Annotated in this window: 79 protein-coding genes (1 of these 79 only partly in view); 42 read left to right on the top strand and 37 right to left on the bottom strand. The window is 35.9% G+C overall.

The window, feature by feature from the left end:
• The first annotated feature begins 365 nt into the window (after nt 1-365).
• From EKM00_RS08055 to EKM00_RS08015, 9 genes are all read left to right on the top strand, one after another.
• A complete protein-coding gene (locus EKM00_RS08055) occupies nt 366-938 on the top strand; it encodes a nucleotide exchange factor GrpE (RefSeq protein ID WP_126453724.1) in 573 nt (190 codons plus the stop codon).
• Nucleotides 939-1,014: 76 nt separating this feature from the next.
• Nucleotides 1,015-2,130 (top strand): molecular chaperone DnaJ, encoded by a 1,116-nt coding sequence (gene dnaJ / locus EKM00_RS08050; RefSeq protein WP_126453722.1) that lies wholly within the window; start codon nt 1,015-1,017, stop codon nt 2,128-2,130.
• A 228-nt stretch (nt 2,131-2,358) separates the two neighbouring features.
• On the top strand, nt 2,359-3,279 hold the full coding sequence (locus tag EKM00_RS08045; protein WP_126515840.1) for an ABC transporter ATP-binding protein: 921 nt from the start codon (nt 2,359-2,361) through the stop codon (nt 3,277-3,279).
• Nucleotides 3,280-3,376: 97 nt separating this feature from the next.
• Nucleotides 3,377-4,693 (top strand): ABC transporter permease, encoded by a 1,317-nt coding sequence (locus tag EKM00_RS08040; protein ID WP_126515839.1) that lies wholly within the window; start codon nt 3,377-3,379, stop codon nt 4,691-4,693.
• A gap of 51 nt (nt 4,694-4,744) precedes the next feature.
• Nucleotides 4,745-5,908 carry a sigma-54-dependent transcriptional regulator gene (locus EKM00_RS08035; RefSeq protein WP_126515838.1) on the top strand — a complete coding sequence of 388 codons (1,164 nt, stop codon included), beginning with the start codon at nt 4,745-4,747 and terminating at the stop codon, nt 5,906-5,908.
• Between the two features lie 95 nt (nt 5,909-6,003).
• Nucleotides 6,004-6,672, top strand: a complete 669-nt coding sequence (locus EKM00_RS08030; RefSeq protein ID WP_126515837.1) for a DEAD/DEAH box helicase — start codon at nt 6,004-6,006, stop codon at nt 6,670-6,672.
• Between the two features lie 502 nt (nt 6,673-7,174).
• Nucleotides 7,175-7,774, top strand: a complete 600-nt coding sequence (locus EKM00_RS08025; RefSeq protein WP_126515836.1) for an REP-associated tyrosine transposase — start codon at nt 7,175-7,177, stop codon at nt 7,772-7,774.
• Nucleotides 7,775-8,128: 354 nt separating this feature from the next.
• A complete protein-coding gene (locus EKM00_RS08020) occupies nt 8,129-8,347 on the top strand; it encodes a DUF2007 domain-containing protein (protein WP_113633582.1) in 219 nt (72 codons plus the stop codon).
• Between the two features lie 626 nt (nt 8,348-8,973).
• A complete protein-coding gene (locus tag EKM00_RS08015) occupies nt 8,974-9,771 on the top strand; it encodes a Cof-type HAD-IIB family hydrolase (protein ID WP_126515835.1) in 798 nt (265 codons plus the stop codon).
• On the opposite strand, the gene EKM00_RS08010 is transcribed toward EKM00_RS08015, so the two are convergent.
• Nucleotides 9,768-10,349 (bottom strand): hypothetical protein, encoded by a 582-nt coding sequence (locus tag EKM00_RS08010; RefSeq protein WP_126515834.1) that lies wholly within the window; start codon nt 10,347-10,349, stop codon nt 9,768-9,770. The two genes, EKM00_RS08015 and EKM00_RS08010, sit on opposite strands and share 4 nt — an antisense overlap.
• Nucleotides 10,350-10,478: 129 nt before the next feature.
• Here EKM00_RS08010 and mtaB point away from each other — a divergent pair, with 129 nt between their 5' ends.
• Nucleotides 10,479-11,807, top strand: a complete 1,329-nt coding sequence (mtaB, locus tag EKM00_RS08005) for a tRNA (N(6)-L-threonylcarbamoyladenosine(37)-C(2))-methylthiotransferase MtaB (protein ID WP_126515833.1) — start codon at nt 10,479-10,481, stop codon at nt 11,805-11,807.
• Nucleotides 11,808-12,088: 281 nt separating this feature from the next.
• On the opposite strand, the gene EKM00_RS08000 is transcribed toward mtaB, so the two are convergent.
• From EKM00_RS08000 to EKM00_RS07990, 3 genes are all read right to left on the bottom strand, one after another.
• Nucleotides 12,089-12,805, bottom strand: a complete 717-nt coding sequence (locus EKM00_RS08000) for a 3-ketoacyl-ACP reductase (protein WP_126515832.1) — start codon at nt 12,803-12,805, stop codon at nt 12,089-12,091.
• 148 nt (nt 12,806-12,953) lie between these two features.
• Nucleotides 12,954-13,790, bottom strand: coding sequence for a DUF6929 family protein (locus tag EKM00_RS07995; protein ID WP_126515831.1), 837 nt, complete (start codon nt 13,788-13,790; stop codon nt 12,954-12,956).
• 348 nt (nt 13,791-14,138) lie between these two features.
• Nucleotides 14,139-14,690 carry a hypothetical protein gene (locus EKM00_RS07990; protein ID WP_126515830.1) on the bottom strand — a complete coding sequence of 184 codons (552 nt, stop codon included), beginning with the start codon at nt 14,688-14,690 and terminating at the stop codon, nt 14,139-14,141.
• A 218-nt stretch (nt 14,691-14,908) separates the two neighbouring features.
• Between EKM00_RS07990 and EKM00_RS07985 the strand changes: the two genes are divergently transcribed.
• From EKM00_RS07985 to EKM00_RS07975, 3 genes are all read left to right on the top strand, one after another.
• The gene (locus EKM00_RS07985; RefSeq protein WP_126453700.1) at nt 14,909-16,291 is read left to right on the top strand and encodes an MATE family efflux transporter; all 1,383 of its coding nucleotides are present in this window, start codon (nt 14,909-14,911) and stop codon (nt 16,289-16,291) included.
• 80 nt (nt 16,292-16,371) lie between these two features.
• The gene (locus EKM00_RS07980) at nt 16,372-17,283 is read left to right on the top strand and encodes a prohibitin family protein (protein WP_126453698.1); all 912 of its coding nucleotides are present in this window, start codon (nt 16,372-16,374) and stop codon (nt 17,281-17,283) included.
• A 77-nt stretch (nt 17,284-17,360) separates the two neighbouring features.
• Nucleotides 17,361-17,588 carry a hypothetical protein gene (locus EKM00_RS07975; protein ID WP_126461163.1) on the top strand — a complete coding sequence of 76 codons (228 nt, stop codon included), beginning with the start codon at nt 17,361-17,363 and terminating at the stop codon, nt 17,586-17,588.
• A 2-nt stretch (nt 17,589-17,590) separates the two neighbouring features.
• Here the strand turns inward: EKM00_RS07975 and meaB are convergent, their stop codons facing one another.
• On the bottom strand, nt 17,591-18,679 hold the full coding sequence (meaB, locus tag EKM00_RS07970; RefSeq protein WP_126515829.1) for a methylmalonyl Co-A mutase-associated GTPase MeaB: 1,089 nt from the start codon (nt 18,677-18,679) through the stop codon (nt 17,591-17,593).
• 166 nt (nt 18,680-18,845) lie between these two features.
• Here meaB and EKM00_RS07965 point away from each other — a divergent pair, with 166 nt between their 5' ends.
• A complete protein-coding gene (locus EKM00_RS07965) occupies nt 18,846-19,760 on the top strand; it encodes an AEC family transporter (protein WP_126515828.1) in 915 nt (304 codons plus the stop codon).
• A gap of 261 nt (nt 19,761-20,021) precedes the next feature.
• On the opposite strand, the gene EKM00_RS07960 is transcribed toward EKM00_RS07965, so the two are convergent.
• From EKM00_RS07960 to EKM00_RS07925, 8 genes are all read right to left on the bottom strand, one after another.
• The gene (locus EKM00_RS07960) at nt 20,022-21,596 is read right to left on the bottom strand and encodes a calcineurin-like phosphoesterase C-terminal domain-containing protein (protein ID WP_126515827.1); all 1,575 of its coding nucleotides are present in this window, start codon (nt 21,594-21,596) and stop codon (nt 20,022-20,024) included.
• Nucleotides 21,597-21,621: 25 nt separating this feature from the next.
• Nucleotides 21,622-23,052 carry a SusD/RagB family nutrient-binding outer membrane lipoprotein gene (locus tag EKM00_RS07955; RefSeq protein WP_126515826.1) on the bottom strand — a complete coding sequence of 477 codons (1,431 nt, stop codon included), beginning with the start codon at nt 23,050-23,052 and terminating at the stop codon, nt 21,622-21,624.
• Between the two features lie 14 nt (nt 23,053-23,066).
• Nucleotides 23,067-26,516, bottom strand: a complete 3,450-nt coding sequence (locus EKM00_RS07950; protein ID WP_126515825.1) for a SusC/RagA family TonB-linked outer membrane protein — start codon at nt 26,514-26,516, stop codon at nt 23,067-23,069.
• A gap of 89 nt (nt 26,517-26,605) precedes the next feature.
• Nucleotides 26,606-27,550: a FecR family protein gene (locus EKM00_RS07945; RefSeq protein WP_126515824.1), complete on the bottom strand. Its 945-nt coding sequence runs from the start codon at nt 27,548-27,550 to the stop codon at nt 26,606-26,608.
• Nucleotides 27,551-27,642: 92 nt separating this feature from the next.
• A complete protein-coding gene (locus tag EKM00_RS07940) occupies nt 27,643-28,227 on the bottom strand; it encodes an RNA polymerase sigma factor (RefSeq protein WP_126461145.1) in 585 nt (194 codons plus the stop codon).
• 188 nt (nt 28,228-28,415) lie between these two features.
• Nucleotides 28,416-28,637, bottom strand: a complete 222-nt coding sequence (locus tag EKM00_RS07935; RefSeq protein ID WP_126515823.1) for a hypothetical protein — start codon at nt 28,635-28,637, stop codon at nt 28,416-28,418.
• A gap of 132 nt (nt 28,638-28,769) precedes the next feature.
• The gene (locus EKM00_RS07930; RefSeq protein WP_126515822.1) at nt 28,770-33,485 is read right to left on the bottom strand and encodes a choice-of-anchor D domain-containing protein; all 4,716 of its coding nucleotides are present in this window, start codon (nt 33,483-33,485) and stop codon (nt 28,770-28,772) included.
• A gap of 869 nt (nt 33,486-34,354) precedes the next feature.
• The gene (locus tag EKM00_RS07925) at nt 34,355-39,094 is read right to left on the bottom strand and encodes a LamG-like jellyroll fold domain-containing protein (RefSeq protein ID WP_126515821.1); all 4,740 of its coding nucleotides are present in this window, start codon (nt 39,092-39,094) and stop codon (nt 34,355-34,357) included.
• 544 nt (nt 39,095-39,638) lie between these two features.
• Between EKM00_RS07925 and EKM00_RS07920 the strand changes: the two genes are divergently transcribed.
• A complete protein-coding gene (locus tag EKM00_RS07920; protein ID WP_126515820.1) occupies nt 39,639-40,850 on the top strand; it encodes an MFS transporter in 1,212 nt (403 codons plus the stop codon).
• A 289-nt stretch (nt 40,851-41,139) separates the two neighbouring features.
• Entirely contained in the window at nt 41,140-41,778 is a 639-nt protein-coding gene (locus EKM00_RS07915) for a peroxiredoxin (RefSeq protein WP_126461136.1), read from the top strand.
• An 82-nt stretch (nt 41,779-41,860) separates the two neighbouring features.
• Here EKM00_RS07915 and EKM00_RS07910 read toward each other — a convergent pair whose 3' ends face one another.
• From EKM00_RS07910 to EKM00_RS07885, 6 genes are all read right to left on the bottom strand, one after another.
• A complete protein-coding gene (locus tag EKM00_RS07910; protein WP_126515819.1) occupies nt 41,861-42,742 on the bottom strand; it encodes a DMT family transporter in 882 nt (293 codons plus the stop codon).
• Entirely contained in the window at nt 42,742-43,323 is a 582-nt protein-coding gene (gene nudK / locus EKM00_RS07905) for a GDP-mannose pyrophosphatase NudK (RefSeq protein WP_126515818.1), read from the bottom strand. Before nudK ends, EKM00_RS07910 begins: the two co-directional genes overlap by 1 nt.
• 61 nt (nt 43,324-43,384) lie before the next feature.
• Entirely contained in the window at nt 43,385-44,656 is a 1,272-nt protein-coding gene (locus EKM00_RS07900) for an adenylosuccinate synthase (RefSeq protein ID WP_126515817.1), read from the bottom strand.
• A 31-nt stretch (nt 44,657-44,687) separates the two neighbouring features.
• Nucleotides 44,688-45,170, bottom strand: coding sequence for a Fur family transcriptional regulator (locus tag EKM00_RS07895; protein ID WP_126515816.1), 483 nt, complete (start codon nt 45,168-45,170; stop codon nt 44,688-44,690).
• Between the two features lie 116 nt (nt 45,171-45,286).
• Nucleotides 45,287-47,506 (bottom strand): RelA/SpoT family protein, encoded by a 2,220-nt coding sequence (locus EKM00_RS07890; protein WP_126515815.1) that lies wholly within the window; start codon nt 47,504-47,506, stop codon nt 45,287-45,289.
• A 396-nt stretch (nt 47,507-47,902) separates the two neighbouring features.
• On the bottom strand, nt 47,903-48,688 hold the full coding sequence (locus EKM00_RS07885; protein ID WP_126515814.1) for a TrmH family RNA methyltransferase: 786 nt from the start codon (nt 48,686-48,688) through the stop codon (nt 47,903-47,905).
• Nucleotides 48,689-48,865: 177 nt separating this feature from the next.
• Between EKM00_RS07885 and EKM00_RS07880 the strand changes: the two genes are divergently transcribed.
• The 5 genes from EKM00_RS07880 to EKM00_RS07860 are packed head-to-tail and all read left to right on the top strand — an operon-like array spanning nt 48,866 to nt 53,808.
• Complete coding sequence (locus EKM00_RS07880; RefSeq protein WP_126455951.1) at nt 48,866-49,468, top strand: trimeric intracellular cation channel family protein; 603 nt, start codon at nt 48,866-48,868, stop codon at nt 49,466-49,468.
• Nucleotides 49,469-49,503: 35 nt separating this feature from the next.
• On the top strand, nt 49,504-50,454 hold the full coding sequence (locus tag EKM00_RS07875; RefSeq protein WP_126455949.1) for a FemAB family protein: 951 nt from the start codon (nt 49,504-49,506) through the stop codon (nt 50,452-50,454).
• Entirely contained in the window at nt 50,451-51,569 is a 1,119-nt protein-coding gene (locus tag EKM00_RS07870) for a DegT/DnrJ/EryC1/StrS family aminotransferase (RefSeq protein ID WP_126515813.1), read from the top strand. The genes EKM00_RS07875 and EKM00_RS07870 overlap by 4 nt, the downstream gene beginning before the upstream one ends.
• A 3-nt stretch (nt 51,570-51,572) precedes the next feature.
• Entirely contained in the window at nt 51,573-53,060 is a 1,488-nt protein-coding gene (locus tag EKM00_RS07865) for an oligosaccharide flippase family protein (protein WP_126515812.1), read from the top strand.
• Nucleotides 53,053-53,808 carry an acyltransferase gene (locus EKM00_RS07860; protein ID WP_233592259.1) on the top strand — a complete coding sequence of 252 codons (756 nt, stop codon included), beginning with the start codon at nt 53,053-53,055 and terminating at the stop codon, nt 53,806-53,808. The genes EKM00_RS07865 and EKM00_RS07860 overlap by 8 nt, the downstream gene beginning before the upstream one ends.
• A 1-nt stretch (nt 53,809) precedes the next feature.
• Here the strand turns inward: EKM00_RS07860 and EKM00_RS07855 are convergent, their stop codons facing one another.
• A complete protein-coding gene (locus tag EKM00_RS07855) occupies nt 53,810-54,709 on the bottom strand; it encodes a glycosyltransferase family 2 protein (RefSeq protein WP_126515811.1) in 900 nt (299 codons plus the stop codon).
• Between the two features lie 46 nt (nt 54,710-54,755).
• Here EKM00_RS07855 and EKM00_RS07850 point away from each other — a divergent pair, with 46 nt between their 5' ends.
• Genes EKM00_RS07850 through EKM00_RS07840 form a run of 3 tightly spaced genes read left to right on the top strand, consistent with a single transcriptional unit; the run spans nt 54,756 to nt 57,363 of the window.
• Complete coding sequence (locus EKM00_RS07850; protein ID WP_126515810.1) at nt 54,756-55,862, top strand: glycosyltransferase; 1,107 nt, start codon at nt 54,756-54,758, stop codon at nt 55,860-55,862.
• Nucleotides 55,859-56,263, top strand: a complete 405-nt coding sequence (locus tag EKM00_RS07845; protein WP_126515809.1) for a sugar 3,4-ketoisomerase — start codon at nt 55,859-55,861, stop codon at nt 56,261-56,263. The genes EKM00_RS07850 and EKM00_RS07845 overlap by 4 nt, the downstream gene beginning before the upstream one ends.
• Nucleotides 56,260-57,363 carry a glycosyltransferase family 4 protein gene (locus EKM00_RS07840; protein ID WP_126515808.1) on the top strand — a complete coding sequence of 368 codons (1,104 nt, stop codon included), beginning with the start codon at nt 56,260-56,262 and terminating at the stop codon, nt 57,361-57,363. Before EKM00_RS07845 ends, EKM00_RS07840 begins: the two co-directional genes overlap by 4 nt.
• Here EKM00_RS07840 and EKM00_RS07835 read toward each other — a convergent pair.
• The 5 genes from EKM00_RS07835 to EKM00_RS07815 form a co-directional block, all read right to left on the bottom strand.
• Complete coding sequence (locus tag EKM00_RS07835; RefSeq protein WP_126515807.1) at nt 57,360-58,256, bottom strand: glycosyltransferase family 2 protein; 897 nt, start codon at nt 58,254-58,256, stop codon at nt 57,360-57,362. The two genes, EKM00_RS07840 and EKM00_RS07835, sit on opposite strands and share 4 nt — an antisense overlap.
• On the bottom strand, nt 58,256-58,942 hold the full coding sequence (locus EKM00_RS07830; RefSeq protein WP_126461087.1) for a cell division ATP-binding protein FtsE: 687 nt from the start codon (nt 58,940-58,942) through the stop codon (nt 58,256-58,258). Before EKM00_RS07830 ends, EKM00_RS07835 begins: the two co-directional genes overlap by 1 nt.
• A 304-nt stretch (nt 58,943-59,246) precedes the next feature.
• Nucleotides 59,247-60,161: a glycerophosphodiester phosphodiesterase gene (locus tag EKM00_RS07825; RefSeq protein ID WP_126515806.1), complete on the bottom strand. Its 915-nt coding sequence runs from the start codon at nt 60,159-60,161 to the stop codon at nt 59,247-59,249.
• Nucleotides 60,162-60,165: 4 nt separating this feature from the next.
• Nucleotides 60,166-61,119, bottom strand: a complete 954-nt coding sequence (locus EKM00_RS07820) for an alpha/beta hydrolase (protein WP_126515805.1) — start codon at nt 61,117-61,119, stop codon at nt 60,166-60,168.
• Between the two features lie 5 nt (nt 61,120-61,124).
• On the bottom strand, nt 61,125-63,626 hold the full coding sequence (locus EKM00_RS07815; RefSeq protein WP_126515804.1) for a TonB-dependent receptor: 2,502 nt from the start codon (nt 63,624-63,626) through the stop codon (nt 61,125-61,127).
• A gap of 253 nt (nt 63,627-63,879) precedes the next feature.
• Here EKM00_RS07815 and EKM00_RS07810 point away from each other — a divergent pair, with 253 nt between their 5' ends.
• From EKM00_RS07810 to EKM00_RS07760, 11 genes are all read left to right on the top strand, one after another.
• Complete coding sequence (locus EKM00_RS07810; RefSeq protein ID WP_126515803.1) at nt 63,880-66,894, top strand: tetratricopeptide repeat protein; 3,015 nt, start codon at nt 63,880-63,882, stop codon at nt 66,892-66,894.
• A 74-nt stretch (nt 66,895-66,968) separates the two neighbouring features.
• The gene (locus EKM00_RS07805) at nt 66,969-67,832 is read left to right on the top strand and encodes a PhzF family phenazine biosynthesis protein (protein ID WP_126461071.1); all 864 of its coding nucleotides are present in this window, start codon (nt 66,969-66,971) and stop codon (nt 67,830-67,832) included.
• Nucleotides 67,833-67,898: 66 nt separating this feature from the next.
• Nucleotides 67,899-69,704, top strand: coding sequence for a TonB-dependent receptor (locus EKM00_RS07800; protein WP_233592258.1), 1,806 nt, complete (start codon nt 67,899-67,901; stop codon nt 69,702-69,704).
• Nucleotides 69,705-69,827: 123 nt separating this feature from the next.
• Nucleotides 69,828-70,277 carry a hypothetical protein gene (locus EKM00_RS07795; RefSeq protein WP_126454108.1) on the top strand — a complete coding sequence of 150 codons (450 nt, stop codon included), beginning with the start codon at nt 69,828-69,830 and terminating at the stop codon, nt 70,275-70,277.
• Between the two features lie 269 nt (nt 70,278-70,546).
• Entirely contained in the window at nt 70,547-72,223 is a 1,677-nt protein-coding gene (gene asnB, locus EKM00_RS07790) for an asparagine synthase B (RefSeq protein WP_126515802.1), read from the top strand.
• A 172-nt stretch (nt 72,224-72,395) separates the two neighbouring features.
• Nucleotides 72,396-74,021: an amidohydrolase gene (locus EKM00_RS07785; protein WP_126515801.1), complete on the top strand. Its 1,626-nt coding sequence runs from the start codon at nt 72,396-72,398 to the stop codon at nt 74,019-74,021.
• Between the two features lie 443 nt (nt 74,022-74,464).
• Complete coding sequence (asnB, locus tag EKM00_RS07780; RefSeq protein ID WP_126515800.1) at nt 74,465-76,081, top strand: asparagine synthase B; 1,617 nt, start codon at nt 74,465-74,467, stop codon at nt 76,079-76,081.
• 184 nt (nt 76,082-76,265) lie between these two features.
• On the top strand, nt 76,266-78,209 hold the full coding sequence (gene gyrB, locus EKM00_RS07775; RefSeq protein ID WP_126515799.1) for a DNA topoisomerase (ATP-hydrolyzing) subunit B: 1,944 nt from the start codon (nt 76,266-76,268) through the stop codon (nt 78,207-78,209).
• Between the two features lie 57 nt (nt 78,210-78,266).
• Complete coding sequence (mdh, locus tag EKM00_RS07770) at nt 78,267-79,202, top strand: malate dehydrogenase (RefSeq protein WP_126454098.1); 936 nt, start codon at nt 78,267-78,269, stop codon at nt 79,200-79,202.
• Nucleotides 79,203-79,428: 226 nt separating this feature from the next.
• Entirely contained in the window at nt 79,429-82,401 is a 2,973-nt protein-coding gene (secDF, locus tag EKM00_RS07765) for a protein translocase subunit SecDF (protein WP_126515798.1), read from the top strand.
• A gap of 140 nt (nt 82,402-82,541) precedes the next feature.
• Nucleotides 82,542-83,150 (top strand): acyloxyacyl hydrolase, encoded by a 609-nt coding sequence (locus EKM00_RS07760; RefSeq protein ID WP_233592257.1) that lies wholly within the window; start codon nt 82,542-82,544, stop codon nt 83,148-83,150.
• Between the two features lie 70 nt (nt 83,151-83,220).
• Here EKM00_RS07760 and lgt read toward each other — a convergent pair whose 3' ends face one another.
• The 5 genes from lgt to EKM00_RS07735 form a co-directional block, all read right to left on the bottom strand.
• The gene (gene lgt, locus EKM00_RS07755) at nt 83,221-84,174 is read right to left on the bottom strand and encodes a prolipoprotein diacylglyceryl transferase (protein ID WP_126454092.1); all 954 of its coding nucleotides are present in this window, start codon (nt 84,172-84,174) and stop codon (nt 83,221-83,223) included.
• 54 nt (nt 84,175-84,228) lie between these two features.
• Nucleotides 84,229-84,486 carry a membrane protein insertion efficiency factor YidD gene (gene yidD, locus EKM00_RS07750; RefSeq protein ID WP_126454090.1) on the bottom strand — a complete coding sequence of 86 codons (258 nt, stop codon included), beginning with the start codon at nt 84,484-84,486 and terminating at the stop codon, nt 84,229-84,231.
• A gap of 75 nt (nt 84,487-84,561) precedes the next feature.
• Complete coding sequence (gene cysS, locus EKM00_RS07745) at nt 84,562-86,040, bottom strand: cysteine--tRNA ligase (RefSeq protein WP_126454088.1); 1,479 nt, start codon at nt 86,038-86,040, stop codon at nt 84,562-84,564.
• A 141-nt stretch (nt 86,041-86,181) separates the two neighbouring features.
• Entirely contained in the window at nt 86,182-86,853 is a 672-nt protein-coding gene (folE, locus tag EKM00_RS07740; protein ID WP_126454086.1) for a GTP cyclohydrolase I FolE, read from the bottom strand.
• 225 nt (nt 86,854-87,078) lie between these two features.
• A complete protein-coding gene (locus tag EKM00_RS07735) occupies nt 87,079-88,284 on the bottom strand; it encodes a pyridoxal phosphate-dependent aminotransferase (protein WP_126515797.1) in 1,206 nt (401 codons plus the stop codon).
• A gap of 127 nt (nt 88,285-88,411) precedes the next feature.
• Between EKM00_RS07735 and EKM00_RS07730 the strand changes: the two genes are divergently transcribed.
• On the top strand, nt 88,412-89,740 hold the full coding sequence (locus EKM00_RS07730; protein ID WP_126515796.1) for a PDZ domain-containing protein: 1,329 nt from the start codon (nt 88,412-88,414) through the stop codon (nt 89,738-89,740).
• A gap of 198 nt (nt 89,741-89,938) precedes the next feature.
• On the opposite strand, the gene EKM00_RS07725 is transcribed toward EKM00_RS07730, so the two are convergent.
• Nucleotides 89,939-90,325 (bottom strand): DUF1573 domain-containing protein, encoded by a 387-nt coding sequence (locus tag EKM00_RS07725; RefSeq protein ID WP_126515795.1) that lies wholly within the window; start codon nt 90,323-90,325, stop codon nt 89,939-89,941.
• Between the two features lie 217 nt (nt 90,326-90,542).
• Here EKM00_RS07725 and EKM00_RS07720 point away from each other — a divergent pair, with 217 nt between their 5' ends.
• Complete coding sequence (locus EKM00_RS07720; RefSeq protein WP_126515847.1) at nt 90,543-93,236, top strand: valine--tRNA ligase; 2,694 nt, start codon at nt 90,543-90,545, stop codon at nt 93,234-93,236.
• Between the two features lie 91 nt (nt 93,237-93,327).
• On the opposite strand, the gene EKM00_RS07715 is transcribed toward EKM00_RS07720, so the two are convergent.
• The 5 genes from EKM00_RS07715 to EKM00_RS07695 all read right to left on the bottom strand — a co-directional run bounded on the left by EKM00_RS07715 (nt 93,328) and on the right by EKM00_RS07695 (nt 100,941).
• Nucleotides 93,328-93,876: a PepSY-associated TM helix domain-containing protein gene (locus EKM00_RS07715; RefSeq protein ID WP_126515794.1), complete on the bottom strand. Its 549-nt coding sequence runs from the start codon at nt 93,874-93,876 to the stop codon at nt 93,328-93,330.
• Nucleotides 93,877-94,393: 517 nt separating this feature from the next.
• Nucleotides 94,394-95,521 (bottom strand): PepSY-associated TM helix domain-containing protein, encoded by a 1,128-nt coding sequence (locus EKM00_RS07710; RefSeq protein ID WP_126515793.1) that lies wholly within the window; start codon nt 95,519-95,521, stop codon nt 94,394-94,396.
• A gap of 63 nt (nt 95,522-95,584) precedes the next feature.
• A complete protein-coding gene (locus EKM00_RS07705; RefSeq protein WP_126515792.1) occupies nt 95,585-97,732 on the bottom strand; it encodes a TonB-dependent siderophore receptor in 2,148 nt (715 codons plus the stop codon).
• A gap of 189 nt (nt 97,733-97,921) precedes the next feature.
• Entirely contained in the window at nt 97,922-98,401 is a 480-nt protein-coding gene (locus tag EKM00_RS07700; RefSeq protein ID WP_126515791.1) for a DUF6265 family protein, read from the bottom strand.
• Nucleotides 98,402-98,649: 248 nt separating this feature from the next.
• On the bottom strand, nt 98,650-100,941 hold the full coding sequence (locus EKM00_RS07695) for a DNA topoisomerase 3 (protein WP_126515790.1): 2,292 nt from the start codon (nt 100,939-100,941) through the stop codon (nt 98,650-98,652).
• Nucleotides 100,942-101,540: 599 nt separating this feature from the next.
• On the opposite strand from EKM00_RS07695, the gene EKM00_RS07690 reads away from it, so the two are divergent.
• Nucleotides 101,541-102,977, top strand: a complete 1,437-nt coding sequence (locus tag EKM00_RS07690; RefSeq protein ID WP_126515789.1) for a glycosyltransferase — start codon at nt 101,541-101,543, stop codon at nt 102,975-102,977.
• A 463-nt stretch (nt 102,978-103,440) separates the two neighbouring features.
• Here the strand turns inward: EKM00_RS07690 and EKM00_RS07685 are convergent, their stop codons facing one another.
• Complete coding sequence (locus EKM00_RS07685; RefSeq protein WP_126515788.1) at nt 103,441-103,740, bottom strand: hypothetical protein; 300 nt, start codon at nt 103,738-103,740, stop codon at nt 103,441-103,443.
• Between the two features lie 351 nt (nt 103,741-104,091).
• On the opposite strand from EKM00_RS07685, the gene EKM00_RS07680 reads away from it, so the two are divergent.
• The 4 genes from EKM00_RS07680 to EKM00_RS07665 form a co-directional block, all read left to right on the top strand.
• Nucleotides 104,092-105,255, top strand: a complete 1,164-nt coding sequence (locus tag EKM00_RS07680; protein WP_126515787.1) for a helix-turn-helix domain-containing protein — start codon at nt 104,092-104,094, stop codon at nt 105,253-105,255.
• Nucleotides 105,256-105,956: 701 nt separating this feature from the next.
• Nucleotides 105,957-107,033 carry a peptide chain release factor 1 gene (gene prfA / locus EKM00_RS07675; protein ID WP_126454063.1) on the top strand — a complete coding sequence of 359 codons (1,077 nt, stop codon included), beginning with the start codon at nt 105,957-105,959 and terminating at the stop codon, nt 107,031-107,033.
• A 173-nt stretch (nt 107,034-107,206) separates the two neighbouring features.
• Nucleotides 107,207-108,034, top strand: a complete 828-nt coding sequence (gene pyrF / locus EKM00_RS07670; protein WP_126454062.1) for an orotidine-5'-phosphate decarboxylase — start codon at nt 107,207-107,209, stop codon at nt 108,032-108,034.
• Between the two features lie 201 nt (nt 108,035-108,235).
• On the top strand, nt 108,236-108,901 hold the 5' portion of the coding sequence (locus EKM00_RS07665) for an ABC transporter substrate-binding protein (protein WP_199734623.1). Its footprint extends 147 nt past the window's final position; only the first 666 of its 813 coding nucleotides appear in the window; it begins with the start codon at nt 108,236-108,238; its stop codon lies off the right edge, out of view.

Genomic DNA, 108,901 nt, shown 5'->3' with positions numbered 1-108,901 from the left:
CGCTTCACATAGCGTGTTTCTTCATGTTTTTCCATTAGGATACTTTTTGTGTATCGCTATTTCAGGACGGGACATTAAACACATAAAAAAAGCTCCGTTTTAGTACACGAAGCTTTTTTTTCTATAAGGTAATGGTGAATTAATAATTGTTTAGAATAAAATCGTGAGTTTTTACTTTTGAAAAGTGTTCTAAATAAAAAATTTTAACAAAGCTAATGAAACAACGGCAAGATAATCTTAAAATAATCTTAAAATTTTGAGTACTCAGGTGTTATATTGAAAAGAAAAGCGAAATCAATAAAAAGATGACAATTTGACATTTTAAAAGAATTGGCAGTACTTTTGCAATCCCAAAAAGAATAAAAATGAAGTTTAAGAATATTTTTAAAAATACGAGTACTATGACTACCGAAAATACAGAAATCGATCAAGAATTAGAGGAGTTGACATTAGAAGATAATGCCAATGAAGAGCAAATCATTGTTGAGGAATTAAGTGTAGAAGAGCAATTAACGCAAGACTTAGCTAAAGAAAAAGATAAATATTTACGCTTATTTGCTGAATTTGAAAATTACAAACGCAGAACAACCAAAGAGCGTATTGAATTATTCAAAACGGCTAATCAAGAAGTGTTATTAGCGATGCTGCCTGTATTGGATGATTTTGACAGGGCTTTGGTTGAAATAAACAAATCGGATGACGAATTGTTGACAAAGGGAGTGGAGCTTATTCATGAGAAATTAAAAAGCACTTTGATTTCTAAAGGATTAGAGCAAGTTGAGGTTAAAGCTGGAGATGTTTTTGATGCGGATTTTGCAGAGGCAATTACTCAGATTCCAGCTCCAAAGATGAAGGGGAAAATTGTTGATGTTCTTGAAAAAGGATATAAATTAGGAGACAAGATCATTCGTTTTCCAAAAGTGGTTATCGGTCAGTAGAGATGCGATTTATTGCGTCTTAATTAAATAGACAAAGACGAGATACATTGCGTCTGTACTGTATAAAAAAATAAAAATGAAAAAAGATTTTTACGAAATATTAGGCATTTCTAAAAGTGCTGATGCTGCTGAAATTAAAAAAGCATACAGAAAAAACGCTTTACAGTACCATCCTGACAAAAATCCCGGAGACAAATCGGCAGAAGATAAATTCAAACTAGCTGCTGAAGCTTACGAAGTATTGAGCGACCCTCAGAAAAAAGCCAAATACGACCAATACGGCCATCAAGCTTTTGATGGATCGGGTGGTTTTAGTGGCGGAGGTGGTCACGGAGGTATGAATATGGATGATATTTTCAGTCAGTTTGGGGATATTTTTGGTGGCGGTTTTGGTGGTTTCAACAGCGGTGGAGGCGGTGTTCGTCGCGCTAAAGGAAGCAACCTGCGCATCAAAGTAAAATTGACGTTGGAGGAAATTGCCAACGGCGTGGAGAAAAAAGTAAAAGTAAAACGTAAAGTTCAGGCCCCTGGAGTTAGTTATAAAACGTGTTCAACCTGTAACGGTCAAGGACAAGTAATGCGGGTTACGAATACCATTTTGGGCAGAATGCAATCGGCTTCTACCTGTCCTACCTGTGGTGGTTCCGGACAAATTCTAGATAAAAAACCAGCCGAAGCAGACGCGCAAGGAATGATTCTTGAAGATGAAACGGTTTCTATAAAAATACCTGCGGGTGTGGTAGACGGTATGCAGTTGAAAGTGTCTAATAAAGGGAACGATGCTCCGGGAAACAGTATTCCGGGAGATTTAATTGTGGCAATTGAAGAGTTAGAGCATGAATTCTTGAAACGCGAAGGAGAGAATTTACACTACGATTTATACATTAGTTTTGCTGAAGCAGTACTTGGAATTTCCAAAGACATTGAAGCTATAAACGGAAAAGTGAGAATCAAACTAGAAGAAGGAATCCAATCCGGTAAAATTTTGAGATTAAAAGGAAAAGGAATTCCGAGTATCAATGGGTATGGAAACGGCGATTTACTGGTTCATGTCAATGTTTGGACGCCAAAAACGCTGGATAAAGATCAAAAACAGTTTTTCGAAAAAAATCTTACGGATGAGAATTTTATTCCAAATCCGGAAAAATCAGACAAATCCTTTTTTGAGAAAGTAAAAGACATGTTTTCATAAAAAAGTTAGACTCGAGTTATCGATTCGATTATAAAAATACATTACCCATCCTTGTTATAATAAGGATGGGTTTTTTATGAAATCGCCATTAACAATTTGTTTGCAAACAAACACCAATACACTTAAGGCAATAACAGAGGATCGCTAAAAATTAAATGCTACATATAGGAAACAATTCTTAGTATTTTGGCACTAATTATCTACTTTTACACCAATTAAAAAATAAGCATGAGTAATATTCTTGAAGTGAATAAAGTTGTCAAGCAATACGGTGATTATGTTGCGCTTAACCAGGTTTCATTAACGGTTCCCAAAGGAAGTATCTACGGACTTTTAGGTCCAAACGGAGCCGGAAAAACATCACTTATCCGAATAATAAACCAAATTACATTACCGGACAGTGGCGAAATTATTCTTGATGGCGAAAAACTGCAACCCAAACACGTTCAATATATAGGCTATTTGCCGGAAGAAAGAGGCTTGTACAACACGATGAAAGTAGGAGAACAATGCTTGTATTTAGCACAGATGAAAGGGCTTTCTAAAGCTGAAGCCAAAAAACAACTGGAGTATTGGTTTGAAAAGTTTGAAATACAAGGCTGGTGGAACAAGAAAATCCAGGAACTTTCTAAGGGAATGGCTCAGAAAATTCAGTTCGTCGTGTGTGTGTTGCACAAACCAAAACTATTGATATTTGATGAACCTTTTTCTGGTTTTGATCCCGTGAATGCCACTATTATCAAAGAAGAAATTCTGGCGTTGCGAGAAGAAGGAGCAACCATAATTTTTTCGACACACCGCATGGAAAGCGTGGAGGAATTATGTGATCACATCGCTTTGATTCACAAATCAGATAAACTGATCGAAGGAAAACTGGACGATGTTAAAAGACAATTTAAAACCAATAGTTTTGAAGTGGGTATTTTATCGGATAATGCAGCGGGATTGATGTCTGCTATTACACAAAAATTTAGCGTTGCTCCGGCACATTTTAAATCACTGAACAACGAGTTAAAACTGGAAATCCAACTCGGAAATGCTACCCCAAATGAATTATTGAATATCCTTACACAATGTGGACAAGTAACACATTTTGTAGAAAAAATTCCAAGTGTAAATGATATTTTCATTCAAACAGTAACACAATAGATGGTTAGACTTCATAGATTGTCAGACTTTTTACAGTTTCCTAATCTAATTGTTCTAAAAAAATCTAAGTAATCTAAAAATTTAAGCAGTCTAAAAAATGAGTATCATTTCATTAATCATAAAAAGAGAATTTATTACTAAAGTGCGTAATAAATCTTTTGTTGTAATGACTTTTTTAAGTCCGTTGTTATTTGTTGGGATAGCAGCATTTATAGGCTATTTAAGTTCCATGAAAGCGGATACCAAACGGATCGCCATTCATGATGAATCCGGTTTGTTCGTTAAAGAATTTATACTTAAAAACAACAAAAACAGCCAATACAAATACCTCGATTTATCTCTTGTAGATTTAAAATTTTTGAAAGACAGCATCGCTGACGAGCGCTATGAAGGACTATTATATATTCCAAAGTCAGAAAACACAAAGGATTTCGAAAGTAAAATACAGTTTATTTCAAACAACAGTCCCAGTATTTCTTTTATAGAAAAAGTTCAGGATGTGATTGCCAATAAATTGACGAAAAACAATTTAGAAAAAGCACATTTAGATACGCTTGCCATTAAAAAAGCCCAGGCCCAAGTCAATATTAGTTTGACGAAAGCATCGGGTGAAGAGAGTATCAAAGGACTTAACGAAATCAAAATTGGGATTGGTGGCGCATTTGGATACCTTATAATGATGTTCATAATCATCTACGGAAACATGGTGATGCGAAGTGTGATCGAAGAGAAAACCAGCCGAATCGTAGAGATTATTATATCCTCAGTCAAACCGTTTCAACTGATGATGGGCAAAATCATTGGAACTGCGCTAGCCGGATTGCTGCAGTTCCTTATTTGGGCTATCATTGGACTCTCATTAATGTTTGCAGCCTCAGTCTTTTTTGGGGTAAATGTGGGTCCAAGCGCCAGCGTTTCGCCTGAATTGATGCAAGCTGCACAGCAGGAAATGACTGGAACTGCCCAAATGTATATTAAGGAATTATGGAATCTGCCCATTGCAAATATCTTGATTGGATTTGTGATTTATTTCATCGGCGGTTATTTTTTGTACAGTTCGTTTTACGCAGCCATTGGTGCCGCAGTAGACAATCAGACGGACTCACAACAATTCCTTTTACCTATCATTATGCCATTGATGCTGAGTGTTTACGTTGGTTTTTTTACGGTTATCAATGATCCACACGGAACAATTGCCGTTATTTTTTCAATGATTCCGCTTACATCACCAATTGTTATGCTGATGCGAATTCCGTTTGGCGTACCTTTGTGGCAAATCGCCATTTCAGTAACGCTGCTATTTGGCACCTTCTTTTCTGTAGTTTGGTTTGCCGCAAAAATATACCGAATAGGAATACTAATGTATGGCAAGAAACCCACTTGGAGGGAATTATATAAATGGTTGAAATACTAATAGAAGTTTAATCGGTTATTTGGTTAACGATTAACCCAATAAAGAAAAGAGATGTCAAAAATACTAATCATAGAAGATGAGGCCGCCATTCGAAGAGTACTTACAAAAATACTTTCGGAAGAAAATGATACTTATCAGGTGGAAGAAGCCGAAGATGGTCTTGCAGGTCTTGAAAAAATAAAAAATAACGATTACGATTTGGTTTTGTGCGACATCAAAATGCCTAAAATGGATGGTGTTGAGGTACTGGAAGCTGTCAAAAAAATCAAGCCCGAAATTCCTATGGTGATGATTTCTGGTCATGGCGATATGGAAACGGCTATCAATACAATGCGTTTGGGAGCCTTTGATTACATCTCAAAACCGCCCGATTTAAACCGATTGTTGAATACAGTTCGAAATGCTTTGGACAAAAAGCAACTCGTAGTAGAGAACAAAATTCTGAAGAAAAAAGTTAGCAAAAACTACGAAATGATTGGCGAAAGCGACGCCATCAATCACATTAAAGTGATGATTGAGAAAGTAGCCCAAACCGAAGCCAGAGTTTTAATTACGGGACCCAACGGAACCGGAAAAGAACTGGTTGCACATCAATTACATGAAAAAAGTGAGAGAGCTAATTTTCCTTTAATCGAAGTGAATTGTGCGGCTATACCATCGGAATTGATTGAAAGCGAATTATTTGGTCACGTAAAAGGAGCGTTTACCTCCGCAGTGAAAGACCGCGCAGGAAAATTTGAAGCGGCAGATAAAGGCACTATTTTCTTGGATGAAATAGGAGATATGAGTCTTTCGGCGCAAGCTAAAGTATTGCGTGCTTTACAGGAAAGTATGATTACCAGAGTGGGAGCGGACAAAGATATCAAAGTCGATGTTCGTGTAGTTGCGGCAACCAATAAAGATTTGAAAGTCGAAATTGCTGAAGGACGTTTCCGGGAAGATTTATACCATCGTTTGGCCGTGATTTTGATAAAAGTTCCGGGATTGAACGAAAGACGGGATGATATCCCGATGTTGATTGCTCATTTTGCCGAAAAAATTGCTTTGGAGCAAGGAAATGCGGTAAAAAAATTCTCTGCAGCAGCGATTCATTTATTGCAGGATTATGATTGGACAGGAAATATTCGGGAATTACGAAATGTAGTGGAGCGTTTGATTATCCTTGGCGGAAGCGAAATTTCTGAGAATGATGTGAAGTTATTCGCATCTAAATAAAATAAAATTAATGATTTAAAAATTTAATGATTTAAAGATTCGGTACTAGTTTGAATCTTTTAATCTTTTAATTTTTAATCTTTCAATCATAAGAAATGAAACTAAAAAAAATAAACCAAGCTTTGCAACAAGCCCTGATTGAAAACGGTTTGACTGAGGCCAATGCAATTCAAAAAGAAACATTTTCGACACTAAAAAGTGGTTCGGATTGTATTATTATCGCACCAAAAGGAAGCGGGAAATCAACTACAATCGTGCTAAATGTAATTCAGAGATTGACAGGCGCAACTGAAGAATCGCCAAGGGCTTTGATAATTGTTGAAGACAAAGCGAAAGTATTGGAAATGGAATCCCTATTTGAAAAATATGGGAAGTATTCCAATTTAGAAGTCTATGGTGTTCATGACAAAGGCGATATGGAATACGATAAGAATTATATTTCCAGCGGAATTGACGTGTTGATAGGGACTCCAAATAAGCTAAGTGAAATGTTTACTACGGCTGGTTATAATGTAAACCGATTAAAAATGCTTGTTCTTGATGATGCAGATCCAATTTTGAAATTGCGCCATGAGACAAAAATCATGCGTATTTCGAATAGCATTGTCAAGACCCAACGTATTATTTTGTCGGAACAATTCACAGAGCGAATAGAGGTTCTTGCGGAAAAAATGCTGGTGGAGCCTTTTGAATTCGATTTTGATGGAGAAGAGGAAGAGAAGGAAGATTTAGAACCTGAAGTTGGAGATGACTTCCATAGCTAGAAGAAAATAAATAATTTATACTCCTTATGCTCCGCAAAGTTTTTAACTTTGAGGAGGTTTAGTTCAGTCTATGCTCCGCAAAGTTTTTAACTTTGAGAAGGTGTAGTTCAGTCTCAGACTGAAATAATAACAATAGAATAGGCTACATATTTGCTCCGCAAAGTTTTTAACTTTGAGGAGGTGTAGTTCAGTCTATGCTCCGCAAAGTTTTTAACTTTGAGAAGGTGTAGTTCAGTCTTAGACTGAAATAATAACAATAGAATAGGCTACATATTTGCTCCGCAAAATTTTTAACTTTGAGGAGGTTTAGTTCAGTCTATGCTCCGCAAAGTTTTTAACTTTGAGAAGGTGTAGTTCAGTCTATGCTCCGCAAAGTTTTTAACTTTGAGGAGGTGTAGTTCAGTCTCAGACTGAAATAATAACAATAGAATAGGCGATATATTTGCTCCGCAAAATTTTTAACTTTGAGGAGGTGTAAGTATCAGACTGAAATAGTAACAATATGAAAGAAGGCTACATTATCCGAGACCAATCAAAACCTCATTTTATTACGGCAACAGTTGTAGATTGGGTAGATGTGTTTTCTAGAAAAAATTATAAAGATTGCATTATTGAAAGTTTGGATTTTTGCATAAAAAACAAAGGGATGATTTTGTTTGGATTTGTAATTATGTCCAATCATATTCATTTGATTATTCAATCCGAAGAAAGTAAATTATCTGATTTGATCAGAGATTTCAAAAAGTTTACAGCAAAGACTATTTTGAATAAAATAGAAAACGGACCGGAAAGTCGCGCAGACTGGATGTTAAAGCGATTTGAATTTGCTTGTAAAAGTCATACGCGTAATGAAAAATATCAGTTTTGGCAATATGGCAGCCATCCCGAAGAAATCTTTTCTGAAAAATTCATGTGGTCTAAATTAGATTACATCCACATGAACCCAATACGAGCGGGAATAGTTATTAAAGCGTCACATTATTGCTATTCAAGAGCATCAAATTATGTAAATGATGAAGGAATCATAGCAATTACAAAAGTTGACAATCCAGTAATAGATGTTTTAAAACCGTCTTCAATAACGAATAATTTTATTTGGTAACAAATTATTAGATTATAAATAATAAGGTCAGGAGACCTTTTACGCATCCTCAAAGTTGGAAACTTTGCGGAGCTGGGAGCTAAGAACAGGATATTAGATTATAAATAATAAGGTCAGGAGACCTTTTACGCATCCTCAAAGTTGGAAACTTTGCGGAGCTGGGAGCTAAGAACAGGATATTAGATTATAAATAAAAAGGTCAGGAGACCTTTTACGCATCCTCAAAGTTGGAAACTTTGCGGAGCTGGGAGCTAAGAACAGGATATTACATTGAAAATAATAAGGTCAGGAGACCTTGTACACATCCTCAAAGTTGGAAACTTTGCGGAGCTAAACAATTAAATAAAGAGCAAAATGGGATTAATGAAAGTGTTTTCGGGAAGTGAAATTTTAGCAATGGCGTTACAAGAAAAAATCGAAGCGATTGGTGTAAATGTAGTAGTGAAAAATAATATACAATCGGCTCGATTGGGAGGATTTGGAAATTCAGATTTGGCGGTTGAATTGTTTGTTCAGGAAACCGAGTTTGCAAAAGTAAACCCCGTTATTGAAGAATTCAGAATGAGTATTTAAATTAGTATACTTGGTATTGAAATACGGCTACTAGATAGATATAGCTGCAAAAAAAATAGAATTGATGGATTGGTTACAGTGCATTGATCATGAACGTAAACTGAGAAAATAATAGTGTTTAAATCTGTTCTCGACCTAAAGGTTGTTGCTCACACTATAGCTGTTATCCAATTGATAAAGAAGAGTGTATAAGTGGGAGTTAAAGAAGCTGACGAACGAATTTTATCAGGAAAATATACAACTATTGAGGATTTATAGAAAGAAATGGAGAAATGGTAATATGCAAAAGCCAATTACCATACTTTAGTATAATAAAGCGAAAGCCGATTTAAGACTAATAGTTGAATTTATTAAATTTAACTATCTTCAAGGAGCGAGAAATGGTCTCAGAGATATTGTAATTCAAAGTAAAAATATTCATTTTGTGGAACATTATCAACTTGATGAATTCTTGGGAGGACCATACAGAAGAATGATTATTCTAACGTATAAAATTATTTACAAAATTCATTCTGAAATAAAAATTCGGATTCTTCAAATTTTTGACAATCGTGAGAAGGCAATCAAATTAAAAAAATAATTTGTGAATCTGCGGTAATAGATACTACTACGTTTAAAAAATAAAAATGAAATATAAAATGTTGGTTTTGGACATGGATGATACTTTGTTGAACGATGATCATACCATTTCAGACGAGAATAAAGGGATGTTGGCTAAGGCGCAGGAATTAGGGGTTTATGTTATTCTGGCTTCTGGACGACCTACACCTGCAATGATTGCCTACGCCAAAGAGCTACAATTGGATAATTCCTACATGATATCCTACAACGGGGCAGTAATTACCGATTTAAAGGAAGATAAAATTATTTTTGAGCAAATGTTGACACAAAAGCAAATCCATGAATTGTACGATTATAGTATAAAAAGTAAGACACATATTATTACCTATATTAATGGTAAAATTGTAAGTGAAACGGATTCTGAATACATAGAAATTGAAAAGGAAATTACCGGTTTAGCCCATAATAAAGTGGTGAGTTTTAAAGAGGAAGTGCAGTCTTCAGCTGTAAAATGCATTTTATTGCAAGAGCCAAGTTATTTAAAAGAAGTAGAAAAAGATTTGAAAGCGACTATGCCGCATCTAAGTGTCAGCATGTCTAAGCCGTTTTTTCTGGAAGTAGCACAAAATGGAATTGATAAAGGAGCCAGTATTGAATTTTTAGCCAAAAAATTAAATATTCTGCAAAGTGAAATTATTGCTGTTGGAAATGCAGGGAATGATTTAACCATGATTGAATATGCCGGATTGGGCGTTTGGGTAGACAATGTTGATCCTGAATTGAGAGATAAAGGCGATGTTGTTGTTGCATCAAATAATGATCATGGCGTTGCTGAGGTTGTGAGACGATTTATTTTGAATTAAGATTTCTTTTTAGGTGGTTTACAAGTTTTACAGAAATCAGAAAGTTCTTGAATTCTTATTAAAACATCATCGTTAAGTTTTATTAATATATCCTTTTTTTGTCCCAGATTAGTTTTTTTAGAGGCTTCTCCGTGTTCTTCTACATATTCTTTTTGGATAGCATCATAAAGCGGTTGAAGAAAACTAATATCTGAAAAAGTGCCTTTGTTAACGTATAAGTCTTTTCTAAGTTTTCGAGCATAAAGTTCTGATAAATCAAATTCATATTGAGCGAATTTCACCATACGTTCAGCAGTAATAGTATCAGTTGCTATTATGGAAGCCGATTCTTGTTTGAATGTAGAACTTACTTTGGAATTGAAGTTTTTTGTAAACACGAATTCAACGTTACTCATTTGTATGCTAAAATTTAGTCCAGAAGCAGTTTGTATGCTATTACTATTCACATTGCCAATTTGAGTTGCTTTTGATTTAAAATCGGAAAGTTGGATTTGATATTTTCCATCCCATTCAATGTTGTTCTGAGCATTTATTTGAACCGCAATAAAAAGGAATATAATTGAAATTGTTTTTTTCATTTTGACAGTATAAATTATTGGTCTAGAAGATGCTAAGATATAGAATTTATTGATTTCATTTTCCAGAATATTGTTCGTAAATTTGCACTCTTAATTTTTTGACAACGATTTCATTAATTGAGTTATCTTATGGGAAACAGAAAAAAAGTTGCTTTTTATACACTAGGTTGTAAACTGAATTTTTCAGAAACGTCAACAATTGCCCGTACCCTGCAAGACGGGGGTTTTGATCGGGTAGGTTTTGAGGAAGTGGCTGATATGTATGTGATTAATACCTGTTCCGTTACGGAAAACGCGGATAAGCAGTTCAAGCAAGTCGTGCGCAAAGCGATGAAATTGAACAATAAAGCCTTTGTAGCGGCGGTGGGTTGTTATGCGCAATTGAAACCGGAAGAATTAGCGGCTGTTGATGGAGTCGATTTAGTCCTTGGTGCTACCGAAAAATTTAAATTGACCGATTATATCAATGATTTGTCGAAAAATGATTTTGGTGAAGTACACTCCTGCGAGATTTCCGAAGCTGATTTTTATGTGGGGAGTTATTCGATAGGGGATAGAACCCGTGCTTTCTTAAAAGTACAGGATGGTTGTGATTACAAATGTACCTATTGCACAATTCCATTAGCAAGAGGGATTTCCAGGAGTGATGAACTGGAAAATGTATTGAAAAATGCAGCCGAAATCTCCAAACAAAACATCAAGGAAATTGTGCTTACCGGCGTAAATATTGGTGATTACGGAAAAGGAGAATTTGGTAATAAAAAACACGAACATACTTTCCTGGAATTGGTTCGGGAATTAGACAAAGTAGAAGGAATAGAAAGATTGCGAATATCCTCTATTGAACCGAATTTATTGAAAAATGAAACGATTGAATTTGTATCAAAAAGCAGAACTTTTGTGCCGCATTTTCATATTCCGTTGCAGTCTGGAAGCAATGATATTTTGAAATTAATGAAGCGTCGGTACCAACGTGAAATTTATACTGAAAGGGTAAATAAAATTCGGGAAGTGATGCCGCATGCTTGCATTGGCGTAGATGTGATTGTGGGTTTCCCGGGAGAAACAGACGAGCATTTCCTGGAAACCTATCATTTTGTGAATGATATGGATATTTCGTATTTGCACGTTTTTACCTATTCTGAACGTGATAATACTGAGGCAGCAACCATGGCAGGTATTGTTCCTGCTAATGTTCGGGCTAAACGCAGTAAAATGATGCGCAGTTTATCCGTCAAAAAACGCCGTGCTTTTTACGAAAGTCAATTGGGAAGCAATAGAACCGTTTTGTTCGAAAGTGAAAACAAAGAAGGCTATATTCACGGGTTTACGGAAAACTATGTGAAAGTAAAAACGCCTTGGAATCCGGAATTAGTAAATACATTGCACGACATTAAATTGACAAAAATTGATGAGGATGGAAGTGTACGAATGGAATTTGTTACAACTATGGTATAGTTTTAAAACATATAAGTAAGTCGAAAGTTTAAAAGTCGTAAAGTCAAAAGAATTAACTTTAAGTAAAATAGCTTTAAATCAGATTGTTACATAATTTTATCCTGATTTTAAAATACGACATTATACCATGGTTATTACTTAAGTCATTTAAGCAAAAAATTAAAAAAGCATTAAGGGGTTAAGTTCATTAAGTTTTATGCTTAATTTTCTTAATCCCTTAATGCTTTTTTTTTACTAGATATTGGTCATTCGACTTTAAGACTTTTGACTTCCGACTACTTTTAAGGATTTGTAGACCAGATACTGCTATTTTTGACAAATACGCGTCGGTTTAATTTAAGCTGTGCGATGATTAATTCGGCCATATCTTCGGCTTGCATGACTGTGTCCGGATTTCCGTCGGTCAGTTTTAAATCTTTGGCCATTTCCGTGGCAACCGTACTTGGGGTTAAGGCTGTTACACGAATATTGTGTTTACGCACTTCCTGCATCAACGATTCCGTTAATCCTAAAACGGCAAATTTTGAGGCACTGTAAGCACTTGTCAGTGCATTGCCACTTAATCCGGCTGTGGAAGAAATGTTGATGATGTCCCCGGTTTGTCTTTCGATCATATTGGGTAAAACGGCACGAGTTACATAATAGGTTCCCATTAAGTTTACCTGAATGATGCGTTCCCAATCCGTAGGTTCTAATTCTAAAAATTTTCCAAAAGCGGCTATACCGGCATTGTTGATTAGAATATCAATGGTTCCAAATTCAGCCAATGCTTGCTCAACGGCAGCGTTTACCGAGTTGATATCAGCAACATCAGCAGTTATTGCGAGTGCTTTTACGCGCAACGAACGCACTTTTGCCGCTACGCTGTCTATTTCGTCCTGTGTTCTGGCAATCAAAATTACATTGACACCTTCTTTGGCTAGGGCCAAAGCGATTGCTTTACCAATTCCTTTTCCTGCGCCGGTGATCAGGGCATTTTTATTTTTTAAATCTGTCATTTGGAGAATTATTTTAAGCCAATAAAAGGCTAAGTTTACTGTAAAAGTAGTCCGTTTTACATTTGAAATCTATTTTGATTTTCTATTTAATCTAAATTTAACGTTCTGCTATTTTGACAGCAACGAACATTTTTTAATCAAATAGACTTTATTTTTTGTCCAAAGTCAGTTTGTAAATTTCGGTTTCTAAAACCTCGGTATCTTTGTCTTCACAGAGCAGGAATTCTATTTTTTCTTTTGAATTGGTGTATAAAGTCAACCCTTCGAATTTATGGGTGCTGCTAATTTTTTGTGTGAAATCGATTTTCATGGTTTTCAGGTTGATGCTTCCAATAAGACTTCCTAAAATTTCGCCATCCTCATAAGTAGATTTGGTATCTTCGGCTGTGGCCAAAAAATAAATGCTGTTGTCGACTAAAACGGCATCGGTAAAACTACTTCGTACTCCTTGTATTTTTGGGAGTTTGTAGTTGTTTGAAAGAATAGCGAAATCAGTAGTGAGGTTTTTTCCTTCGATGGTAAAAAGGACATTCTTATTGGCGCTTCCGTTGCCACGATTCACTAAAAACCAACTTTTGCCATTGTAGATGGCACCTTCAATGTTGAAATCTTCGGCTTTTATTTCCCCGAAACTTTGCAGCGCTGCATATAAATTAGTGATATCATTTGTGGCAGTTACTCTTTTATGGCTGGAGTTGATTTGAATCATTTTGTTTCTTTTTTCGGTGGAACCGGAGCCAAAAACATACACGCTGTCTTCAAAATGGGTTATGGCTTCAAAATCAGCTTTGTCTTTTTTTGGTGTGTTCTCTGTAGGATTTTCCAGTAGCGGATAGCGTTTTAAATCTTTGGAATCGATGTGATATTCGTAAAGAAAGCCGCTGTTGTCGCCAATAATCAGTAGCGAATTGTCTTTGTAAATAAGTCCCGATGCGGAACCAATGCCGATGATTTGAAACAGTAATTCGAGTGTGAATTTTTCCATTGTATGTGTTTTGAAAACAAGTGCCTAGCCCAGATAATAGTGGAAATCCTTTTATTATTTTTCTTTAAAATAATAAAAGATTGCAACGAATAGCTGGAATATGCTCCTGAAATTCATCAGGATTAATCCTTATAGTTTGTTACATTTGAGTTGCAAAGATAAATTATTTGTTATGAAATCTATAAATCCCAATGATTTTAAAGTGATTGGCAAAATGGAGCGAGTTGCAGGATGTGACGCATGCGCGCAACAGGTTCTGGGTTTTGATTTGTTTGCAAGGCATGGATACATCGTTAAGTGTAGCCTGATTTGGGAAGTTTGCGGTTTTTAACCGAATGCAAAATAACGTTATAGTTTGAAACCATAAGCCACACGAACGCCAATTTGTCCTACACCTTCTCCTGGAGTTCCATTGTTATTCACTCTAGGGAAATCAGAATAGTGCTCATATCGCAAAGAGATATCAATGTATTTTGTAGCGTAACCAATACTTGGCGCTACGATTAATGAGATTTCATTATAACCGTTAGTCACTGCAAAAGCAGCACCGGCTTCTCCCATTACATAAAATTGATCGTCCCATATAAAAGCTTTAAAACCTGCTTTTGCTGGAATAAATCCTAGATCAGCTCCGTCAACTTTACTTACAAATAAGTTGTTGAAACCAGTTGTTACGGTTACAGAATATCGTTTTGATAAATCATATTGTAATCTGGCATCGGCTCCTAAGGTTAATTTGTATGGATCATTTACGGAATATCCACCATTTACACCAACTCCTAAACGGAATCCTTGATCATAGTGCTCTACTTTGGTTGTTTCTTGAGCTTGTACATTATTTGCAAACATCATTACGATGGTACATGCAAAGGCGATTTTCATTTTTTCTGTGATTTTCATAATTGTATTTTTTAAATTTCTGTTCTGTAGGTTAAAATGCCCCCAAAACAATATATCAAAAGTAACAGTAACAATGCTGAAAAAGTTATACAATTATTTCGTTATGTTATAGAATTTATAACTTGCAGCCTGTTTCACTAAAAAAGTAGTGATATATATCAAATAGTAGTGATGCAATTGAAAGCTTCTAATTATATTTGCCATCAAAAAAGCAAAAAGTGAATTTATCCCAATACTTCAAAGAGTTTTCTTATAATATAAGATTAGCGTATCCCATAATTTTAGGAATGTTGGGACATACCTTAATAGGGATTGTTGACAATTTCATGGTAGGAAAATTAGGGTCTACGGAGCTGGCGGCGGTATCACTGGGAAACAGTTTCATCTTTATTGCGTTATCGATAGGAATAGGATTTTCAACAGCAATTACTCCTTTAGTTGCAGAAGCTGATGCGGAAAAAGAGGAGGATAAAATCCGTTCTATTTTTCACCATGGATTGCTTTTATGTACAGTTCTTGGAGTCGCTTTATTTATTCTGACCGTTTTGTCCAAACAAATTATGTACTTGATGCACCAACCCAAAGAAGTGGCTGACATGGCTGCTCCGTACATTGACTGGGTTGCTTTTTCTTTGATTCCGGTAATAATATACCAGGGATACAAACAATTTGCGGATGGTTTAGCAAAAACTAAATATTCTATGTATGCCATACTTATGGCTAATGTGGTGCATATTTTTTTTAACTATGTTCTTATTTATGGCATTTGGATTTTTCCTAAATTAGGTATTCTTGGGGCGGCTTTAGGAACTGTCATTTCAAGAATTATGATGGTCGTTTTTATGCATTATTTAATAAAAAGGAATGCAGCATTAAAACGATATTTCAAAAATTTCAGTTTCAAGGAAATACGAAAATCAGTGTTGAAAAAAATCATCAATCTTGGGTTGCCTTCAGCCATGCAAATGCTGTTTGAAGTAGCATTGTTTACCGCTGCTATTTGGCTTTCAGGTTCGATTGGAAAAAATAGTCAGGCCGCCAATCAAATAGCCCTTATCCTATCATCATCAACATTTATGGTCGCCATGGGATTGAGTGTTGCCGCCATGATCCGCGTGAGTCATACCAAGGGAATGAATGATTACAAAGAATTGATTGTTGTAGCCCGTTCTATCTTTTTACTGGCTATAATTTTAGAAACATTTTTTGCCATTATTTTTGTGGCGTTTCATCAATACCTGCCACATTTATTTTTGAATATGTCTGATTCGGCTCAAATGATTGATAATTCTGAGATTATCACTATCACATCAAAATTACTGTTAGTAGCCGCTGTTTTTCAAATTTCAGATGGAATTCAAGTTGTTGTTCTTGGTGCTTTACGTGGCTTGCAAGATGTAAAAATCCCCATGTATATTACCTTTGTGTCCTATTGGGTTATTGGTTTTCCAATTTCCTACTATCTGGGAAACTATACCAATCTAAAAGCAGTTGGGATTTGGATCGGGCTTTTGGCAGGATTGACGGCAGCCGCTTTATTTTTGTATATTCGCTTTGCAAGATTGACAAGAAAGTTGGTTGTGAAGCATTCAAAAAAATAAAGTTCTTCCAATGTTTTTAAAAAAAGTCTTTATTTAAGTTTAATTGCTGTAAATTGTCATTTAATCTTAAATAATTTTAAATGATTTTAATTATATTATTAGGAATTCTTTTAGTGATTGTAAGTTTTACACTAAAAAACAATCCAAATCAATTTACACAATTTGCTCCTATTGTCAGAATAATAGGATTTATAGTAATTCTTCTTGGTCTTTTTTCTTCGGCTTTTAAACAAGTAGAAGCGGGTAAAGTGGGCGTTAAGACACTTTATGGGGATGTGCAACCTGATATTTTAAATAGTGGTTTAAATATCATTAACCCGCTTATGGATGTTACTTATTTTGATATACAAACCCAAAATAATACCATGGCTTCCGAAGTGAGCGAAGGAAGTACACTTGCAGGTGGTAATGCCGTTCGTGTTTTGTCGAATGATGGACTGGAAGTTGTTATTGATCTAACGGTTTTATTTCGAATCATTCCTACGGATGCGCCTAAAATTTTAAAACAAATTGGGGTCAATTATAATGACAAAATTGTGCTTCCGGTTACTCGAACCCGAATTCGGGATAATGCGGTCTATTATGATGCAGTCTCTTTGTATTCAACCAAAAGAAATGAATTCCAACAACGTATTTTCAAAAGTATAGAAGCTGATTTCAAAAAAAGAGGAATTGTTTTAGAACAATTGTTGATTCGAAATATTAATCTTCCAACATCGGTTAAAAAGACCATTGAGAGTAAAATTAATGCAGAACAGGATGCTCAAAAAATGATTTTTGTTCTTCAAAAAGAGAAACAGGAAGCGGAACGTAAAAGAGTAGAAGCCCAAGGAATTGCAGATTATCAAAAGATTATTTCTACAGGTTTGTCTGACAAGCAATTGCAATACGAATCCATAAAAGCACAAAAAGAATTAGCGGCTTCTGCTAATACTAAAATTATATTTATGAATGGTAAAGGAAATACACCAATAATCTTGTCGGATAAATAGTTTTTTCAAATCCTTAATCGTTAATTTGTTTCGCAAATACACATTTAATAAAAAAGTAAATTAACGATTATAGCAACATGGAATTACCAAAATTTTTACTGGGTGACAATACCGATTTTCCGGAAGATATTTTTATCATTCATTTGGATTATCCCCGATTTATTATCAATCTGAAAGACGATGAAGTCGAATTTATCGAAGAAGCCGAAGATCTGGATGAAGGCGAACTAAATGCAGAAATGGAAGGATTAATTATTCTTGCCAATGAGTTTTACGATAGAGAAATCAAACTTTACGAGGAGTAAATCTATTTTTTAAAATAGGTTTCTAATAAATTTTGAGCGGCTGCAAAGGGTGAAATTTCATCATTTTGCACCGCTTTTTTAGTTGCATTCATTGATGCTTGAATTTCCGGATTATTGTAAAAATTAGTTTTTAATTGTTCGTTGATGGTTTCTAACATCCAATATTGGTTTTGTTCTTTCCGTTTTTCAAAGAAATAATTATTGACTTTAGTAAGTTCCAGAAATTTATGAATGGTTTCCCAAACTTCCGCTATTCCTTCGTGACTTATGGAGCTACAGGTAGAAGTGGTAGGGATCCAGCCTGATTTTTTAGCCGGAAAAAGATGCAGAGCTCTCTTGAATTCCAGTTTGGCTAATTGAGCTTTTCGGAGATTGTCTCCATCGGCTTTATTAATTACGATGGCATCAGCCATTTCCATAATACCGCGTTTTATTCCTTGTAAATCATCACCAGCCCCGGTAATTTTTAACAACAAAAAGAAATCTACCATGCTGTGTACTGCGGTTTCACTTTGACCAACACCCACCGTTTCGATCAATATAGTGTCAAAACCGCAGGCTTCACAAAGCGTGATGGTTTCCCTGGTTTTTCGGGCTACTCCACCTAGGGTTTCCCCTGAAGCAGATGGTCTGATGTATGCATTTTTGTCTTTAACCAATTCCTCCATTCGGGTTTTATCACCTAAAATACTTCCGTGCGAAATGGTACTGCTCGGATCTACTGCCAAAACAGCTACTTTCTTTCCTAAACTGGTCAAGTGCAAACCAAAGGCTTCAATAAAAGTGCTTTTTCCTACTCCGGGAACCCCTGTTATTCCTATTCTGACGGATTTATTGGCGTGAGGCAAACAAGCATTTATGACTTCATTGGCTTTCGCTAAATGGTTGGTGTTTGTACTTTCTACTAACGTAATGGCACGACTCAAAGCTGTGATATTTCCCGCTAATATGCCGCTAAAGAGTTCGTTAGATGAAGGTTGTATTTTTCTAAATTGCTGGATATGTTCCACCGCTGCAGCACTGATAGCTTCAGGAGAAGAAATCCCAGGTTTTTCGTTAAGGGCAGAATGAGGTAGTTTTTTATTTGGCAAAGCAACTTTTTTTAAAAGTAAAATTAATAAAAAAGGATGGTGAATGAATAGTGATTTGCATAAAATATCAAATTGATCGTGATCAGGCTTTTGATGCACAGCTAAATCAATAATTTTATTTTTTGAATTGAGTTTATAAAGGATTTGTCAATATCTTTGCACCATTATGAATAATTTTATCTTGATTTTTGTTTTTTTATTCCTCGGTATTGTGCTACAAAATATAAAAGCATTCCCTGTTATTAGTGTTTACAAGCTGTTAAATAAGCTTGTTATTTATATTTGCCTTCCGGCTCTGGCCCTGTATTATATTCCAAAAATAGACTGGAGTCCTGAATTGTTATTCCCTATTGGGGTAGCCTGGATTGGATTTGTAGTTTCCTATTTGTTTTTTAGTTTTTTAGGAAACAAATTTGGCTGGTCTAAGAAACTCACTGGGTGTTTAATTATCACGACTGGTTTAGGGAACACATCTTTTTTAGGTTTTCCAATAATTGAAGCGTTATATGGTGAAGAAGGTTTGAAAACGGCTATTTTAGTAGATCAGCCCGGTTCTTTTGTTGTGCTTTCGACCTTAGGGATTCTGGTGGCAACAGTATACTCTACCGGAAGTCCAAATGGTGTTCAAATTGCTAAGAAGATTCTGTTTTTTCCACCTTTTATAACTTTTTTAGTAGCCTGTTTGATGAATGTTTGTAATGTGGATTTCCATGAGTACATCCAAGTTTTATTTCAAAAAATGGGAAGTGCAGTAACTCCTTTGGCTTTGCTATCGGTTGGTTTGCAATTGCGTTTTGAACGGAAAAGCCAGCACTGGAAGTTTTTAGGACTTGGCCTTTTGTATAAATTAATTTTGACCCCGGCTCTTATTTATGTGTTGTATGTATTGATTTTGCAACAGCATTCTAAAATTATTCAAGTTGCTATTTTAGAGTCGGCTATGGCCCCAATGATTACAGCTTGTATTTTAGCTTCTACGCACGGTTTAAAACCTCGATTGAGCAGTATGATGATCGGTTTTGGAATACCACTATCTTTTATCACGTTGTTGTTTTGGTATTTTTTGGTTCAATTGGTGTAATTTCTCGGTTGCTAAAGAAAAACGATAAACTAGCTTCACTTACTTCATTCCAATATCGGAAAGGATGTTGATACGTTGGTATAGGACTATGATTTCAGACTGTTTTGAAAGAAAAAAAGTTGATTTTAGTTTGAAATCCAGAAAAAGGAATGTGCCATACTGTTATATGGGTGCAGCGTACTCCTATTTATTTTGAATAAAAAAAGCTCGCTTGGATTAAAATCTTTAGCGAGCCTTTTAAAAAATAAAAAACAAACAAACTTATTTTTGATTCTCCAAGCGGTAGGAAGTTGTTTCAGTGTAGGTTTTTCCAAATTGATCTGTGGCTTTAATCTCGATCGTATGTACGCCTATTTCCAGATTCGTAGGAATTTTTCCTTTCCAAAGATGTTTGCTTTCTATAGGATTAGACGAGCGTCTACCAGGAATTAATTCTTCGGTTAGATCCCATTCATAAACCTCAGTGGCATACGAAGGATCTATTTCCTTTACATAGTCCATTGCTTTCCATTCGTCTTGGTCTACACGGTATTCGAGGTTGTCGTTTTTACTTCCCATAAAGAAATTCACATAAATTCCGGATCGTGTAGGACGGCCTTTTTCAACTACTTTGGGTGCAAAAACTTCCATTTGATAGGTTTTGGGTTTGCCCGCCACTTTATAATCCAGACTGTATTTATTTCCTTTAAAATTAATAAAGGCGTATCCTTTTGGTGTTCCATCACGCATGGTCGAAACCGGAACGCCTTCAGAATTCAGTTTTCCGGAATACCAATCTCCGGAAGTGGTTCCTACATTGTAATGATGGTGTGGTTTTTCCTGTAACCAGCCATCGGTTTTGCCAAAGTAATCCTGGCGTTGAATGTGGGTATGGGCAGAAAGAGAAAGTGTGTTTGGGAAATCTTTTAAAAGCTCGAATAACTGATCCCGATCTTCATCTCTGAAAGTATCTTCATCGGTAGGCTCACTTATTGGAATATGAAAAGCCAGCACTATTAAATGTTCTTTTGAAACCAATTTCAAATCATTGGCTATAAACTGCAACTGTTTTGGTGTAAAACCGCCCCAATATCCTTTTTGATTTCGGGGATCAGGATAGAGCACATTATCCATGACGATAAAATGGACTTTACCATAATTGAAGGCATAATTTGCTGGGCCAAAATGGGCTTCGTAGGTTTCATCGGCCATTTCATCTGTGGTGGCATCAAAATTAAGATCGTGATTTCCCAATAAATTGTACCACGGAATCCCCGCTTTTTGTACCGCTTTAATGTAAGGATTAAAAAGAGCAAGGTCATTTCCCACTAGATCTCCCAGGCTCAATCCGAAAGGAACATTTTTAATTCCTTCTACTTCGGCTACAATCCCTTTGGCAAAAAAGTCAACTTCAGCCTGGGTATAAGGTTGCGGATCACCAAAAATAAGGGCTGTAAACTCTTGATTTTCCTGTTGGGGAACCAAACCAAAATCGATTGATTTAGGCAATTTTCCCGTGGGGTCTACTCCTTTGAATTTTAATTGAGGAGAGCCTTTGGGTTTGTGATTGTAAAAAAACTGAGGCAGATTATTTTCATCCACGCCTACTTTATAATTGGCGGGTTTAATTACGGCTATAATTGCATCGTCGCTAATAGGCAGGATGTATTTGCCTTTTTCATCGGTAAGGACCACTTCCAGACCATTGGTTACGGAAACATTAGCAATTCCTTTTTCATTTCGTTCTTTTTTGCCGTTCTGATTGTGGTCTTCAAAAACACAACCTTGAACGTTGGTTTGTGCCATAATTCCTATTGAAAACAGCAAGGCATAAATGGAGAATGTTGATTTTTTCATTGTTTATTTATTTTAAATTAAGATTTTATTTGTCCCACCAAACTTTAGTGTTAATATCATCTGTACCCAACATTTCAACTGCTTGGAGGTAATTTTGCTGGTTGTTGATTTGAATGCTCGTTGGATAATAAAAACGGGAAGGCATAATTCCATTATTTTCCATGGCAGTCGTTTTTGGAAGAATTGGGAATCCAGTTCTGCGGTATTCAAACCATTGTTGGTAATCGATAAAATAAAGGGCATAATATTTTTGAAGCATGATTCTTTCTAAAGTGCCATCATAAGCTGCTAATGAATTATCAAAATAAGTACTGGGTATTGTGACTCCCAATTGCTCCATGGCGGCCTGAACTCCTTTTTTATAATGCGTTTCGGCATCCGTAGTGAATCCTCTTTGCGCCATTTCGGCTTTTATAAAGGCTACTTCGGCATACGTCATCAAGAAAATATTCATGGGATTTGTTATCTGAGTTGCATTAAACGTAGAAGCATTGTAAGCAAACTGAGATTCAGCTCCTGCATAGGCACTGGGAATTCCTTTGTAGCCTATGGAAACATTGTTCAAGTCTCTTGCAACACCAGCAATAACAGGTCTTCGGGGATCGGCCATGATGTTTAGATTGTCTATAAAAAAAGAGGCTATTTTTACGTTTAAACTAAAATCCTGCGGTCTTCCCCAAGGAGAAACATTAGGGGTTACTCCAGTTACTTTCAGGATGGCAGATTCGGATGTGTTTTCAAAAACAGGGTATTGTGTTGGATTTTGAATCATCGTTGCCAACTTTTGAAAAGAATTGGTTTCGGTACGGTTGGATATTCTCAACAACAAACGCATTTGAAGGGAATTAGTGAATTTTCTCCATTTCGTGACATTGTTTTGAAAGAGGATGTCACTGGCATAAATCATAGGTGTAGCGGAATTATAAAGGGCATTTGCTCGTTCTAAATCGGCTAAAATAGTGGTGTAAATTAATTCCTGAGAATCAAATGCGGGATAAAGGTTGCCTTCCTCACCGTTTACAGCTTCGGTCATGGGAACCGGTCCAAAAATATCCGTAAGATTGGCATACACCCAAGCATTTAGTGTCAGTGCAATGGCTTCATAATTGCGATCCTCTGCCCGTATCGCCGCAGTTTTCATTTCCTTGATATTATTGAGCCATTTGTAATAATTAGCCCAGGACGAATAGCCTATTTCCTGACTTAAATCATAACGGTGAAGCCCACCGGAAACGCTGGGAAAGGGGAGCGATACCTGCATCAAATCGAACGTGACACCCGCACTTCTAGTCGCGTTGTGTGTAGCCAGACCATAAATAATAGGATTAATTAATGTTCCCGGACTTATCTGGGCAATCCGGTTAGGGTCTTCATTGAGCTCGCTAAAATCGCCCGTGCAAGCAAAGTTTAGCAGTATTAGAACTAAAGTTGCAGTAAAAATTTGTATCTTTTTCATCTTTAAATAATAGTTTAGAAATTCACTTTTAAATTAAAACCATAGGTAGCAGGAGTGGGCATTTGACCCATTTCGATACCGGGTAAAATAGTATCTCCATTTAAGGCTGCCGTTTCCGGATCGAAAATAGGAAAGTCAGAAAGAACTGCTAAGTCTCGACCAAAAACCGATACATCTAAACTTGTAATGCCGGTATTCTTAAGCCATATTGGAGAGAAACTGTATTGCAGACTTACTTCTCTCAATTTTACATAAGAAGCTTCAAAAGAGTTGGACTCGACATTGGCTCTGCGGTAATACCTGGCGTACCAGTCCGGAGTCAGTGCCTCAGTAGTGTTTTGAGAATACGTACCATCGGAATTTAATACTACTCCTTCGCCTACAATCACTCCTTCTTCGCGTCCTTTTATGGTAGATCTGATTTTACCCATTTCAGATAGTTTATGATGGGTTTGGGAATAGATGATACCGCCAAGTTGACCATCCAACATGACATTTAAACCTATGTTTCCAAATTTAAAACTGTTGTATAATCCGGCTCTCCAATCCGGAGTGGCATCGCCTATGTATTGAATTTCATCCGGATAGGCCGGTAAACCCGCATTGTCATATACAATCTGACCGTCAGGAGATCGTACAAAACCGTAGCCGTATATTGCGGTTGTTGTGCCACCCTCTTTGGCAATCAATGTGGCTGAACCTCCTGAACCAATGGTTTGTTGTCCCTGAATACCATCGGCAAGTTCCATGACGCGATTCCAGTTTTTAGACCAAGTTAAAGTGGTTGACCACTTAAATTTATCCATATTGACAATTTTTCCGGTTAGGGTGAGTTCAACTCCTCGATTTCGAACTTCGCCAGAATTCATGATGCCGGAACTGAATCCCGTTGTGATGTCTAAGGGAACAGAAATAATTTGGTTTTTAGTTGTTGTCTGATAGACCGTCGCGTCAAAATTGATTCTGTTTTTGAATAATCGCCCTTCAAAACCGGTTTCAATACTGGTGGTGATTTCCGGTTTAAAATTGGCATTATACAAGGTTGATGGCGCTACTGCTGAACTTGCAAAGGCAGATTGATCGTAGTATTTACTGGTTCTATACGGATCAGTATCATTACCCACTTGGGCAAGAGACAATCGGTATTTAAAATATTCCAGTGATTTGGGTAAGTTGAATATTTCAGAAAGAATAAAACTGGTATTTACAGAAGGGTAAAAGAAAGAATTGTTTTGTACTGGTAAAGTACTGGACCAGTCGTTTCTGCCCGTAACATCTAAGAAAATCTGATCTTTAAAAGAAAGGGAGAACAGTCCGTACAAGCTATTGACTTTTTTATAACTGTCATTTACACTTATGATTGGATTGCTGATCCCATTTGCCAATTTATAAACATCAGGAACTACTAAGCCTTCCACAGCAGCATCCATTCTTTGGTATTTATAGCTCATCGCATTTCCACCTGCTGACGCAGAAAAGGAAAAATCGTTTGACAGCTTATTCTTGTAAGTCAATAAAAAATCAGAATTTACTTCCTGCATAAATACATCCTGTGTTCTAAAAAATCCTTTAGCATACCGGTTGATACTGTAGGGTCTTTTTTGCTCCCGATCCTGATGGTAGGTGTTTAAAGCAGTTCTCAATAAAAGATCTAAATTGGGAGCCAACTGGATTGTGGCGTTCAGATTTCCCACGATTTGGTTACTTGCTAAGGAATTTGTAGCTTCATTGGCAATTAAATAGGGATTATCAATATAACTACTGAAAGGTTGCAGCTGTTGGATTTGGTTTTGACCTTGTCTCCAAATAGGGCGGTACCAATCGAGATCTACATTTGGATTTTGGAAAATCGTAAAGTAGGCGATAGAGCCATTATTGTAACCGGTACTCGGTAAATTGTCACTGTCTCTGTTGTTGTAATTGATCACCGAAGCAATTTTAATTTTATCCGAGATTTTATAATCCGCATTCACAGAGGCTGTAATTCTTTCAAATCCGGTATTAGGCATGATCCATTCATTTTTAGAATGACCAATAGACATTCTCATGGAACCATTTTTGTCCCCGCCTTGAAGCGTGAGGTTGTTGTTTATAGTAATTCCGGTACGCCAGAAATCTTTAATATTATTCTTGTAGGGAATCCAAGGGGTTCTTTCGGTTCCTTGAGTCTGCGTTACAGGATCGTATTGAAAATAGGATTGTCCGTCAAATTTTGGTCCCCAGGCGCTACTGGTGGAACCCGTATTGTTTCCATCGGCAGAACTTAAATAGGAATAATACGGATTTCCATTTCGATCAAATGATTTTCCGGTACCCTGACCATATTCATATTGGTAATCTGGCCAACGTTGAATGACGTCAAAAGTGACTCCTGTGTTATAGCTAATCCCAAGGCCTTTGTTCTTTTTACCGGATTTGGTAGTGATAATTAACGCACCATTTGCGGCACGACTTCCATAAAGTGCAGTGGCTCCGGGTCCTTTTAAGACCGTTACATTTTCGATATCATCCAGGTTAAGGTCTGAAATACCGTTACCAAAATCAACTGGAGAATCGCGGCCCATATACGCACTGTCAGATCCTGAGCTGGTTATTTTACTGTTTAAGGGAACACCATCTACAATAATTAAGGCATTATTCCCATTGGGATTCAACGAATTATTTCCTCTTAAGGTAATTTGTTGGGAATTTAGAGGCCCGGATCCTGAGGAAACGATATTTAAACCGGCCACTTTTCCTTTTAGGCCTGAAGACCAGTTATTTGGAGCAGTTTGTGCCAGATTATCAGCATTGATGGTTTGTTGCGAAAAACCCAATTGTTTTTCCTGTCTTTTAATTCCTAAAGCGGTTACCACAACCTCGTTCAGCGCATTTGTGTTCGCTGTTAAGCGGATTATCAGTGGCGCAGAATTATTTGCGGATACTTCTTTGTCATCAAAACCCATATAGGAAACTACTAAAATCGCATTAGCCGTGGAGGTGGTCAGACTAAATTTTCCGTCAAAATCAGTTGTGGTGCTGTTTGTAGTTCCTTTTTCTAAAACGCTTGCTCCAGGTAAAGGCAAGCCTTGAGAATCATTTACTGTGCCGCGGGTGAGCTGCTGGATTGAAGGAGATTTGGTTACAGAAATGGTATTGTTGATGCGGCGAAATTGAAAGCCAGTTTGGGCGGTAATTTTATTTAAAATAGTATGTATGCTTTCCTTGTTTACCACTAAAGTCAAACGTTGTTTTGAAGAGGCGATTGCTTCGTCAAAAACAAAGGTGTAAGGAGTCTTTTTTTCTAAGATATCAAAGACTTCCCTGATTTGGATTTCTTTGATGTCGATGGAGAAATTTTTCTCCTCGGTAGTTATAGTTGTATAAGGCATTGCAGCCATTTCAGAAAATATGAAGAGGAAACTGAACAGGTACAGGTATTTTTTTAATTTTAGGGAAAAAAGAAATTGGATTTTCAAATTCATTTTAATAGGTTTTAAATATTTATTTTGTTTTAATGGGATCTCAATTCGAATGCCACTTAAGTATTGGTTTTAATAGCGAATTCCAGCATTTACTTCTTTGGTTTTTCTCGTATAAAAATGGTGTTTTGGTTTTGAACGTGAATTTCTAATTGTTTTACCTCGGCAATACTGTTGAGGATAGTAGTGATATTTTCGTTTTTAAATTTTCCGGTAATCCGGAGTTGCTCTAATTCCGGATGCTCAAAAAGGATGGTCACATTAAATTTATTTCTCAAAATTGCGACTGTTTCGCCAAGGCTTGTATTTTCGAGCACTATAATATTTTTAGTCCAAGCCAAGAAATCTTCCCGGGTATTGTTTGTGAGCAGTGGAAGCTGTGATGTATGAAAACGCAGTTGTTGGTTTTTAGTTAGCAATACGTTGTGATTGGGATTTTCTTTAGAATTCACGGTTACTTTTCCGGATAGCACACGGATGGTATTGGGGTAATTTTCATACGCGCTAATGGTAAAAGAAGTTCTTAAAACTTTGATTTTGAATTGGGAGGTTTCTACTGTAAAAGGACTTTTTGGATTGCGAACTACTTTGAAATAAGCTTCTCCTTTAAGGTCTAGTTTTCGGTTGTTTTTGAAATTGGTTGCGTAAGTAACGCTACTGTTGCCATTTAAAACCAGCTGACTGCCATCAGGCAAAAAGAGTGTTTTTATTTCCCCTTTGGTAGCGGATTGTGTGATGCGATTTGTACTGGTAGATTGGGTTATTACGAAAGAAATTCCGATAAAAAGAAGTGCAATGGCAGCTATTTTGCCCATATTCGAATAGCGTTTTTGCAGCTTTCCTTTGGGCTTGTTAATGGTAGTATTTATTTTATGCAGGATTGCATTTCTTTTCTCTTGGGTTAAAGAAAGGATTATGATGTTTTGTTCTTTCTCTGTTTGTTTAAAGAAGAAGGTTTCTACAGCCTCTTTTTCGGATAGCGTGCATTTATTTTGAGCATATTTCTGGGCTAATGCGAGGAAGTCTTCTTTTTGCAAAACGGGCCTTTTTACTATAAGTACCCGCTGGTATTGTTTTTACGTAGTAGGAAATTCAGTCTTAAAGATTTGGTAACAGAAGGGGGAGTGGATTAACATTGTAGCAACATTCCCGTAATAAAAATCGAGAATTGGCAGGGGTCAATCTTCATTTTAAGCAATTTTAATCCATCACTGATGTGCTTTTCTACGGTGCGGACTGAAATGTTTAATTTTTGGGCAATTTCAATATTGGTGTAATGTTCCAATCGGCTCAGGATTATGACTTCTTGGCTTCTGGGAGGGAGTTTCTTTATTTGCTTAAAAATTTCGGATTCAAATTCTTGGTATACTAAATGCTTATCCGTTCCGGAAGGATTCGGGATGTTTTGGAGTATTTCAAGATGTCCGGAATCAAATTTTAAATCCCGAATGTGATTGGCAACTTTGTATTTGACGGCTCGGAGTAAATAACCTTCTAAATTTTCAATAAATGTATTGGCTGATTTTTCCCAGAGACTAATAAATATTTCCTGAACAATATCTTCGCAAATGGCTTCCTCTTTGTAGATTTTAAAAGCATAGGTATACAATCTTTTCCAATAACGGTCAAATAAGATGCCAAAGGCAAGCTGATCCTGGTGCTGCAATCTTGTTTGTAATTCCGTATCGGATAATAGCAGTAGTGTTGTTTTCATGCTGTAGTAGTTGCTACAAATGAAATCAATTTTAACAAGCTGGGATTCGAAAGGAGTTTAAGCTATGGTTAACGAATGTCGATGATTTATTACCAACGGTGTTAAACATTTTTTTTCTGGTTATTAAAAAGAAAAACGGCGCTGAGATAAGCGTCGTTTTTTATAAAGTGAAAATGGAAGGTTTTAGTTTAGCATTTTTTTCCGCTGGCTTTTGCCATTGTTGCCGCACACTTTTTTCCTTCGGCTTTGCATTTTGTTTTGCATGTTTCAACTTCTGCGGCAGTCATTGCTTTGGAGTCTTTTTTGGCACAACAGGATTCTTTTTTAGCTTTTGCGACAGCTTTTACTTCTTGCGCACTAAGAGCGCTAGTAAAGAATGCAATTGCAACAAATGTTAGTATTTTTTTCATGTTATAAATTTTAAAGGTGGTTTATTTACTTTGGATATCAGTCCAAATATAGATAATAATTCAAATCAATTTTAAAATTCAGAGTACTATTTATTTAATTGTTTTTGATTTTTTTCTCCAAAAAGAAACAGATTATTTGATAATTATCTTTTCGCGAAGCATTCCTTTTGAAGTTTGTAACTGTGCAATATAAACACCGGAACTTTCTTTTTCAAGGGGAAGCTGTATGTTTTGCTGATCTTGATTTTCAACCTTCCAACTGGAGACTACTTGCCCAAGAATATTGAATAAAGTAACTTCTTGAACCGTTGTGTCTGTTTTTTTGTTGTGGATCATCAGCACGTTTTTATTTTGCGAATGCAGAATTACTAGAGTGTTACTCGTATGGATGGGATCCGTTATTCCAAGGCTCTTGTCTTTGAAACGCAACGAAAAGCGATTGTGGAATTCCCCTTTGGCAAGATTGATTTCAAAAGTTGCATTCCTGATATTATGATGGGTTTTAGTATTGTCATCATAAACAAAAACAGGTTGATTGGTTTCGAAATTTTCCAGACCGTCGATTAAAAATTGTACAATTCCTTCCCGATCTGTTTTTACGCCGATGGGGTAGGATGATTCCAGGTCAAAGTAGCCTTCCCCTTGAATTACCAGTTGCTTTGTACCATTTAAGAAATACATGTCGCTAGGCAGATCATCCATCAAGAAGCCGTCATAACCATAATCAATCGCGCTGGTTGCTTGCCCCTGCATAAAAGCTAACAAGACTTGGCGATGGAAATTATTGGTTGAGTTGAAACCCAAGCGGATCCTTTTCAGGGAGTCTTTTTTTACAGGATCACTGGCATTAGTATTCCATGTATTTTTTGCTTTTGTGGTAGCTGTAGTTTTGAAAAGAGTATTGGATGCTGCATCCGTTTCTTTCTGAAAAGTTCGTTGACCGTTATTGAAAATTACGGTTCCGCCACCACCCGTTTTGCCAAATACAAAGAATCCCTGGCCAACTGGAATATTTTGCTTTGGAATTTTGTTGCTCAACCCTACGCCACTGATCATATCCGGTACCACTGGCGGTAAACCACCGGATAAGTTAAGCACAGCGTAGCCTCCTAAATAATCTCTTAAAACATGTGTATTGTTGTTGGAGGAGTGTTCCCAGAAATAGAGCGTACCGTCTACGCCTGTGTCTTGTAATTGGTCTATGGAATTCAGATTGTCATTGATGAAAGCAAAGGCATCTAAAGCTGACGGATAGGGATTTCCGGTAAGTAATAATTGTGTTGCGCTCACTGTATTTGTAAGTATAATTCCATTATTTGGTTTTCCTGTAAAGGTATAATTTTGAGTTTCGGAGGCTGCTCCGTTTCCTTTTAACGTAAATCCCTGTCCCACTCGCAACGGACTGGTTTCATTTATTTGCACCCAATTTGCGTACGCACTGGCATAATTGTCAAATTTATAAAGCCAATACCGGGCTAAACTAATTGGGTCTGTTGCGCGTCCATCATAGCCTCCAATCCAATTGATTGCTGCTGGCATTGCAGGATTTGTTCCGTCTCTAAACACCGCATTGACGGTATAATCCGTATTGTTTGCCATTGTGTTTACGGGGCTTACAGGAGAGCTCCAGAAGTTGTAGTTGTAAAGGTTGGATTGTCCTTGCTGGTCTCTTTCTATAGTGCCTGCGCTGGCCACGTCTAATTCGCTTTGCGCAGTTTGCACTAATTGTGATTTTCCTACTAAATCAATTTTACCGTCTAATTTTAAGTACCAGTCATTTTGTATTTTAGTATCATTATTCATTGTTATTTTTTTTCCGGAATCAACCAGCATTCCTAAATCAATGTTGTTTGCCGTTTCAATAATGTCATGTTGTACTTTGATTATTGACCAATCGTTTTTCATGATGTCATTTCCGCTGATTTCTTTGGTTGGACTATGCACTGCTGTTGCAAAACTACCGGTTCTTTCTGTCAGGAAAGGCAAGGGTGCCTGTTGTATATCAATGTTTTTATGATTGTAGATTTTTGTTCCGGTGAGGTCAATTGTCGGGGTAGATAGGTCATCAATAATGTTATCTTTGTAGGTGTCCATTCTGTAATACCGAAGCAGGTTTGCAAAAGGCAATGAAGCCGGGGTGACAGCAATATTTTTAGGGACGATAGTTCCTCTAACTTCTGAGCCAGTATTTTGTATTTCCTGATACACCATTCGTTGTAATTGAGAGTCCGTTAGCGCCACATTGAAGACGCGTATTTCATCTATTTTCCCTTTGAAATATTTTGTGTTTGCAATGGGATTCTTTCCTAAAGTAAGCAGTGAGGGATCAATAGCAATACTTCCGGATGCTGCTTGGGTTGTTACCAAAGTACCATTTAAATATAATTTCAAATTATTGCCGTCAAAGACCGTGGCTACATTATACCATTGAGAAACATCTAAAGCAGTACCAAAAGTTACTGTAGTGCCATTTACAACCGCTTGCAGTTTTTTAGCCGCTGAAATACGGATTTGAAATTTATCCTGACCCACAATAACGCCGTCTGTTATAAAAGCAGGATTCAAATTGATCCATGCCATTAGGGAAGCATTGGCTAAACCACCCAGAATGGAGGTGCTTTGTCCGTAATCGTTTCGACCGTCAAAATCAAGAAATAATTTAGAGTGTAAATCCCTTGGAGAACCAAAAACAGCTGGATTGGTATCAAAAGCATCCGGAATACCATCTTTATCGGCATCAGTTGTTCCATCAATAATTCCATCGTTGTTAGTGTCCAGCGTTTTATAATCATAGATTAACAACGTTTTAGCGATATCAAATGTAAGTCCATTAGATTTTACATCAATGTAATTTGGAATTCCATCGCCGTCAGTATCCAAAAGATAATTGAGAAAAGGCGCAACATTTTCTCCTTGTCCTAAATTTCCATATTGGTTGATTCCGGTACCGTAATCGTAAATGTCTAATATTCCATCACCAAAAAGTTCTATGGTACCATTACCGTCCGTATCTTTATTTCTAAAGGTCTCAGAATCTAATCCATCTCCTGTGCCATCCCCATTAATATCGCCATCTCCATTGATAAAACCAGCCACAGCATTCGTATTTCCTGTACCGGATTCATCTACATCAAAAAGGCTGTCATTGTCACTGTCTAAATCTATGTAGTTGGGTATGCCGTCTCCGTCTGAATCTAACGCGGGTAATGCCGCACTCGATTCTGCATTGTCGTGTAATCCATTGCCGTTTGCATCAGCCCAAGCTGCATCAATTTTACCTTTTCCATTGCTTAGATTTCCTAAGCCTACTTCAATAACATCCTCGATGCCATCATTATCAGCATCCAAATCAAATAGATCCGCAACACCATCATTATCTAAATCACATAAAGTTTGAGCGATCAGGATGTCATCCAGCGCAAGGTCGTTACCATTACCTCCGGGCGCATTATTTTTGAAGCGAATGATGAATGCATTGGTGTTTCCTAGATTGACACTCATGGTAAATTGTTGCCAGACACCCTGTGCACAGCTATTGTCTGCCGTAGTTCCGGAGCACCTTCCAATGTCACCAGTATTGAAAGATGCTAGTTGATTGTTTGATAAATCAAAAAACTCAACGGTTATATTGGGCAAAATAGATTTGGGATAAGTGGAGGATGCCATGATGTTTAATGCCCAAAAACTATAGGTAATGGGTAGATTCGAAAGTATTCCGGTAATCGTTGTTTCATAAAATACACCGGAAGCAAAACTGGCATTAAAAACAGCCATTCGTCCATTAGTATCTCCGGCAGTATGGTCTTCTCCATTATACCAAGCTAAATCGCCATGAATATTTTCAGTATCACTTGCCGATGTTCCTGTTATTTTAGAAACTACTGTGTATTCACCATCGTCTAATATCTTGGTCGATTGAGATGGACATTCGGTTGTATTAGTACCGGTAATTCCATCTTCGTAGCAATAGGTAGTTGTGGCATTATAGGCAGTAGTAAAGGAAGAGGTTCTTCCTCCCGTTCCAAAGGTTTCATTTAAGAACTTATAATTTACTTTACGCCCGTTTGAATTATTGCAATTTATTTCTTCGGTGGCATCCAGAATTCCATCATTGTCATCGTCAATGTCGATATTATCAAAAATACCATCGCCATCACTATCAAAAAAGGTTTGTATTCCAAGGCCTTTAATGGCAAAATTATACGGATTTTCATCAGAGTCATTGTTTACTATCGAAATTGTTGCTGTTTTTGTGCCAAGGGCATTAGGGTCAAAAGCAATCGAAAATGTAGAACTTCCTCCTGCAGTAATTAAAGGACTAGGAATGGTGGTAAGTGTGAAATTAGCAGCGTTAGTGCCAGAAATAGTGATGGAGCCTATGGAGAGTGCAAGGTTTCCCGTATTTTGAATAGTATATGTTTTTGTGATGATTCCCATACTGGTTTCCATTGATCCAAAGTCAGTCCAATCATTTATACTTGGTGTTGTATCGCCATTTGCAATTGAAATAGTGTTTCCTTTTATATTTATTTCGTTGGCAGCCAATGAATTATTTGTTCTATTTGAACCACTACTGCTATTAAGGCTACCGAAATTTTTATCACTTAACGCTACAACGGGTATAGTTGTTGCAAATGTAGAAAGACTTCTTGCATCACTTTTTGAATTAGAGGATTCTGCACCTGCTGCGTCCCATGAATTTATCAGTACATTGGTTGCTGCAGCGGGAACTGTAAAAACTTCAGATGCGCTAAAAATTTGTTTAGTTTGAGAAGAACCGCAAAAGATAATAAAAAACAGAAGAATTGTAAAAAAAAGCTTTTTATCAGATAAAGTAGTTTTTTTCATAATTTAATTGGGGTGTTTAATTAATTATGCTTTAGGATTCTTTTTTTTAAGTTGAAAGAGGTAAATTTTACAAAAACTTTTAGAAAAAGTAAATTTAAATATATTACTTCGATAATCTGTTTAAAAGCACGTAAAATCGATAAAATACATATATAAATAATAAACATAAGTTAAATATTACTTTTTAATAACATATTTTTAAGTTTTTCCGTAAATATGTTTTGCGGTACTTGCATTAATAGTATTATTTATAGTCCGGTTCGTAACTAATACCACTTAATTATTTCAGCCACGAATTATCAGAATTACCCCGGTTTTCTATTTTAATTTTAAAAAAATTGGTAAAAAGTATTGTAATTCGAGGCTCTTTTTTAGAAATAGTTGTTTTCTATAAATGTTGTCTGCTTCGCTGAAAGTCCTCTTGTTTTATAGCGTCTGTCCTTTTACAGCATTATCAAAAAGGCACATGCTAAAAATGGAATTGGGTTATTTATGACTCAGCCTGCAATACAAAAGAATGGAATCGAAAAAGTATAAAAAGCAGCATCCGTAGATTGAATGGATTTTGCGGTCAATCATGGGTTATTTTTGTTAGAATAAAAAAAATCAATTTATTGGTGCCAAATACAAATGGGTATCGAGAAAATCTTTAAAATACGGATGTAGTGACTATTGTCGGATTTCTTTATTTCGTTGTTTATAAAAAACGAGATGCCTTGTTGTTGTTGTTGTTGTTGTTGCAGAACAAAGTCAATATCGCGATGCCGTACTGTTTGAAAATTATAATTTCTTTGTGGTTTGGCTTTTTGTTTTCAAGAATTTCCATAAAGGTTGGTGCCGTATTTTTTAAAATTAAAATGGATTGGAACTTATTTCACGATAATTTTTTTGCTTATGATTCCTTTGGACGTTTTCAGTTTTACAACATACACTTCAGCTTCTTTGTCCTGAATCTGGATTTTCATATTGGTTTGTTCTTTGTCCGCAACCTCCCATTCCTCCATTAATTTCCCTTGAATATTATAAAGAGAAACAGACAGAACGGTGTTGTCATTTGTACTATTTGTAATATTCAAAACATTATTAGAACGGGTAAAGAATACAGTAATTGCGTTCTCATACACTTGATCTTGTACCACAAGACTTTTGTCAGTAAATCGCAAAGCGAAACGATCCGTAACATATCCTTCGGGAAGGTCCACTTCATAAAGCGTATTTTTTAGACTATTATAGGTGTCTGTTTCTTTATCGTAAATAAAAATATTTTGGTTTTCATCAAAGTTTTCTAAGGCATCAATACCAAATGATACTTTTCCAGCAGCTTCAGTTCGAACCCCAATAGGGAAGGAGGCCTCTTGATCAAAATAGCCTTCTCCTTGTATGGCTAATCTATTTTCGCCATTCAATAAATACAGATCATTTGGAGAACCATCAATATTATAGGCATCATAGCCATCATTCATCTCCGCGTTCGCTCTTTCCTCCATAAAGGCTAGAAGTACCTGTCTATGAAAAGTTTTATCGATAACATTAAATCCGAGACGTATTTTTTTGTGCGTGTCGTTCTCAATTCTAGCATTGCTGTTGTCTGTCCAATGATTTGAATCTTTAGGTGTTTCAGGGATTCTATACAGTGTCTGCGAAAGACCGACAGAATCTTCTTTAACAAAATCTCTTTGACTATTATTGAAAGTGACCGTGCCGCCAGATCCAATTTTTCCAATAACAAAAAATCCTTGCCCTACAGGAATATATCTTTTTGGATCTAATTTTGAGGATGATCCGGTGCCACTTATGAAATCGACTCCTGTAGCACTTGGAGCGACTCCGCCGGATAAGTTTCTTATGCCGTAACCCCCTTGATACGCCGCTAAATTATGCGAATTGTTGGTCGAATAATGTTCCCAGAAATACAAGGCGCCATCAATTGCCGGATTGGTTGTTGAAGTTTCTATAGAATTAATATTATCCATTATAAATTGATCAGCATCCAGTGCTGAAGGATACGGATTGCCTACCAATAATAACTGATCAGAACCAATGGTATTTGTTATAGTACCATTATTTGGTTTTCCTGAAAAGCTAAGGTTTTGTGTTCCTGAAGTTCCCGGTCCTTTCAAGGTGAATCCTTTTCCTGCTTGAAGTGTGCCTGTTTCGCCTATTTGAGTCCAATTAGCATAATCAGAGGCATTCAGGTTGCTGTCAAATTTATAAATCCAGTAGCGCGCTAAACTAAATGGAGTCGTAGCGCCGTCATAACCATTAATCCAAGTTATCGTTCCTGGAGCTGCAGGATTTGTTCCGTCCTTTAAGACTTCAGCTACAGTAAAATTATTATTATTGGTAGTATCGTTAATTCGGCCCACCGGAGCACTCCAATAGTTGTAATTGAATTTATTGGCTTGGCCTTGTTGGTCCCTTTTTATGGATCCTGCACTTGTTGCATCTAAATCACTGCCTAGTTTTTGTACCAATTGGGATCTACCTACTAAGTCTATTTTTCCATCGAGTTTTAGATAATGGGAGACTTCTATTTTGGAATCGTTAGTTGCACTTAAAGTATTGCTGTTAACAAATAATCCTAGAACGGTTTTATTTCCTGAAGAAGTAATAATGTGGGTTGTTTTTACAATATTCCAATCTATGGGAGTAGTATTATTGATAATAGATAAACTATATGGTACATCTTGATTTCCTCCATTTTTCCATGTTGTTGGAGTTTGCCATAACCCATTACTATCACTTATGTATGGCATCGGAGCAGTTTGTACATTGATTGATATTTTATCAGGAATTACTAAACTTCCTCTGTTTACATTTACTGAATCATCGTCAAGATGTGTTCCTATGTAAGAGTTCATCGAGTAATAAGCAATTAAATTATTCCAAAGTAAGGTATTAGTATCGTTTTTAGTAATTGTAGAAGGAATAATAGTTCCAATTGTTCCTGTATTACTTTGTACTATTTCTTGGTTCATAATAAATTGAATCTCTTTTGCGGTGAGTACTCGATTCCAGATTCTGAGTTCGTCTATATCACCTTTAAATAAGTTATTAATGGCGTTTTTAGTTATGAACTGACCACCAATACTGAAAGTTCCTGTTGATGTACCAGGATCTCTCGTCTTTGTCACTGTTTTTTCAAAAACACCATCAATATAAATAGATAATGTTAAGGAAGTATAAGTATATGCTATATTATGCCATTTTGTATTTGGTAAAATGGTATTTGTTATCGCGGTACTTAAAACACCTATGTCATTGTACCATTCAAACCTAATTCTATTGTCGTTTTGTAAAACTATTTGATATCCATTTCCAGCAGCGGATTTTTTTGATAAAATAGTTCGTTCATTTGCTAAAGTATTGGTACCGTTTGGTCGTATCCAGGTCATAAAAGAAAATGCAGCAGGTAGTTCGTTGCTATTGCCAATTCTTACAAAATCGTCAAGCCCATCGAGTGTTATATGTAACGGTTTTGTGGCTCTATGTGCCACACCAAAAGTGATGTATTTAGTTCCATCAAAATCATATAAACAGGTTTGATTGCCACTCGCTGTCGACATGAAAACAGTTTCAAGTCCTGTTGTAAAAGCTGAATTGGTAGCCACTACCATTACGTATGCATCTGTTGGACCTAAAGCAGGTAATCCGCTTAAGAATGTCGCAGCTGGAATGTTGACACGAACGGTGCCTACGTCTATTCCTGTTTTTTCTACTACTTTCCATTTCCTGTTGACTACCTCAGTACTAGTAGAAATGGTTGTTGGTCCAAGATCAATGTTTAAGTTGATTCCAGAGTTTGACATTGTGCCATTGTTGGATCCCCACATCAGATAGTTTCTATCTCCTCCAAAATTATTTGGATTATTACTATTGGTGCTTGTTATATCACTAAGCCCAATAGTTAAAACTGTATTAGGATTTTCACTTTTAGATTGCTTTTGTATTAGTACAGTATTATCATCTCTTCCTATTCCAGCTATGTCATAATTAAAGCCTGTATTAGCTGCAACATCCCAAATAGGATCTCCATTGGAATCGATGTAGTTTACATCTCCAAAATTATCTGCTGTCGTACTTCCGCTTGCGTGTAAGGTTACTCCATTCTTAATTCCCAGATAAGATTGTATTTTTTGTTGCTCAAGCTCAGTTCTGGCGGTCGAATAACTTGCTACCTCTGTTATTCTACCATCTAGATAGGTGTTAAGTAAAACTCCTCCTACTAAAAAACCATTAAGAGTAAATCGACCGACTCCTAATTGATAAACAGAATTGTTAAAATCCGAAAAAGTTAACGGAGTTCCTGTACCACTTGTCCCAGTTGTAGCTGTATGAGTATCAATTTTTTTACCATTCAAATAAATTTCAGTAACGTTTGGAGTTACTGAGGTATTTGATTTGATATTTAAAATCATTACAGTTCCTCCAACAGTATTTGTAGGAGAAGGTGGTGCATAACTTCGACCATAAGAGTCTGGATTACTGGACACTGAATAGGTTCCAATCATGTGGGATATTAAATTGTCACTATTAAATCGAGAGGAAATTCTTCCTAATCCCAGTCCAGTTCCATCTTGTCCAAAATTTTCAGTTGTTATCCTTCCAGATATTATTTCTTGTGAATTATTTGTTGATTTATCGGAATTACCGTTTGTTTTTACTACAACATAATAATCCGTAGACCAATAGCCTCCCTTTCCTTTTAAAACATTACTTCCACTTCGACTAAAATCTACAACAGGATTAAAATTAATGTTTCGACTCGCATCGTTTCTATATTTAGGAGCAAAAGTACCATAACCGTTTGCACTATTGTCATAGGCTTGGTCTGACCATGAGGTTACTGTACTGTTATCAGTTGTTGAGTTTGTCCCTACATTTGCTTTCAACCAAAGTTTAAGATTTCCGTTTATATTACCAGGCCCTATCGCTGGATTTGCTGGTGCAGTAATATGTTCTCCTTTAATTATGACATTGTCAATAGCTACTCCGTCATCGTTACGATTATTATCTGATCCAAAATTAATTCTAAATCGTAAAGAGGTAGCATTATTTAATCCAGCGACATCACTACCAGATATCGAGGCTTCTATAAATTTAGATGGACTTTGCTCTACTTCAGTATTTATTCCAGACCATCCATGAACATCATTACCTATACCATTAACATCCATGTCGCTGTACCAATTATTCCCATTACCAGCGTTTCCTAATCTGACCCATCCTGTTAATCCAAGTGCGTCCGTTGTGTATTCTATATTCATACCATCGACGCCTGATTGTGTGACGTAGCGAATGTCAATATAGAATTTAACATTATTAAAACCGCTAGTTGAAATTACAGGACTCGTTAATCTCGTTAAATAATTAATTCCATAATCGTTGTAATTGTTTATGCTCCAGTAACTTCCTTCTCCCACTATAGGGTTAGCGTTATAGGACCATGATCCATTTCTATCTGATTCAGTGCTTGATGTCCAGCCTCCATTATTAGCGTCAAAATTTTCGTAATGTATGGTTTTGGTCTGTGAATATCCTAAAAAAACAAGACATAAAAACGCGACAGTAAAACAGGTTGTTTTTGTAAAGAGTAAAGTTCTTTTCATGTTTAGGTAATGTATGAATTATCGTGGTTATAATTGCAAACTGTTATGGTACAAGAGACTAATTATCGTTATTAATGAATTTTAATCCTCATTCAATTAAGACTTTTATACTAAAATTGAACTTTTCAAATATAAAATATTTTTTAGTAAAACACTCCTTTTTTACCGTTTAAAAGCGAGTATTATCGTTTAAACGCATAAAAATATATTTTTTCTACTTTTTTTGTGAAAAAAAATAGGCAAGGCAGTACTGAATTTCTACAAATCGAGGCGTAATAATTTCTAAAAACACTTAAACAGGATTTTAATTTACTGTAATAACAAATCATGCTTGTTTTAATTTTTTTCTATCTTTTTTACGGATTAAAACGCAATTTTTAACTAATTTTAGCACCTTATTCAGAGTATATAGCTGGGTCAAAATGGAGTCAAAAGCATCTTAAATAGTATGGCTTTCAGTCTTTTGTTTTTAATTAATTTAAAGGTTTGGGCTGCTTTTTGCTACTCCTTAATTCGCATTAATAATACAGTTTTATTAAAAAATATGAATTCATCCTCTGATAATGCAACACAAATTGACACTACCGTTATTGCACAGCAAACCGTGTATCCTGTCCTGTTTTCTATTGCATTTGCTCATTTGCTAAATGATTTATTACAGGCCGTTATTCCGGCTGCGTACCCTATTTTAAAAGAAAATTTTAATTTAACCTTCACCCAAATCGGGTTAATTACCTTAGCCTATCAATTAGCGGCTTCCATTTTGCAGCCGATCGTAGGACTCTACACGGACAAAAGACCAAAACCATTTTCCCAAATTTTCGGAATGCTTTTTACCTTATCCGGAATTGTGGGCTTGTCCTATGCGTCCAGTTTTTCAATGATCATTGTTTCGGTTGTATTAGTCGGGATTGGTTCGTCCATTTTTCATCCTGAAGCATCCCGAATCTCCTTTTTGGCCTCTGGAGGAAAACGGGGTTTGGCACAATCCATTTTTCAGTTGGGGGGCAATGCCGGAACAGCGATCGGGCCTTTACTGGTTGCCTTAATTGTGGTTCCTAATTCTCAATATTACATCATTTGGTTCGTCGCCGTCGCCCTTATTGGATTGGTTGTTTTGAGTAGGATTGCCCTTTGGTATAAAAAGCATTTGAGTTTAAAGAGCACTAAAAAAACGGTAATCAATTTGCCTAATTTGTCTCAAAAAACGATCGCAATCTCCGTGGGAATTTTGATGGTTTTGATATTTTCAAAATTCTTTTACATGGCCAGTATGTCCAGTTATTTCACCTTTTATTTAATCGAAAAATTTGGATTATCAGTGCAGGATGCCCAGTTTCACTTGGTTCTGTTTTTAGCCTCTTGTGCAATAGGAACTTTAATTGGTGGACCTTTGGGCGATAAATACGGCAGGAAATACGTCATTTGGTTCTCTGTCTTGGGAGCCGCGCCTTTTACCTTACTGTTGCCGTTTGTCGATTTATTTTGGACCGGAGTCCTTTCCGTCCTCATTGGAACTATAATGTCCTCAGCCTTTCCGGCTATTCTGGTTTTTGCACAGGAATTACTACCTAAAAAACTCGGAATGGTTTCTGGACTTTTCTATGGTTTCGCCTTCGGAATGGGCGGTTTAGGCTCTGCTTTACTCGGAAATCTAGCAGATCACACCAGCATCACTTATGTCTATTACCTGTGTGCCTATTTGCCGTTGATCGGAATTATTGCTTTCTTTTTGCCTAATTTAAAGAAAAAATAATACTTTTTCGTAGTTATATTTACTTCGTCAGTTCGCTTCGCGCGTGTCCTGCTCTGCACTTGTATTCCAAGGTAATATAAACTACAGCTGAAAAAGCCTCGTTTTTCTAAATCGGGAGATGTCGCTGCTATCAGAGCTCTAGGGTATTTGGTTTCCTAATGGCATTATTTTTTTATAGGGCTTCGTTCTGGTTTTTATAAAAATTAGTAGAATTTTAAGAGTTGTTTTCCCTCTAAAGTGTGTTTATTTCGATACCTTACAGTGTTACTAATTATTAAAATAAACAAGTATGGCAACAGTACGATTAGGCGATATTGCTCCTGATTTTGAAGCAGAAACGTCACAAGGAAAAATAGAATTTCATCAATGGCTAGGAGATTCTTGGGGTATTTTGTTCTCACATCCTGCTGATTTCACACCGGTTTGCACCACTGAGTTAGGAACAGCAGCACTGTATTATCCTGAATTTAAAAAACGAAATGTCAAGGTAATCGCATTGAGCGTAGATGGCGTCGATTCACACATGGAATGGATTAAAGACATCAATGAAACTCAAAATACTACTGTAGATTTCCCTATAATAGCCGATGAAGGCAAGCATATCGCGGAACTATATGACATGATTCATCCCAACGCAAGTGAGAGTTTCACCGTTCGTTCCGTTTTTATAATAGGACCAGACAAAAAAATAAAATTGACATTGACCTATCCGGCATCAACCGGTAGAAATTTTGATGAATTATTGCGTGTCATCGATAGTCTGCAATTGACAGCTAATTACAGCGTGGCCACACCGGCCAACTGGAAAGATGGAGATAGCGTTGTAATTTCGCCTGCGGTTAAAGATGAAGATATCCCGACTAAATTTCCAAAAGGCTACGAAAGGGTCAAACCGTATTTGCGAATGACTCCGCAGCCCAATAAATAATATTTTTTAGAAAACCGTATAAACATGAAAGCAGAATGAATTTATTTTCATTCTGCTTTTCTATTTTGTCAAAAATTAAAAATTACTTCTTATTGGTGATTAATAAACCAGAAACAATGATGCCCATACTAATAATTTGTATCAATCTAATTGCTTGATTTAGGAAAAAGTAAGCAAGAATACCGCTGAATATTGGGATTAAATAATAGATTAGAGCTGTTTTAGATGTGCCTATCAATCGTATGGCTTCGTTCCACAAATAGAAAGAAACCAGCGAAGCAAAAATGCCAACATAGGAGGTAATCAGTATCGTTTTAGTGTCAAAAATAACTTTTTTGTAAAGCAAATGTTCACAAAGATAAAAAGGAAAAAGGAGCAGTGTGCCTATTACAAAAACACTAAACAAAAATACTTTTGGTGTTAATTCAGGTGGTTTTTTACGCACTAAAATAGTGTAATACGCAAAAAAGAAGCAAGCCACAAGCATCAATAAATCCCCAATGGTAAAGTTGATTTTTAGCAAGGCCTGAAGCGAACCTTTGGTAATTAGCACTAGAACCCCTGTGATTATAGTTACAATTCCTATGATTTTTAGATTAGAAACGGTCTCTTTAAAAATAATTCTGGAGATTACAACAATAAATAACGGAATCGAAATGGCGATTAGCGATAAATTCACAGCACTCGTTGTTTTTCCTGCAATGTAAATTAACGTGTTGAAAATAGTGATTCCCAATACCGCCGTAAACACAAGATACCGGAGGTGTTTTTTAACAATTGTGAAATTTCTAGTAGTACTTTTTAAAGCAAATGGAGCCAAAACGAGACATGCAATTGTCCAGCGCCAAAAGGCCAGTCCTATAGGAGGAATGTGGTCTTTTATGCCACTGGCGATGACCATATTTACGGACCATAACAAGGTAGCAAATAAGGCAAATAGAACTCCTTTAGTGGGATTACTCATTAAACCAAATTATGAATTTTAGCATACTGTAATAACATAATAGTCTTGGCATCCTGCATTTGACCAGATTCAATCATGGCATACGCTTCTTCAAAAGACATTTCGATCACATCTATATTTTCTTCCTCATGTGCTACTCCGCCACCGTCACTTACTTTCATAGATTCATCGTACTCGCCAACAAATAAATACAATATTTCAGTTACAGCTCCTGGAGACATATATGTTTCCATGACTTTTTTGACTGTAGAAATACGATATCCTGTTTCTTCTTCGGTTTCTCTAATGATGCATTGCTCTGGGTTGTCTTGATCCAAAAGGCCGGCACAAACCTCAATCATCATGCCGGTTTCATTCCCGTTAAGATAGGTTGGCAAGCGAAACTGGCGTGTAAGAATAACGGTTTTTTGTAAAGTGTTATAAAGCAAAATGGCGGCTCCGTTTCCTCTATCATAGACTTCTCTTTTTTGGGTAATCCAGGAGTCGTCTTTTTTTTGATAGTCAAAAGTGACTTTGTTTAAAAGGTACCAATTGTCTGAGAGCAATTCGGTTTTTTGTATTTTAATGGTTGGGTTTTTCATTCGTAGGAATTGATTTTTAAACTAAAAAAAACGTCCCGATTTATCGGGACGTTTCATAATCTTATTTCAGAATCGTTTGCTTTCTGTCTGGACCTACAGAAACAATTTTGATAGGCACTTCTACTTCTTTTTCGATGAATTCAATGTATTCTTTTAATTCGATTGGTAACTCATCATATGTGGTCATGCCAGTCAAATCTTGTTTCCATCCTTTGAAATCCTGATACACTGGAGTTACATTTTCTGGTTCAATGTTGTATGGGAAATGTGAAATATTTTCTCCTTTATAATTGTATTCCGTACATACTTTCAACGTTTCAAATCCTGAAAGGACATCCCCTTTCATCATCATCAGTTGGGTTACACCATTCACTTGAACCGCATATTTCAGTGCTACTAAGTCTAACCAGCCACAACGTCTTTGTCTGCCGGTTACTGATCCAAATTCATTTCCAACACGGGCCATAGTTGCACCATCTTCGTCAAAAAGTTCAGTAGGGAACGGGCCACTTCCAACGCGTGTTACATAGGCTTTGAAGATTCCGTATACTTCCTTGATTTTATTTGGAGCAATCCCTAAACCGGTACAAGCGCCTGCGGCAGTTGTATTAGACGAAGTCACAAATGGATAGGTTCCAAAATCAACATCTAATAACGAACCTTGGGCTCCTTCACATAATATTGATTTACCTGCTTTTTGCGCTTGGTGTAAATATTCTTCGCTATCAATAAAGTCTAATTTTTTTAGCTCTTCGATAGCTTCAAAAAATTCTTTTTCTAATTCTTCTAAATTGTATTGTATCGCAACATCATAGAATTTTATCATGGCTTCGTGCTTGTCAGCCAAAGCTCTGTAACGATCTGTAAAATCTTCTAATTCAATATCACCCACACGGATTCCGTTTCTTCCGGTTTTGTCCATATAAGTAGGGCCAATTCCTTTTAAAGTAGAACCAATTTTTGCTTTTCCTTTAGATGCTTCTGATGCGGCATCTAACAAGCGGTGCGTTGGTAAAATTAAATGCGCTTTTCTTGAAATGATTAATTTGTTTTTGATGTCTAATTTAAATTTTTCAAGGCCTTCAATTTCTTTTTGAAAAACTACAGGATCAATTACAACTCCGTTTCCAATGATGTTTACAGCAGTTTTATGAAAAATACCGGAAGGAATAGTTCTAAGAACATGTTTTATTCCATCAAATTCTAAAGTGTGTCCTGCATTTGGACCTCCTTGAAAACGTGCAATAATGTCATATTTCGAAGTAAGAACATCCACAATTTTTCCTTTTCCTTCATCTCCCCATTGCAACCCTAGTAATAAATCTACCGTCATTCTATATGTTATTTGTAGTTAATTTTTATAATTAGGAACGATCTTGTTCGTTCAGAGTATTCTTTTCCTTTTTTACACCGTAAAGGTATAAGGAGTGATTTGTAATTTCTATATCGAAAATTTCCTCAATTGTTTTTTTGATGCTTTGGATTCTAGGGTCACAAAACTCGATTACTTCACCGGTATCAGTCATGATAATGTGATCGTGCTGTTTGTCAAAATATGATTTTTCGTAATGTGCCTGATTCTGTCCAAATTGGTGTTTGCGCACTAAAGCACAGTCCAATAATAATTCGATCGTATTGTAAAGGGTTGCCCTACTAACCCGATAGTTTTTATTTTTCATTTTGATGTAGAGATTCTCTACGTCAAAATGTTCTTCACTATCGTAAATTTCCTGAAGAATAGCATAACGTTCAGGCGTTTTGCGATGTCCTTTTTTCTCAAGATACATTGTAAAAACATTTTTTACAATTTCTTGGTTCTTGTTGTTATCTGTGGAAATGAGTGTCATATACTGGCAAAGATAATTTTTTTAGTTTAAAGATTAAAGTTTCCGGTTTGTTTAGTTTCAAGTTTGTTCTGTTTCAGGCGGGAAAAGCTATATTATTTAAAAAACAAGCAACTTTTCTAGGTTTTATAAACTCGGGTTACCTTATCTATTCCGTCAATTTTTTTGATATTATTGATTAATTTTTTTAAGATCGTATTGTTCCGTACAATTACCGCCACTTGTCCTTGAAATATACCCGCATCAGTGCTCAAAGAAATACTCTGGATGTTCACATGCATATTATTCGAAATCACTTTTGTCAGCTGGTTGGTAAGTCCTAAAACATCCATTCCGGTTATGTTTATGATGGCCTTGAATTCTTCTTGGGAAGAGTCAATCCATTTGGCCGTCATGATCCGGTAGGCATAGTTGGATTGCATTCCAATTGCGTTTGGGCAATCTTTTTTATGCACTTTTATCCCTTCGTTTATCGTGACAAATCCAAACACGTCATCCCCGGGAATTGGATTGCAACACGGGGATAATTTATAATCTAGTTTGTCATGTTCTTTGCCAAATACGAGTATGTCATAATTGCTACTTATTATTGGTTTATGAATGTCCTCATCAGCTGTGCTGGCGGTTCGTTTTATTTTATTCTTGAAAAAATTAATAAAAGTATTGCTTTTTTGGGCTGCATAATCTTTGAGTTGTTGGTTTTCTATAGCGCCAATCCCTACTCTGTAAAATAAATCTAAGCTTGTTTTTAACTTAAAAAAATTGACTAGCTCATTAACTACAGATTCATTTAACGTTATTTTTAAATGCTTTAGTTTACGCGTCAGCAGTTCTTTTCCTTCTTCTCCAATTTTCTTGGTGTTCTCGTTTAAAACATTTTTTATCTTAGTTTTGGCTCTTGAAGTGGTCACATAATCCAGCCAGTTGATCGTTGGTTTTTGATGTTGTGACGTGATTACTTCAATTTGATCACCACTTTTTAATTCGAAATTCAGCGGGACTAATTTCCCGTTTACACGTGTTCCCCTGGTGCGAATGCCTATTTCGGAGTGAATGCTGAAGGCAAAATCAAGCGATGTAGCGCCTTTGGGCAAGGATTTTATTTCTCCCTTTGGGGTAAAAACAAAAATTTCTTTTGAATATAAATTCATCTTGAAATCCTCCACAAAATTTACTGCATTTGTCTCAGAATTCTCTAAGGCTTCTTTAAGTAGATTGAGCCAGACATCCAAACCACTTTCTTCGGTAGTGCCATTTTTATATTTGTAGTGCGCAGCATATCCTTTTTCGGCAATTTCATCCATGCGTTCGCTGCGTACCTGAACTTCAATCCAGCGCCCTTTGGGACCCATTACGGTAATATGCAAGGCTTCGTAGCCAGTCGATTTTGGGGACGAAATCCAATCGCGCAACCTACTCGGGCTAGGCCTGTAGTGGTCCGTTACAATGGAGTATATTTTCCAGGCTATGAATTTTTCGTCATGGGGAGTTGATTTGTAAACAATTCGGAGTGCAAATTTATCATACACTTCGTCAAAACTTACATTTTGAGCCTGCATCTTTCTCCGGATGGAGTAGATTGATTTTGGCCGGCCTTTTATGATATAATCAATTTCTTCAGTATCTAAGGATGTTTTCAAAACATTTGAAATAGCCTCAATATACGCATCCTGCTCCTCTTTAGTTTCTTTTATTTTACTTACGATTTCATTGTATACTGCTGGTTCCGTATATTTTAACCCTAAATCTTCCAGTTTTGTCTTGATATTGTACAAACCCAATCGATGGGCCAATGGCGCATAAATGTACAAGGTTTCAGATGCAATTTTAGTCTGCTTGTCCTCTTGCATCGAATCCATGGTTTGCATGTTGTGCAGGCGATCAGCAAGTTTAATCAGGATTACGCGCACATCATCATTTAGCGTCAAAATCATCTTGCGAAAATTTTCGGCTTGCATTGAAACGTTTAGGTCTCTTTGCACCATAGATATTTTTGTTAATCCTTCAACAATTTGGGCTACTTTAGGATTAAATAAGCGCTCGATGTCCTGAATTGTAGTGGGTGTATCCTCGACCACATCGTGCAATAATGCAGCTGCAATAGAGGTTGCTCCCAAACCTATTTCTGAAGCAACAATTTTTGCTACAGCGATAGGATGAAAAATGTAGGCTTCACCGGACTTTCTGCGTTGCTCTTTATGGGCTTCTACAGATACATCAAAGGCTTTTCGGATGAGTTTTTTGTCCTCATCACTCAAGGTTTGGTAGCTTATTCGAAGTAACTCTTTGTACTCCTGAGCTATAGCTTTATTTTCTTTTTCTAAATCTATTTCGATCATAACGGCATGGTTCATTTCTTAAAAATAGCAATAAGTTAGCAGATATGCAATTTTATTTAAGCACGATATTACAGGATTTTTTTAAACGCTAAATTTTGAAAGTCATAACTGAAATCAGTCCGTCCGGAAATGGGTTTAATTGTGATTCAGACTGCTTTTCCAGTTGTGTTGCATTTTAAAAATAAATGCACATCAGCATGAAAATACATATTATTTCATTTTACCACACAATTAGTGGCTTTGCAGAAAAAATAGTACCGGAAGGCTGTGGCGAACGTTTGGAAGCAAAATGAAATTTCTCTTTTAACTAAAAGTAGTCCTTCTCTAAACCCATTGTCTTTAGTTATGCCAATGAGAATTTTGAAATCTCCTATTGAAAAAGCATTCATCTTCAGTCTAAAATCCCCGTTGTCTTTTGGCTTCAAAGATCAAGATGGCTGCAGCAACGGAAACATTCATCGAATCGATTTCGCCCTGCATTGGAATAATAATATTGTGGGTGGCTTCTTCTCGCCATGCTGCTGTCAAGCCAGTTGCCTCTGTTCCTACTACTAAAGCCGTTGGTGTGGTGTAATCTTGGGTATGATAGGAAGTGGAGTTTTGTAGGGTTGCACAATAAAAATTGATTTTTCGTTCCTTCAAAAAAGCAATAATTTCTGCTGTAGTTCCGGTTGCAATTTGGTTGGTAAACAAACAACCTACGCTGGAACGCACAATATTTGGGTTGTATAAATCGCTTTTTGGGTTGGCAATAATCACGGCATCCAGATTAGCAGCATCCGCAGTGCGCAACAAAGCGCCAATGTTTCCCGGTTTTTCAGGTGCTTCAGCAACTAGAATCAATGGGTTTTCGGATAATTCTAAATCGGATAATCGCAATGATTTGGTTTTGGCTATAGCCAAAATACCTTCGGTGGTATCGCGATAAGCCAGTTTCTGGTAGACTTCTTTATTGATTTCGATCAATTCTGCATTTTCAGACAATTGATGCGCTTCGGTCTCGGAACAAAGTTCAGGTAAAAACAATAAAGTTTCTATTTCGTAACCGCCTTTGATTGCAATTGAAATTTCCCGTTTTCCCTCTATCAAAAAAGTACCGGATTGTTTGCGTGCTTTTGCTTTTTCCTGCAATTGCACTAAGGATTTTATGTGCGGATTTTGTATCGAAGTAATTTGTTTCAAGGCTTTCCTCTATTTAATTAAACACGACAAAGATACACAGAGAAAATCCAGTTTTCTAATCTGATCCGAATATTTATTTGGAAGCAATAGCAGCATTAATGCCAGTTGCTTTGGTTATTTTTACGAGTATTTTCTTTATTTTTGTCAAAATTCCAAAATTAAAAAATTTCAATCTAAATGTTTTACTTTCTAGACTTTGTCGGTACGATTGCTTTTACCATGTCAGGCGCATTGACCGCTATGAGTAAAAAACTCGATCCTTTTGGGGTGTTCATCATTGCGTTTGTAACGGCTGTTGGCGGCGGAACCTTGCGAGATGTTATGATTGGTAGGACGCCCGTGGGCTGGATGCTGGACCTGAATTACGTGTATGTGATTTTTTTGGGGTTTGTTTTGTCGATTATTTTCAGGAAAAAATTTGATCGTTTGCGCACTTCTTTGTTTTTATTTGATACCGTCGGGCTGGGCGTTTTCACATTAATTGGTCTTGAAAAAGGAATAAATATTGGTTTGCATCCTGTTATATGCATTGCATTAGGAACGATCACAGCTTGTTTTGGAGGGGTTATTCGGGATATTTTATGCAACGATATTCCGGTGATTTTCAGACGGGAAATTTACGCCACGATTTGTATTCTGGGCGGAATGCTGTTTTTTATGCTTCGGGAATTTAATTTGGATAAGGATATTTTATACATAACAACGTCGATTTTTATTATTGTGATTCGGTTGATGGCCGTAAAATTCAAATGGTATCTGCCCACTTTAGAACCTAAATAAAAAATGATTACTTTCACAAAGTCTAAAACCAAAGCGTGAAAAATTATACCGTCAAACGATATCAAAAAAGCGATTATGCCCATTGGAATTCCTTTATTGGTCAAGCCAAAAATGCAACCTTTTTGTTTCACCGTGATTTTATGGAATACCATGAGGATCGCTTTGAAGATTTTTCAGTACTTATTTATGACAAACAAAAACTGGTAGCAGTTTTGCCAGCTAATAAATTGGAAAACAGCATTTTTTCACATCAGGGTTTGACCTATGGCGGCTTGGTTTATTCAGCGATAATAAAAGCAGAAATAGTAGCGGAACTTGTAGACTGTGTTTTGTCTTTTTTTAAAGACCATAGCATCCAATCCTTTTATTTGAAACAAATCCCTTTTTTTTATCTTTCAAAAGGAAATGCTGAAATGGAGTTTTTCTTGCTTAAAAAAGGTGCTTTTCTGGAGAAGAAAGAAATGAATTTGGCCATTAATTTAGCAATGCCTTTGACGGTTTCTAAAAGTAAATTGAAGCATTTGAGAAAAATGGAAGTATTTGACTTGCAACTTGTCGAGGAAGCGGAGCCGGACTCTTTCTGGGAATTGGTTTTAGAACCAAGATTGCGTGAAAAATACAATGCAAAACCAGTTCATACCTTGCAAGAAATCACAAAATTAAAGATATTATTTCCGCAAAACATCAAACAATTTTCAGTGTATTATGACGATGTAATAGTTGCCGGAGTGACCCTGTTTGAAACCGAAAAGGTGGTGAAATCACAATATGGAGCCACCACTAAAAAAGGCGAGGAGTTGCGCGCATTGGATTTTGCATTTATTACTTTAATAGAAAAATACAAAAAACAAGGCATGCTTTTTTTTGATATGGGTATTGTAAATGATACTAATGAAAGCGGATTTCATGCCGGACTTTTGAAACAAAAAGAAGAATTAGGCTGCACGGTATATGGCCAAGACTTTTATAAAATGAATCTAGTATGATACCATTTTTAGATTTAAAAAAAACAAACAAGCCCTATGAAACCGCTTTTCAGGAAAAATTAAAAGGGTTTTTAGCGAATGGTTGGTATATTTTAGGGAATGAAGTCAGCGAGTTTGAAACCAATTTTGCGGCTTATTGCGGAACAAAATACTGTATTGGGACGGGAAATGGTTTTGATGCTTTAGTGCTCGTTTTTAAAGCCTATATCGTGTTAGGAAAACTGCAAAAAGGGGACGAAGTCATTGTGCCAGCAAACACGTACATTGCCAGTATTCTCGCTATTTTGCAAGCAGATTTAATTCCGGTTCTGAGCGAGCCAAAATTAGAAACCTATAACTTGGATCCCGATTTAATTACAGCAAAAATCACTTCTAAAACAGGAGCTATTCTAGTCGTTCATCTCTACGGACAGCTGGCAGAAATGGAGAAAATAAATGAAATTGCTGCAGCAAACAATTTATTAGTAGTAGAAGATGCGGCTCAGGCTCACGGGGCTTCCTTTGAAGATGAAAGTGCGAAGACCCAAAACCAAAAGCCAAAAACCCAAGCCTATAGTTTTTATCCTGGGAAAAATCTAGGGGCATTAGGCGATGCCGGTGCCGTTACGACTAATGATTCTGAATTAGCCAGGGTTATTCAGTCGCTTCGAAATTACGGATCGGAAACCAAGTATTATAATGACTATGTAGGGATAAACTCCAGATTAGACGAATTGCAAGCTGCTTTTTTAAATGTGAAATTACCGTTTTTAAATGCTGAGAACGACCGCCGAAGAACAATTGCCAATCGCTATTTATCCGAAATAAAAAACGATAAAATAACACTTCCATTTTGGGATTTGTCAAACAATCATGTCTTTCATTTATTTGTCATTCGAACTCAGGATAGAACGGATTTACAAGAATATTTACGTCAAAACGGAATTCAAACGGTTATCCATTATCCAGTTTCGCCCCACCGTCAAAAAGCTTTCTCTTCTGAGACTGCGGGATGGAATATGTTGTCCTTTCCAATTACTGAAAAAATTCATGAAGAAGTTTTGAGTTTGCCCATAAGTCCTGCCTTGACATCGGAGGAGGTTCGTCATATTATTGCAATTTTAAATACATATTAAAAAGTGTCCGATAGTAAAACGTCATATCATCGCATTGTAAAAACGACTTCGCTTTTTGGAGGCGTTCAGTTTTTTATGATTATTATTGGAGTCATCCGGACTAAGTGTATTGCTGTTTTTATTGGGCCTGAGGGAATGGGGATTATTTCTTTGTTGAACTCGGCTATAAATCTTGTGGGCGGTGTTACTGGTTTAGGGATTGAAACCAGTGGTGTAAAACACCTTTCCAGTAGCTACAAAAACGACAATTTAAGTACGATTGCATCTGTAGCAGCACTTATAAAAAAGCTCGCAGTACTAACCGGGATTTTAGGATGCGTTCTTGTGATCCTGTTTTCTAGTTGGCTGAGCCAAATTACTTTTGGGAATTCGAATCATACTTTTACCTTTGTTTTTATTTCGATCACCTTGTTGTTCAGGCAATTAATGATTGGCCAGCTGGTTGTTTTGCAGGGTTTAAGAAAAATGCGGCTTTTAGCCAAAGCTAATTTTTATGGAAATGGATTGGGGTTGTTAGTTTCAATTCCGTTGTATTATTATTACCGGATTGATGCCATTGTCCCGACAATCATAGTTGCCTCTTTAGCCTCACTATTGGTTTCTTTTTATTATTCGAAAAAAATACCAATTGAAAAAAATGTGTTTTCCAAAGAACAAGGAAATGCCGAAGGAAAAAGTATTATTAGACTAGGTATTTTATTGACATTAAGTGGTTTGCTGACCTTGTTATCAACGTATTTGATTCAAATTTTTGTTGGAAAATGGGGTGGTTTAGAACAAGTTGGGTTTTATAATGCCGGTTTCACATTGTTGAATTCCTATGTGGGAGTAATTTTTACGGTCATGAGTACCGATTATTTTCCAAGATTAGCGTTCATTAGTACGGATAATGAAAAAGTAAGAACCAGTGTTGTTCAGCAATCGTTTGTTTCAATATTGATTATTACACCGGTAATCATTTTATTTTTAACGTTCATTCCGTTGATTGTTAAAATTATATTTACACCGGAATTTAACGCCATTATTCCAATGGTTTGTTTTGGAATATTAGCAATGATGTTTCGGGCCGTTTCGTGGTCAATGGGTTATATTTTGATTGCCAAAGGCGATGCGAAAATGTTTATGCGAACTGCTGTTGGATTTAATAGCATTTCGCTTATTTTGAATATTTTAGGGTATTATTATTACGGTTTGGAAGGTCTTGGATTTAGTTTTTTGCTTTATTATTTCATTCATTTTTTGGGTTTAAAAATAATCACCAAAAAAAGATATGGGTTTTATTTTGAAAGCGATTTTTATAACACTTATTTAGTTTGCATCTTGCTGTGTGTGGCAACTTTTTTGTTCCGATACCTCCCAAATCCAATTTTAAAGTATGGCTTAATGTCACTAATGGTAGTAGTGTCGATTGTTTTTGTTTTATTTGAAATGAACAAAAAGACCGCATTAAAAGAATTGTTCAATGCTATAATTAAGAAAAAGAATGATTGAAATACTTAAGAATGTTTACAGAAAAGTAAGATTTTTTTATCATCGGTTACAACTGTATTATTCCGTAAACTGGACCAAAACGGTATATTTTAATTTTAAAAAATTTCCGTATCCTATTGCTAAGCAGCTCCCTGTATTTTTTTATGGAAAAGTAAAATTTACTTCAATAACGGGTGCAATCAAAATTGAGGGAGTTGTCAAAAAGGGAATGATCGGTTTTGGACAACCTTATGAAATGAATACGCTTCACAAAGGAATTGCCGAAATTACTATTTTGGGAACGCTCATTTTAAAAGGTCACATACAATTGGGTAAAGATTATTTTATTTACATTGGTGACAAAGGATTGTGCGAATTGGGACACATGGCTTCATTGGCCTCAAATGCAAAATTGATTTGTATGGAGCATGTTGTATTAGGGGATTACGCCCGTTTTGGTTCGGAATCACAAATTATGGACACTAATTTCCATCAGATGATGGATACTACTACGGGTGAAAAGTTTAAAATGACTGCACCAATTAGAATAGGAAATTACAACTATGCCGCCAGCAGGGTTACGGTACTGCAAAATACGACTACCCCTGATTTTTGTACGATAGGCTCCAGTAGTGTGTGTACTGCGGATTATACGTCATTTGGTTCAAATATTTTGATTGGTGGTATTCCGGCAAAATTTATAAAAAATGCCATTTCCAGAGATTGGGAGGGAGAGAAAGCCTTGCTGGACGAGTATTTGATAGTGTAGTTTATGAAGCTAACAAATGGAATCGCAACTTAATTTCCATAATAATATAGCGTAGTAACAACGTATTATGAGCAGTTTTATAGGCGAGAATCATCTCAAAATGAATGCGTTTTAAAATTGCTTTATCCTCTTTTTTTGTTCTATTAAGCCCAATTGCTTTTTTAAGTATCAAATATGTACTCTGATTAATTTTTCTAGCTCTGGCATCTTTTTTCTTAAAAAAATGCGTGCCTAGGGAGTGGTGTACAATTCTTTTTTGAACCAGAATAGCATCAATAAAGTCAAATTCGTACGTTCGGGAAGCCCGAACCCAAAAATCCAAATCCTCGTACGCCAGCGTTTCATCATAGCCGTTCAAAGCATCGAACAGTGATTTTTTGACCATTGATGAAACGGAGCAAATACAGTCACCACCAGAAAGAACTGATTCATAAATATCTCCCGTTGTTCTTTCCTTGACTACCTTTTGAAAGCTATCAACAGGGAAATAATAAGATTCGTGTTTGCCTTTTTCAGTGATTAATTCGACGTTTCCATATACAATTCCAAGATTTTTAAAAGTTGTGTTGTTGAAAGCATTTATTTGTGAAGTGATGCAATTGGGCAATAAAACATCATCAGCAGCCAAGTCAATAATATAATCCCCTTTTGCTGTTTTTAAGGCATTATTGAAAGACTTAGTATTCCCTAAATTAGTGTCATTGGCTATAAATGGAATTTGTGGATAATCCAGAAGCCATTTCTCAATTACGGATTTAGAATTATCAGTACTGCAATCGTCTACGATAATCAACTCAATAGTATTGTAGTGTTGGTTTAATACGGACATTAAACTCTCTACAACAAAATCTTTATGATTGTAACACAAACAAATAACGGTGACTAGTGGATTATCTTGCATGTTTTTTTAAAAGCGTTATATTTGAGACGAAAATAACAAATTGAGAATGATAATACCCAATAAAAAATATAAAATTGCATTAATAGGGTACCGCTTAAGTGATGGAGGTGCTGAAAAAGTGATGGCTGTTTTATCCTTTTTTTTTGAAAAACAGGGCATAGAAGTTCATATTATTATTGTCCTGGATGCCGTTTCCTATTCCTATGCCGGAAAATTAGTCAATTTGGGTAAAATGAAAAACAAAACCAACGGTTTTTTAAATAAATTCAGTCGGTTTTTATTTTTGAAGAACTATTTGAAAGAGCATGAATTTGATTTTATTATTGATTTCCGATTTAGGATAAAACCCATTCAAGAATTATTAATTTCAAAATGGCTTTATAAAACCAATACTATTTTCACCGTGCACAGTTATTTGATTAATCATTATATGCCCAATTGGTCGGTGCTTACCCGATACATGTATGGAAATTGTTATAAAGTGGTTAGTGTTTCTAATCAATCGAAAGAGTTAATAGCGCGAAAGCACCAGCTGAAAAATGCGATTACCATTTACAATCCTATAGATATTGAGGAAATTGTCAGGAAGAGTGAAGAACCTGTGGCACTTAACTTTGAGTATATTATTGGGATAGGTCAAATGGAAACTAATATCAAGCAATTTGATAAATTAATTGAGGCGTATGCCCATTCGACTTTACCCCAAAAAGGGATACATTTGGTTTTATTAGGGGAAGGCGAAAGGAAAAATATTCTTTTAAAGTTAGTAAAAGAAAAAAAGCTGGGAGATAAAGTTCATTTTTTAGGGTTTAAACAGAATCCGTTTAAGTACCTGAAAAATGCTAAATTCTTTGTTTTGAGTAGCTTGAATGAAGGACTGCCAAATGTTCTACTAGAATCATTAGCCTGTAATACACCGGTAATATCCTTTGACTGCTTAACTGGTCCAAGTGAAATAATTGTAAATAAAGAAAATGGTTTATTAGTTGAAAATCAAAATGGTAGTAAAATGACGGAAGCGATGAATTTATTCATTGAAGGCGAAGTATTGTATCAGCATTGTAAACATAATGCATTGGCAAGCGTACAATCCTTCTCAATTGAAAATATAGGCATGCAATGGTTAGATGTAATGAAAATTAACAGAAAATGACAACAGTAGAAAACGTACAAGTATTAAAAATTCCTGTAATAGACGATGTTCGTGGAAACTTAGCCTACATTCAAAGGGATGTAATTCCATTTGAATTCAAACGAATTTACTATCTCTTTGATGTGCCTAGTACTGCTTTTAGAGGTGGTCATTCCCATATTCAGCAACAAGAAATTTTAATTGCATTGAGCGGTAGTTTTGAGGTGGTTGTTGATGACGGTGTCGAGAAAAAAAGCTACCTATTAAATAAACCAAACGTAGGTTTACTCATTACAACAGGAATTTGGAGAGAACTGCAAAACTTTTCTTCGGGATCAGTTTGCTTGGTTTTAGCCTCAGATGTGTTTAAAGAAGAAGATTATATCAGAGATTATGACGAATTTTTGAAATCAAAAAAATGAAGTTACTATTTGTAGTTCCTAACATTAATAACGCCGGAGGTGTGGCAAGAGTTATTGCTGTCAAAGCCAATTATCTGGTTGAACAATTAGGCTATGAAGTTGTTATTCTGACTCAAAACGGAGGTCATTCTCCTTTGTTTTATTCTTTTAATAAGAAGATCACTTTTCACGATATGATTTTAAAAGGAAAAAATCTTTCTTTTTTGAAAGCGTATTGTAAGAAACTAAACAGTTGTATTAAGACTATAAACCCGGATGTTATAGTGGTTTGTGATAATGGTCTGAAGGCCTATGTAATTCCTTTTATTGTGAAAAATAAAATTCCTTTGGTGCTAGAAATGCATAGTTCCAGGTTTATTGAAGAACGTGAAATTGTGACGAACAGTTTTACTAAATTATTCTCGAATCTTGTTTTGCTATTAAAAAAAAACGGAATAAAAAAATACGATCGATTTGTTGTTGAAACAAACGAGAGTGTTTCAGAATGGAACATAAAAAATACAATGGTGATTCCGAATCCTTTATGGTTTGTAACGGAAGAATCAGGTGAATTAACAAACAAAAAAGTAATTGCGGTAGGGCGACATACGTACGAAAAAGGATTTGACAGGATGTTACAAATCTGGAAAAAAGTGGTTTTAAAACATCCAGATTGGATATTGGAAATTTATGGAAAATCTAATGAAAATATCGATTTAAAACAACTTGCCCAAAAATTGGATATTTCAAATAATATAGTCTTTTATGAACCAGTTCAGAATATTAACGAAAAATATTTAGATGCTTCATTTTATCTGATGACGTCTCGATATGAAGGTTTTGGAATGGTGTTAATTGAGGCAATGGCTTCCGGATTACCCTGTATTGCTTACGATTGTCCTTGCGGACCAAGAGCAATAATCACGCATAAAGAAGATGGATTTTTGATTGAAAACGGGAACGAATTGGATTATGCAGCAGCTATAGAAATTTTAATCGAAAACGAGGTGTTACGAAGTGAAATGGCAAAAAAGGCAAAATTATCGAGTAAAAAATATCACATCGATGCCATTATGCAAACTTGGCATCAATTGTTTATTGGACTCAAAAAAGGAGTTTAGGTTCTGCTCTTAAAGTCAATGGAGCATAAATAACCTGCTCTGAACAAATTAAAAACCAGTATATTAGGATTGTCTCCGGTCAGGTTTTTAAATAATAATTTTTCAAAAACGGCATTTATTTTTGAAATAATAAAAGTTGATTTGGTTGTTTTTAAAAAATGATACAGTTGTAATAATCGTACAAATTCAATGTCAATTTTTTTCTTCTGATACAATAAATTTAAATTTTCTAAAGACTCTTTGGTTTTGTTCAAATACACTAGATTAGTGTCTAAATCGCCATGTTCAACAGGGTTTTCTATATGGCTTACTTTGGATTTTAATTTGCTTAGTTGAAACGAGAGTTGGGTGTCATCGTGACCGTATTTTTTTATGGTTTTGTCAAATTGTACTGCGTCAAAACAGACTTTTTTAATTATGGTATTATTAAAAAGTAGTGAGTGATAGGGTTTTGTCTTTCTGTTTGCAGCGGATTTATCTTCAATGAATCTTCCGTACTTCCACCGTAGTTTTTGATTGTCAGAAGGACATTTTTCTGGATGCAAGCGTCCTCCATAAACCACATCAAAATCAAATAAATTAAATAAATATGTTTTGATATAATCAGAATTCACAATAGTAGAATCCCCGTCTATAAAAAGTAAATACTCAAATTTTGCTTTTTCGGCAAGTGAATTCCTGTTTTCTCTGTGGGCAATGTTTTCTTTTAATGAAACAAAACTGCAGTGAGAAAGCAAATTTATTTTTTCATTAAAAATATTTAGGGAAGAATCAGAAGCATCATCTTGGCATAAAATCTCAAAATCAATATTGCATTCCAAACATTGTTTGCGCAGCTCCAATGCCAAAGGATACACATTATAATTGTATATTGGAATAAGAATAGAAAGCATTAAACGGCTCTCTGTTGCACCACTTCAAAAATTCGTTCGTCTTCACATTTTAATGTTTTCGAAGGGAATTTCATAAGCAACGCATAATCATGAGTGGCCATAATGACTGTTTTTCCATTGGCATTGATGCTTTTTAATACTTCCAAGACTTCAGCACTGGTTTGTGGATCCAGATTCCCGGTAGGTTCATCCGCAAGTATAAGTTCAGGATCGTTGAGTAAAGCTCTTGCAATGGCAACACGTTGTTGCTCACCACCTGAAATTTGGTGTGGCATTTTGTTGCCAAACTCTTTCATTGCTACTTTGTCCAGCACCTCATCAATTTTTCGCTGCATTTCATCAGCATCAGTCCAGCCTGTAGCTTTCAGGACAAATAACATATTGTCTTTGATGGTTCTGTCCGGCAGTAATTTGAAATCCTGAAAAACGATTCCAATTTTTCTTCTCAAAAACGGAATGTCATCTTCTTTTAAGGTGGCTAAATCAAAGTCAACAATACTTCCTTCGCCTTCTTTTAAAGCCAAATCACCATACAAGGTCTTCATTAAGCTGCTTTTTCCGGAACCTGTTTTTCCTATAATATACAGGAATTCACCATGTTTTACCTCCAAATTTACATGAGCTAAAATAGTTTTTTGTTCTTGGAAAATGGTAACGTTTTTTAAAGACAGGACAGATTGTGACATAATACAGTTTATTTATGGGGTAAAAGTAACAAGATAACGGTTCTATTCAAAATAAATTCTATTCTATTCAACGGATTTTCAAAAAACAGGTATAAACAAGGGAAAGTCCGAATTTTATTTAAAGCCAATTTATCCGCACTTTATTGCTGCTTGCAGTTCCCATTTTAGCATAAAAAAAGAGTAGAAAATGAAGGTTTTCTACTCTTTTAATGAAATATAATTTGTTAAGGACCTTTTCAGTAGCCTCACCCAAACAGGATAGTTTTGTTGCTTTAAGGAACAAATGAAATCAAGACGCAAGTTCTTATTTTTTAAAGAGCAATCCTCTCTCGGGATAATCCGTTATGATGCCATCAACTCCCCAACCTAGAACCGTTTTCATCCGACTTGCTTCATTAATAGTCCAAGGAATAACTTTCATTCCTTTGGCCTGTAATTCCGCTACAATTTCGGCAGTCAATAGCGTATGTTCTGGACTGTAGCTGTCTGGGATAAATCCCAAAGCATCTAAATTTGTTTTGACACTATCTTTATAGACCAGAGCCGCTAGTTTGTAATCCGGGTAGGCTTTATGGATATAACGCAGTACTCTAAAATCAAAACTCTGGATTGTTAGTCTTTCCATAGGGATACGTCCTTGGATTGTTTTAATAAATAAATCCGCAAAAACCTGAGGTGTTGGATGGTATTTATTGTCCCCCTCTGGAGTACTTTTTATTTCAATATTATAGAAGATCTTTTGGTCAGATAAAAGTTCAGACTGCGCAATTACATCCAACAGCAATGGTTTTGAAACCCTACTATTAGTCTGCTCAGGAAATTGTGGATGTTTGATGCTACCACAATCATATTGACGTATTTGTGAATAAGTAGTCTGATAGATATTTAAGTTTAATTCGTCCTCCTTGTTAATAGTGTTTCCTAAACTATCCAAACAAATTATGTGGTTGAAAAAAGGATCATGTGATACCAGTATTTGGTCGTCCTTTGTAACAACTACGTCTAGCTCTAAGGTGTTTACTCCCAATTTGATTGCGTTTTTAAAGGCAACTAATGAATTTTCGGGGTAGAGTCCTCTTGCTCCACGATGCCCCTGTAAATCAAAATTAAAGAGAGTTTGAATTTCACCAGGAAGTAATTGGACTGTTTGTTTTTCTTGTTGAGCCTTGCAACCTAGCGTACATATTGCTAAAACTGCTGTTATTATGATTTTATTCATGTTTTTATTGTAAAATTGTTTGGTTTAAAAAGTCTACCGTAGCCTGATAAACACCTTGCCAATCCTTTGAACGTAAATCACAAGCAATAACATGATCCCCACTTTCCGGAAAGGCTATTTTTGTTTTTTTGTTTTCAGGCGTTCCTAAAGAGTTGTACATTGTATGCATGGCAGAAACGGAAACGACTTGGTCCTGTTCTTTTTCGTTTTTGTAATAATAGCCTAAGAAAACCGGACACTTGACCTTTGTAAATGTAGTTTCAGTCATGTTTTGTTTGAGCATAGTGATTAAGGAAACATAGCCATTGATGTGGTAATTGGTAGACCAGTACTTAGCTTGTTCCTCTGGGCGGTTTTGTGTTCGCATATTGCCACCAATAGTTTCTTTGAATTTCTCTCTACCACCAGGCAGGATGATACCCGCCATAGCAGGATTAAATAAATCGACAAAAGGCGAATAGAGGATCAATCCCGAGATGCTAGGATCTTCGGATGCCAATTTCAAGCTTAAAGTTCCTCCCGTTGAGGTACTGACCAAAATTACTTTTTCTCCCAGTTTTTTCCCAATTTCTAATGCTAGTTTTGCAGAGGCAATATAGTTTTCAGGCGTAAGAAATTCAAAGGTATTTTTACGATAAATACCATGTTCCTCTAAACGCGAGAGGTAGATGTTGGCTTTGTATTGTGTAGAAAGCATTTTTAAAACCGGTTCTCCTTCACGGTGACTAGCGCCAAAACCATGCAAATAAACAAAAGCAACAGCTGTTTTTTTGTTTTTATATCCATCAGCCCATATTATTTTAGCCGCATTGTTTGGCTTGATTCCAATTACTTTAGCCTCAGTATTTGCGAGATAGGAATCTAAGCTGGATATTTCTACTGTGCTTATTCCTTCTTGGCTAAAAATAGAAGTACAAAAAAAGAGTGTTGCAAGTAGTGTGTTTATTGTTTTTTTCATTTTTGTTAAAATTTAACAGCCATTTGTACACCATAGAACTTAGGAGCACCAGCTATAAAAGTAGGGATTCCAAAAGCACCACCGGTATTTCCGGCATCAATAATATACTTTTTGTCAAAAAGGTTAGTCATGAATAATCCTATTTCGTATTTTTTTCTAATGGTTAATCCTGTTCTGATATTCAAAAGACCATACCCTGCTTGTGAAATATTAGGTAAGTTTGTTTCTTCAAAAAACACTTTCGATTTGTATGTATAGCTTGGCCTAAGGTAAAGGTCTAAGATAGTGTTTACAGATGGATTGTAATTAAAACCAACAGAAAAGGAATGTTTTGGAGTCAATCGGAAAGTATTTCCCGCCAATTGTTGTTGGTTTCCGTCTGAATCCGTTTCATCAAAGGCAGCATCGATGTACGCATAATTGACAAAGAAAGAACTGTTTTTTGTAAACTGATATTGCAAGGCCGTTTCAAAACCAAAAGTTGAGGCAGAACCACTGTCATTTGGCTGAATCACTAAACCATTCTGTTCGTCTAATCGTGCGATAGTCGTTTGAAAATTGCTGTAATCGTATATAAAAGCATTGATGTCAAATTGCAATCGGTTGTTTAGGAAGAGAGATTTGGCGCCAAATTCATAAGACCATACCGTTTCATCCGATAATACATTAACAGTTTTCGCGGTAACATTAATTACGTTAGGTCTTCGGCCTCTGGCAACATTCCCAAAAAGAGTAATGTGGTCCGTTATATCATAATTTATAGCAAATCGTCCAACAGCAGAGGTGAAGGTTTCGCTGGCAGTACGTTTTCCATTTGTAGGAGCAAATAAGTTGTTAGGAAAAACTCCTAAAAAATTACCCAATACACCAGGCTGATCTGCATTTTGAACCTCTAAACCGGCATTACTATTTTCTAAAGTAGCTCTTACACCCAAAGTAAAAGTCAATTTATCGGTTAAATCATAAGAGGCATCTGCGAAGATATCTCCAGAATAATTCTCTCCAAAATTGGTTGATTTTTCTTTGTTGAAAGCTAAAAGCGGAGCTCCTGCCAATGGACCAAAAGCAGGGTCGTTTGGAATATTTGGGTATAAGGTAGGAACGCCATTAACGATTAGTGTGTTTCTAGCTGCCAATAAGGCAAAATAGCTTTGTTCATTTACTTCAAAAGGAACCGCTTGAGATCCTTTTTCATAAAAAACATTTGCGCCAAAGAAACCGGATAATTTATTTTTATCATTAAAATTAAATCTCATTTCTTGGCTGAATTGTTTTCCTTCGGCAATTTCTCTAAAGTAAAGCACTGGAGCTGCCGTACCATCGGCATCAAAAGCTTCATCTGATTTAAATTCTCTGTAAGCTGTGGTGGCGGTCATATCCCAATTAGGATTGATTTCAGATTTCAATATCGCTGTAAGACCATAAACTTTTCTGTCGATCCCCAATTCGGTTCCTCGTTCTAAGTCCGCAAAGGTATTTGGGTTGGTTGTTCCACCTAAAGGGGCATAAGTTCCGCTTTTGAAACCCGTTCCCGGAGGAGTGTCCTGTTGCCAGTTTGCAATTAAATCTAAACTGGTTTTATCACTCATTAAATATTTTAAGGAAGTTCTAAAAGCTAGCGTTTCTTTACCATTCAAGTTGCCTCCAGATCTGTTTTCTATAAAACCGTCTCTTTTACTCAGGATTCCGGCTACTCTTACAAATAGTTTGTCCTTAATAAGGGAAGTGTTTACAAACCCATTCATTGAGAACTGGTTATAATTACCCGTTCCTATTTTTAGTTCTCCTGAATTTTCGTTTTTAGCTTTGTTTTGAATAATATGCATGGCACCAATTTGTGCACCTCTGCCAAAAAGAGTTCCCTGAGGGCCTTTTAGAACTTCAACGCGTTCAATGTCAAATAACTCTACTACAGATCCTCTGGATTTACTGATGGAAACGCCATCTTGAAAAATTGAAACGCGTGGTTCTACTCGAGAATCCCCACTATCACTGGTAATTCCTCTAATAACGATCCCAGGATTATTTACACTTTGAATCTGGATTTGTAATCCAGGAACATAATCTGAAAAGGCATCATATTCTGAAATCCCTAAATTTTCAATAAATTTCCCCCCATAAGAGGTAATGGCGATGGGAACATCTTTATTTAATTGTTCTCTTTTTTGGGCGGTAACAATAATACCATCTAATTGAAAGGAACTTTCTTTTAAAATAAAATTTTGTGTTGTTTCGGATTGGTTTAAGGATATTGAAATTTTTTGGCTTTCGTAACCAAGATAGGCCACTTGAATTGTGTAAGTGCCGAATTTTATATTTTGCAATTGGTAACTTCCAGCAATATCAGTTATCGTGTTCTTAGATGTGGTATTAATATTGATTGATGCACCAATAAGAGGTTTGCCTGATTCGTTTGTAATAATTCCATTTAAAGTGCTGTTTTCTTGTGCTTTAATAGTAAAAAACCATAGTGTACTCAATAAAATAAAATAGTAATTAACTTTCATTTTTTTTATATGTTTATGTTTAAATTTATTAAAGTAAAGATATTTTTAAGGTGTTAAGCCAAAACTCGTTGTCCGTTACTATTGTGTTAACGGATCCGGTGATCAGGTTATTAAAAGGTATAATAATTGGTCAGTCTGTTTTAAGAAGGTTAAATTATAAACGGTTAAAAAAAAATATTCATAATAAAAACCAATCGCAATTCGTTATAAAGATCAGAATGCAATACATTTGAATTATTAAAATAAAACCACAATGCGTAAAATTTCTTGGCTTTTCTGTAGTTTCTTCATTAGTAGCACTATCAGTATTTCGGCACAAAAATCAACTATTTATACCCACGATTTAAAGGATTTCAACAAAGCGGTTTCGTTGTTTAACGAAGAACAATATGCATCGGCACAAATTATTTTTAATAAAGTAAAAGAATCCGCCGGCACCGATGAATTAAAATCAGATTGTGCCTATTATGTGGCAAATTGCGCCATTCGTACTAATCAAGCCAATGCAGATCAGATGATGGAACGCTTTGTTTCGGATTATCCTACGAGTGTCAAACAAAATCAAGCGTATATCGAGGTGGCACAGTATCATTTTAGTTTGGGAAATTATCCCCAAGCCCTGCAATGGTTTGACAAAGTGGATGAAAGGAATCTGAGCAGAAAGGAACAAGACCAGTTTAATTTTCAAAAAGGGTATAGTTTTTTTAATGCCAAAAAGAAAAAAGAGGCAACTATTTATTTTAATAAAGTGGTGAATGCTCCTGAATATGGTTCGCAAGCTAAATATTACTTGGGATTCATGGCCTATGAAGGAGATGATTATAAGCAAGCGACAAAATATTTTGACGCCGTTTCCGGAGAAGAAAAATACAAGGAAAAACTGTCTTATTATCAGGCGGATATGAATTTTAAATTAGGAAATTTCCAAAACGCAATTGATTTAGGGGAAAAAGCAATGGCCAAATCAAATCCTTTAGAAAAATCGGAACTTAATAAAATCATTGGCGAAAGCTATTTTAATTTAAAAAAATACGATACCGCAATTCCCTATTTAGTTGCTTATCAAGGTAAAAAAGGAAGATGGAATAATACGGATTTTTACCAATTAGGATATGCGTATTACAAACAAAAAGACTACGAAAATGCCATTTCTCAGTTCAATAAAATCATAGGTGGGAAAGATTTTGTTGCACAAAACGCCTATTATCATTTGGGGGAAAGTTACCTCAATACAAACAAGAAACAGCAAGCTTTAAATGCTTTCAAAAATGCTTCGGAAATGTCATTTGACGAAGCAATACAGGAAGATGCGGGTTTGAATTACGCTAAATTAAGCTATGAACTTGGAAATTCCTATCAAAGTGTGCCTGCAATTTTGCATGCTTTTTTGAAGAAATACCCCAATAATGCCAACCGTTCAGAAATAGAAAGACTCTTGATTGATTCTTATATTTCTTCTAAAAACTATAAAGAGGCCTTAGTAATATTGGAAAAAAATAAATCCCCTGAAAACAAATTAGCGTACCAGAAAGTTACTTTTTTCAATGGTTTAGAATTGTATACAGACGGTGATTATCCGGAAGCCTTGACTATGTTTACGCAGTCTATGAACGAACAGAAAGATCCGTATTTTACTGCCAGAGCGGCTTTCTGGAAAGCAGAAACAGAATATGTTTTGAATGATTTTAAAAATGCGTTGTTGAGTTTTAAACAATTTGCAGGCTTTGCACAAGCCTCAAAAACTCCTGAATATAAAAATCACAATTACATGATTGCGTATGCTTATTTCAAATTGAAAGAGTACGATCAGGCAGGGAATTATTTCGAAAATCAGATTGAAAAAGCACCAGAGGATAAAGTGCGTTTGAATGATTCGTATTTGCGTTTGGCGGATTGTCGTTTTGTAACCTCAAAATACGGTCCCGCAATGGATGCGTACTCTAAAGTGATAGCCTCTAAAAGTGTCGATGCGGATTATGCGTATTTTCAAAAAGCAATTTCCTATGGATTTATGGATAAAAACGATAGAAAAATAGAGGAATTGAATGCTTTTTTACAATTGTATCCAAAATCAGGTTACCGAGATGATGCTTTATTTGAACTAGGGAATACATATGTTGCCGAAAATAAAAATGATTTGGCTTTAAAAGCGTACGAGCAACTGAATACAGAATTCAAAAAGAGTTCTTTTGCCTCAAAATCTATTTTGCGCCAGGGATTAATTTATTTTAATTCAGACAGGAATGATCAGGCAGTAGTGAAGTTTAAGAAAGTAGCGGCTGAATTTCCTCGGTCTCCGGAGGCATTAGAAGCAGTAGCTGCAGCCCGATTAATTTACGTAGATATGGGCAGAGTAGATGAATATGCAACTTGGGTACGTACCCTAGATTTTGTGGCTGTCACGGATGCAGAGCTGGATAATGATACATTTGAAGCTGCCGAAAAACAATTTCAACAAAACAATACCAAACAGGCAATTACAGGTTTTAGTGGGTATTTAAGTCAATTTTCCCCAGGAATACATGCCTTGAAGGCTAATTATTACCTGGCGCAATTGTATTTTTCTGAAGGATCTGAAAGCAAATCAATTCCTAATTATGAATTTGTAACAGCCCAATCCAGAAGTGAATTTACGGAGCCATCTTTAGTGCGTTTGGCACAGTTTTTTCTGAAAAATAAGGAATATGACAAAGCAATTCCGGTATTGTCCCGTCTAGAAAACGAAGCAGATGTTTCTCAGAATAAAACATTTGCACAATCCAATCTGATGAAATGTTTTTATGAAAATAAGGACTATCCAAATTCAGTAGTGTACGCGGAGAAAGTCTTAATGAATCCAAAGACTGATGATAATGTCAAAAGTGATGCGCAAATTATCATTGCACGCGCAGCAATGCAAACTGGTGATGAAGCGATAGCACGAGAGGCTTATGCCAAAGTAATGACAATTGCTAAGGGGGAATTAGCGGCCGAAGCCCTGTACTATGATGCTTATTTTAAAAATAAAGAAGAAAATTTTGAAGCTTCTAATGTTGCCGTTCAAAAATTAGCCGAAAATTATGCGAGCTATAAGTATTTTGGAGCCAAAGGATTAGTCTTAATGGCGAAAAATTTTTACGGACTCAAAGACAGCTATCAGGCGACTTACATTTTAGAAAACGTCATTCAGAATTTTACTGATTTTCAGGATGTAGTTTCAGAGGCACAAACTGAATTAGACAGAATCAAAGCGGAAGAGTCCAAAACAAATGCATCGATAACTAAATAAAGCTGCGAGTGGAAGTTAGAAAAACAACCAAAATCAACGCGAAAAAATAACTGAAAACAAAAAAAACATACGGAATGAATCTACCTTTTTACATCGTTGATGTTTTTGCAGAGAATAAATATACAGGCAATCAACTCGCGGTTTTTTTAGGTGCTGATTCCTTGAGCGACCAGCAGCTGCAGACAATTGCCCGCGAAATCAACTTTGCCGAAAGCACCTTTATTACTAAGCTTCAACCGGAGAATAAAACTGCTGCGATTAGGATTTTCACACCAGACCACGAAATGCAGTTTGCAGGCCATCCAATCATAGGAACATCATGGGTTTTGATGCATAAAATATTTGAGAATAAACCTGAAAAGATTTCGCTGTCGGTTCCAATTGGTGAAATTCCGGTACATCAATCGGGAGATTTGGTTTGGCTACAGGCGGCTCAACCGGAGTTTTTGAATACTTTTTTAACGGAAGATTTTTTATCCTTCAGCAATTTAAGCAGAGCTGATTTTGAGGATGAATTTCCCATTCAGGAAGTGACTACAGGAAGCGCTTTTGTGATTGTTCCTATTAAAAGTAAAAAGGCACTAGAGCATTTGATTCTTGATAAGGATAAAATGAACGAATGGCTGCATGCACACTGCAAAACCAGTCATAGAGCGTTGTATTTTTATTGTTTGGTAGAAAAAAAGCTGAGCAGCAGGATGTTTTGTATTGAAGCGAATCAGCTTATAGAAGACGCGGCTACGGGAAGTGCGAGCACGTGTTTACAGGCTTTTCTTTTAAAATATCACTCGCCGGAAATTCAAATGATTAATCATCAGGGCGATTTTATAAACAGAGCCTCTCAGATTTATTTCGATGGAAAATTAGCTGAAAATCAGTTTGATATTAAAATTGGGGGAAAAACACAATACCTCGCAAAAGGAGAATGGGAAGTGTAACGTACCGGTTAAAAATGCAGTAGTAAAAAAAGTAGCAGTAGGAAGTTAGCAGTAAAAAAATAAAACATGACATTTAAAAACAAAGTAATATCGGTTATAAATAATAGCGTAACGTTTTCGGATCCGTTCCCTTTGGGGAGCGTTGGGTTGGGGATTTTATTTCTTTTCGTTTCTCAAGTTTCATTTGCACAAAAGAAAGAGCAAATAGGTACCGAGACCGTAAATGTAGTCAAGCCCTACACACCAACCATATTAGATGCTTTCAAAGTGAAGGAAACACCGTCGCTGGACGAAGAAGATAACACAAAAAAGGAAACCGTAAAGTATACTATTTTCTCTTTCCCGGTAGCATCAACTTTCACGCCGTCTAAAGGAAAAGCAGCAGGTGTAGAGAAAGAAAAAGAAGCCGTTTTGTTTCAAAACTACGCCACATTTGGTGTAGGGAATTACGGAACCTTTATAGGGGAATTATATGTGAATCATGACCTTAATGCTACGGATTATATTGGTGGCATGTTTCGGCATCACTCCTCCCAAGGGGGTATTGAAAATGTGATTCTGGACGATCGTTTTTATGACACTTCGATTGATTTGATGTATGGATCAAATCGAAAAGAAGTTTCATGGAATCTGGATTTAGGATATCAAAACCAAACGTACAATTGGTATGGATTACCGGCTGATTTTGGTACTACGCTGGCGCCTCAGGACAGAGCAATCTTGATCAGTGGAATTAGGCCGCAGCAATCCTACAGTACGCTGACGTTAGGAGGGAATGTAGACTTTAACGAAAGTTTTTTTAATAAAATGAGTCTGAAATTTAATCATTTTTCTGATATTTTTGATTCTTCAGAAAATAGGTTTTACGCCAAGCCAACTGTAGAATTTGATGTGATGGATAGTGCTGTAAAAACGGACTTAATCGTAGATTATGTTGATGGAAGTTTCAATAATAATTATTTAAATACCAATACAGAACCAATCAAATACGGTTTTACAAATCTGGGAATTGCACCTAGTTTTGTGATGCAGGAGGAGGATTGGACACTGAATATTGGTGCCGCTATTTTTTATAGTCTGGACAATCAAAACAGCAATAATAAATTTTTTGTGTATCCAAAATTTAACGCTTCCTATAATGTTGTTGGTGATTTGATGATTTTTTATGCGGGAGCCGAAGGAAATTTAAAACAAAACTCGTACCAGGACTTTGTAGATGAAAATCCTTTTTTGTCACCAACACTCGCTATTGCACCTACGGATCAGCAGTATGATGTTTTTGCAGGATTAAAAGGGAAATTGACTAATAATATGAGTTATAATATAAGAGGTTCCTATATTAATGAGCGCAATAAGGCGTTGTTTAAAAGCAATGATTACAATGAAAATGCAACCAATCAGGACTATGCTTTTGGGAATTCTTTTCAAGTGGTGTATGACGATATGAGAACATTGAATTTTTATGGAGAAGTAAAAGCTGATTTTTCTAAGAACGTGACTTTTGGAATCAACGGAAGCTTTAGCAGTTTTACAAATGATTTTCAACAAGAAGCGTGGAATTTGCCGGCTATAAAATTAAATTCGAGCTTGGATGTTAACATAACAGAGAAGTGGTTTGCTGGTACAAATGTGTTCTATGTGGGCGAGCGAAAAGATTTTCAGGTTAATACCAATGTGGTGACTAACGCTGCGCCTGTAACTTTGAAGTCTTATTTTGATGTCAATGCAAATGTTGGTTACAAATATAGCGACCGATTGACTGCTTTTGCCAGAGCCAATAATATCACTAATAATGCATACCAAAAATGGCAAAACTATCCAGTGCAGGGATTTCAGGTGATTTTAGGCGTGAACTATAAATTTGATTTTTAATCCCTACCCCAGCCCTCCCCGAAGGAGAAGGAGCCGAAAAGTAAAACAATCTTCGCTTTTTTTATTTAAAAACTTTGAATGCCCGACAGGGTTCAAAACCCTGTCAGGCATGTAAATCTACTTATGACTTTCAAACAAAAAATACATACCCATTACCTGCAATTAGTTCAGGATCGAATCGATGTTTTCAAAGACATGATTGTGGCACTTACCGAAGATTCTAAAAACGATGCTAAAGGTTCAGCCGGAGATAAACATGAAACCGCTTTGTCTATGATGCACATTGAGCAGGAAAAACTCAATCGTAAATTAAGAGAAGTACTGGACCAAAAAACAGTTTTGGATAAAATTGATGCGACTGTAATCGCCGAAACGATTATTGTGGGGAGCTTGGTAAAAGCGAACGGAATCTATTTGTACCTGAGTGTGGCACTTCCTAAAATCAATGTCGAAGGAATCAATATTATCGCATTATCACCACAATCACCTTTGGGAAATAAACTGATGGGAAATCAAGAAGGGTTTACTTTTGAGATAAATGGTACGAAGTATTTGGTTGAGGATATTAAATAAAAATCCGTTATTTACATCCGTCTCATTTGCGTCCCATTTTACAATCCGCAACTTCAATTCTATTTTTAGCGCCTTTCCATTACGGTTTAAACGTAAATTCTATTTTTTAGTTATAAATTATAACTAAAAAGAGTATTTGCGTTTTTCAATTAGAACTATAACTCCATCTTTGCCCTATCAAAATGAACAAAGCAGGTTTCTTTCATAACTTGACTCGAGAGTTTTACTCGAACAGGCGAAGCAAACCTTAAACTTTAAACAAAAAAATTATGTGCGGAATAGTATGTGCCTTTGATTTAAAACAAAAAGCGGAAGTTTTAAGACCGCAAGTATTAGAAATGTCTAAAATTATCCGTCATCGTGGACCGGACTGGAGTGGAATTTTTAGTAATGAAAAAGCCATTTTGTCTCACGAACGACTGGCAATTGTTGATCCTGCTTCAGGGAAACAACCGTTGTTCAGTGAAGACAAACAACTTGTTTTAGCAGCAAATGGTGAAATTTACAACCACAGAGAATTACGTAAACAATTTGAGGGTAAATATAACTTTCAAACCGAAAGTGACTGCGAAGTAATTCTAGCACTTTACAAAGAAAAAGGGCCTCATTTTATAGATGAAATGAATGGGATTTTTGGATTTGCTATTTATGATGTCGAAAAAGACGAGTATTTTGTTGCTCGGGATCACATGGGAATTATTCCATTATACATAGGTTGGGATGAACACGGAACTTTTTATGTGGCTTCTGAATTGAAAGCATTAGAAGGCTATTGTACTAAAATTCAATTGTTTCCTCCAGGACATTATATGTCAAGTAAAGATGGCGAATTTGTACAATGGTATAAAAGAGAATGGACAGATTATGATGCTGTAAAAGACAACGTAACCAGCATTGATGAAATCAAAGTGGCTTTAGAAGCTGCTGTTCACAGACAACTAATGAGCGATGTACCTTATGGTGTCTTGCTTTCAGGAGGTTTAGATTCTTCTATTACTTCGGCTGTCGCCAAAAAATATGCGCAAAAACGTATCGAATCCGGAGATGTTGCTGATGCTTGGTATCCGCAATTGCACTCTTTCTCGGTAGGATTAGAGGGCTCTCCGGATTTAGCAGCAGCTCAAATCGTAGCGGATCATATTGGAACCATTCACCACGAAATTAAATTCACTATTCAAGAGGGGTTAGATGCAATTAAAGATGTAATTTACAACTTGGAGACTTACGATGTGACTACGATTAGAGCATCAACACCAATGTGGTTGATGGCAAGAGTTATTAAATCTATGGGTATCAAAATGGTGTTATCAGGTGAAGGAGCAGATGAACTTTTTGGAGGATATTTGTATTTTCACAAAGCGCCAAACGCGAGAGAATTTCACGAAGAAAACGTACGTAAATTAGGAAAACTTCACATGTATGATTGTTTACGAGCGAACAAAAGTTTAGCAGCATGGGGAATTGAAGGACGTGTGCCATTTTTAGATAAAGAATTTATGGATGTGGCGATGCGCGTCAATCCACAAGATAAAATGATCAATACAGAACATCCTATGGAAAAGTGGGTGGTTCGTAAAGCTTTTGAAGAGATGTTGCCGCCAAGTGTAGCTTGGAGACAAAAGGAACAATTTAGTGATGGTGTAGGTTATGGGTGGATTGATACGTTAAAAGAAGTTGTCGCTGTTGAAATTTCGGATGAACAATTAGCAAATGCTAAATATAAATTTCCGTTGCAAACTCCTACTTCAAAAGAGGAATATTATTACCGTTCTATTTTTCATGAGCATTTTCCAAGTGATGCCGCCGCTTTGTGTGTGCCGCAAGAAGCAAGTGTGGCGTGTAGTACAAAAATTGCATTGGAATGGGATGAAGCGTTCAAAAACATGAATGATCCGTCAGGAAGAGCGGTGGCAAGTGTGCATGATGATGCGTATGTAAAAGCATAAATACAATTAAATAAGATTTTATAAACAGATAAAACGCTCTCCATTTTGAGAGCGTTTTTTTATGAGAAATATATTTCGAGAGTAGTTTAGAATTTGAAGAAACATTATAATTACACATTGTCTAAAATAATTAGGAGGAGTTCTTTATATTAGCAAAACTAAAATGTTTATTATGAGAGATATTACTTTATTCTTTGTTTTATTTTTATTGATTTCGTGTGATCAAAAAAATAAGATTTCCGTTGATACCATTATTACCGGTGCCACTATTTACACTGTCAATAACTCCTTTGAGAAAGCTTCGGCTATGGCAATCGATGAAGGTAAAATTATCGCTATTGGGACTAATGGTGAAATTTCAAAACAATATGAATCCAAGAATACGATAGATGCGAAAGGTAAATTCATTTATCCAGGCCTGATTGATGCACATTGCCATTTTTATAGCTATGGATTGAGCTTGCAGGAATCGGATTTGCGCGGTACCAAAAGCATGAACGAAATAATTTCCCGTTTAAAGGCTTTTCAAAAAGATAAAAATCCAACCTTTATTGTGGGTAATGGTTGGGATCAAAACGATTGGAAAGTCAAAAAATATCCAACAAAAGCAGATTTAGATGTTGCGTTTCCTGATATTCCTGTAGTTTTAAATCGAATCGACGGTCATGCCATTATTGTGAATAGTAAAGCTTTGAAGTTAGCAGGAATCACAAAGGATACGAAAGCTGTTGGTGGTCAGATCGAAATTGCAAACGGGGAGCCAACAGGAATTTTAGTAGACAATCCAATGGAATTAGTGTTCAAAATAATTCCAAAACCAACCCGTAAAATACAAATAGCCGCTTTGCTTGATGCCGAAAAAGTGATGTTTGATTACGGATTGACGACCGTAAATGATGCAGGATTGGATCCGGACATTATTCACTTGATGGATAGTTTGCAAAAGGCAAAAGTGATGAAGCTTAATGTATATGCAATGATTACTGCAAATCAAAAAAACATTGATTTATACTTAAAAAAAGGAATTTATAAAACAGATAATCTAAATGTGCGTTCCTTTAAAATGTATGGTGATGGTGCCTTGGGTTCGCGTGGCGCGTGCATGCACAAACCGTATTCCGACAAGCCAGGCGAATATGGCGCTTTGTTGGCACCAATTTCTGGATTAAGCGATGTAGCTAGACAAATTGCAGCTTCAAATTTTCAGTTGAATACACATGCCATTGGTGATTCAGCAAATACGGTGATTTTGAAAATTTACAGAGAAGTTTTGACAGGCACAAAAGACCGAAGATGGAAAATTGAGCACGCTCAAGTTTTGCGTGAAGCGGATTTTGACTATTTCAAATTTGGAATTATTCCTTCGGTTCAACCCACGCATGCCACATCTGATATGTATTGGGCTGAAGACAGATTGGGAAAAGCAAGATTGAAAAATGCCTATGCTTATAAAAAATTACTTCAAAAAGCTGGAATGGTAGCTCTTGGAACTGATTTCCCAGTAGAGGAAGTGAATCCGATGCTTACTTTTCATGCTGCTGTAGCCAGAAAAGACAGTAAGGAATATCCAAAAGGTGGTTTCCAAATGGAAAATGCGTTGACTAGAGTTGAAACTTTAAGAGGAATGACTATTTGGGCCGCCTATTCTAATTTTGAAGAAAAAGAAAAAGGAAGTCTGGAAGTAGGAAAATGGGCTGATTTTGTGATGTTTGACCAGGATTTAATTATGGTGAAAGAGAATATGATAGTAAAAATGAAACCAACGAATACCTATTTAAAAGGTCAGAAAGTGAAGTAATTGAATTGTCAGCCTTCTAATAATTTACGATTAATTCTGCAAACAATAGCATTTTGTAGAATACATTGTTAAAACATAGGAGTCATATAAGTTTTTAATTTGAATAAAATTAAATAAAACTAAAAGTTCATTTAAGTAAAGTCACATAGCCTTGCAAAGAACTTTTTTAACTTATTTTCCTTTTAATAACGATTTGAGAAACTGACTTTTTTAAACTTACATGACTTATATGTTTAAAATTAATGCTGTTTATTTTAAAATGTAGCGATAATTTACAGCTGTAATAGAATATTTTAATTTATTGGTATTTGAATTACATTTTTAAGACAAAATGCATTTTTTTGTTTTAAATAGTAACTAAATATCATAATTGTGTTTTGTATTTGTAACTGCTATTGCATATTTGTCGACTTAGAATTGGGAAAAAATAAAAATATAGAGTTATGTGCGGAATATTAGCCATTATCGGAAGAGGAAAAGAGGAACAATTGTTTGGAGCACTTTCAAAAAGAATGACGCATCGTGGTCCGGATGAAAGTGATTTACATGTTACTGAAAAAGGGCATATTTTAAGTCACGAACGGTTGTCTATAATTGATTTACATTCTGGAAAACAACCGATACAAGGCACAAAAACGGCCTATATGGTTCATAATGGCGAAATATACAATCATCAGGAATTGAGAGATGGTGTGTTGAAAAGGCATGCTTTTAGAACCAAATCAGATTCAGAGGTTATTGTTCATTTGTACGAAGAGTTTGGATACGATTTTTGCAATATGCTGGATGGCGACTGGGCTTTTGTGGTAGTAGATGGCGATGATTTTATTGCCGGCAGAGATCCAATGGGAGTGAAACCGTTGTATTATGGTTTGGACGAAAGAGGAAGAATCTATTTTTCCTCCGAAATGAAACCTATTGCGGATCAGTGTAAAACATTTTCTACTTTTCCTCCGGGACATTATTATACTCAAAAAACAGGTTTTGTGAAATATTACAAACCGGAATATGAAGATTATTTAAAAGCCGACCAAGAATTAGATTTGGATTTAATCAGGGAAACGTTGACTGAAGCAACTCGTAAGCGTTTAATGAGCGATGTACCCATTGGAGTGTTGCTTTCAGGAGGATTGGATTCTTCATTAACATCAGCAATTGCTTCTAGGTTATTGGCGGAAAGCGGCAAAAAATTACAATCATTTTCTATTGGATTAAATGCGGATGCGCCAGATGCTACGGCTGCCAGAAAAGTAGCGGAATTTTTAGGGACTGAACATCATGAAATTCATTTTACTGTTGCAGAAGGAATAAAAATCTTAGATAAATTAATCTGGCATTTAGAAACGTATGACGTGACTTCGGTTAGAGCAAGTACACCAATGTATTTCTTGTCGAAAGCGATTACGGATTTAGGTGTAAAAGTGGTGCTCTCAGGCGAAGGAGCCGATGAGATTTTTGGGGGATATTTGTATTTTAGAAATGCACCTTCGGCGGAGGATTTCCAAAAGGAAACTATTGAAAGAGTACAGAAATTGTTTACCGCCGATTTGTTAAGAGCGGACAAATCAACGATGGCGCACGGATTAGAAACCAGAGTTCCGTTTTTAGACAAAGCGTTTTTGGATGTGTCAATTCGCATCAAAGCCGAAGAAAAGATGCCTAAAACGTACGATGGAAAAGAAAAATACATTTTAAGAAAAGCATTTGATACGCCTGACAATCCGTATCTGCCGGAAGAGGTTTTGTGGAGACAAAAAGAACAATTTTCGGATGGAGTAGGATACAATTGGATTGATGAATTAATTGATTATTGTGCTACGCAAGTTACGGATGAGCAATTAGCCGGAGCTGCAGCTGAATTTCCGTATAATTCTCCTACAACCAAAGAAGCGTATTTTTACAGGTCGGTATTTAATAAATATTATCCTCAAGTAATTGCGGCACAAACGGTTAGGAAGTGGATTCCAAAATGGCAGGAAAACCTTGATCCAAGCGGAAGAGCGAATGCGGCACACGTTCAGGCAGATACTGAAATTGCCAAAATAGGAGTTGTAGTTTGAAACAATAATTTAAATTTTTTATAAATGAAGAACGCTCTCAATTTTGAGGGCGTTTTTTTGTAATTATATGAACAAATGTTAATAACTTAAGGGCTTAAAAAGGTAATTTAACGGTTATATAATTTGCGTTTTTATATATTTGCGTGTTAGACAAAAAGTACATTTTTTTTAGAATAAAATATATATGAGCGAAGAAATCAAGAAGGACAGTTATTCAGCAGATAGTATTCAGGCATTAGAAGGAATGGAACACGTAAGGATGCGTCCTTCGATGTATATTGGAGATGTGGGAGTTCGAGGTCTGCATCATTTAGTGTATGAGGTTGTGGATAACTCTATTGATGAGGCAATGGGAGGCCATTGTGATACCATAATAGTTGATATTAATGAAGATGGATCCGTTTCTGTTGAAGATAATGGGCGTGGTATTCCGGTAGGGATTCATAAAAAAGAAGGGGTTTCAGCGTTAGAGGTTGTAATGACCAAGATTGGTGCCGGAGGAAAATTTGACAAAGATTCGTATAAAGTTTCCGGAGGACTTCACGGTGTTGGGGTTTCGGTTGTAAATGCATTGTCAAACCATTTGAGAGCTACCGTTCACAGCAGTGATGGTAAAATATATGAACAAGAATACGAAAAAGGGAAAGCGTTATACCCGGTTAAGCAAATTGGTGAAACGACTAAGAGAGGGACAATTGTTACTTTTTATCCGGATCCAAGCATATTTACCCAAACTATTGAGTATTCGTATGATACTTTATCGGCTCGTATGCGTGAATTATCTTATTTGAATAAAGGAATCACGATTACATTTACGGATAAAAGAGAATTTGATAAAGACGGAAATTTTGTTTCGGAAGTATTTCATTCTGATGAAGGTTTAAAAGAATACATCCGTTACTTAGATGGGAACCGTGAGCCAATTATTGCGCACGTAATTTCTATGGATCATGAAAAAGGAGAAATTCCGGTAGAGGTGGCGTTAATTTACAATACCAGCTATACGGAAAATATTTTCTCGTATGTGAATAATATCAATACGCATGAGGGAGGAACGCATTTGCAAGGTTTTAGAACCGGTCTTACAAGATCGTTAAAGAAATACGCAGATGCTTCCGGAATGTTAGACAAATTGAAATTTGATATTTCAGGAGACGATTTCCGGGAAGGATTGACCGCTATTATTTCGGTAAAAGTGCAGGAGCCACAATTTGAAGGACAAACGAAAACGAAACTTGGGAACAGAGAAGTTGTTTCTCCTGTAAGTCAAGCGGTAAGTGAGATGATTGAAAACTATTTGGAAGAAAATCCAAATGATGCCCGTATCATTGTTCAAAAAGTTATTCTTGCAGCACAAGCACGTCACGCAGCCAAAAAAGCACGTGAAATGGTACAACGCAAAACCGTAATGGGTGGCGGTGGATTGCCAGGAAAATTATCAGATTGTTCAGAACAGGATCCAGCAAAATGTGAAGTATACCTTGTCGAGGGAGATTCGGCGGGAGGAACCGCAAAACAAGGTCGTGATCGCATGTTTCAAGCTATTTTACCTTTGCGTGGTAAGATTTTGAACGTAGAAAAAGCAATGCATCATAAGGTTTTTGAAAACGAAGAGATTCGAAATATATTTACTGCGCTAGGCGTTACAATAGGAACTGCCGAAGACAGCAAAGCATTGAATATCGAAAAATTACGCTACCACAAAGTAATCATTATGTGTGATGCCGATGTCGATGGTAGTCATATTTCTACTTTAATCTTGACGTTCTTCTTTAGATTTATGAAAGAATTAATCGAACAAGGGCACGTATATATTGCCGCACCGCCTTTGTATTTGGTTAAAAAAGGAAACAAAAAAGAATACGCATGGAATGATTTGCAACGTGATCAGGCAAATGAAAGAATGGGTGGAAGCGCCGGAATTCAACGTTATAAAGGTCTTGGGGAGATGAACGCGGAGCAATTATGGGAAACTACAATGGATCCAGGCTTCAGAACATTACGCCAGGTAACTATTGACAGTTTGGCGGAAGCCGACAGAGTTTTCTCCATGTTAATGGGGGATGAAGTGCCACCACGAAGAGAATTTATTGAGAAAAATGCAGTTTACGCAAATATTGATGCTTAGTAAAGTGTAACTAATTAACCACAGAAATTTATTAATTAACCGAATAAACTTTAAAATATGAAAGTTACCATTGTAGGAGCAGGAAATGTAGGAGCAACATGTGCGGACGTGATTTCTTATAGAGGAATTGCCAGCGAAGTAGTACTATTGGATATTAGAGAAGGTTTTGCTGAAGGAAAAGCGTTAGATATCATGCAATGTGCTACCAATACTGGTTTTAATACCAAAGTATCAGGTGTTACCAATGATTATGCTAAAACAGCAGGAAGTGATGTAGTGGTAATTACATCTGGAATTCCAAGAAAACCAGGAATGACTCGGGAAGAATTAATAGGAATTAATGCAGGAATAGTGAAAACGGTTGCTGAAAATGTATTGAAGCATTCACCGGAAACTATTATAGTGGTCGTTTCTAATCCTATGGATACCATGACATATTTGGCATTGAAATCTACGGGATTGCCAAAAAACAGAATTATTGGGATGGGTGGAGCGTTAGACAGTTCTCGTTTTAGAACGTATTTGTCTTTGGCTTTAGACAAACCGGCCAATGATATTTCAGCAATGGTTATTGGGGGACACGGAGATACTACTATGATTCCTTTGACGCGATTAGCATCTTATAACGGAATTCCGGTTTCACAATTTCTATCGGAAGAGGAATTGCAAAAAGTAGCTGCCGATACTATGGTTGGTGGAGCTACACTTACAGGACTGCTTGGAACATCGGCATGGTATGCTCCAGGAGCTTCCGTTGCTTTCTTGGTGGATAGTATTTTAAATGATCAAAAGAAAATGATTGCATGTTCTGTTTTCGTTGAAGGAGAATATGGTCAGGATGATATCTGTATTGGTGTTCCGTGTATTATTGGTAAAAATGGAGTAGAAGAAATTCTTGACATTAAACTAAATGATGCTGAAAAAGCCTTGTTTGCTAAAAGTGCAGACGCTGTCAGACAAATGAATGACGCTTTAAAATCGATTTTGGTATAAAAATTTACATATAAAAAAGAGAAGACTGCATCTTTGCAGTCTTTTTCTTGAGATTAATCTATAAATAAATTGGTTAATCTTACCGTTAATTATATATTTGCTCGGTTTAAAAAAAATGAAGTAGCTCGATATATTCTTTTATAATATAAAAAACGAATGTAAAGTGTTCTTTTATAAGGTTTAAAGCAAAAATAAATAAATATAAAATAATTAATTTTTAGTAATAATGCAGAATAAAGGACTTATTAAATTTTTCGCAATTCTATTTGCATTGGTAAGTATTTACCAACTTTCGTTCACTTTTGTCGCGAGCAAAATTAAAAATGATGCGAAATCTTTTGCGGGTGGAAACCCTGATAAAGAAGCTAAATATTTAGATTCTATCGGTAAAGAAAAAGTATTTAGCCTTGGGTTTACTAATTTTACTTATAATGAAGTAAGTGATAAGCAAATCAACAAAGGTCTTGACTTAGAAGGAGGTATTAATGTAATACTTCAAATATCTGTTAAAGACATATTGAAAGGTTTATCGAATAACTCAAAAAATCCGGTTTTTAATAAATCTTTGGCTGATGCAACAGCAAATTTAAAAGGAAATCAAACCTATTTAGATGCATTTTTCAATGCTTTTGAAGCGAATTCAAAAGGGACCGTAAAATTAGCTTCTCCTGATATTTTTGCAAACAGAAGTTTGCAAGGTGAAGGTGGAGTCGATTTTCAAATGACCGATGCTGAGGTCGAAAAAGTAATCAAAAGAAAAGTAGATGAGTCTGTAGAAAGTGCTTTTGGTGTATTGAGAGAGCGTATAGACAAATTTGGTGTTACCCAACCTAATATTCAAAAATTAGGGGAGACGGGAAGAATTCTTGTAGAACTTCCTGGGGCTAAAGATGTAGACAGAATTAAAAGATTATTACAAAGTACCGCTCAACTAGAGTTTTGGGAAACATATAAAATAGAAGAAATTGGTAATTTTTTGATGGCAGCTAACGAGTCATTGAAGAAAACTGAAATCAATATTGCCGAAGTTAAACCTGTTGTGAAAGATTCTTTGAGCGCTTTGCTTTCGGATGGTAAAGATTCAGCTGACGCAAAAAAAGGAAATAATCCTTTGTTTGATAAAATCATTGGTCAAGGTGGAGGCCCAGTTTTGGGACTTTTCTCTCCAAAAGATACAGCTGTTGTAAACGGATATTTAAAAAGAGCGGATATTAGAGTTTTATTGGCTGCAGACCAGCGGTATGTGAAATTTGTTTGGGGAAAACCTTTGACTATTAAAGACGATAAAGCAAAAGCTGTTGAAGCAGTAGAATTATATGCTTTAAAAGGAAACCGAGACAATGTACCTGCAATGGCTGGTGGTGTGGTTACTGATGCAAAAGATACCTTTGACCAATCAGGTAAACCAGCGGTTTCGATGCAAATGAACGGACAAGGTGCAAAAGCATGGGAAGAATTAACTGGTAGAGCTTACACTCAAAAAAGTAATATTGCTATTGTTCTTGATAATGTGGTGTATTCTGCACCAGGAGTTTCTACAGGTCCAATTTCAGGTGGTAGGTCTGAAATTTCAGGAGCTTTCGATGTTACAGAAACTAAAGATTTAGCAAATGTATTGAGAGCAGGTAAATTGCCGGCTGCCGCAGATATTATTCAGTCAGAAGTGGTAGGGCCATCCTTAGGTCAGGAAGCAATTGATAACGGGACTAATTCTGCTTTGTTAGGATTGCTTTTAGTGTCACTCTGGATGATGATTTATTACGGTAGAGCAGGTTGGTATGCTAATATTGCATTAGCGGTTAACTTACTTTTCTTATTCGGAATTTTAGCAAGTATTGGTGCAGTTCTTACATTGCCAGGTATTGCAGGTATCGTATTGACAATGGGAACAGCTGTTGATGCGAACATCATTATCTACGAAAGAGCAAAAGAAGAGTTGCGTGCGGGTAAAACACTAGAAGAAGCCGTTAAAACTTCCTACAGCTGGAGAGGAGCAATGTCCTCGATTACGGATGCCAATGTTACGCATATTTTGACCGGAGCCGTATTGTTCATTTTTGGTTCAGGACCAATTAAGGGGTTTGCTACTACGTTATTAATCGGTATTATAACCTCATTGTTTACTTCTATTTTTATTGCGCGAATTTTTATTGACTGGAACATTAGTAAAAAGAACAATTTGACGTTTGTTACTAATTTCTCTAAAAATATGTTTGTCAATTTCAAGTTTAATTTCTTGGGAGTTAAAAAATGGACGTATTTATTTTCTAGTATTATAGTTGTTATCAGTTTTACTTCATTAGCAATTAACGGTCTTGATGAAGGAGTCGACTTTGTAGGAGGGCGAACTTTTCAGGTGCGTTTTGAAAAAGCAATTGAAACTGAAACCGTAAAAGCAGAGCTAGCGGAAGTTTTTGATGGTAGTGCCGAAGTAAAAGTTTTTGGTAGTGATAATCAATTGAAAATTACCACTAAATACAAAGTGGAAGAGCCAGGAATCAAAGCAGACGAAGAAGTAAATAAATTATTGTTTACTACTTTAAAACAACATTTTTCAGCTGATATGACGTATGATAAATTTGTTAATGCTTATGATGGTAAAAAACTCGGTATTTTACAAGCGTCTAAAGTAGGGCCAACAGTTGCTGAAGATATTAAAACGAATGCTTATTGGGCGGTTCTTGGAGCAATGGCAATCGTGTTTTTATATTTGATGATCAGTTATAGAAAATGGCAATACAGTTTAGGAGCGATTGCTGCTGTTGCCCACGATGTTATTTTTGTGCTAGGAATTTATTCATTGTGCTATAAATTTATGCCTTTTGGTATGGAAATCGATCAGCATTTTATCGCTGCGATTCTAACCGTTATTGGGTATTCTATGAATGATACAGTTATTGTATTTGACAGGGTTCGTGAATATTTAGCCGGAAAAACTAAAGGTTCTTTCTCTGAAATCGTAAATCAATCTATTAATACAACGATGTCAAGAACTATCAATACCTCTTTGACGATGATTGTGGTGTTGTTGATCATGTTTGTTTTTGGAGGGGAATCTATCAGAGGATTTATATTTGCTATGTTAGTTGGTATCATTGTAGGGACGTACTCTTCATTGTTTATTGCAACACCAGTACTTGTAGACACCATCTCAAAAGAAGATAAAGACAGAGTCGAAAAGGCGCATCTAGAAAACTAGAAACAGTTTTTTACAGCATCAAAAAAAAGAGATTCAGCGTAAGTTGAATCTCTTTTTTTATTTGTAACTTCAAACCTGATTTTAATTCCTTTTTTGAAAACTGTATAATCAGATAAACCAAAATACTATTAGTTATGCGGATGAAAGTATTAGTTATTTTAGTTTTAGTCCTTTGTACAATTCCATTTTATGCCCAAGAAAAGGCAAGTAAAGTTGATTTGGGTTTTTCGTATGGAATAGGAGATGAATTTAAGAACAGAAATTATACCTTTACAAATAAGTCTTATAAGGTGCAAATTTATTATGTTGTAAAACAAACGAAGAATTTTAAATACGCACTAGTGCTTCAGCCAGAAATTAATTTTGCAAGCCATCAACTCCTAAATATTTATTTTGTGGAGCCCGATGATCCAGATTATATTGTAAAACGGGAGCGCTATACAAAGCTAAAAGATGTAAAAGAATACGTTCTTAATCTTGGCTTTTTAATGCGAAAACCGGTCTTTAAATCGGCGAGTATTTATGTTTTAGGGAGCATAGGTCCAATGATTACAGATACAGAAACGGAACGACTCTCCAAAGGTTTTGCCTTTTCAGATGTTTTAGCGTTAGGATTTACTTTCAGACTCAAGGGTGTGACTTTAGACGTAAGACCAAATATTCGTCATGTGTCTAATGGGGGATTACAGAAAACCAATGCGGGATATACGACTAAAAACATTGACTTTGGGTTCTCCTTTTCGTTATAAAGAAAGCGTTAGCTACTAAGATGCAGCTAACGCTTTTTTTGTTGTAACGTATTGTTATTTAGTTTGTTATTTAGTTTGTTATTTCTTTTTCTGACGTAAGAATAAAATACAGTCCTATAAGAATAAAGGGGATACTAAGCCATTGTCCGGTTGAAAATAAACCTAAAGCACTTTCAAAACCGCCTTGACTTTCCTTAACAGATTCTACTATAAAACGGACTGTAAATAAAAGAACCAGGAACATACCAAATATAAATCCGGTATACCTTCTTTTTTCGGTTTTCCAATACAGGAAAAATAAGACTGCAAAGACAAAAATATAACAGAATGCCTCGTACAATTGAGTAGGATGTCTTACCGGAACTTGTTCCAGTAAAGAGACAAATTTAGGGTCGTTCGCAATGGCTGAGTACGCAGCTTGAGGATTGGGTATTTGAGTCGCATTGACCGCGTCCATAGCACTAAAATGGTCTTTCAAGAATTTTATTCCAAAGTCAGAAGTCGTTTTATGACCAATAATCTCCGAATTAAAAAAGTTACCCAATCTGACGAAAATAGCACCGCTTGCAACAGGAATAACCACCCGGTCCAAAATCCATAACTGGGGTTTTTTCAATATATTTTTACTGTAAAAATACATAGCAATAATTATTGATATGGCAGCACCATGACTTGCTAAACCTTGAAAACCTGTGAATTCCCATCCTTTAATAATGTATAAAATCGTTTCGTTTGGATTTTCTCGTATTGGCATAAAAATTTCCAATAAATGATTGCGATAATACTCCCAATCGTAAAAGAAAACGTGACCCAAACGTGCACCAAGTAAGGTCGCTAATACTGTCCAGATAAATAACGAATCTAATTTTTCTATTGATTCCCCTTCACGATCAAAGATATTTTTCATAATATACCAGCCTAATCCAAAAGCAATTACAAACATTAAACTGTAATAACGAATGATAAAAAAGCCTAAATCAATTCCTTCTGATGGATTCCAAACGATGTTTAAAGCGTGTGTCATGTATTGTATTTTATATGTTTGACGTAAAAATAGAGATTAAATGTAAAATTCGTATTAAAAAAGAGAATCTTTATGGGTACATGATTTTTTGGGAACCGGATCATAGCCGGTTTTTCCCCAAGGATGGCAACTAAAAATACGTTTTATACCTAAAAACCCGCCATAAAACAAACCGTGGGTTTGTAAAGCTTCAATCATATACGAGGAGCACGTGGGTTCAAATCTACAAGCCGCAGGTGTAAAGGGTGAAATAGCCACTTGATAGAAACGAACCAATAGTAAAAATGGGTAAATGATGATTTTTGATAACATGATTTTAAAATTAAAACTTCTCTGTTGTTACTCAAAATTATTTTTCAGTTGTAATCGATTTCGGTATTTAGCGAACTAGATACTAAACGAAGTTCCTTCTTTACCATCTTTTAACTGAATTCCTAAAACAATTAATTGATCTCTTATTTGATCAGAAAGTGCAAAATTCTTATTGTCGCGAGCTTGTTTTCTCATTTCAATAAGCATATTGACCGTTCCTTCTAACTTATCGTTATTGCTGTCCGAGACTTTTTCGTCTTCTAATCCTAATACGTCAAACACAAATGCATGCATTGTTTTTGCAAAATGGTTTAAATCTTCCGCATTCAAGGTCTCTTTTTCATCCTTTAGTAAATTGATAAAACGTACACCTTCAAACAACTGCGCAATCAAAATAGGAGTGTTAAAATCGTCATTCATTGCATCATAACAGGTTTGTTTCCAAGCCGGAATGTCAACGGTGCTTTTTGTGTGAACAGTGATTTCTTTCAACGAATTAATCGCTTCCATCAATCGTTTGTATCCTTTTTCGGCAGCAACAATGGCATCATCAGAAAAATCAAGAATACTTCTGTAATGCGCCTGGAGCATAAAAAATCGTGCTACTGATGCTGAAAAAGCTTTACTTAAAACGGTGTTTTCTCCAGTCAATATTTCTCTTGGCAAAATATTATTTCCCGTAGATTTTGCCATTTTTTTTCCGTTCAAAGTCAACATATTGGCGTGGAGCCAATAATTAACCGGAGTTTGACCGGTACAGGCTTCGTTTTGTGCAATTTCACACTCATGATGCGGGAATTTTAAGTCCATTCCGCCACCGTGAATGTCAAAATGATTGCCTAAGTATTTAGTGCTCATTGCTGTACATTCTAAATGCCATCCCGGAAATCCATCACTCCATGGCGAAGGCCAACGCATAATATGTTGAGTTTCCGCTTTTTTCCAAAGCGCAAAATCCTGTGGATTTCTCTTGTCACTTTGCCCGTCAAGATCCCTGGTATTGGCTAGCATATCCTCAATGTTTCGGCCACTTAATCTGCCGTAATGATTGGTTTCATTAAATTTTACCACATCAAAATAAACAGAGCCATTGGCTTCATAACCAATTCCTTTTTCAATTATGGTTTTGATAATTTCAATTTGCTCAATAATATGTCCCGTTGCAGTGGGTTCGATACTTGGTGACAAAAAGTTAAAAGCATTCAAAATTTCATGAAAATCAACCGTATAGCGTTGCACTACTTCCATTGGTTCCAGTTGTTCCAGACGTGCTTTTTTGGCAATTTTATCCTCACCTTCATCCACATCGTCTACAATATGCCCCACATCCGTAATGTTTCTAACGTAGCGTACTTTGTATTCTAAATGCAAAAAATACCTAAAAATCACGTCAAAAGACATAAAGGTACGCACATTTCCAAGATGTACATTGCTGTAAACTGTAGGTCCACAAACATACATTCCTACATTTCCTTCATGAATAGGTTTGAAAATTTCTTTTTCTCCTGAAAGAGAATTGTATATTTTTAGATTTTGGCTATTGTATAATGGCATTGTAGATTATTGTTTTCCCCACCCCAGCCCTCCCAAAGGGAAGGGAGTTGAGACGTGAATGCGTTATTAATAATTGTTGTAATCTTGTTCTGACCTTACCAAGCTAGGCTCCCGCTCCTTTGCAGAGGGTCGGGGAGAGGACTAGAACTTAGTTTCTAATTTAATATAATCTAAAAACTCTCTGCGAGTGACACTATCTTTAAATTTTCCGCCAAATTCAGAGGTTACGGTACTACTTTCAATATCACTGATTCCTCTTGAATTTACACAAAGGTGCTTGGCATCGATTACGCAGGCTACATCTTCTGTACCTAATGCGATTTGTAATTCCTGAACAATTTGCATGGTTAAGCGCTCCTGAACCTGAGGTCTTTTAGCATAATATTCTACGATACGGTTCATTTTAGACAAACCAATAACTCTGCCGTTTGAAATATAAGCTACGTGCGCTCTTCCTATAATTGGTAATAAATGATGTTCACAGGTAGAATATACGATGATGTTTTTTTCAACTAACATTTCACCGTACTTGTAATTATTGTCAAATGTAGATGCTTTTGGTTTTTTAGCAGGATTTAAACCGCCAAAAATTTCCTTTACAAACATTTTGGCAACACGATTGGGCGTGCCTTTTAAACTATCATCGGTCAAGTCCATTCCAAGTGTGATTAGAATGCTCTCCACGTCCTTTTTTATTTTTTCAATTTTTTCTTCATCAGAAATGGCAAAAGCATCATCTCGTACTGGATTTTTTGCGGATAAACTAATATGGTTTTCTCCTATTTCGTCTTGAAATTCTTCGTTTTTTATCATTAAAAGCAACTATTATTGTTGGTGTAAATATTTAAGGGGTAAAGGTAAATAATAAAAATTAAAAAATTTCTATCGCTCCTACTATTTAAGACTACTTTATTGGTTCAGCCGCCCGTTATACTTTCTTTTTTGGATCTAAAAAGAATAGGCAATAACGAACTCGTTACTGCCTTTTATAAAATAGTTCCGGTTCCCTAAAGGGGATGTCTACCAAAATGTGTTTGATTATACTTTCGTTAGTGTCGCATTATAAACAGGGATCGCTGCTTTCAGGATTCGTACTGCGCTAATTAAATCTTCTTTCTTTAAAACATAAGCAATTCGAACCTGATTTAATCCCATTCCCGGAGTAGAGTAAAAACCGGCTGCTGGCGCTACCATTACTGTTTCTCCATTTAGGTCATAACTTTCTAATAGCCATTGCGCAAAAGCATCGGCATTAGCAACTGGTAGTTGCGCAATACAATAAAAAGCCCCTTTTGGTTTGCTTACAATAACACCATCTATTTTATTTAATTCTTCAATCAAAGTGTCTCTGCGTTCTCTATATTCTGAAATTACTTCGTCAAAATAACTTTGTGGAGTGTCAAGAGCAGCTTCGCTTGCAATCTGTTCAATCGTTGGTGGACTTAATCTTGCTTGTGCAAATTTCATTGCAGTAGCCATCAGTTCCTTGTTTTTAGAAACAATGCATCCTATTCTGGCACCGCACATGCTGTATCTTTTTGAAACAGAATCAATCATGATTGCATGTTCTTCAAGCCCGGGAACATTCATTACGGAATAATGGACATCACCATCATAAGTAAATTCACGATATACTTCATCAGAAATTAGAAATAAATCATGTTTTTTGACTAAGGCAGCCAGTTGCATGATTTCTTCTTTTGAATATAAATAACCCGTTGGATTTCCTGGATTACAAATCAGGATCGCTTTTGTTTTTGGCGTAATCAGCTTTTCAAAATCAGCTACGGCCGGTAATGCAAAGCCGGTTTCAATACTCGAGATTACTGGAACTACAGAAACTCCTGATGCGGTTGAAAATCCATTATAATTTGCATAAAATGGTTCCGGAATAATGATCTCATCACCATGATCCATCGTGCTGCCTATAGCAAACATCAAGGCTTCAGATCCTCCGGTGGAGATTATAATATCTTCAATATGTACAGGAATTCCTTGATTTGTATAATAGGCAGCTAATTTTTTTCTATAGCTTTCATTCCCGGCGGAATGGCTGTATTCTAAAATAGTTAAATCTATATTTTTAACCGCATTCATAGCAACTTCAGGAGTTCTGATATCGGGTTGGCCAATGTTTAAATGGTATACTTTATGGCCTTTATTTTTCGCTATTTCAGAGTAGGGAACCAATTTTCGTATTGGTGATTCAGGCATTTGTTTGCCTTTATTTGATATTGTTGGCATAGTTTTAAATTATTGAATTGCAAATTTGCGATTTTTTTTTCGAATTTATCACAATTTATGCCCGGATATATCATATAAAACAAGGTTTTGTTTTATATTTTTAGTATTTTTATAAAAAGCTAGCACAATGAAAAGAACGCTAAATTTATTTTTTTTAATCTTCTCGATATACAGTGTTTTGGCGCAGCAAGGATTTCAGTTTGAAAAAAATGGAGACAAAATTAGTGTGCCTTTCAAGTTGATCAATAATTTAGTGCTTCTGCCTATAAAAGTGAATGGAGTTGAATTAAATTTTTTATTGGATTCCGGTGTAGAAGAGACCATATTATTTAGTTTGGAAGAAAAAAAAGAAGTTCGTTTTTTTAACGCGGAAAAAGTACTATTAAGAGGATTAGGGAGCCAAGAGGCGGTCGAGGGATTGAAATCGACCAATAATATATTGCAATTCGGCAGCATGTTGTATGCGGATCATATGGTTTATATTGTTTTGAATCAGGATTTTAATTTATCCTCTCATATTGGGATTCCTGTAAACGGAATTATAGGATTTCAGTTTTTTAGAAATAATCTGGTTGAAATTAATTACTCTAAAAAGAGAGTTATAGTCTATAGCGATACCGCTAAAAATAGAAAAAAAATAGTTAGAAAGTTCAAAACTATTCCTATCGCTATCGAGAAATCAAAGCCGTATTTAAAAGGTACGGTGTTGTTGAATAATAAGGAACTGGTGGTCAAGTTGCTGATTGATATAGGAAATAGTGATGCAATATGGTTGTTTCAGGATCGCTCCGAATTTCTTAAAGTTCCCCCGAAAAATTTTGCTGATTTTTTGGGCAGAGGATTTAGTGGTGATGTTGAAGGAAAAAGAGCCAGAATTCAAAAATTCGCAATGAATCAGTTTGTATTTAATAATCCAATAGTAGCTTTCCCGGACTCTACTTCAATTAGGAATGTTACGATGGTTCCTGATCGGATGGGATCAGTAGGAGGAGAGATTATGAAAAGATTTACCGTTATTTTTAATTACCCTAAAAAAGAAATGTATGTAAAAAAAAATAGTCTTTACAACGATCCTTTTGCATACAATAAAAGCGGAGTAGAGATCCAGCACAATGGATTACAGTGGGTTCAGGAAACTGTTCGGATGGAAACCGTCCCTTTGTTACCAAAATATAATGAGTCAGGCGAAACTAAAGTACTCAATGACTTTAAATATAAATTCCAATTAAAGCCTATTTATGAGATTGCAAATGTTAGAAATAATTCGCCTGCAGCAAATTCAGGAGTACAAAAAGGCGATATTATTATTTTAATCAATAACGCTCCTGCTTATAGATATTCGTTGCAAAAAGTTAATTCTCTCTTTAGATCTGAGGAGGAAAAATGGATAACATTGGAAGTGGAAAGAAATAGTCAGATTCTGAAATTTAGATTTCAGTTACAGGATTTTCTCTAACAAAAAACGCCTCCAGAGGGTTTCAGGAAGCGTATTGATGTGTACACATGGAATTTAAATCCATCAAGTAGGTCGGGTAAAAATCAAATAGGACACATTGGATTTAGAGGAATAGTGTTTTTGTCCATTGGCTCCTTAACGCGAAAGTCTGAGGAAACAGGGTATCTCCTTGTTTTAAATAAATCACAATTGCGTGATTTAATTTGCAACCACTTCCCCTTTTATTTTTAAAGCGACTCTCCCGGAATCGTAATTCACGGCATTCGATTCAACAGTTATTGTTTTTCTAATTGGTCCGGGAGCCATATTGTATTTTATGGATATTTTTCCTGTTTTTCCCGGCATAATTGGCTCGGTTGGTTTTGTTGGAATGGTGCACCCACAAGTAGAAAGGACATTTGTAATAAGTAATGGCGCATTTCCAGTGTTCGTAAAAATAAAATTACGGGTTCCACTATCATTTTTGGTAACCCTCCCATAATCGATTGTATTGTCTTTTGCAGCAAATTCAATTTTAGGGCCATTTTGAGCAAATCCTACGGTGCTAATTAATGTGAATGCAAATAAAATTAGTATTTTTTTCATTTTCATTTTTTTAAATTCATTAAAGTAAATATACTTTGTTTTAATTAACGCACAAATTTTTATTTCTCTTTTTATAGTCTACTTAATTATTTACTTTTGTGCCCTATCAGAATTACAAATATCAGACCAAAGTCTACAAAGGTATTTGTTGATCTGGTTATTGGTTTAACGGAACCAACAAACAATTGAATTTAACGATTAAATGACCCACAATAAAATGATTATTCCTGCACAATTTGACGCTAAAACTATTGAGAATAAGTGGTATGACTACTGGATGAAAAATAATTATTTTCACTCAGAGCCGGATCAAAGAACACCATATACTATCGTAATTCCACCGCCTAATGTGACTGGAGTTTTACACATGGGACACATGTTGAACAATACTATTCAAGATGTATTAATAAGAAGAGCGCGTCTTAAAGGGTTCAATGCGTGCTGGGTTCCGGGAACGGATCATGCCTCAATAGCTACAGAAGCTAAGGTGGTAGCCAAATTAAAAGCTGAAGGAATCCATAAAAATGATTTAACACGTGAAGAATTTTTGGCGCATGCCTGGGAATGGACCGATAAATATGGCGGTGTAATTCTGGAACAACTCAAACAATTGGGCTGTTCATGTGATTGGGATCGAACAAAATTCACCATGGATCCTGATATGTCAGCCTCAGTGATTCGTTCTTTTGTAGATTTATACAACAAAGGTTTGATTTATCGAGGGTACCGAATGGTAAACTGGGATCCCGAGGCAAAAACTACGTTGTCTGATGAAGAAGTAATTTATGAAGAACAACAAGGAAAGTTATATTACATAAAATATAAAATCCTCACCCCAGCCCTCTCCGAAGGAGAGGGAGCCGAGACTTTTAACTCCCCTCCTTCTGAGGTGTTGGGGGAAGAATTTTTGACCATAGCAACTACGCGTCCGGAAACTATTTTTGGTGATAGCGCCATTTGTATTAATCCAAATGACGAACGTTTTGCTCATTTGAAAGGCAAAAAAGCGATTGTCCCTATTTGCGGAAGAGTAATTCCTATTATCGAAGATGACTATGTCGACATAGAATTTGGTACTGGTTGTTTGAAAGTGACCCCGGCTCACGATATGAATGACAAGGCATTGGGAGAAAAACATAATTTGGAGATTATTGATATTTTCAACGAAGATGCAACGATGAATAGTTTTGGTTTGCATTACCAAGGGAAAGATCGTTTTGTGGTTCGTGAAGAAATTGCAAAAGAACTAGGGACTATAGGTGCTTTAGCAAAAACAGAAACACACTTAAATAAAGTAGGTACTTCGGAAAGAACCAAAGCAGTTATCGAGCCTCGTTTATCAGACCAATGGTTCTTGAAAATGGAAGATTTGGTAAAACCGGCAATTCAATCCGTATTGGTTGATGGCGAAATTAAATTGCATCCAGCACGTTTTAACAATACGTACGCCCATTGGCTAAACAACATTCGCGATTGGAATATTTCGCGTCAATTGTGGTGGGGACAACAAATTCCGGCCTATTTCTATGGCGACGGAAAAGAGGATTTCGTGGTCGCTGAAAATATTGAGGATGCTTTGGCTTTAGCCAAAGAAAAAACGTCTAACTTCTCACTTCTCACTTCTGACTTGAAGCAAGATGTTGATGCATTAGACACTTGGTTTTCTTCATGGCTGTGGCCAATGTCCGTTTTTGGTGGTATAATGAATCCGGAAAGTGAAGACTTTAAATACTATTATCCAACCAATGATTTAGTAACTGGTCCGGATATTTTGTTTTTCTGGGTAGCGAGAATGATTATTGCAGGATATGAGTACACAGGAAAAAAACCTTTTACAAATGTTTATTTGACTGGTTTAGTTCGGGATAAACAAAGACGTAAAATGTCTAAATCATTAGGGAATTCACCGGATCCTTTAGACTTAATAGAAAAATTTGGTGCCGATGGTGTTCGGGTTGGATTGCTTTTGAGCGCTTCTGCCGGAAATGACATTATGTTTGACGAAGAATTGTGCAACCAAGGAAAAGCATTCACCAATAAGATCTGGAATGCCTTTAAATTGATCAAAGGTTGGGAAGTTTCGGAAACGATTCCACAACCGGAATCTTCAAAAGTAGCAATCGAGTGGTATGAAGCCAAGTTGCAACAAACACTTCTAGAAATCGAAGATAATTTCGAAAAATACAGAATTTCAGACGCCTTGATGGGAATTTATAAACTGGTTTGGGATGATTTCTGCTCTTGGTTTTTAGAAATGATAAAACCGGCGTACCAACAGCCAATCGACAGCGTTACTTTGGCGAAAGCCATAGCAATGCTTGAAAATAATTTAAAATTATTGCATCCGTTTATGCCGTTCCTGACAGAGGAAATTTGGCAAATTCTTGCCGAAAGAACTACAGATGAAGCATTAATCGTTTCGACTTGGCCAGAAATAAAACCGTTTGATTCCCGTTTAATTGCTGATTTTGAAAACACAATGGAGGTTATTTCCGGAATTCGTACGATCCGTAAAGACAAGAATATTCCGTTTAAAGATGCGATTGAATTTAAAATTATCAATAATGACAATACTTCGGCTTATTTTGATTCGGTGGTGACTAAATTAGGAAACTTGACTTCCTTAGAATATGTTTTGGATAAAGTGGATGGCGCCTTGTCTTTCCGTGTCAAATCGAATGAATATTTCATCCCAATCACCGGAAATATTGACGTACAAGCTGAAATTACTAAACTGACGGCGGAGTTAGTCTATACGCAAGGTTTCTTGAAATCAGTACAAAATAAACTAGCCAACGAGAAATTTGTGGCTGGTGCACCGGAGAAAGTTTTAGCCAACGAAAGACAAAAAGAAGCAGATGCTCTGGCAAAAATGGAAACTATCGAGCACAGTTTGGCGGGTTTAAAATAGACTTAGTCAAAATATATAAACCCGACCCATTTTCAATATAGGTCGGGTTCTTTTTTATGTCAACTTAGTTTAGCAGGGTTGAAGCAGAAATTTAGCCAAATAAAAACAAAAATAATAACGGAAATATAATTCCGGCAACGGCCAGTTTCCAACCCCTGTTTTTCCAACTGAATTTTCCGGATTTAATCATAACCGTTCCTGTTAAGGCAATAATGATTAAGCTGATCGCAAAAATATCAGAATAATAAATCCAAAAATTAGAGGTGTTTTTATGCAATTTCATCGTTTGGCTGATAATTGGCGTTTTAGAGAAGGAAACAATTTCTCCTTTTCCAGTTTTCAGGTCAATTTCGACATCGTGTTTTTCAAAAGAAATTTTAAAGGTTCCTTTTTTTACCATTTGACGTCTCATTTTATCATCGATGCCCAATTGTTTGCCTAAATCTTCAGCAAATTTTTCATTAATAGCACTTTCAGCAGGCAGTTTTACTTGAATAACTTTTGTTTCGGTAGTGTATTTTTCTGGATGCCAGTATTCTCTGTGGTTCATCATAAGTCCTGAGAGGGCAAAAGAAACAATTAATCCGATATAGAAATACCCTAAATCACGGTGTAAATTTCTTGCTTTTATTTTCATCATGGGTTTGAATTTTAGGTTTTGAATTATGAATCAGACTTTTTATTTGGTAAAAGGTTTAATTAGAATTTATATTTTAAGCTGGTCATCACTTGACGGGGGGCTGTTGGGTTTACACTATAATTTTCATGTACGGTATAATTCAAAACATTTGTATTATTTGAAAATCTGCAAAAAAAAACTCAAATTGGCTGTATGCTATGATGTTCTTGCTAAAATATCCTCTACTACAAGACTGCCGCTTGTACCAAAAGATTTAGAAATTTTCAGTTGTGTCAGGTGTTTCTTGTGCAAAGTCTTTTTTGGTGAACAGAAAAGTCAAAACGGGTATTAAACTATTTTTCATAATTATTTATTTGGATAGAATAAAAATAACAATGCAAATGTAGAATCAGAATTTCATTCAACAAAAATTATTTAATTAAATGATGAATAGTAAATTAAAATAATTTATGGCTTCCTGAATAATAGTGTTTTTAAAAAAAAACTTTCTTTTGTAACAGTTATCGCCATCAAAATATTAAATTTTAACATTTGATTTTCGGTTTCTTCCCCACCAAATATAGCATCCGGTTATAGGAAGACTCGCAATAAGTAAACTGATTAAAAAGGCAAATATTTTTCCGGCTATTCCAAAAACGGCACCCGTATGAATGTCGTAATTCAAGAGCAGCAGTTTGTCGGCAATTTTAGCTTCTTTATACCTTCCGTAAAGGTGATCGACTTTTTGTTCTTCTAGGTTGTATTGGTCAAAATAACGGTAGTCTATTTTCCAATAGGTGCCTTCCTCAGGATTTGCATTTGCAGCAATAGAAGAACTGGCACTTTCCGGTGGATGCACTTCTATAGATTTTGCTTTTGGATATTCTTTTTGCATCAAAGTCCAAATTTGATCCAGCGGTTTATCTACTTTTTTTGTTTTTATAGTCGAAATAGGATCTTCATAAACCAATGATTTTTCTCCACCAAGAACCGTATAATAAGAATAAGCAAACCATTGGAAACCCCAGACTAAACCCGTAATTGCAAAAATAACGGCTATTATTAGCACGTATAAGCCAGTAATATTATGCAAGTCATAGTTTTTACGTTTCCATTTTAATCCTTTTTTCCATTTAAACCAAAACCGTTGTTTGGCAGCATTTTTATTTTTCGGATACCAAAGAATCATTCCCGTAATCAGCAGAATCAAAAATACTAAAGTTGCCGATGCCGTAACGGTTTGTCCGATTTCATGAGGCAGCCAAAGATAAAAATGACCGTCAAGAATAAAGTTAAAAAACCCATCTTCCATATTGGTTTTTTCAAGGACTTCACCTGTATACGGATTGAGGTACACAATATAATGATAGGAAGGTTCGTAATGGAAAAATATAGCTTCCACTGATTTGACAGAACCATTGTATTTTATGGCATGTAACACTTTGTTTGGAATTTCTTTTCGGGCAATTTCTTCCAATTGCGTAGGTAATAGAAATGGTTTTTCCTGTTTTGTAACAAACCTGTACTCATCGGTGTAATCTTGTATTTCTTCCTGAAAGGCATACAAACTTCCCGTGATGGCAATTATGAAAACAAGTACGCCTGAGGATAAGCCAAGCCAAAGATGGATTTTTAGGATTGCTTTTTTTAAGGTGTTATTTTTCATTATAAATGGATTAAACTCCTCCAGGAAAAGAGGAGTTTAGTTAGACAAAACGAATTAGGAATCTTAAAATTTATATGTCAAACTGGCAGTTACACTTCTTAATCGCTGTGGAGTTACAGTAGACCAACCTGAATAATATTTTTCGTTTAATATATTATTTAATTTTAAAGCTAAATTGAATTTATCATTTGAATACGACAAAGCCGAATTTAATATGGTATAACTTGGTAAGGCAAACGTTCCGATATTCGCTCTGTTCAACGTTTTATATTCACTGGCATGGTTTCCGCCAAATCCAAGACCGAATCCTTTTAATTTCCCGGAAGTCAACGTGTAATTTGCCCAAAAATTTACTAGCGTTTCTGGTCCGGCTTCTTCAGGTCTTAATCCTAAATATCCATCACCGGGATTGTCTTTTGTAACTTCAGTTTTGTTATTACTGAATCCGGCAATCACATTAAATCCTTTCATTGGGTTTGCCGTAAAACTGATTTCAACTCCTTTACTGTTGACTTCACCGCCCTGAATTGCGTTATTAATATTGTTTGGATCCGTCATTAATCGGTTTTTCACATCAATGTTGTAGTAGCTAATCGATGCCGAAATGATGTCTTTGTATAAGTTTGTTTTTAATCCAAATTCATATTGATTAGCTTGCTCCGGATCAAAAGATTCCATTCTTGTATTAGAACCATCCACTTCAGAAACTTCTCGTGGCGTTACATTTACAAAGCCATTCATATAATTTGAAAAAACCGAAACTTTATCTTTAATCAACATATAAACCAGACCGAATTTTGGAGAAACGGCTGCTTGGCTGTTTTCTTCGGTCGCTGTTTTCGATTTGAAATGATCGACGCGCAAACTGATCATTGCCGATAATTTATCGGTAACATTCAACACATCAGAGGCGTACGCACTAATAACCTCAACTTCAGCAGTTGAATTTCCGTCAAACGAATCTACTAAAAGATTATCAACTCCCGCTTGGGTCAAATCTCCGGTATCTGATCCATCGATTAAGGAGACAATTCCGTTTCCAACCCAACCGGTACTCCCGTTTATAATATTTGATTTATAATAATCAACACCGGCAACCAATCGGTTTCTTAAGTTTCCAATTTTAAAGTCTCCAATAAAATTTTGTTGAATATCCGTTGCTAAAGTTTCTCCGTTTCTTTTAGAAATGAATCGTGTAAAATCATTTCCGTTTGATGCATCAAATAAATAGGAATAATACCCATTTGTTTTACTGTTGCTTCTGGATAATACGGTTTGCGAAGTCCACTGATCCGATATTTTATAAAACATTTGAGCCTGTAAATTATAAGTAGGATTGCTGATGGACAGCTCGTTTGAAGTGAATGATTTTGTATAGTTTTTTTCGAATAATTCCATCGAATCAAATGATAGAGCGGAATTTCTGTTCAAGAAAAGCATCGGGGCATTTGATGAATTTCGGTTTGTAAATTCAGTATTGATCAAGAACGAAAGTTTATCACTAACTTTATAACTCAAGGAAGGCGCAAAGAAAAAGGATTTGCCAAAACCGGCATCCTGAAACGAATTTTCTTTTTGGTAGGCTGTATTGATTCGTACGGAAACATCCGTGTTTAGCGGGATATTTACATCTGCAGTAAGGCGATCCATACCATACGATCCTGCATTATAACTGATTTCTCCACCAAATCTTGAATAAGGTTTTTTAGTTACAATATTTATTAAACCTCCGTATGAAATCAAACTACTGCCAAATAATGTTCCTGAAGGTCCTTTGATCACTTCAATATTGTCCACGTTGGCCGGATCAATACTTCCGTTGTTGATTCCGGGAAGCCCGTTGATCATTGTTGGCTGAACTGAAAAACCTCTCATGGAAAAATATTCAGCGCCATCGCCGCCACGCCCGGTTGATTCCCAAAGACGCGTGATTCCAGTTGCATTTTTTAGCGCATCACTAAAGTTAGTAACCACTTGTTCTTTCATTAACTCGCTGGTAACTGTATTGTACACCTGTGGATTTTCAATATTATTCAAAGGCATTTTAGAGACGGTGGTGCTTTTTTCTCTTTTATACCTGTATTTGTTGGTGTTTATAATCACTTCTTTCAATGTTTTTAAGGTATCTTTTTCTTGCTCTTTCTTTTCTTGAGCAGTAACCGTTATTCCAAAAAGCAAAACGAACAGGTAAAAGGCAGGTATCTTTTTCATTTATTTAGATTAATTAAAAATAAGTTGCAAATATAAGAGTGCTTTTGTTCTTAACAAAACTTATTTAGACTAATTATAGATAATATTTAAAATTAATTTTTATTCCACTGCAAAACAGTTTTTTAACGGCATAAAAAAAACCTTGCTTATTTCGAGCAAGGTTTTGATTGGAAGTAAAATGTTAAAATTTTAGTTGATTTTTTTCATTGAATATTGTTCGGAACTGGGTTTTCCTTGCTGGATTCCTGAAATTTTTACCACTATACTGTCTGGATTGATTTCACTATAAATAATTTTTTGAGGATAATCATGTTTCGGGTTTTCAAAAACCAGTTGTTTCTCAGTTGTCGTTGTCAACTTGAATGCGACTACTTTTTCCTCGTTTTGTCCTTTTACCATAGTTGAATACGTTAATTCTTCTCCTTTTTGTTGCAAAATAATAGATTCAAAATGCAAGGTGTCTTTTTCTTTGATAAAATAGGACTGCGCTTCAAAAGTACTGTCGTTTACTTTTTTCCAAGTTTCAGAAAGATTTCCATCAACGGATTTATTTTCCCAATTTCCTAAAATCCAATTGGCGGCTTTCATTTTTTCTAATTCATTTGCATCCGATTCTTTGCAGGAAAAAATGGTTAACAAAAGTAATATAAGAGTTGTTTTTTGAAACATTGGTGTAAATATTTGGTGTTATTTTGAACTGCTAAATTAATAAAAAATAGAATAACGTCACTTTTTTAGTTTTGGAATCAAAGGTTTACCATATAAGTCATATAAGTTTTTAATTTGAATAGAATTAAGGACAAAACAGTTCATTTAAGGAAAGTCGCATAGTTCATAAAGAATGTTTTAACTTACGTTCTCTTCAGCCAATGTGACAAAATATCTCTCTTTTATGACTTATATGGTTAAAACAAAATTTAAACACTTTCATTCAAAATAATATAAACCAATTCTTTAGTTGGTTTTTGATTTTTCAGTTTTGCTCTGACCACATCAAAAGGTACTTTGAAATCACAGCCTGATTTATAACCGCTGCAGCCATAAGCCGTTTTTCCTTTTAGCACCGTTCCTTTCTTGCATTTCGGACAGGCTAATTCGTCCGGAATGACATTTTTTAAAGCTTTCTTGGCTTCTAATTTGAGTTGGAAATTTTCGTCAAAACGAAGTAAACCTTCCACAGTGCCGGCATCAGTTTTAAAATCTTTTAAGTTTACAGTAGATCCTTTTTGTAGTAATCGCAAATATTGGTTCTCGGATATTTTTTTCTCTGCAAAAGTGTAAGGCAATAGGAACGTGCAACCTGCTTTATAATTGGTACATCCAAAGGAAGATTTTCCTTTGATAAGTGTTCCTTTTCTGCATTTTGGACAGGCTTCCGCCAAAATTCTCGCGGCTTTCTTTTTCTCGACTTTAACAACTTCTTTTTGAATGCTTCCCGCATGCGAGATATTGGCACGTCTGGTTTCACTTCGCACTTCATAGACCAAAGCTTCTACCATGTTTTTCATGTTCTTAATAAACGCAGCAGCTGTAAAAGTTCCTTTTTCAATATCTTTCAACTGCTTTTCCCAAGAGCCGGTGAGTTCAGCTGATTTTACTAAATCATTTTGAATGGTGTCAATAAGCTGAATTCCCGTAGGTGTAGGCAATACTTGTTTTTTGTTCCTAATGATGTATTGGCGTTTAAACAGCGTTTCAATAATATTGGCTCGCGTGGAGGGACGCCCAATACCGTTTTCTTTCATCAATTCGCGTAAATCCTCGTCGTCTACTTGCTTACCTGCAGTTTCCATAGCGCGCAATAAAGTAGCTTCGGTGAACTGATTCGGTGGTTTGGTTTCCTTTTCTAAAAACGAGGGTTCGTGTGGCCCTTTTTCACCTACAACAAAACTCGGTAAAATATCGGCTTCTTTTTCTTTGGCGTTTGGGTCTTCAAAGACTACGCGAAATCCCTTTTTCAGGATTTCTTTTCCCGTCGTTTTGAAGGCTACATCTGCTGCTTTCCCAATAACGGTTGTATTGGCAACCAAACAATCGTCATAAAACACGGCTATAAATCGCTTGGTAATTATGTCATATACTTGCTGCTGATTGTATTGCAAGTTGGATTGAATCCCCGTTGGAATAATCGCATGGTGATCCGTAACTTTTTTATCGTTGAAAACTTTGGGCGATTTTTTTATCTTTATTTCCAAAAGCGGTTGCGTCAACGCAGTATAATTTGTCAAGTTTTTCAGAATCCCAGCCACTTTTGGATAAACATCATTGGGCAAAAACGTCGTATCAACTCTGGGATATGTGACCACTTTTTGTTCGTACAAAGTTTGGACAATTTTGAGCGTTTCATCTGCCGTAAAACCAAATTTGGTATTGCAATACACCTGTAATCCTGTTAAATCAAATAGTTTTGGGGCAAACTCATTGCCATTCTTTTTTTCGACAGAAACTATTTCAAACTCACTTTCCTTGACCTTATTGGCCAAGAGTTCGCCATCTTCTTTTTTCAAAAAGCGTCCTTCTTCATAGCTGAAAAGCGTTTCTCTGTATAAAGTTTGCAACTCCCAATACGGTTGTGGTTTGAAATTCTCGATTTCCTTGAATCGGTCCACAACCATTGCCAATGTTGGGGTTTGCACCCTGCCAATAGACAAAACTTGTTTGTATCCGCCATGTTTTACGGTGTACAAGCGCGTGGCATTCATGCCCAGTAACCAGTCGCCAATGGCTCTAGAAAATCCTGCATAGTATAAATTATCATAGTTGGCAGATGGTTTCAAGTTCTGGAAACCCTCTTTTATGGCTTCGGTGGTCAAGGAAGAAATCCACAAGCGTTGTACCTCACCTTTGTACTTTGCTTCGTTCATCACCCAGCGTTGAATAAGTTCACCCTCTTGCCCGGCATCCCCGCAGTTGATGACCAACTCGGCTTTGTCGAAAAGGCTTTTTATGATTCGGAATTGCTTTTGGATCCCCGAATTCTCGACCACTTTGGTTTCGAATTTGTCGGGAAGCATGGGCAGATTGTTCAAATCCCAACTTTTCCAATGGGGCTTGTAATCGTTAGGTTCTTTTAGTGTGCATAAATGCCCAAAAGTGTAGGTGACCGCATAACCATTGCCTTCATAATATCCGTCATGCTTGGTATTAGCTCCCAAAACGGATGCGATTTCGCGTGCGACACTTGGTTTTTCGGCAATACAGACCTTCATTTTTTCCTACTGATTTAAGGGTGCAAAGTAGGAATTTAGAAATTGGTATTAAAAAGAAATTTTGTGGAGTTATGAACGGTTAGGACGTGCTGTTTATTAGGAGCAGTACGAATGGCGTTTTTTCAAGAACCCATCTTCCTGCTGTCCGCTGTATCCACGCTAAAAAGCGTGGGATGCCGCTTCCATCAGGGCTAAAGATTTCGTTTTGTTTTCATAATAACGAAAAAAAAATATAAAATAGTGAAACAGATTTTTCTAGTAATAGCAGAGATAAGCGTTCCGGTCTTGCAATATTTTATGCATTTATATCTGTTTGTGTGCAAGAGTAGAAAGCTTGTGATAACGAGGTTTTAGTGGGGAAATAGTTGTGTAAATAAATTTAAATTGTGTAATAATTGCTCACTTTTTTTTTATTTTTTTTCGTAATCTATTGATTATCATTTACAAATAAAATTGGAACAAGTGTTGCTAAATCGAACTATATAATTGCTTCTGTCCATTTTAATGAATTGTTTATTTGCATAAGCTGTAAATAAATTGAAAATGAATAAGGCAATTTTAATAAAAATCAATTACCTATAATTTTTAGCAATACAATTATGAAAAATGAAACACGTATTTTAAAACAAACTTATGCTCCTAGTCCTGATATCAGTTCCGTTTTTCGAATTAATTTAAGATCACTAATGATACGATTTAAGAGAAACAGCAGCCTGTCAGCTGTCTCAGTGCTGCTGGGCACTTTTTTACTACTGATAGCTGGAGCATTGCTGGTCTATAATTTGCAATCTGATTTTGAAGCCCTACATCTTGACCGGGTTAATTCTGCGTGGGGACTATCATTTCTGATTTTGACCACCGTACTGTTTTTCTTTTACGGAAGTGTTTTTGTATACAACCTATACCACCACTTCACTTATAAACCTATCGAATCCGTTACGGACGAATTATTGCCTACTTGTACTGTGATTGTTCCTGCTTATAATGAAGGAAAACTGGTTTGGAATACCTTGATCAGCTTAGCTGCAAGTGACTATCCGAAACATAAATTGGAGCTATTTGCCATTGATGATGGTAGTAACGACGATACGTGGTACTGGATGCAGCAAGCTAAATTGAGATTAGGGGATCGTTTATCCATTTATCAGCAACCTAAAAACCGAGGAAAACGTCAGGCATTACATCGTGGATTTGAAATGGGTACCGGAGAAATCTTTGTAACAGTAGATAGTGATTCAATTGTCAAAGTAGATACTTTGCGCAATCTTGTAAGTCCGTTTATCATTAATAAAGAATGTGGTGCTGTTGCCGGAAATGTTCATGTATTGAATAACCAAAAGGCTATTATACCTAAAATGTTAAATGTGAGTTTCGTAATGAGTTTTGAATTCATGCGCTCTGCAGAAAGTAGTTTGGGATCTGTTTTATGTACTCCGGGAGCCGCCGCCGCTTATCGTAAATCGGCAGTGCTTGCTTGTCTTCCGGAATGGATTAACCAAACCTTTATGGGAAACCCATCTGATATTGGCGAGGATCGAGCGATGACGAATATGATCCTAAAACAAGGGTCTCAGGTATTATTTCAAAGCAATGCATTGGTTTTGACTAACGTACCAGAAGAATATACGGGTTTGTATAAAATGTTCATAAGATGGGGCAGAAGTAATGTTCGTGAAAATATTATGATGGCTAAATATGTTTTTAAGAATTTTAGAAAGGGACCAAAATTCGGAACCAGACTTTTGTTCTTAAATCAGTCGCTAAAAATCATAATGGCTATTCCGTTTCTGCTATTTATGGTGTTTCTAATCGTTACGCATCCGGTATTGCTGATTAGTTCTACGCTACTAGGAATATTGATTTTATCCAGTTTTCCGGCTTTATTTTATGCTAAGCGCTATTCGGTAAGGGAGTCTTTTTGGGCCTATTCCTATAGTATTTTTTATACCTTTAGTTTGTTTTGGATATTGCCTTATGCTCTTTTTACCGCTAATAAAAGTGGATGGTTAACACGAGGTTTGTCCCAAAAAAAATAAGTCATTGTTCCGAAATTAAATATAAAACGACTTGAAATATGTAGTAGCTATTTCGAGTTGTTTTTTTTGCTTGATCATTTTTACTTAAGCAATCGGATAAGCGAATCGGTGTTCAAGAGTGAAAGAAAACACTAAAAAACCAAGCTGAAACCACTCCACAAAGAAAGAGGAACAAAATTCTCTTAACAATACTTATAAAATCTTTACGATAAGTACATAATGTTACCGGACGTACAATCGGTTTTCCCGTAAAAGCGGGACAGGCTGCTCAATACAGGTTTTACTGTTCGTACCACGCACGTAATCCTAGCTGTTGTGAGCACAGTCTTCAAAACCGCACTAACGATTGTGGGTGTCTGAGTGATCTGGTTCGTGCTTTTTTGCTGCTTTTGAGTTTGTTCCCTTGCGATTGCGTTACGTGATTGCGTGGAATGAAGCAATCTCATCCTTTTTATCTATTGTTTTATTTGCTTCTCGTTTGTTCTTCCGACACTTCGGAGCTATCTTTTTTTAGATTTACGATAGAGCAAAATTGATTGTTAAGATAATTTTCAATCAAGGTTTCATCTTCCTCACCTTTTTTTTTATTTAACGAGCTACTTTCACCAAAACATTTTACTGCAAATTTTTGTGGATTCATTTCAAATTTAACTATCAAAAAACCCGCAGAAATTACATCAGACATAACATCGCAATGCGGAATATCTTTACTAAAAATGACGGGTATTTTTTTTTCGTTAATAACGTACTTTAAAATATGCATGTTTATTTGGGTTTAATAAATCAAAAATAACAAGCAATATTTAATATTAAAATAATCTGCAATATTTTTTAGTTCGCTTTTGAATTTTTTGAACTAAAATGTATTTTACAGAACTCATATTTTTAAATAAACACTTACATTTTTTAAATAAATACTTATTAAATAAATAATAAAATATTGACTATCAATACTTTAAAATAAAAATCACGAATTTTAAACAGAAGTGGAAATTAATTTTAGAATTAATTTTTTATCTTAGTTCTTTTTTTTATTTTTTGAACTGCTGTTGTTGTTTTTTCACAATTTTCATCAAGATATTATTGTATAATTGCACTCCAAAATTAAAAATTAATGACTTTATTCATTTCAACATCTGTAATTATTTTGTGTATATTGTTGTTGCGCAATAATGTACATAAAAACAAGAATTCTTTATATATCTGTTTTAGTTTAATTTTCATTAGCCTAATCGCTATGTTGCATTATTTTAATTTTACAGAGCCCAATCAATTTTGTTTGGCTGTACTTGCGGTACATATTATACCTTTAGGATATCTAATTGGTCCATTTCTATATTTTTATACCAGAAACACCTTAATTCACACAACTAAATTAAGTAAAACTGATTACTTACATTTTTTGCCATTTGTAATAAGTTTAATTTCTATATTCCCTTATTTTTTTACGGATTTCGATTCTAAACTTAAAATTGCACAAGTTTTATTAGACAGACCACATTACATATCAAAAATTAATACCAGTTGGCTTTATCCAAGCTATATAAATATTCTATTACGACCTATAAACATATTATTGTTTTCTACATATAATTTACTAATGTTATTTGTGTTTTACAAGAAAAACAAAAAAGTATTACTGGATAAAAGACAAGATTATATTGTTTTTAAATGGTTGATAGTAATAAATAGCATAATAGTTTTAATGTCGATCGGATACACTAATTTAACACTAAATTTCCACAACACAACAAATGATTTAACAACAAGTGAGGAAATAATTAATTCAAGATTACTTTTAAATTATATCTTAAGTATGTTGTTTTGTTTAATTCCAATACTGATGCTAGTTTTTCCAGTAATATTGTACGGAGATAATAAACTTACTAATAAAGTAAAATCTAAAGTTGTATTTAATAAAGATGATCATGAATCATTGATAACTACAGCAGCATTAATTTTAGATTTTGTCAAAAAAGAAAAAAATCTACTCAATCCTAATTTTGCTATTACTGATATTAGTAGTGCATTAAACTTAAAGAGTAAAGAGGTATTATATTGCTTTAATGTAATATTGGAAATAAAATTTACAACTCTAAGAAAAGAACTTCGAATTGATTTTGCAAAAAAGGAATTAAGTAGTGACGCATTATTATTCCATTCTATGGAAGGTATTTGGATGAAATCCGGGTTTTCGTCTAGGACTTCATTTTTTGTAGCCTTTAAGGAAGTAACCGGTATGACACCATTAGAATATTTAAAATCCTTAGAAATCTAAATTGAAGAATTAAAACCACTTACATTACATTTTTTAACAATAGAAGAACTGCTACTAGAGACGAAAATTTCCCCAACGGTTTTACAAACTCCGTACACGTATGATTGCTGTCGGAATTATTTTCAAATAAAATGCAAAACCCATCAGATATGGATCACTCATTTACTTTAAGAATTTATTTTTTTGAGCCCTAGCCCTGATAGCAGCGGCATCCTTTTTCTGGCTTTTTTTGTCAGAAAAAGATACAGCGGATAGCAGGAAATAGCTCCTGAAAAAGTTAAAAATAAAATAAGTAATAGCTGTTTTAAGAGCGATGTCAGATCACTTGCGGAAAATGTTTTGGTAGTTGAATTATCTCTAGATTATCGTGTTATATCAATAAGATGATTAGGAATCACATAGGTCATTTGAATTATGAGATTTCTCTTGCCTCGAAATGACAAATAGTTGCTAAAAATATTTAAAAACGAATTTTGGTATGCGAGATCACACGGGTTACGCCAGTTATGAGTTTCCTCGTGCTTCGGAATGACAAATAGCTGCTGAAATAGCAAAAAACGAACCTTGCAAACTGAATACTTTTTTCGTAATTTTGCAGTCTTAACCAAAAGGTGATTTTGATTTAATTAAAAAAATCGTCTTTAGAGGTTATTTCTGCCTCTGGGCAAAATATAAACGAGAAGAAATAAAGGACTAAGAAAATGTTAGATAGACTTCAAATAGTAAAACAACGTTTCGATGAGATTTCGGATTTGATTATTCAGCCGGATGTTATTATGGATCAGAAGCGTTATGTGCAATTGAATCAAGAGTACAAAAGTTTAAAAGCTTTGGCTGAAAAACGCGATGAATATGTTGTTTTGATGGCAAACATCGACGAAGCAAACGAAATAATTGCCGATAACAGTGATGCGGATATGACCGAAATGGCCAAAATGCAATTGGACGAAGCTAAGGAAAGATTGCCGGAACTGGAGGATGAAATCAAGTTTATGTTGATTCCTAAAGATCCCGAAGATGCCAAAAATGTCATGGTGGAGATTCGTGCCGGAACAGGTGGGGATGAAGCGAGTATTTTTGCCGGGGATTTGTTCCGTATGTACACGAAATATTGTGAGAACAGAGGTTGGAGAACGTCGGTGGTCGATATGAATGAGGGAACTTCGGGTGGTTTCAAAGAGGTGATTTTTGAAGTTACCGGTGAGGATGTTTATGGAACCTTGAAGTTTGAAGCGGGTGTTCACCGTGTACAACGGGTACCGCAAACGGAAACGCAAGGACGTGTTCACACATCAGCGGCGACTGTTATGGTATTGCCGGAAGCAGAGGAATTTGATGTGCAAATTGATATGAATGATGTGCGTGTAGATTTCTTTTGTTCGTCAGGACCTGGTGGACAATCCGTAAATACAACTAAATCAGCGGTTCGTTTGACACACATTCCAACTGGATTGGTGGCGCAATGTCAGGATCAGAAATCACAACACAAGAATAAAGATAAAGCTTTTGGTGTTTTGCGTTCCCGTTTGTACGAACAGGAATTAGCCAAAAAACAAGCGGAAGATGCTACAACGCGTACGTCTCAGGTAAGTTCTGGTGACCGTTCTGCGAAAATTCGCACGTATAATTATGCACAAGGCCGTGTAACGGATCACCGTGTAGGTTTGACGTTGTACGATTTAGGAAATATCATGAATGGTGATATTCAGAAAATAGTAGATGAGTTGGCGTTAGTCAACAACATGGAAAAACTGAAAGAAGCCAGCGAAGTATATTAATAACTAAGCCTCATTTATTGAGGCTTTTTTTGGAGCTATTTCCCGCTTTTACCTTTATCTCTTCGTTTCACTGCGAGGATATCGGCTCAATAGGGGCTAAAAACGGATAGTAGTAAAATAATATTGTAATCTTTGCTAAAAACTTTGCGAACTTTGCGTTTAAACACACAATAATGACTACACAACAACTTATTGACCAAATCAGAAGCAAGAAATCATTCCTAACAGTAGGACTCGATATCGATTTGACTAAAATTCCACAGCATCTACTAGAATTGGAAGATCCCATTTTCGAATTCAATAAAGCGATAATCGATGCAACGCATGATTTGGCTGTGGCTTATAAACCAAATGTTGCGTTTTATGAAGCGTATGGTTTGAAAGGATGGACGTCTCTACAAAAAACAATCGATTACATCAACTCAACGTATCCGGATATTTTTACTATTGCCGATGCCAAACGTGGTGATATTGGTAATACGTCTGCCATGTATGCCAAAGCTTTTTTTGAAGATTTGAATTTTGACAGTATTACCGTTGCTCCTTATATGGGAAAAGATTCAGTGGAGCCTTTTCTGGCTTTCAAAAATAAACATACGATTATGTTGGCTTTGACTTCTAACGAAGGTGCTTTTGATTTTCAGATTTTAAACTTAAACGGAAAAGAATTGTACAAACAAGTTTTGGAAGTATCTAAAAACTGGAAAAACAGCGAAAACCTGATGTATGTTGTGGGTGCAACAAAAGCCGAATATTTCACTGAAATTCGCAAAATTGTTCCTGACAGTTTCTTGCTTGTTCCCGGAGTAGGAGCACAAGGCGGAAGTCTGGCTGAAGTTTGCAAATATGGAATGAATGCAGATGTTGGGTTACTGATCAATTCTTCCAGAGCGATTATTTATGCTTCAAACGGAACTAATTTTGTCGAAAAAGCAAGAGCTGAAGCGTTGAAAATGCAACAGGAAATGGAGGAAATTATGAGTTTGAAGTTTAACGTTTAACGTTATTGGGTTTTTATAAAACATTTTGAATTAAATCATTCTTCATTTTAAACCATTAAGAAATTAAGTCTTATTACCCTTGCGCTAAGATTTGAATCAAAAATTTTACCTCTAAACTTTTTACGCCTTAATTTTTCTAAATTTCTAAATGGTTTAAAAATATAATTTTTGATTAGATTTACTAAACATTAAACATTAAACTTGAGACAAAAAACTTTAATCGATCAAATCGGAATAATACATTCTTTTGAAACTTCGCCAAAACGCATTATATCATTGGTTCCCTCACAAACGGAATTACTCTCTGATTTAGGTTTGGAAGACCGAATCATCGGAATTACCAAATTCTGCGTGCATCCGTATCATTTTAAGTCTACCAAGAAAATCGTTGGCGGAACCAAAAAGGTGCATTTTGAAAAAATCAGATTGTTGAAACCCGATATCATCATTTGTAACAAAGAGGAAAACACACAGGAGATTGTGGAAGAGTTGCGTAACATTTGTCCGGTTTGGGTAACAAATATCATTACAATCGAAGATAATTTTCAGATGATTACTGACTTTGGTCAGCTCTTTAATTGTAGGACCGAAGCCCAGAAATGGAACGATAAATTGGCTTTTGCCCTGAGCGATTTTAAAAACTTTATAAAAGATAAGCCGCAACAAAAGGTAGCATATTTTATTTGGAAAAATCCTTTTATGGTTGCCGGTTCTAATAATTTTATCAATGAATTACTGAAAATAAACCATTTTCAAAACATATATGCAGGTCATGCCGAGACTTCTGGACGTTACCCCGAAATTGAACTCAAAAAAATGCGTTTGGAAGGGGACCCAGATTTGGTTTTTCTTTCATCAGAGCCGTAT

Origin of the sequence: Flavobacterium sp. RSP15, assembly GCF_003968755.1 — a bacterium.
GTDB lineage: Bacteria > Bacteroidota > Bacteroidia > Flavobacteriales > Flavobacteriaceae > Flavobacterium.
This window is presented reverse-complemented; position numbering and strand designations above follow the sequence as displayed.

Bases quoted from the DNA above. Each gene is read 5' to 3' on its own strand.
- EKM00_RS07955 (WP_126515826.1), bottom strand. From the start codon at position 23,052: ATGAAAAAGATACAAATTTTTACTGCAACTTTAGTTCTAATACTGCTA.
- EKM00_RS07795 (WP_126454108.1), top strand. From the start codon at position 69,828: ATGACTTTCAAACAAAAAATACATACCCATTACCTGCAATTAGTTCAG.
- EKM00_RS08030 (WP_126515837.1), top strand. From the start codon at position 6,004: ATGAAACTAAAAAAAATAAACCAAGCTTTGCAACAAGCCCTGATTGAA.
- cysS (WP_126454088.1), bottom strand. From the start codon at position 86,040: ATGCCATTATACAATAGCCAAAATCTAAAAATATACAATTCTCTTTCA.
- EKM00_RS07815 (WP_126515804.1), bottom strand. From the start codon at position 63,626: ATGAAAGTTAATTACTATTTTATTTTATTGAGTACACTATGGTTTTTT.
- EKM00_RS08040 (WP_126515839.1), top strand. From the start codon at position 3,377: ATGAGTATCATTTCATTAATCATAAAAAGAGAATTTATTACTAAAGTG.
- EKM00_RS07965 (WP_126515828.1), top strand. From the start codon at position 18,846: ATGAATAATTTTATCTTGATTTTTGTTTTTTTATTCCTCGGTATTGTG.
- EKM00_RS07910 (WP_126515819.1), bottom strand. From the start codon at position 42,742: ATGAGTAATCCCACTAAAGGAGTTCTATTTGCCTTATTTGCTACCTTG.
- asnB (WP_126515802.1), top strand. From the start codon at position 70,547: ATGTGCGGAATAGTATGTGCCTTTGATTTAAAACAAAAAGCGGAAGTT.
- asnB (WP_126515800.1), top strand. From the start codon at position 74,465: ATGTGCGGAATATTAGCCATTATCGGAAGAGGAAAAGAGGAACAATTG.
- pyrF (WP_126454062.1), top strand. From the start codon at position 107,207: ATGACTACACAACAACTTATTGACCAAATCAGAAGCAAGAAATCATTC.
- EKM00_RS07820 (WP_126515805.1), bottom strand. From the start codon at position 61,119: ATGAAAAAAACAATAAACACACTACTTGCAACACTCTTTTTTTGTACT.
- EKM00_RS07835 (WP_126515807.1), bottom strand. From the start codon at position 58,256: ATGCTTTCTATTCTTATTCCAATATACAATTATAATGTGTATCCTTTG.
- EKM00_RS07695 (WP_126515790.1), bottom strand. From the start codon at position 100,941: ATGAAGGTCTGTATTGCCGAAAAACCAAGTGTCGCACGCGAAATCGCA.
- EKM00_RS07880 (WP_126455951.1), top strand. From the start codon at position 48,866: ATGTTTTACTTTCTAGACTTTGTCGGTACGATTGCTTTTACCATGTCA.
- EKM00_RS07990 (WP_126515830.1), bottom strand. From the start codon at position 14,690: ATGAAAATCACAGAAAAAATGAAAATCGCCTTTGCATGTACCATCGTA.
- EKM00_RS07710 (WP_126515793.1), bottom strand. From the start codon at position 95,521: ATGAAAAATAACACCTTAAAAAAAGCAATCCTAAAAATCCATCTTTGG.
- EKM00_RS07975 (WP_126461163.1), top strand. From the start codon at position 17,361: ATGGAATTACCAAAATTTTTACTGGGTGACAATACCGATTTTCCGGAA.
- secDF (WP_126515798.1), top strand. From the start codon at position 79,429: ATGCAGAATAAAGGACTTATTAAATTTTTCGCAATTCTATTTGCATTG.
- EKM00_RS07855 (WP_126515811.1), bottom strand. From the start codon at position 54,709: ATGCAAGATAATCCACTAGTCACCGTTATTTGTTTGTGTTACAATCAT.
- EKM00_RS07950 (WP_126515825.1), bottom strand. From the start codon at position 26,516: ATGAATTTGAAAATCCAATTTCTTTTTTCCCTAAAATTAAAAAAATAC.
- EKM00_RS08015 (WP_126515835.1), top strand. From the start codon at position 8,974: ATGAAATATAAAATGTTGGTTTTGGACATGGATGATACTTTGTTGAAC.
- EKM00_RS08010 (WP_126515834.1), bottom strand. From the start codon at position 10,349: ATGAAAAAAACAATTTCAATTATATTCCTTTTTATTGCGGTTCAAATA.
- EKM00_RS07850 (WP_126515810.1), top strand. From the start codon at position 54,756: ATGATAATACCCAATAAAAAATATAAAATTGCATTAATAGGGTACCGC.
- EKM00_RS07840 (WP_126515808.1), top strand. From the start codon at position 56,260: ATGAAGTTACTATTTGTAGTTCCTAACATTAATAACGCCGGAGGTGTG.
- EKM00_RS07930 (WP_126515822.1), bottom strand. From the start codon at position 33,485: ATGAAAAAAACTACTTTATCTGATAAAAAGCTTTTTTTTACAATTCTT.
- EKM00_RS07845 (WP_126515809.1), top strand. From the start codon at position 55,859: ATGACAACAGTAGAAAACGTACAAGTATTAAAAATTCCTGTAATAGAC.
- EKM00_RS08020 (WP_113633582.1), top strand. From the start codon at position 8,129: ATGGGATTAATGAAAGTGTTTTCGGGAAGTGAAATTTTAGCAATGGCG.
- EKM00_RS07810 (WP_126515803.1), top strand. From the start codon at position 63,880: ATGCGTAAAATTTCTTGGCTTTTCTGTAGTTTCTTCATTAGTAGCACT.
- EKM00_RS07925 (WP_126515821.1), bottom strand. From the start codon at position 39,094: ATGAAAAGAACTTTACTCTTTACAAAAACAACCTGTTTTACTGTCGCG.
- EKM00_RS07895 (WP_126515816.1), bottom strand. From the start codon at position 45,170: ATGACACTCATTTCCACAGATAACAACAAGAACCAAGAAATTGTAAAA.
- gyrB (WP_126515799.1), top strand. From the start codon at position 76,266: ATGAGCGAAGAAATCAAGAAGGACAGTTATTCAGCAGATAGTATTCAG.
- EKM00_RS08035 (WP_126515838.1), top strand. From the start codon at position 4,745: ATGTCAAAAATACTAATCATAGAAGATGAGGCCGCCATTCGAAGAGTA.
- EKM00_RS07900 (WP_126515817.1), bottom strand. From the start codon at position 44,656: ATGACGGTAGATTTATTACTAGGGTTGCAATGGGGAGATGAAGGAAAA.
- folE (WP_126454086.1), bottom strand. From the start codon at position 86,853: ATGATAAAAAACGAAGAATTTCAAGACGAAATAGGAGAAAACCATATT.
- EKM00_RS07890 (WP_126515815.1), bottom strand. From the start codon at position 47,506: ATGATCGAAATAGATTTAGAAAAAGAAAATAAAGCTATAGCTCAGGAG.
- EKM00_RS07785 (WP_126515801.1), top strand. From the start codon at position 72,396: ATGAGAGATATTACTTTATTCTTTGTTTTATTTTTATTGATTTCGTGT.
- EKM00_RS07860 (WP_233592259.1), top strand. From the start codon at position 53,053: ATGATTGAAATACTTAAGAATGTTTACAGAAAAGTAAGATTTTTTTAT.
- yidD (WP_126454090.1), bottom strand. From the start codon at position 84,486: ATGTTATCAAAAATCATCATTTACCCATTTTTACTATTGGTTCGTTTC.
- EKM00_RS07800 (WP_233592258.1), top strand. From the start codon at position 67,899: ATGACATTTAAAAACAAAGTAATATCGGTTATAAATAATAGCGTAACG.
- EKM00_RS07700 (WP_126515791.1), bottom strand. From the start codon at position 98,401: ATGTTTCAAAAAACAACTCTTATATTACTTTTGTTAACCATTTTTTCC.
- dnaJ (WP_126453722.1), top strand. From the start codon at position 1,015: ATGAAAAAAGATTTTTACGAAATATTAGGCATTTCTAAAAGTGCTGAT.
- EKM00_RS07870 (WP_126515813.1), top strand. From the start codon at position 50,451: ATGATACCATTTTTAGATTTAAAAAAAACAAACAAGCCCTATGAAACC.
- EKM00_RS07935 (WP_126515823.1), bottom strand. From the start codon at position 28,637: ATGAAAAAAATACTAACATTTGTTGCAATTGCATTCTTTACTAGCGCT.
- EKM00_RS07685 (WP_126515788.1), bottom strand. From the start codon at position 103,740: ATGCATATTTTAAAGTACGTTATTAACGAAAAAAAAATACCCGTCATT.
- EKM00_RS07825 (WP_126515806.1), bottom strand. From the start codon at position 60,161: ATGAATAAAATCATAATAACAGCAGTTTTAGCAATATGTACGCTAGGT.
- EKM00_RS07705 (WP_126515792.1), bottom strand. From the start codon at position 97,732: ATGAAAAAGATACCTGCCTTTTACCTGTTCGTTTTGCTTTTTGGAATA.
- EKM00_RS07690 (WP_126515789.1), top strand. From the start codon at position 101,541: ATGAAAAATGAAACACGTATTTTAAAACAAACTTATGCTCCTAGTCCT.
- EKM00_RS07760 (WP_233592257.1), top strand. From the start codon at position 82,542: ATGAAAGTATTAGTTATTTTAGTTTTAGTCCTTTGTACAATTCCATTT.
- EKM00_RS07805 (WP_126461071.1), top strand. From the start codon at position 66,969: ATGAATCTACCTTTTTACATCGTTGATGTTTTTGCAGAGAATAAATAT.
- EKM00_RS07720 (WP_126515847.1), top strand. From the start codon at position 90,543: ATGATTATTCCTGCACAATTTGACGCTAAAACTATTGAGAATAAGTGG.
- EKM00_RS08025 (WP_126515836.1), top strand. From the start codon at position 7,175: ATGAAAGAAGGCTACATTATCCGAGACCAATCAAAACCTCATTTTATT.
- prfA (WP_126454063.1), top strand. From the start codon at position 105,957: ATGTTAGATAGACTTCAAATAGTAAAACAACGTTTCGATGAGATTTCG.
- EKM00_RS08055 (WP_126453724.1), top strand. From the start codon at position 366: ATGAAGTTTAAGAATATTTTTAAAAATACGAGTACTATGACTACCGAA.
- lgt (WP_126454092.1), bottom strand. From the start codon at position 84,174: ATGACACACGCTTTAAACATCGTTTGGAATCCATCAGAAGGAATTGAT.
- EKM00_RS07830 (WP_126461087.1), bottom strand. From the start codon at position 58,942: ATGTCACAATCTGTCCTGTCTTTAAAAAACGTTACCATTTTCCAAGAA.
- mdh (WP_126454098.1), top strand. From the start codon at position 78,267: ATGAAAGTTACCATTGTAGGAGCAGGAAATGTAGGAGCAACATGTGCG.
- nudK (WP_126515818.1), bottom strand. From the start codon at position 43,323: ATGAAAAACCCAACCATTAAAATACAAAAAACCGAATTGCTCTCAGAC.
- EKM00_RS07715 (WP_126515794.1), bottom strand. From the start codon at position 93,876: ATGATGAAAATAAAAGCAAGAAATTTACACCGTGATTTAGGGTATTTC.
- mtaB (WP_126515833.1), top strand. From the start codon at position 10,479: ATGGGAAACAGAAAAAAAGTTGCTTTTTATACACTAGGTTGTAAACTG.
- EKM00_RS08045 (WP_126515840.1), top strand. From the start codon at position 2,359: ATGAGTAATATTCTTGAAGTGAATAAAGTTGTCAAGCAATACGGTGAT.
- EKM00_RS07960 (WP_126515827.1), bottom strand. From the start codon at position 21,596: ATGAAAAAATCAACATTCTCCATTTATGCCTTGCTGTTTTCAATAGGA.
- EKM00_RS07915 (WP_126461136.1), top strand. From the start codon at position 41,140: ATGGCAACAGTACGATTAGGCGATATTGCTCCTGATTTTGAAGCAGAA.
- EKM00_RS07995 (WP_126515831.1), bottom strand. From the start codon at position 13,790: ATGGAAAAATTCACACTCGAATTACTGTTTCAAATCATCGGCATTGGT.
- EKM00_RS07725 (WP_126515795.1), bottom strand. From the start codon at position 90,325: ATGAAAAAAATACTAATTTTATTTGCATTCACATTAATTAGCACCGTA.
- EKM00_RS07730 (WP_126515796.1), top strand. From the start codon at position 88,412: ATGAAAAGAACGCTAAATTTATTTTTTTTAATCTTCTCGATATACAGT.
- EKM00_RS07940 (WP_126461145.1), bottom strand. From the start codon at position 28,227: ATGAAAACAACACTACTGCTATTATCCGATACGGAATTACAAACAAGA.
- EKM00_RS07980 (WP_126453698.1), top strand. From the start codon at position 16,372: ATGATTTTAATTATATTATTAGGAATTCTTTTAGTGATTGTAAGTTTT.
- EKM00_RS07920 (WP_126515820.1), top strand. From the start codon at position 39,639: ATGAATTCATCCTCTGATAATGCAACACAAATTGACACTACCGTTATT.
- EKM00_RS07735 (WP_126515797.1), bottom strand. From the start codon at position 88,284: ATGCCAACAATATCAAATAAAGGCAAACAAATGCCTGAATCACCAATA.
- EKM00_RS07680 (WP_126515787.1), top strand. From the start codon at position 104,092: ATGACTTTATTCATTTCAACATCTGTAATTATTTTGTGTATATTGTTG.
- EKM00_RS08000 (WP_126515832.1), bottom strand. From the start codon at position 12,805: ATGACAGATTTAAAAAATAAAAATGCCCTGATCACCGGCGCAGGAAAA.